The sequence below is a fragment of the Agrobacterium sp. 10T429 genome, assembly GCF_056393925.1.
Window position 1 is genome coordinate 284023 of record NZ_JBFTGV010000006.1, and the last position, 89153, is coordinate 373175.

71 protein-coding genes and 1 tRNA gene (1 of these 72 running past the window's edge) are annotated in these 89153 nt (G+C 58.5%); 24 read left to right on the plus strand and 48 right to left on the minus strand.

The window, feature by feature from the left end; all coding sequences use genetic code 11:
• Both AC1DCP_RS16100 and AC1DCP_RS16105 read right to left on the minus strand, forming a co-directional pair.
• Positions 1-247 carry the start of an ABC transporter ATP-binding protein/permease gene (locus AC1DCP_RS16100; RefSeq protein ID WP_025595330.1) on the minus strand. The gene continues 1562 nt to the left of window position 1, outside the view, so 247 of the gene's 1809 nt are visible here — the first part of the coding sequence; it begins with the start codon at positions 245-247; the stop codon falls past the left edge of the window.
• Positions 232-468: a hypothetical protein gene (locus AC1DCP_RS16105; protein ID WP_003511532.1), complete on the minus strand. Its 237-nt coding sequence runs from the start codon at positions 466-468 to the stop codon at positions 232-234. Before AC1DCP_RS16105 ends, AC1DCP_RS16100 begins: the two co-directional genes overlap by 16 nt.
• Before the next feature lie 71 nt (positions 469-539).
• On the opposite strand from AC1DCP_RS16105, the gene AC1DCP_RS16110 reads away from it, so the two are divergent.
• From AC1DCP_RS16110 to AC1DCP_RS16140, 7 genes are all read left to right on the plus strand, one after another.
• On the plus strand, positions 540-3869 hold the full coding sequence (locus AC1DCP_RS16110; protein WP_065687967.1) for a transglutaminase family protein: 3330 nt from the start codon (positions 540-542) through the stop codon (positions 3867-3869).
• A gap of 1 nt (position 3870) precedes the next feature.
• Positions 3871-6276: a circularly permuted type 2 ATP-grasp protein gene (locus tag AC1DCP_RS16115; RefSeq protein ID WP_003511535.1), complete on the plus strand. Its 2406-nt coding sequence runs from the start codon at positions 3871-3873 to the stop codon at positions 6274-6276.
• Between the two features lie 4 nt (positions 6277-6280).
• The gene (locus tag AC1DCP_RS16120; RefSeq protein ID WP_003511536.1) at positions 6281-7159 is read left to right on the plus strand and encodes a transglutaminase family protein; all 879 of its coding nucleotides are present in this window, start codon (positions 6281-6283) and stop codon (positions 7157-7159) included.
• A gap of 158 nt (positions 7160-7317) precedes the next feature.
• Positions 7318-8556: a vWA domain-containing protein gene (locus AC1DCP_RS16125; RefSeq protein WP_013761916.1), complete on the plus strand. Its 1239-nt coding sequence runs from the start codon at positions 7318-7320 to the stop codon at positions 8554-8556.
• A 162-nt stretch (positions 8557-8718) separates the two neighbouring features.
• Complete coding sequence (locus AC1DCP_RS16130; RefSeq protein ID WP_003511539.1) at positions 8719-10341, plus strand: ABC-F family ATP-binding cassette domain-containing protein; 1623 nt, start codon at positions 8719-8721, stop codon at positions 10339-10341.
• An 86-nt stretch (positions 10342-10427) separates the two neighbouring features.
• A complete protein-coding gene (locus tag AC1DCP_RS16135) occupies positions 10428-11576 on the plus strand; it encodes an alpha-hydroxy acid oxidase (protein ID WP_035199743.1) in 1149 nt (382 codons plus the stop codon).
• A gap of 201 nt (positions 11577-11777) precedes the next feature.
• The gene (locus tag AC1DCP_RS16140) at positions 11778-12746 is read left to right on the plus strand and encodes a GNAT family N-acetyltransferase (RefSeq protein WP_476774431.1); all 969 of its coding nucleotides are present in this window, start codon (positions 11778-11780) and stop codon (positions 12744-12746) included.
• 16 nt (positions 12747-12762) lie between these two features.
• Here the strand turns inward: AC1DCP_RS16140 and AC1DCP_RS16145 are convergent, their stop codons facing one another.
• The 11 genes from AC1DCP_RS16145 to cpdR form a co-directional block, all read right to left on the minus strand.
• Complete coding sequence (locus AC1DCP_RS16145; RefSeq protein ID WP_476774432.1) at positions 12763-14967, minus strand: methyl-accepting chemotaxis protein; 2205 nt, start codon at positions 14965-14967, stop codon at positions 12763-12765.
• Positions 14968-15264: 297 nt separating this feature from the next.
• Positions 15265-16764, minus strand: coding sequence for an FGGY-family carbohydrate kinase (locus AC1DCP_RS16150; RefSeq protein WP_476774433.1), 1500 nt, complete (start codon positions 16762-16764; stop codon positions 15265-15267).
• Positions 16757-17599 (minus strand): class I fructose-bisphosphate aldolase, encoded by an 843-nt coding sequence (locus AC1DCP_RS16155; protein WP_112513736.1) that lies wholly within the window; start codon positions 17597-17599, stop codon positions 16757-16759. The genes AC1DCP_RS16150 and AC1DCP_RS16155 overlap by 8 nt, the downstream gene beginning before the upstream one ends.
• A gap of 2 nt (positions 17600-17601) precedes the next feature.
• Entirely contained in the window at positions 17602-19326 is a 1725-nt protein-coding gene (locus AC1DCP_RS16160) for a glycerol-3-phosphate dehydrogenase/oxidase (RefSeq protein ID WP_476774434.1), read from the minus strand.
• Positions 19327-19448: 122 nt separating this feature from the next.
• A complete protein-coding gene (locus AC1DCP_RS16165) occupies positions 19449-20447 on the minus strand; it encodes an aldo/keto reductase (RefSeq protein WP_476774435.1) in 999 nt (332 codons plus the stop codon).
• Complete coding sequence (locus AC1DCP_RS16170; protein ID WP_019564982.1) at positions 20444-21418, minus strand: sugar-binding transcriptional regulator; 975 nt, start codon at positions 21416-21418, stop codon at positions 20444-20446. The genes AC1DCP_RS16165 and AC1DCP_RS16170 overlap by 4 nt, the downstream gene beginning before the upstream one ends.
• Positions 21419-21447: 29 nt before the next feature.
• On the minus strand, positions 21448-22449 hold the full coding sequence (locus AC1DCP_RS16175; RefSeq protein WP_003511562.1) for an ABC transporter permease: 1002 nt from the start codon (positions 22447-22449) through the stop codon (positions 21448-21450).
• A 12-nt stretch (positions 22450-22461) separates the two neighbouring features.
• Positions 22462-23982 carry a sugar ABC transporter ATP-binding protein gene (locus AC1DCP_RS16180; RefSeq protein WP_013761926.1) on the minus strand — a complete coding sequence of 507 codons (1521 nt, stop codon included), beginning with the start codon at positions 23980-23982 and terminating at the stop codon, positions 22462-22464.
• A 69-nt stretch (positions 23983-24051) separates the two neighbouring features.
• Positions 24052-25065, minus strand: a complete 1014-nt coding sequence (locus AC1DCP_RS16185) for a substrate-binding domain-containing protein (protein ID WP_003511565.1) — start codon at positions 25063-25065, stop codon at positions 24052-24054.
• Positions 25066-25619: 554 nt separating this feature from the next.
• Positions 25620-25694 (minus strand) — tRNA-Val (locus tag AC1DCP_RS16190).
• Between the two features lie 81 nt (positions 25695-25775).
• Complete coding sequence (gene cpdR / locus AC1DCP_RS16195; RefSeq protein WP_003497910.1) at positions 25776-26138, minus strand: cell cycle two-component system response regulator CpdR; 363 nt, start codon at positions 26136-26138, stop codon at positions 25776-25778.
• 181 nt (positions 26139-26319) lie between these two features.
• On the opposite strand from cpdR, the gene AC1DCP_RS16200 reads away from it, so the two are divergent.
• On the plus strand, positions 26320-27204 hold the full coding sequence (locus AC1DCP_RS16200) for an N-formylglutamate amidohydrolase (protein WP_003511568.1): 885 nt from the start codon (positions 26320-26322) through the stop codon (positions 27202-27204).
• Between the two features lie 320 nt (positions 27205-27524).
• Entirely contained in the window at positions 27525-28301 is a 777-nt protein-coding gene (gene hisN / locus AC1DCP_RS16205; RefSeq protein WP_013761929.1) for a histidinol-phosphatase, read from the plus strand.
• A gap of 53 nt (positions 28302-28354) precedes the next feature.
• On the opposite strand, the gene AC1DCP_RS16210 is transcribed toward hisN, so the two are convergent.
• On the minus strand, positions 28355-29296 hold the full coding sequence (locus AC1DCP_RS16210) for an alpha/beta fold hydrolase (protein WP_112154887.1): 942 nt from the start codon (positions 29294-29296) through the stop codon (positions 28355-28357).
• Between the two features lie 385 nt (positions 29297-29681).
• Here AC1DCP_RS16210 and hspL point away from each other — a divergent pair, with 385 nt between their 5' ends.
• Positions 29682-30164 (plus strand): heat shock protein HspL, encoded by a 483-nt coding sequence (gene hspL / locus AC1DCP_RS16215; RefSeq protein WP_019564988.1) that lies wholly within the window; start codon positions 29682-29684, stop codon positions 30162-30164.
• Positions 30165-30228: 64 nt separating this feature from the next.
• Here hspL and AC1DCP_RS16220 read toward each other — a convergent pair whose 3' ends face one another.
• Positions 30229-31248, minus strand: coding sequence for a bile acid:sodium symporter family protein (locus tag AC1DCP_RS16220; RefSeq protein WP_111788915.1), 1020 nt, complete (start codon positions 31246-31248; stop codon positions 30229-30231).
• A 99-nt stretch (positions 31249-31347) separates the two neighbouring features.
• On the opposite strand from AC1DCP_RS16220, the gene AC1DCP_RS16225 reads away from it, so the two are divergent.
• Positions 31348-32208 carry a LysR substrate-binding domain-containing protein gene (locus tag AC1DCP_RS16225; RefSeq protein ID WP_003511576.1) on the plus strand — a complete coding sequence of 287 codons (861 nt, stop codon included), beginning with the start codon at positions 31348-31350 and terminating at the stop codon, positions 32206-32208.
• A gap of 18 nt (positions 32209-32226) precedes the next feature.
• Here the strand turns inward: AC1DCP_RS16225 and glpK are convergent, their stop codons facing one another.
• The 19 genes from glpK to AC1DCP_RS16320 form a co-directional block, all read right to left on the minus strand.
• On the minus strand, positions 32227-33726 hold the full coding sequence (gene glpK / locus AC1DCP_RS16230) for a glycerol kinase GlpK (protein ID WP_003511578.1): 1500 nt from the start codon (positions 33724-33726) through the stop codon (positions 32227-32229).
• A 69-nt stretch (positions 33727-33795) separates the two neighbouring features.
• Positions 33796-35517, minus strand: a complete 1722-nt coding sequence (locus AC1DCP_RS16235) for an ABC transporter substrate-binding protein (RefSeq protein ID WP_003511579.1) — start codon at positions 35515-35517, stop codon at positions 33796-33798.
• A 76-nt stretch (positions 35518-35593) separates the two neighbouring features.
• Positions 35594-35887, minus strand: coding sequence for a DUF2160 domain-containing protein (locus AC1DCP_RS16240; protein ID WP_111788916.1), 294 nt, complete (start codon positions 35885-35887; stop codon positions 35594-35596).
• Between the two features lies 1 nt (position 35888).
• Positions 35889-36812, minus strand: coding sequence for a carbohydrate ABC transporter permease (locus tag AC1DCP_RS16245; protein WP_003511581.1), 924 nt, complete (start codon positions 36810-36812; stop codon positions 35889-35891).
• Positions 36813-36815: 3 nt separating this feature from the next.
• Entirely contained in the window at positions 36816-37682 is an 867-nt protein-coding gene (locus AC1DCP_RS16250) for a carbohydrate ABC transporter permease (RefSeq protein ID WP_003511582.1), read from the minus strand.
• Between the two features lie 2 nt (positions 37683-37684).
• Entirely contained in the window at positions 37685-38755 is a 1071-nt protein-coding gene (locus tag AC1DCP_RS16255; RefSeq protein ID WP_111788917.1) for an ABC transporter ATP-binding protein, read from the minus strand.
• A 13-nt stretch (positions 38756-38768) separates the two neighbouring features.
• Complete coding sequence (locus AC1DCP_RS16260) at positions 38769-39839, minus strand: ABC transporter ATP-binding protein (protein WP_112154886.1); 1071 nt, start codon at positions 39837-39839, stop codon at positions 38769-38771.
• A 37-nt stretch (positions 39840-39876) separates the two neighbouring features.
• Positions 39877-41400 carry a glycerol-3-phosphate dehydrogenase gene (locus AC1DCP_RS16265; protein ID WP_019564992.1) on the minus strand — a complete coding sequence of 508 codons (1524 nt, stop codon included), beginning with the start codon at positions 41398-41400 and terminating at the stop codon, positions 39877-39879.
• Positions 41401-41508: 108 nt separating this feature from the next.
• Complete coding sequence (locus AC1DCP_RS16270) at positions 41509-42282, minus strand: DeoR/GlpR family DNA-binding transcription regulator (RefSeq protein ID WP_003511588.1); 774 nt, start codon at positions 42280-42282, stop codon at positions 41509-41511.
• A gap of 141 nt (positions 42283-42423) precedes the next feature.
• Positions 42424-43902, minus strand: a complete 1479-nt coding sequence (cysG, locus tag AC1DCP_RS16275; protein WP_421406715.1) for a siroheme synthase CysG — start codon at positions 43900-43902, stop codon at positions 42424-42426.
• The gene (locus AC1DCP_RS16280; protein ID WP_421611628.1) at positions 43874-46522 is read right to left on the minus strand and encodes a nitrate reductase; all 2649 of its coding nucleotides are present in this window, start codon (positions 46520-46522) and stop codon (positions 43874-43876) included. Before AC1DCP_RS16280 ends, cysG begins: the two co-directional genes overlap by 29 nt.
• Before the next feature lie 214 nt (positions 46523-46736).
• A complete protein-coding gene (gene nirD, locus AC1DCP_RS16285; RefSeq protein ID WP_111788922.1) occupies positions 46737-47072 on the minus strand; it encodes a nitrite reductase small subunit NirD in 336 nt (111 codons plus the stop codon).
• A gap of 5 nt (positions 47073-47077) precedes the next feature.
• The gene (nirB, locus tag AC1DCP_RS16290) at positions 47078-49525 is read right to left on the minus strand and encodes a nitrite reductase large subunit NirB (protein WP_476774436.1); all 2448 of its coding nucleotides are present in this window, start codon (positions 49523-49525) and stop codon (positions 47078-47080) included.
• Positions 49526-49530: 5 nt separating this feature from the next.
• A complete protein-coding gene (locus tag AC1DCP_RS16295; RefSeq protein ID WP_013761942.1) occupies positions 49531-50328 on the minus strand; it encodes an ABC transporter ATP-binding protein in 798 nt (265 codons plus the stop codon).
• 13 nt (positions 50329-50341) lie between these two features.
• Complete coding sequence (gene ntrB / locus AC1DCP_RS16300) at positions 50342-51235, minus strand: nitrate ABC transporter permease (RefSeq protein WP_035199774.1); 894 nt, start codon at positions 51233-51235, stop codon at positions 50342-50344.
• Positions 51236-51347: 112 nt separating this feature from the next.
• Positions 51348-52640 carry a CmpA/NrtA family ABC transporter substrate-binding protein gene (locus AC1DCP_RS16305; RefSeq protein ID WP_476774437.1) on the minus strand — a complete coding sequence of 431 codons (1293 nt, stop codon included), beginning with the start codon at positions 52638-52640 and terminating at the stop codon, positions 51348-51350.
• Positions 52641-53017: 377 nt separating this feature from the next.
• Positions 53018-54295: a CmpA/NrtA family ABC transporter substrate-binding protein gene (locus AC1DCP_RS16310; RefSeq protein ID WP_476774438.1), complete on the minus strand. Its 1278-nt coding sequence runs from the start codon at positions 54293-54295 to the stop codon at positions 53018-53020.
• Positions 54296-54331: 36 nt separating this feature from the next.
• On the minus strand, positions 54332-54919 hold the full coding sequence (locus tag AC1DCP_RS16315) for an ANTAR domain-containing response regulator (protein ID WP_003511609.1): 588 nt from the start codon (positions 54917-54919) through the stop codon (positions 54332-54334).
• 102 nt (positions 54920-55021) lie between these two features.
• The gene (locus AC1DCP_RS16320) at positions 55022-55675 is read right to left on the minus strand and encodes a GntR family transcriptional regulator (protein WP_003511611.1); all 654 of its coding nucleotides are present in this window, start codon (positions 55673-55675) and stop codon (positions 55022-55024) included.
• A 263-nt stretch (positions 55676-55938) separates the two neighbouring features.
• Here AC1DCP_RS16320 and AC1DCP_RS16325 point away from each other — a divergent pair, with 263 nt between their 5' ends.
• The 6 genes from AC1DCP_RS16325 to amyA all read left to right on the plus strand — a co-directional run bounded on the left by AC1DCP_RS16325 (position 55939) and on the right by amyA (position 63860).
• Entirely contained in the window at positions 55939-57180 is a 1242-nt protein-coding gene (locus tag AC1DCP_RS16325; protein WP_003511614.1) for an NRAMP family divalent metal transporter, read from the plus strand.
• A 123-nt stretch (positions 57181-57303) separates the two neighbouring features.
• Positions 57304-58071, plus strand: a complete 768-nt coding sequence (locus tag AC1DCP_RS16330; RefSeq protein WP_003511617.1) for a LamB/YcsF family protein — start codon at positions 57304-57306, stop codon at positions 58069-58071.
• Between the two features lie 11 nt (positions 58072-58082).
• The gene (locus AC1DCP_RS16335; protein ID WP_003511619.1) at positions 58083-58892 is read left to right on the plus strand and encodes a putative hydro-lyase; all 810 of its coding nucleotides are present in this window, start codon (positions 58083-58085) and stop codon (positions 58890-58892) included.
• A gap of 7 nt (positions 58893-58899) precedes the next feature.
• The gene (locus tag AC1DCP_RS16340; protein WP_476774439.1) at positions 58900-60498 is read left to right on the plus strand and encodes a 5-oxoprolinase subunit B/C family protein; all 1599 of its coding nucleotides are present in this window, start codon (positions 58900-58902) and stop codon (positions 60496-60498) included.
• 11 nt (positions 60499-60509) lie between these two features.
• Positions 60510-62240 (plus strand): acetyl/propionyl/methylcrotonyl-CoA carboxylase subunit alpha, encoded by a 1731-nt coding sequence (locus AC1DCP_RS16345; RefSeq protein WP_065660400.1) that lies wholly within the window; start codon positions 60510-60512, stop codon positions 62238-62240.
• 132 nt (positions 62241-62372) lie between these two features.
• Positions 62373-63860 (plus strand): alpha-amylase, encoded by a 1488-nt coding sequence (gene amyA, locus AC1DCP_RS16350; RefSeq protein ID WP_476774440.1) that lies wholly within the window; start codon positions 62373-62375, stop codon positions 63858-63860.
• Positions 63861-63898: 38 nt separating this feature from the next.
• Here the strand turns inward: amyA and soxR are convergent, their stop codons facing one another.
• Positions 63899-64354 (minus strand): redox-sensitive transcriptional activator SoxR, encoded by a 456-nt coding sequence (soxR, locus tag AC1DCP_RS16355; protein ID WP_003511623.1) that lies wholly within the window; start codon positions 64352-64354, stop codon positions 63899-63901.
• Between the two features lie 154 nt (positions 64355-64508).
• Entirely contained in the window at positions 64509-66614 is a 2106-nt protein-coding gene (locus tag AC1DCP_RS16360; RefSeq protein ID WP_476774441.1) for a TonB-dependent receptor domain-containing protein, read from the minus strand.
• Positions 66615-66761: 147 nt separating this feature from the next.
• Here AC1DCP_RS16360 and AC1DCP_RS16365 point away from each other — a divergent pair, with 147 nt between their 5' ends.
• On the plus strand, positions 66762-68231 hold the full coding sequence (locus tag AC1DCP_RS16365; RefSeq protein ID WP_476774442.1) for a glycosyl transferase family protein: 1470 nt from the start codon (positions 66762-66764) through the stop codon (positions 68229-68231).
• On the opposite strand, the gene AC1DCP_RS16370 is transcribed toward AC1DCP_RS16365, so the two are convergent.
• The 6 genes from AC1DCP_RS16370 to repA form a co-directional block, all read right to left on the minus strand.
• Complete coding sequence (locus tag AC1DCP_RS16370) at positions 68228-69427, minus strand: low temperature requirement protein A (RefSeq protein WP_112752684.1); 1200 nt, start codon at positions 69425-69427, stop codon at positions 68228-68230. The genes AC1DCP_RS16365 and AC1DCP_RS16370 overlap by 4 nt on opposite strands.
• Positions 69428-69465: 38 nt before the next feature.
• Positions 69466-69738, minus strand: a complete 273-nt coding sequence (locus AC1DCP_RS16375) for a hypothetical protein (RefSeq protein WP_112959589.1) — start codon at positions 69736-69738, stop codon at positions 69466-69468.
• Between the two features lie 66 nt (positions 69739-69804).
• Positions 69805-70017, minus strand: coding sequence for a hypothetical protein (locus AC1DCP_RS16380; protein WP_112752786.1), 213 nt, complete (start codon positions 70015-70017; stop codon positions 69805-69807).
• A 399-nt stretch (positions 70018-70416) separates the two neighbouring features.
• Entirely contained in the window at positions 70417-71694 is a 1278-nt protein-coding gene (gene repC, locus AC1DCP_RS16385; RefSeq protein ID WP_075807636.1) for a plasmid replication protein RepC, read from the minus strand.
• Between the two features lie 185 nt (positions 71695-71879).
• On the minus strand, positions 71880-72890 hold the full coding sequence (gene repB / locus AC1DCP_RS16390) for a plasmid partitioning protein RepB (RefSeq protein WP_065662385.1): 1011 nt from the start codon (positions 72888-72890) through the stop codon (positions 71880-71882).
• Positions 72887-74101 carry a plasmid partitioning protein RepA gene (gene repA / locus AC1DCP_RS16395; RefSeq protein ID WP_026330729.1) on the minus strand — a complete coding sequence of 405 codons (1215 nt, stop codon included), beginning with the start codon at positions 74099-74101 and terminating at the stop codon, positions 72887-72889. Before repA ends, repB begins: the two co-directional genes overlap by 4 nt.
• A gap of 440 nt (positions 74102-74541) precedes the next feature.
• Here repA and AC1DCP_RS16400 point away from each other — a divergent pair, with 440 nt between their 5' ends.
• The 4 genes from AC1DCP_RS16400 to AC1DCP_RS16415 all read left to right on the plus strand — a co-directional run bounded on the left by AC1DCP_RS16400 (position 74542) and on the right by AC1DCP_RS16415 (position 79409).
• Positions 74542-75927: an FAD/NAD(P)-binding protein gene (locus AC1DCP_RS16400; RefSeq protein ID WP_476774443.1), complete on the plus strand. Its 1386-nt coding sequence runs from the start codon at positions 74542-74544 to the stop codon at positions 75925-75927.
• 415 nt (positions 75928-76342) lie between these two features.
• Entirely contained in the window at positions 76343-76738 is a 396-nt protein-coding gene (locus tag AC1DCP_RS16405; RefSeq protein WP_003511636.1) for a RidA family protein, read from the plus strand.
• A 32-nt stretch (positions 76739-76770) separates the two neighbouring features.
• Positions 76771-77859 (plus strand): D-TA family PLP-dependent enzyme, encoded by a 1089-nt coding sequence (locus tag AC1DCP_RS16410; RefSeq protein WP_112959591.1) that lies wholly within the window; start codon positions 76771-76773, stop codon positions 77857-77859.
• A 71-nt stretch (positions 77860-77930) separates the two neighbouring features.
• Positions 77931-79409 (plus strand): M81 family metallopeptidase, encoded by a 1479-nt coding sequence (locus AC1DCP_RS16415; protein WP_112959592.1) that lies wholly within the window; start codon positions 77931-77933, stop codon positions 79407-79409.
• A gap of 12 nt (positions 79410-79421) precedes the next feature.
• Here the strand turns inward: AC1DCP_RS16415 and AC1DCP_RS16420 are convergent, their stop codons facing one another.
• From AC1DCP_RS16420 to hutI, 6 genes are all read right to left on the minus strand, one after another.
• Positions 79422-79991: a HutD/Ves family protein gene (locus AC1DCP_RS16420; RefSeq protein WP_476774444.1), complete on the minus strand. Its 570-nt coding sequence runs from the start codon at positions 79989-79991 to the stop codon at positions 79422-79424.
• Positions 79992-80034: 43 nt separating this feature from the next.
• Positions 80035-81042 carry an alpha/beta fold hydrolase gene (locus AC1DCP_RS16425; RefSeq protein ID WP_476774445.1) on the minus strand — a complete coding sequence of 336 codons (1008 nt, stop codon included), beginning with the start codon at positions 81040-81042 and terminating at the stop codon, positions 80035-80037.
• 245 nt (positions 81043-81287) lie between these two features.
• On the minus strand, positions 81288-82961 hold the full coding sequence (gene hutU, locus AC1DCP_RS16430) for a urocanate hydratase (RefSeq protein ID WP_025595291.1): 1674 nt from the start codon (positions 82959-82961) through the stop codon (positions 81288-81290).
• Positions 82958-83776 carry an N-formylglutamate deformylase gene (gene hutG, locus AC1DCP_RS16435; RefSeq protein ID WP_065660392.1) on the minus strand — a complete coding sequence of 273 codons (819 nt, stop codon included), beginning with the start codon at positions 83774-83776 and terminating at the stop codon, positions 82958-82960. The genes hutU and hutG overlap by 4 nt, the downstream gene beginning before the upstream one ends.
• Before the next feature lies 1 nt (position 83777).
• On the minus strand, positions 83778-85313 hold the full coding sequence (hutH, locus tag AC1DCP_RS16440; RefSeq protein WP_065662380.1) for a histidine ammonia-lyase: 1536 nt from the start codon (positions 85311-85313) through the stop codon (positions 83778-83780).
• Positions 85310-86569 carry an imidazolonepropionase gene (gene hutI, locus AC1DCP_RS16445; RefSeq protein ID WP_112959595.1) on the minus strand — a complete coding sequence of 420 codons (1260 nt, stop codon included), beginning with the start codon at positions 86567-86569 and terminating at the stop codon, positions 85310-85312. The genes hutH and hutI overlap by 4 nt, the downstream gene beginning before the upstream one ends.
• A 115-nt stretch (positions 86570-86684) precedes the next feature.
• On the opposite strand from hutI, the gene AC1DCP_RS16450 reads away from it, so the two are divergent.
• Together AC1DCP_RS16450 and hutC are read left to right on the plus strand one after the other, a co-directional pair.
• Positions 86685-88031, plus strand: a complete 1347-nt coding sequence (locus tag AC1DCP_RS16450; protein ID WP_112959596.1) for a formimidoylglutamate deiminase — start codon at positions 86685-86687, stop codon at positions 88029-88031.
• Positions 88032-88079: 48 nt separating this feature from the next.
• Positions 88080-88805, plus strand: coding sequence for a histidine utilization repressor (gene hutC / locus AC1DCP_RS16455; RefSeq protein ID WP_476774446.1), 726 nt, complete (start codon positions 88080-88082; stop codon positions 88803-88805).
• Positions 88806-89153 lie beyond the last annotated feature (348 nt).

Consider the following 89153-nt stretch of genomic DNA (forward strand, 5'->3'; position numbering starts at 1 on the left):
AGGCGTCAAGATCGCGCCGCTCCAGCGCATTGTAAAACGGCGCATTCCACTCATTGAGCCTGATCTGCCCGTAAGCGGTGAGCAATATCACCGTGAGCAGGGCAATCGACAGCAATATCAGCCGGTTGCGAACCGGCGACGTCCAGAAGGCATTGCCCATCATGCGTAGTTGCGAACGAAAATCGAGATCGAAGCCCGAAAGGTTCGCCGCACTCTTGCGCTGATCGTCGGTCACCGTTGTTGCCATTCATTCCATTCCGAAACGTCAGTCGGCAAAGAAAGCGGTTTGCGATCCTGCACCTTGCGATGCCCAGCAATAACACGCCGTTCAACCTTGTCCACAACCGCGGAGAAATCCCCAGGGAGACAATTAAAAAGCCGCGGCAATTCTTCGCGCCGGCAAACATCGGCGCCTCGGCCAACAATGCGGTTGCCTCCGGAAATGATCCTTGCTTTCTTTTCCTGCATTGCACAAAATCCAAATAATTTCAGAGGGGCGGACAAACCGCATAAACCGGAAAACCGGGCAAGGCAGATTAATGGCGATCAAAGCGAGCATCTATCATCTGACGCATTATAAATACGACAATCCGGTTCGCCTTGGACCGCAAATCATAAGATTGAAGCCCGCCTCGCACTCCAGAACCCATGTTATCAGCCATTCTCTCAAGGTTTCGCCGTCAAATCATTTCGTGAACCTTCAACAGGACCCATACGGCAATTATCTCGCTCGTTTCGTTTTTCCCGAGCCGGCGACGGAATTCAAGATCGAGGTCGATCTTGTCGCCGATATGACGGTTTACAATCCGTTCGATTTCTTCGTTGAGGAAGAGGCGACCAAGTGGCCGTTCGATTATCCGCAGGAGCTGCGGGAGGATCTGTCCATATACATGAAACCGGAACCGACCGGCCCCCTGCTTTCCGCCTTCATGGCCACCGTGGACCACACACCCGGACAGCCGACGGTGGATATGGTCGTCGGCCTCAACGCCCGTCTGCAGCAGGAAATCGGTTACGTCATCCGCATGGAACCGGGTGTTCAGACGCCGGAAGAAACGCTGGCTTCCGGCAAGGGTTCATGCCGCGACACCAGCTGGCTGTTCGTCCAGATCTTGAGACATCTCGGCCTTGCCGCACGTTTCGTGTCGGGCTACCTCATCCAGCTGACACCGGATCTCAAGGCATTGGATGGCCCGTCAGGGACAGAGGTCGATTTCACCGATCTGCATGCCTGGGCCGAGGTCTATATGCCGGGCGCCGGCTGGGTCGGTCTCGACCCCACTTCGGGGCTTTTGACCGGCGAGAGCCATATTCCGCTGGCGGCAACGCCGCATTTCCGCAATGCCGCGCCGATTTCCGGCGGTTATTTCGGCGAGGCCAATACGGAATTCGCTTTCGACATGCAGGTTCGGCGCGTTGCCGAGACCCCGCGCATCACCAAACCCTTCTCCGATGAGAGCTGGGAGAGCCTCAATGCACTCGGCGAAAAGGTCGATCAGGTTCTGAACGCCCATGACGTCAGGCTGACCATGGGCGGCGAGCCGACCTTCGTTTCAATCGACGATTTCGAATCCGAGGAATGGAACACCGGCGCGGTTGGACCGACGAAACGCGAAAAAGCGGACGTGTTGATCCGCCGCCTGCGCGAACGTTTCGCGCCCGGCGGCTTCCTGCACTACGGGCAGGGAAAATGGTATCCAGGCGAAAGCCTGCCGCGTTGGACATTTTCGCTCTACTGGCGAAAGGACGGTCTGCCGATCTGGCAGAACCCTGCGCTGATTGCGGAAGAAGGCGCAAATACCGGTGTTGCGGCCGACGACGCGCAAAAGCTACTGAGCGGTATCGCCACTCATCTCGGTGTGGAGCCCGATCTGGTGCTTCCGGCCTATGAGGATCCGGCCGAATGGATCATCAAGGAAGGTAGTCTTCCCGAAAATGTCGATCCGTCCAACTCGAAACTGAAAGACCCGGAAGAACGCAATCGCCTTGCCCGCGTGTTCGAACGCGGGCTGACGACACCGACGGGTTATATTCTTCCGGTGCAGGCGTGGAACGCCAAGCCCACCACAGACAAACGCTGGGTCAGCGAGAAATGGAAAACACGGCGCGGCAAGATTTTCCTCGTTCCGGGTGATAGCCCGGTAGGCTACCGCCTGCCGCTTGGCACCCTGCCCCATGTGCCGCCATCCGCTTATCCTTATATCCATGAAGCTGACCCTTCGATCCCGCGAGGGCCGCTTCCCGAGAAATTCCAGCCCTCCGGACGCACCATGCCGGAAGCGTCTTTCCATGCGGATGAGGCATCCGGCCAAGAACGCATCGAGCAGACGCTTGGTGAAATCGGCGGCGCGGTGCGCACAGCCATGTCGGTGGAACCGCGCGATGGACGGCTCTGCGTCTTCATGCCGCCTGTCGAACGCATCGAGGATTATCTGGAACTGGTCGCAGCGGCAGAAGCGGCAGCGGCCGAGCTCGGGCTGCCCGTCCATATCGAAGGTTATGCTCCGCCGCATGACGAGCGTATCAATGTCATCCGTGTAGCGCCCGATCCCGGCGTCATCGAGGTAAACATCCACCCGGCTGCAAGCTGGAAGGATTGTGTCGACATCACCACGGCGGTCTATGAAGAGGCGCGACAGACGCGTCTGGGCGCTGACAAGTTCATGATCGATGGCCGTCACACCGGCACCGGTGGTGGCAACCATGTGGTCGTGGGCGGGGCCAACCCGAATGACAGCCCTTTCCTTCGCCGTCCCGACCTTCTGAAAAGCCTTGTCTTGCACTGGCAGCGGCACCCGTCGCTTTCCTACCTGTTCTCCGGCCTGTTCATCGGACCGACGAGTCAGGCGCCCCGCATCGACGAAGCCCGCCACGACAGTCTTTACGAACTGGAGATCGCGCTGGCGCAGGTGCCTCCCCCTGGCCAGGGTGCGCCGCCGCTGCCATGGCTGGTCGACCGCCTGTTCCGCAACCTACTGACGGATGTGACGGGCAACACCCACCGCGCCGAAATCTGCATCGACAAGCTGTTTTCTCCGGATGGGCCGACCGGCCGCCTTGGCCTTGTGGAGTTCCGCGGCTTCGAAATGCCGCCGAATGCCCGCATGTCGCTCGCCCAGCAATTGCTGGTGCGTGCCCTCATCGCCCGTTTCTGGAAGAACCCTGCCGCCGGCAAATTCGTGCGCTGGGGCACGGCACTTGCAGACCGATTCATGCTGCCGCACTACATCTGGGCCGACTTTATGGACGTGCTCGGAGACCTGAGGGAAAATGGCTTCGACCTGAAGCCGGAATGGTTCACAGCCCAGCAGGAGTTCCGTTTCCCCTTCTTCGGTGAGGTGGAATACGAAGGCGCGAAGCTGGAATTGCGCCAGGCTCTGGAGCCCTGGCATGTTATGGGTGAACAGGGTGCCATCGGCGGAACCGTGCGTTTTGTCGACAGCTCCGTCGAGCGTATGCAGGTCCGCCTCGAAACCTCAAACCCTGCGCGCTATACCGTGGCGTGCAACGGCCGCGCCGTTCCACTAACTCCGACGGAAAACCGAAGCGTTGCGGTCGCCGGTGTTCGTTTCAAGGCGTGGCAGCCCTCTTCCGGCCTGCATCCCGTTCTGCCGGTCAATTCGCCCTTGACCTTTGACATTTATGATACATGGTCGGGACGATCGATCGGCGGATGCATCTACCATGTTGCTCATCCGGGCGGTCGCAATTACGAGACCTTTCCCGTCAACGGCAACGAGGCCGAGGCACGCCGCCTTGCCCGTTTCGAACCATGGGGACATACGGCCGGGCAATATCCGTTGATGGCGGAAACCGTGTCGCCAGAATTTCCGCTGACGCTCGATCTGCGCCGGCCATACGGAGTATAAATTGTCCAAAGCCCCGGCCACGGAACGCAAGACGGAAACGAGCGCGCAATCGCGCGGGCTTGACTACTCCACCTTGCCCGGCGTGGCCGATGAGATGCTCGATACTAACGGCAAGGTCAGACCGGTCTGGAAAACCCTGCTCGGTGCCCTGTCGCGCATGTCGGAACGCGAACTGCATGAGCGCTTTGCCCGCACCGACCGCTATCTGCGCGATGCGGGCGTGTTTTACCGCGATTACAGCAAGGGCAGCAGCGAAAGAAACTGGCCGATCTCCCATATTCCGGTGCTGATCGACGACAAGGAATGGACGGTTCTTTCCGAAGGGCTTAAACAGCGCGCCAATCTTCTGGAAGCCATGGTCGCCGATTTTTACGGCGAAAACCGGCTGGTGAAGGAAGGTTACGTACCGCCGGCACTGATCGCCTCCAATCCGGAATATCTGCGGCCGATGGTCGGCGTAAAACCGGCAAGCGGCCATTATCTGCATTTCTGCTCGTTCGAGATTGGACGCGGACCTGATGGCAACTGGTGGGTACTGGCCGACAGGACACAGGCGCCTTCCGGCGCAGGTTTTGCGCTGGAAAACCGGGTGGCGACCACGCGCGCGCTTTCCGACATCTATGCCGAAACCCATGTTCACCGTCTCGCTTCATTTTTCGGCGCTTTCCGCGACACCTTGCAGTCGCACAGAAAACATCCGGATGACCGCATCGCGGTGCTGACGCCCGGCCCCGCCAACGAAACCTATTTCGAACACGCCTATATCGCCCGCTATCTCGGCTTCATGCTGCTAGAGGGTGAGGATCTGACCGTGGTCAACGGCCGCGTGATGGTAAGGACCGTGGCCGGACTGAAACCGATCGGCGTGCTTTGGCGGCGCCTCGATGCCTCCTATTCCGATCCGCTGGAACTGAACCAGCAATCCCACATCGGTACGCCCGGCATGGTGCAGGCGCTGCGCAATGAAGCACTGACAATCGTCAACGCGCTCGGCACCGGCATTCTCGAAACACGGGCCCTGCTGTCCTTCATGCCGCGCGTCTGTCGCCACCTGCTTGGCGAAGACCTGAAACTGCCGTCCATCGCGACCTGGTGGTGCGGACAGGAATCCGAGCGCCGCCACGTTGCCGGCAATATCGAGGGCATGGTCATCGGCCCGGCCTATTCCCGGCTGCCCTTCTTCGAAGACAACGGTCAGTCCGTGCTCGGCTCGTCCTTGCGTGAAACGGCGAAGGAATCGATCAGCGACTGGCTCGCTTCGGATGGCCACAGGCTTGTCGGCCAAGAGGTGGTGACGCTTTCCACCACGCCGGCCTATATCGACAACAAGCTCGTGCCGCGCCCGATGAGCCTTCGCGTTTTTGCCGCCCGCACCCAGGATGGCTGGCAGATCATGCCGGGCGGCTTTGCGCGGATCGGCAGCAGCAACGATGTATCCGCCATCGCCATGCAATCAGGCGGCAGTGCTGCGGATGTCTGGATCGTCAGCGACAAGCCGGTGGAACGCACCACGCTTTTACCGGCGGAAGAAAGCTTCACCCGCAACATGCCGGGTAGCCTGCCGAGCCGTGCGGCGGACAATCTCTTCTGGCTCGGCCGCTATATCGAACGTTCGGAAGGCGCATTGCGCATCTTGCGCGCCTGGCACGGACGTTATGCCGAATCCGCCGACCCACGTCAGCCCTTGCTTGCGCATGTGACGCGTTATCTCGAAGCGCTGGATGTGGAAATGAACGATGCCGTGCCGGAAAGCCTGCTGAACAACATCAACAGCGCGCTCTATTCCGCCAGCAACATCCGAGACCGTTTTTCGCCGGACGGATGGCTTGCGCTGAATGACCTTGCCAAGACTGCCCGTCGGTTCCACGCAAAGGTTTCGCCGGGCGACGACGCGACCCATGCCATGACGATCCTCCTTCGCAAGCTTGCAGGCTTCGCCGGTCTCGTGCACGAAAACATGTATCGTTTCACCGGCTGGCGTTTCCTGTCGATCGGCCGCTATCTCGAACGTGGCCTGCATATGACAAGGCTTCTCGGCCACATGACCGGACCGGATGCGCCAGATGGATCGTATGACATGCTGCTCGAAATCGGTGATAGCGTCATGACCCATCGCCGTCGCTACAATGTCAGCACGGCGGGTCTGACCGTCACCGATCTTCTGGCGCTCGATCCGCTCAATCCACGGTCCATCCTGTTTCAGCTGAACGAGATTCGTACTGAGGTGGAGCAGCTGCCGAACGCCTTTACGAACGGCCAGATGTCGCCCTTTTACCGCGAGGCAATGCGGCTGCATTCCGGCCTTGCCGTCATGACGCCGGAAAACATGAACGGCGCGATCTACCGACAGCTCGAAACGGACATGGAACATCTCTCCGATGTTCTGGCCCAGACATATCTCGGATAACCCGATGCTTTATGACCTTTCCCTGCATATGGGTTACACCTACGACACGCCGGCCCATGGCGCGCGCCACATCATCCGCGTGCTACCCCTTTCGATCCCGGGCCGTCAGCGCTTCATTGCCGGCACCATCGATGTTTCGCCGGTGCCGGAAGAACGGGCGGTCTTTGAGGATTTCTTTCATCAATCGGCGACCTCAGTGCATCTGCGCGCACCGCACGAAAAGCTGGATATCCGCATGCAGGCGCGTGTGATGGTGGAGGCACCTGCGCTGACGGCAGATTTTTCACCCGAGCTTTCACGCCTGCCGCAAGACCTTGCCGACGTCTGGTCGGTCGACTTCCAGTCACCGCATCACTTCATCGGCGCCAGCCCGAGACTGGGGACGGATACGGCGATATCGGCCTATGCGCGGGAATTGCTGAAGCCCGGAATGACCATTCGCGAAATCGCACTCTCGATGTGCAAACGCATACACAAGGACTTCACCTATGACGGTGAAGCGACGACTGTCGATACGACACCGTCGGAAGCCTTCAAGCTGAAACGCGGCGTATGCCAAGACTTTTCGCATATCATGATCATGGCGCTGCGCAGCCTCGGCATTCCCGCCGGTTACGTCAGCGGCTTCCTGCGCACCATCCCCCCGCCGGGCAAGGAACGTCTGGAAGGTGCCGATGCGATGCATGCCTGGGTTCGCGTATGGTGCGGTGAGGCCGCCGGTTATCTGGAGCTCGACCCCACCAACGATATCGTTGCCGGCAGCGACCATATCGTCGTTGGCTATGGCCGGGACTATTCCGATGTCGCGCCGGTGATCGGCGTATTGAAGAGCTACGGCAACCAGCAGATCAAACAGGCCGTCGACGTCATTCCCGTCCAGTAATGATACATTACGTGTTATTATGAGCATACTCGAATTAATACTTGAAAAACTGCACCAATTTGAACGACGTATAAAATTTAACCGTCTACATTAGTGGATTCTACATCGTTTGCGGGTTTCCTGCGCTCAGTCTAATGTTCTAATTAGTGAGCCCGTTAATGATCTCCTCCGCATATCAAAAAATGACGCGCCGTTTCCTTGCCGATACGGGCGGCAATTTTGGCATGATGACCGCAATATTGCTGCCGGTGCTGCTTGGTTTTGCCGGAGCCGGCATGGAGCTGGCGAATGTGATGCAGGTGAAAGCGGACCTGCAGAACACGGCGGATTCGGCGGCTCTCGCGGCGGCGACCGAGGCCCGCTTGAAAGAAGGCGCTCTGACGGACGAACAAATCAAGGAAATCGCCAAGGCCTTCATCGCCAGCCAGATGGAAAAGACCCTGACCGAGGAGGAGAAGAAGGCGCTCGAGAAAAACTCTCCAGTCAATATTGGCACAACGGACGATGCGCGCGGCAAGACCTACACCATCCAGACCACGATAAACTACCAGATGCAGCTTAATCCGCTCTTGGGGTTCTTCGGGGCGAAAACACTCGATCTTGCCGCGACAGGCACCGCGGTAAGCACTGTCAACAAGGGCGCGCCGATCTCCATGTATCTGGTGCTCGACCGCTCGGGTTCGATGTCCTTCAAGACCGATACGCTCAACACCAAGAAAACGTCGTGCCAGAACTACACGGTCGATAACTGGGGGAGTTATCCGAATCTCAAAAATACATCGCCCTGCTACGTCAACAAGGCTACTTCGCTAAAAACCGCGGTCGGCTATCTCGTCGCGACGTTGAACAAGGCCGATCCCACTTATACCGCCAACGGCGGTTCCGAACTGGTTCGAACAGGAGCCTCGGTCTATACGCATGAGACCTACGCGGCCCAGCCTATCACGTGGGGTACTAGCAGCGTTGCCACCTATGTCGACAAACAGATCCCGGAGTTTCCGTCTGGCGGTACGGATGCCCGCAGCAGTCTGAATGCCGCATACAACGCCCTTAAAAAAGCGAATACCGTTGAAGCGAAAGAACACAAGGACAAGAAAAGCGAATCCTTCGAGCGATACATCGTTCTCATGACGGATGGCGAAATGACGGGGAACAGCTCCTCCTGGAGTTCCAGCATCGACCAGACCGTGCGCAATACCTGCGATACGGCCAAGAAAGACGGTATCAAGATTTTCAGCGTCGCGTTCATGGCGCCGGACAAGGGCAAGTCGCTGCTGCAACATTGTGCGTCCAGTCTCGACAATTATTACGCGCCTGAAAACATGGAGCAGATCGTTACCGCCTTCGGCGAAATTGCCCGCAAGGCTGCCGGCAGTTTGGCAACGCTGACCAATTAAGGGAAAATCAAGCCAGCATCCCCCGGAAACGACCCCGCTTCCGGGGAGCGATGTTCCCGGGGCGACCTTGCCGGGTTGCATGGCTGGCACGGCGTGCGCGGCAGGTGACAGCGCCGGCGACACATGGCATAGGAGAGCCGCTCCCATTCACAGGCCCCTGTCATGATCCGCATCGAAAATATCAGCAAGTCGAACAGTCACCGCATTCTCTACATCGAGGCCTCCGCTGCGCTCAATCGCGGCGAGAAGATCGGCCTTGTTGGCCCCAACGGCTCTGGCAAGACCACGCTGTTCCGAATGATGACCGGCGAGGAACAGCCCGACGAGGGACAGGTCGTCGTCGAAAAGGGCATGACGGTCGGTTATTTCAACCAGGACGTCGGCGAAATGTCTGGCCGTTCCGCCGTGGCCGAAGTCATGGAAGGCGCCGGCCCGGTCAGCGAAGTCGCAGCCGAACTCCGGCAGCTGGAAGCCGCCATGTCCGATCCCGACCGGATGGACGAAATGGATGCCATCATCGAGCGTTACGGCGAAGTGCAGGCGCGGTATGAAGAACTGGACGGCTACGCGCTGGAGGGCCGCGCGCGCGAGGTTCTGGACGGGCTGAGCTTCAGTCAGGAAATGATGGATGGCGACGTCGCCAAACTTTCCGGCGGCTGGAAGATGCGCGTAGCGCTCGCCCGCATCCTTCTGATGCGCCCGGACGTGATGCTGCTCGACGAACCCTCGAACCATCTCGATCTCGAAAGCCTGATCTGGCTCGAAGATTTTCTGAAGAACTACGACGGCGCGCTTTTGATGACCTCGCACGACCGCGAATTCATGAACCGCATCGTTACCAAGATCATCGAAATTGACGCTGGCAACCTCACCACCTATTCCGGCGACTACGGCTTTTACGAACAGCAGCGTGCGCAGAACGAAAAGCAGCAGCAGGCGCAGTTCGAACGCCAGCAGGCGATGCTCGCCAAGGAAATCAAGTTCATCGAGCGCTTCAAGGCGCGTGCCTCGCATGCCTCACAGGTGCAGAGCCGCGTCAAGAAACTCGAAAAGATTGACCGCGTCGAGCCGCCCAAGCGGCGCCAGACGGTCGCTTTCGAATTTGCGCCGGCGCCGAGATCTGGCGAAGATGTCGTCGCGCTGAAGAAAGTGAACAAAGCCTACGGCAGCCGCACGATCTATGGCGAGTTGGACTTCATGGTGCGGCGCAAGGAGCGCTGGTGCATCATGGGCGTCAATGGTGCCGGAAAATCCACCTTGCTGAAACTCGTGACTGGCACGACCACGCCGGATTCCGGTAATGTCACTCTCGGCGCCAGCGTCAAGCTTGGTTATTTCGCCCAGCACGCCATGGATGTTCTTGATGGTGACAGCACCATTCTGGAATGGCTGGAGGAACGTTTCCCGAAAGCCGGGCAGGCACCGCTGCGCGCCCTTGCCGGCTGCTTCGGTTTTTCCGGTGACGATGTGGAGAAGCGCTGCCGCGTTTTGTCCGGCGGTGAGAAGGCCCGTCTGGTCATGGCTGCCATGCTGTTCGACCCGCCGAATTTCCTCGTGCTGGACGAGCCGACGAACCATCTCGACCTCGACACCAAGGAAATGCTGATCAAGGCCCTGTCGGAATATGAAGGCACGATGCTTTTCGTTTCGCATGACCGCCATTTCCTGGCCGCCCTTTCCAACCGGGTGCTGGAACTGACGCCTGACGGTATCCACCAATTTGGCGGCGGATATACGGAATATGTCGAAAGCACCGGACAGGAAGCGCCGGGCCTGCGCAGCTGAGGCAGCTTGACGGACGTATGAGACGCAGAATTCCCGGGACAGGTTTCATCTTGTAACGTTTGCAGAGCGGATCGGTGGACTAACAAATGCAACTTAAAGACTGCTACAATTTCCACGATTTTCGCCGAATGGCAAAACAGCGTCTTCCCGGACCGATCTTCAACTACATCGACGGTGCTGCCGACGATGAGGTGACTTACCGGAGAAACACGGCCGCCTTCGAGAATTGCGATCTCGTTCCCGACGTGCTGCGGGGCGTGGCCGATGTGGACATGTCTGTCACCGTCATGGGGCAGAAGCTGGCGATGCCGGTCTATTGTTCCCCGACGGCGCTTCAGCGTCTCTTCCACCATCAGGGGGAGCGGGCGGTTGCGGCCGCAGCCGGAAAATTCGGCACGATGTTCGGCGTTTCTTCACTCGGCACCACCAGCCTCGAGGAAGCGCGCCGGATCAGCGGCGGCCCACAGGTCTATCAGTTTTATTTCCACAAGGACCGTGGTCTCAACCGCGATATGATGGCGCGCGCCAAGACTGCGGGTGTGCAGACGATGATGCTGACGGTGGACAGCATCACGGGTGGGAACCGTGAGCGCGACAAGCGCACCGGTTTTGCCATTCCGTTCAAGCTCAATCTTTCCGGCATTGCGCAATTCGCCATCAAGCCGGCCTGGGGGATCAATTATCTGACGCATGAGCGCTTCAGCCTGCCCCAGCTCGACGGCCACATCAAAATGGACGGCGGCGCGCTCTCCATCAGTCGCTATTTCACCGAAATGCTCGACCCATCCATGACGTGGGACGACGTCGCACAGATGGTGCGTGAATGGGGCGGCCCTTTTTGTCTGAAGGGTGTCATGTCCGTGGAGGACGCCAGACGCGCCGTCGATATCGGTTGCAGCGGCATCGTGCTTTCCAATCACGGCGGTCGCCAGCTCGATGGCTCGCGTAGCGCCTTCGACCAACTGGCCGAGATTGTCGACGCAGTCGGTGACCGCATCGATGTCATGATGGATGGCGGTGTTCAGCGCGGAACGCACGTCCTCAAAGCCCTGTCTCTGGGGGCGAAGGCCGTGGGGCTTGGTCGCTATTACCTTTTCCCGCTTGCCGCCGCCGGACAGCCGGGTGTCGAGCGGGCGCTTGAGCTGATGCGCATCGAAATCGAGCGCGGCATGAAGCTGATGGGCTGCACCACCGTCGACCAACTGACACGCCGGAACCTGCGGTTTCGTGACTAGAGCGGTGTCAGCGCGAGAAAATCGAGGCCTGTCGAGCTTATCGACAATATAGTCGGATAATCACCCGTAGCGAATGCCCCCTTTGAAACCACCATAGCGGTTTCGAGAGGTTTTCACGCTATCGGCGCTGCGCAGTGGTGACCTTGGCAAGACCGATCAAATATGATTATGGTTGCATGATGCAACCATAATGGATTTGGCATGTCCGAAAGACCCTTTCCCATAAACGATATCCGCTCCACCTCGCGTCGGCTCGTGCGCGAACTCGGCTTCATGGGTGGAGACTTTGCCGGCACCGATCTGCCGCCCTCCGCCGTGCACGCCCTGATCGAGATCGAGGCATGCCCACGCATTACCGCACGCGATCTGGGAAAGCTGCTTCGGCTTGAAAAGTCGAGCATCAGCCGCATGCTTCGCAAACTGGTTCTTTCGGGCGATGTTCTGGAAGAAACGGACGAAGAGGATAGTCGTATCAAGCGGTTGCGCCTCGCCGGGCGAGGACAGAAGCGGGTCGAAGCCATCCACACCTTTGCCAACCGACAGGTATCAAACGCACTGTCGCGGCTCGCGCCTGCGGATGGCCAAAAAATCCTTGACGGGCTTCGCCTTTATGCCGACGCGCTGGGAGACCGAGCCGACGCCGCGGCTCCCCCGATCGAAATCGTCAGGGGCTACAGGCCCGGCCTTATTGCCCGTATCACGCAAATGCATGCGCTTTATTATGCCCGGACATCAGGCTTCGGCCAGCGCTTCGAATCCGTTGTTGCCGAAGGTCTCGCCTCCTTTTGCAACCGGCTCGAAAGCCCGCAAAATGCGATCTGGGTCGCAATGCGTGGAGACGATATCATCGGCTCCGTCGCAATCGACGGTGAAGATCTGGGACCGGGAACCGCGCATCTGCGCTGGTTCATCGTCGATGATGGCGTGCGTGGCGGCGGCGTCGGGCGAAGGCTGTTGGCAACCGCCCTTGCGTTCACGGACGAAAAAGCGTTCGCCGAAACCCATCTGTGGACTTTCAACGGACTTTTGGCGGCACGGCATCTTTACGAGGCCCAGGGTTTTACCTGTGTAGAGGAACGTCCCGGCAGCCAGTGGGGAAGCGAGGTTCTGGAACAGCGCTTCGTCAGGCCGCTTCCTATAGTTGGCGGCGCTGAACGTGAAGCGAACTAAAACCCGTGGCGGCCGATCAAGCCGCCTTGAGAGTCCCCCGATGAGCAAGTGCGCCTGAACCCAGCTCGAACTGGCCGAGCAACCGGTTCAGCGCATCGACCTCGCCTGCAAGATTGTGGCTTGCGGCGGTMATTTCTTCCACCATCGCGGCATTTTTCTGCGTGTCCTGATCCATCTGGTTCACGGCGGTATTGATCTGCTGAAGGCCGGACGACTGCTCTTGCGCGGATTCGACGATCGCGGCGACGTGCTGGTTGATCTCCTGCACTTCGGCGACAATCGCGTCGAGTGCCTTGCCGGTGTCGCCGACAAGATGCACGCCCTCTTCGACCTGCTGGTTCGATTTTGTGATCAGCGACTTTATTTCCTTCGCCGCGCCGGCAGAACGCTGTGCAAGTTCGCGCACCTCCTGCGCCACCACGGCAAAACCCTTGCCCGCCTCGCCGGCTCGCGCCGCTTCCACGCCGGCATTGAGCGCAAGCAAGTTGGTCTGGAAGGCAATCTCGTCGATCACACCGATGATACTGGAAATCTCGTTCGAGGATTTTTCGATCCGCTCCATCGCGATTACGGCCTGACGCACGACTTCGCCCGATCGTTCCGCACCGATGCGCGTGCGGGAAACCAGACGGCCCGCCTCGTGCGCACGGTTCGCGGCGTCTTTCACGGTTATCGTGATCTCTTCAAGAGCTGCGGCGGTTTCCTCCACGGCAGCAGCCTGCTGCTCCGTCCGCCTTGCCAGATCATCGGAGGCTGCCTTGATTTCATTAGCGCCGGCATCAATACCGGCGGCATTATCCGACACCCGCAGAAGCGCGTTCTGCAACTTCCCGGCAGAACCGTTAAAATCGTTGCGCACGGCATCGAACCGCTCGACAAAGGGATCGTTGATACGACAGGACACGTCGCCATCTGCGAGCCTGGCCAACGCCTGAGCCAGACTGTCAACCGCGAAACGGATGCCGCTCGCCTCTTCGGCAGCCTTGTTTTCGCGGGCCACCCGCTCCTGTTCGCCAAGAGTTCGGTTGGCTTCCGCTTCCTGCTCCAGCAAGGCTTTTTCACGATTGTTTTCGCGCAAAACGTCAAGCGAGCGGGCAAGATCGCCGATCTCGTCCCTGGTCTCGATATCCTTCAATGTCAGCTGGAGATTTCCCCGAGCGATCTGGGCGGTCTCATCGATGACATTCGTGATGCGGTTGATGAACCGCCGTGCAATAAACCAGCCGGCCATCGCCAGCAGCACCGCCGCCGTCACGATCGTCAGGACGGCGTCACGCATCATTGCATGCAGCTGCGCAAAGACCGTGTCTTCCGGAACCGAGACGATTGCGTACCATTTCATGTCGCCGGTGAGCATGACCGGCAAGGCGACGGCAAGGGAAACCGTGCCGTCCTGTGCCGTCATTTCCAGCTCTTTTCCGGGATTGGCGATCAGTTTATCCCAGCCTGCAGTTTGTGCGCCGCCATCTGCGAGGTTCTTACCCATTATCGTCGCATCGGGATGGCTGATGATCTTGCCGCCGCCACTCACAAGGCTCATGAAGCCCGTTCCCATCGGCCGGACGGCTGACAACGCCTTGTTCGTTTCCTCCAGCGACAGATCGAGGCCAGCGACGCCCAGAGTTTTACCGTCGACGATGACAGGTTTGGCGACCGAGGTAATCAGAACCTCCTTGCCATCGATTGCGTAAGAATAGGGTTCGATAACGACTGTTTTCTTCAATGTGAAGGGCAACTGATAATAATCGCCTGGACCCGCGGTGGTATAATCCGTCAATGCGGTGTTGCTTATTTTGCCTCCGCTCCGCACCCAATAGGGTACATAACGACCAGTCGCATCATATCCCTCCTTGTTGACGAAGTCCGCATCCTTGCCATCGAAGGCATTGGGCTCCCATCCGGTCCAGAGACCAAGCAAATCGGGATTGTTCGCCAGCATGTGCCGGATAAGCTGATCGGCCTTGCTCCGATCGGCATCGCCCGACTGCTTCATCGATTCCAGAACCGAGCCGAGGCTATTGACGATGTGAATCATGCCGCCGATATTTTTCTCGGTCGTCAAGGCTTCGGCTTGCGCGATCTGCTGCATACGCTCCATACTGTTGGCCCTCGTATCCTCAAAGGACCGATAAAACAGCACGGCCGAAGCCGCGATCGTTGCAACGACGCCGCATGCGGCGACTGCGAAGATATTACGGCCCGTTGTCGATTTAAACAGCATGTCTCATCCTCACAAAAAATCCCGGCCGCGACGGTTGAGGTCGCTGCGCGCAAGCCCAAAATGTCAGCAACCAGACCAGACGATAATATTAGAAAACTATGCTTAAAAATTACTTTAATTCATATTTTTAGCGCAATTAAGAAAACAGAAATAAATTATAAAACCGTAATATTACAGTACAAACAAAATATTACGCGATATCCGAACCTTCCGAAACGCCAGCATATATTGCAGGCTACGAGCAAGCTCATGCGGCACGCATCATTGCGTGCCGCTGATCAGGAAAACCGGGAGCCTTTAGTCCTGCAAACGCAGATCACTCCAGAAGCCGCGCAACTGGTCGGTCAATTGTGTGTAGAGGCCGTAGCGCCGCCTATAATGCGGGAGTTGCCCCGCATCCGGCCGGTAGGCACTGGCCACGCGGGTCATCGCTGCGACCGCCGCTTCATAGCCGGGATAGAGACCGACCGCCACGGCCGCGCCGATGGCCGCACCAAGCGCGCCGGTCTCGCGGGCCTCCGCGACACGCAGCGGGATTTCAAGAACGTCCGCCATGATCTGCGGCCAATGCTGGCTGCGGGAACCGCCGCCGGACATGACGGCACTGTCGACCGGCAGCCCCGCTTCCCTGAGAACGCCGATATGGCGGCGGTGTTCGAAACACACACCCTCGAACAGGGCTCTCAGCATGTGGCCTTCGCCATGCCATCCCGCCAGACCATAAAACCCGCCCCGAAATTCCGCGCCCAGTCGCGAACCGAAGATGAACGGGTGGAAGAACGGATCGTCGGCGCGTTGCGAAACGGAACCGACCAGATCGTTGCAGCGCTCGAAGGCATGGTCACCATGGTCACCGCGAACACGGTGCACGTACCATTCAAGATTGGCCGCAGAGGTGGCGCTGGACTCGATATTGACAAAGCGGTCACGTCCGAAGGTCGTGACCATGAAGACATCGGGGCTGATGACCGGTTTATCCGCGAAAACCTGATTAATGCTCCAGGTGCCGGCGATGATAGAAGCCTCCCCGGCGTTGATGACGCCCGACCCCATGGCGCTGGAGACGACATCGAAAAAACCGCCGATAACGGGTGTGCCCTCGGAAAGCCCCGTCAGAGCCGAAGCCTCAGCTGTCACATGGCCGACGATATCCGCCGATTCTACGAGGCGCGGAAAAAAGGCGACGGCATCCTCAAGCCCGTAGAGCGACAGGAGTTCCCGGTCGAGCTTCGCTTCGGGGAAGGCAAGCAACCCCGCACCACTGAGATCGGAAATATCATTGGCAAGACAGCCGGTCAGGCGGAAGTTCAGGAAATCCTTGCAGAACAGCACCGTTCCGATCTGGGCATATGTATCGGGCGCATGCCTTTTCACCCAGGCCAGCAGGCTGGGCGTTTGCGCGGGCCAAGGCCGTTGCAGACAACGGTTCTGTAGTTGCGCGCCGCTTTTCCGGTCAAGCTCTACCGCCACATCGGCGGCTCGGCTGTCAAGCGATTGGATACCGATCAGGGGCTGCTGATCCTTGTCCAGCAGGTAGAGACCGTTGCCGTGGCCGGCGCAACCGACGGCGAGGATGCTCCGGGGATCGACGGACGATTTTGCCAGAAGCTGGCGGATCGCCTCGCATCCGTTGCGCCACAACTCCTCCAGATCGCGCTCGACGTAACCGGGCTGCGGAAATGTCGAATGGCCGTCGATGGCGTGTTGCGCGACCTGCCGGCCGGCCGTGTCGAACAGCACCGCCTTGATAACCGTGTTGCCGACATCCAGACCCAATATATGATTTTTATCAGCCACGATTATAGATGTCCCATGCTTCTTCGCTGCCCGCACCCTGATGGATTATAGCCATCAAGGCCGCAACGACGGCCTTGGGGTTGTCATGCTGGTAGATATTGCGTCCATAGACCATCCCATTCGCACCTTCGGCCACCAGTGCCGCTGATTTCGCCAGCACGTTGCGCAAGTCCTCACGCCCCCCGCCCCGCACCAGAACCGGGCACCGCGCTGCCTCGATGACCTTGTGAAAATCCAGCGGATTGCTGGTGGGATCGGCCTTGATGATATCGGCTCCCATTTCCGAGGCAAGACGCACCAGCGTGACGATCTTTTCAGCATCGCCATCCACCTGGTAACCGCCGCGCACCTCATTGGGCAACATCACCAGCGGTTCGATCATCAGCGGCATGCCGTAACGATGGCAATCGGCGCGCACGCGGCTGATATTCTCGACGCATTGGCGAAACAGTTCCGGCTCGTCCGGCAACATGAACAGGTTCACGACGACGCAGGCGGCGTCCATCTCCAGCGCGCCGATGATCGGATCGTGATAATTCTGGAGCTGCGACCACATGGTTCTGTGGCGCGTTGAATTATAGGGGTTGCCCATGTCGATGCGCATGACGAGCGCCGGCTTGTCGCGCTGCGGCCTTTGCTGCAGCAGGTCCGCCTGTCCGTAGGTCATCTGGATGGCATCGGGAGCTGCTTCGACCAGCCTGTCCACAGTTTGAGCCATATCCTCCAGCCCGACGAGGAAGCTCGGCTCGTTGCAAACCCCGTGATCAATGGCAACGTCCAAGCATCCACCATTGCGGAACAGCCGGTTCATGCGCGCCTTTTTCGAAATCCGCATCATCATGCATTCTCCTTGCATCTGTGTTTAAGCATTGCCGTCGTGACCCCGTAAAAGGTCTCCAGTTCATCAATTAGCCGCTGCCGTTCGTCCGCCGCCTGCTGTGGCGCCCATCCCAGCTCGCGCGCTGCGACGCCAAGGATCGCATCGATCAGATCGGCATCGATGACGCCGGTAATGGCAAGCGTCGTGCGGCGCAGGATGAGATCCGTCAGATGGCGGACATGTTCGCAGCGGATCAGCCAGACCACCTCTGCCGCCGTGATCGGCGGTTTTTCGCAAAGCGGACTGTCATCCGGACGGCCCCGACAAAAACCCATCAACTCGAAGGCACGTGAACCGTAGGCCGATGCCAGATACTCGGCCCGGTCCCGGTCGATCGAAAATTCCTCCGACAGCAGGGCCGGCAGGCGCCCGGCACCGCTGGGGAAGTTCCTGCCGCCGCCGATCGGGCGGTTCATTGTGCCAGTCAGCCGCTTGCGTCCGAGAAAGGCCAGAGCCTCGTCGGTCACCTGTTCGCCAAAGGCTCTGAACGTCGTCCACTTGCCGCCGATCATGCAGAGCTGCGGCGGATCGCCCTCCACGCGGTGGATGAAATGGCTGCGGGATATTCTTCCGGTAAAGGCCGCGTCGCTGCGCGGCAGCGGGCGTATGCCACTGAAACTGTAGACGATGTCGGAATGGTCGATGGAAATATGCGGAAAGACCTGACGGACCGCATCGAGAATATAATCACGCTCTTCCGGTTCGCATCGCACCCGTTCGGGACGATCCACCTTGATATCTGTCGAACCGGCGAGAACCCGGCCAAGATAGGGAAAGAGGATACAGACACGGTTGTCGGCATTCTCGAAAAAAATCATATGGCCGTTCAAGGCCTTAAAGAGCGCCTCGTTGGCGAGGATCAGATGCGATCCCTTGGTGCCGGAAACGGTCGGTTTCGCCCTCCCCGCAGCCTGTGTGGTCGTTAGCGCTCCAATCGTCTCATCGATCCAGGCGCCCGTCGCATTGACGATGATGCGTGGCCGGACGGGCAAGGTTTCGTCCGTGCCCTCCACCTTAAGACCATAATCACCGCCAGCGCGGACAAACTCGGCATAGTTCAGCGCAATGCTTTGCGGCGCATCGGCCCGGGTGTCGATCAGAAGCTCCAGCGCAAGCCGTTCGGGCTGGCTGATCCACGCATCATAATAGGTGGCCGAATATCTGATGCCTGGCGTCAGGCCCGGCCAGCGTTGCAACGTCTTGCGTGCGTTACGGAAGGTGTGTCGGGGAAGGATGCGATTTTTGCGGGTGACGAAATCATAGAGCATGAGGCCCGCCTTGATGGCCAGTGCCCCCCGGCTGGCGGGTTTTCCGCCGGAACCCACAAAGGTCGCAGCCGCATTGAACAGGCCGCTGAAGGTTGAAAATATCGGGATCGTCGTCGGCAGCGGATGAACCATATGCGGTGCCAGCGTCAGAAGCGCATCACGCTCCCGCAGCGATTCCGCCACAAGGCCGAATTCACCATTTTCGAGATACCGCAGGCCGCCGTGGATCATGCGCGAGGGTGCAGCACTGCAACCGGACGAGAAGTCGTTGCGCTCTACCAGAAGCACCCGCAGTCCCTGTAAAGCGAGATCGCGATAGGCGGCGATACCATTGATACCGCCACCGATGACGACGGCGTCGAAATCACCGTCTTGCCGGATGCGGCGTAGAGCGTCCTCGCGAAAACTGGGCATAGGAATACCGTTCGCTGGCTAACAACCAGCGTCCCAATGTTGTTAAACGTTTAAAGCGACGAGAGAGAGGGGTGACGAAAATTATGCGCTATTCGCCTGAAGCCCCGTCTCAGCTACATGATTTACCCATCGAGCCCCACGAGATGCTCGGCAACGCCGGCGCTGATGAGAGCCAGTTCATTTTCCGCAAGGCGCAGGCGGGCCGCAGCAGCGTTTTCAACCGCCTGAGCCGGATCGCGCGCGCCGCACAGCGAGAATGTTATGCCGGGCTGGGCAATCGTCCAGGCAATCACGACCTGCGCAATCGACGCCCCATGCGCTTCGGCCACCGGCTCCAGACCCCGCGTCAGCCGCGCGATCTTCTCGCGGTTTGCCTGGCTGAAACGCGGATTGCCCTTGCGCTGATCATCCCCTGCAAAAACCCGTTCGGGTCCGACCTTGCCCGAGAGGAGACCGAGCGCCAGCGACGAGTAGCTCAGGACCGAAACAGCACTCGTGCGGCAAAGCGGCAGAAGTGTCGTCTCGATGTCCCGCCGCACCATTGAATACTCTTCCTGGATGGCATCCAGCGCGCCGGTGGCGATATAGGCTACCAAATCCTCCGGCGAGACGTTGCTCGCGCCGATCGAACGGATCTTGCCTTCGTCCTTCAGGCGGACAAGCGTTTCCACCGTCTCGGCAATTGGCGTCGTCGCATCCTGCCAGTGGGTGACATAGTGGTCGATATAGTCGGTTCCAAGCCGCTTCAGGCTCTCTTCGACCTCATGCCGGATCGAAGCGGCGCCGAGATAACGGTGAACGGCCTTGCCATCCTGGTGGAAGAAATAGGCGCCCTCGTTCACATGCCAGACCAGCCCGCATTTGGTGACCAGCACCACCTTGTCGCGCCGGCCGGCAATCGCCTTGCCGACGATGGTTTCCGCAAGACCCATGCCATAGGCTGGCGCGGTATCGATCAGGGAAATGCCGGCGTCAATGGAGGCCTGGATAGCGGCGACGGATTGCCGCTCATCGGTGCCGCCCCACATCCAGCCGCCGATGGCCCAGGTGCCCAGCCCCACGGCTGATGCGCTGATACTGCTGCCGCCAATCGTCCGGGTCAATATTGAATTGTCCGTCACGAAGTTTCCCCCTCTTCCTGATCCAGTAAATAGCCGGCGATCGCCTCGTCCACGACGAGCGAGGTCAGATAGCGGCCGGCAAGCGTGGCTGCCACCGGTCCGGCCTTGATGGCCCCGGCCGCCACGCCGATGATGTTCGGGCACCGGGCAAGCTGCCCGGGGTCCAGCGCCACCACGCGCGAGTTGAGATCGATCCGCGCCAGCTGCCCATCCGCCATGGTGAGATGGGCAAGGAATTCCCCGGCAATGCCCGCATCCACCAGCGCCTGCCCGCCACGGGCCACATCCGGCAGCAGATCGTAATAACCGGAACCGGGCGCCTCCACGGAACCGATGCCAACCAGTGCCACCTGCGCCTGCCGCGCTAAGTCGAATACTTCGCGGATCGAAGCGACATTCATCAGGAGATCACGCTGTTCCTCATCCTCGGCAAATAGCGGCGCATGAATGAGCGACGCGCTGCCGCCGAGCTTTTCCGCCAGTTGCGTGGCCAGATGATTGACATCCGTATAATGCTTGCCCTGCACACCCCCGGTCAGCGGCACTACCCGCACATCGAAACGGCGCTCCGCCTCCAGATTATCGACGACGGCGCTCACCGCCTTGCCGCCGGTAATCGCAATCACGTCGCCGTCGCGGATCGTCTCCAGCAAGTGGTTGGCGGCCACGCGTCCGACCATCTGCAGCGCGGTTTCCGGATTGTCGGACACCGTTGGTGTCACCACCGACTGTCTGAGGCCGAAGCGGCGTGTGATCTCGTTTTCGAGGTCCACCAGCCTCTGATAGGGACTGGCGATAGTGATCTTTACCATGCCTGCCTTGCGGCCCGCCGCTATCATGCGGTTCACCTTGGTGTGGGAGAGATTGAGCCGCTCGGCAATTTCCGACTGCTTCACGCCCTCGATGAAATGCAGCACCAGGACGGAGTACATCTGCCTCTGTTGATCGAAATCGTCCTTGGTATCCAGCATGATCGTATATCTCCAATTACCACAGGCGCTCAGCGGCGACGCTTGACAAGATAGTGGTCGAACAGGACCGCCGTCAGCAATATGCTTCCCCTGATGATGTCCTGCCAGTAGACAGACACATTGAGCAAGGCAAGCGAACTGGAAACGACCGACAGAAGGATCGCCCCGAGGATTGCGCCGAGAATGGTGCCCGAGCCGCCCGAAAGGCTGGCGCCGCCGATGACCGCGGCTGCAATCACGTTAAGTTCCATGCCGACTCCGAAGCTCGGCTGTGCTGACCCGAAGCGGGCCATGTAGATCACGCCTGCGACACCGCACAGCATCGAACAAAGCGTGGTGGTGGCAAACACCACCCGGCCGACGCGGATGCCGGAATAAGCCGCCGCTTTCGGATTGCTGCCGGTATAGAACACCTTACGGAATGCCGTCGTGCGCCGCAGCAAGAGATCGAAGCAGACGACCACCACCGCGAATATGATCAGCACCAGCGGAATGCCGCCAAGCGCGCCCTGGCCGATGAATTTGAATTCCGGCGGCAGCGAGTAGAGACCGAGCGGCCGGCCGCCCGTTGCGAGCAGGCAGACGCCGCGCGCAATCACCATGACGCCGAGCGATACGATGAAGTGATGCAGGCCGATGACCGTTGTCAGAAATCCCATGGCCATGCCGACCAACGTGGTGAGGCAGATTGCCAGCCCGGCCGCGACCCAGGGATCGACACCGTTGAGGAATAGCCAGCCAGCCGCAACCATCGCAAGCGCCGTGACGGAACCGACGGATAGATCAATGCCGCCCGAGATTAGCAGGATCGTCATGCCGACCACGACGATGCTTTCGATGGCGAAAACCATCGCCATGGCCCGCAGATTGTCGACCGTCAGGAAATACGGGGATATGAAAGACATCACCGCGAAAAGGGCGAGGATGATGACGATAAGTCCGGTTTCCCGTGCCTTGAGCGCCGGTTCCCACCAGCCTGTGCGGCGAACCGCCACTTCTGCAATGCCCGAAGGTGTTTCCGATGTTGCCATTTTCCCGCTCCCTCAGGCCCCTGCCGGGCTCTCTGCAATATTGATCGATGCAAGCTGCATGATCTTTTCTTCCGTCATGTTCTCACCCTCAACCTCGCCGGCAATGCGCCCCTCGCGCACGACCAGCACGCGGTCGCTGACACCGATGAGTTCCGGCAATTCAGAGGATATGACGATCACGCCCACACCCTCGCGTGCCAATTCCCGGATCTGGCGGTGGATTTCGGCCTTTGCGCCCACATCCACCCCGCGTGTCGGCTCGTCGAGAAAGACGACCTGTGGCTCCACCGACAGCATCTTTGCCAGTGCCACCTTCTGCTGGTTGCCGCCGCTCAAGGTAGAGACAGCGTCACCGACGCTGTTTGCCCGCAATTTCAGCCGGCGTCCCAACTCGTCGGCGCGCTTCATTTCCTTGCGCCGTTCGATAAAGCCCATGCCGTTCGATATCCTGCCAACATCGAGCGCCGAGACATTCGCGGCAATGGACATGTTGAGAAACAGCCCATCGCCCTTGCGGTCTTCCGACAGATAGACCAGCCCCTCCCGAATGCTGTCGCGATAGTCATTGAGCCTCAGCGGCCGGCCGCGCAACGTGACCTCGCCTTTTGGTTTTCCCTCCAGCCGGCAGACCGCACGGACAATTTCGCTTCGACCTGCGCCGATCAGGCCGGCGAGCCCGAGGATTTCGCCCCGGCGCAGATCGAAATCGACATCGAAAACGCGCTTTCCCTCGTTCAGTCCCCGAACAGAGAGAATGACGTCATTCGATTTTTCTTCTTCCGTAAGTTTCGGTGGGTAGAGCTTGTCGAGCACCCGTCCCACCATGCTGTTGACGACTTCCTCCGGGGAAATCTCCGAGATATTCTCCGTCCTGATGTGGCAACCGTCGCGCATCACCGTGATGCGGTCGCAATGCTCAAAAATCTCCGCCATCCGGTGCGAGATATAGATGATCGCAATTCCGCGTTCCGCCAGCCGGTGCATGATCCGGAAAAGGGTCTGGGCCTCGGTTTCGGTCAAAGCCGCCGTCGGCTCATCAAGGATCAGGATACGGCAGTCCAGCGTCAGCGCCTTGGCAATCTCGACGATCTGCTGTTGCGAAATCGACAGATCACCGGCGCGGCTGGCGGGATCGATATCGCCGATTTCCTTGAGGATGGTTGCCGCCCGCTTGCCAAGATCGCGATAATTCATGAACCAGGATTTGCTTTGGCCGGTCTCCGACATGAACATGTTTTCGGCAACCGAAATTTCCGGGCAAAGCGCAATCTCCTGATGCACGAAACCGATACCGAGCCGGTTCGCCGCATTGGGCGAGGATATTTTGACCGGTTTGCCGTCCAGCAGGATTTCGCCGCCATCGGGCTGCAAAATGCCATCGATAATATGCATCAGCGTCGATTTACCGGCGCCGTTTTCACCCGCGAGCGCATGGATTTCTCCCCGCCGCAGCTCAAAGGCAGCACTGCGTAACGCCCGCACGGGCCCGAACGCCTTGTGAATATTCGTCATGTTGAGGATGACCTCGCCCATAACGCCCCTCCCGAACGTGGCTCCCCTTTGCCGGCGAGGCGTAAACCTCGCCGGTTTCAGGGCGGCGCGTCAGCGCCCCTTCATATAGTCATTGAGATCAAAGGAAGCGGCGTTCGCCTTGGTAATCACGGCGAAACCATTGTCCATCGAAGGCACCTGCATCGGGTTGAAGCCTGATACCTTGTAGTCGTTGAAGGGGTCGATCAGATCCGAATGGGCACCCAGAAAGGTGTTCATGAAACCCATGAAGCCCTGAACGCCCTGATTGGGATTGATGGACATGTAGATGTTGCCCTGCTTGATGTGCTCCAGCGTCGCCGGGGTAATATCCGCATGCAGGATCAGGACCTTCTTCTTGGCCTCGAGAACAGCGGTCGTTGCGCCTTCAGCCGAGCCGGCTTCAGGAATCCACAATGCGCCGAGATTGGGGTTGGCCTGCAACAGGGCACCCACCGCCTGATAGGCGACGTTTGCATCCTGGTTGGTCGCCTGGCGGCCGACGAGCTTCATTTCCGGATAAGTGCGCCCCATGTAATCGATCAGTGCGGTGACGCGCAGATCATGGTTGCTTTGGCCCGGATTTTCGAGAACGGCATATTCGCCCTTCTTGCCCAGCTTCTTGACGATCTCGTCAGCCGCAAACTTCGCCTCGGCAACATTGTCCGAGGTGATGTAGGCGGTGCGTTTTGACTTCGGCGAATCCGCCGCAAAAGTCGTCACCGAAACACCGGAGTCGATCGCCTTGTTGATCGGTTCGATAAAGGGATCGGCCTGCATCGGATGCAGCAATATGCCTTTCGGCTTCTTCACCAGTTCCTGCTCGAAGGAAGCGATCTGCTTGGTGATGTCGTATTCGGGCGTGCCGGTGAAAACGGCCTCGCAGCCCAAGGCCTTCGCGGCCTGCTTGAAACCTTCAAAGACCGGCACCCAATAGGGGTGGCTGGAAACCATGACGTTCATCACATAGGTCTCGCCCGGTTCACAGGCGAATTTGCCCGCAGCAGCGGCCTGAGAGCCGGCGCCTGCGGAAATCGCCACGGCTAAAACACCCGCGGCAACGGTCGATTTCAGAAAAGCCAACATATTCCCCTCCCAAGGACAATGACCAGTCCGCAATAAATTTTAAGTCGTGTAATTTATTGCATGACGTTTGAGATATCGGGAAACCGGGCAAGCGTCAATCCGGTTTGAATTTTATTTTTTTGAGTGAAATTTATTGCGGAGCGCATGGATAGTTTGGAGGCTGCCTACAGGATAGCCCGTCGCTCGAGCGAACTCCGCGGATCGAATAGGCAGTCAATCAGCGTGCCTATACCAATCAGCTGGCGGCAGTCGGATGTCTTAAGACCAAGGGATGGCAAGGCGCGATGCACTCAGGACGCCAAATGGCGGGTAGCGCGCAAACGCTTCGGTTCATCACGCCCTTCTCCATGTCCATGCCGCATGGAAGGCCGCAAAGTCCTCCCGCCGATCCTCTTTGCCCTATTTGGAGTGGTATTTATGACGGTGTCGCAGCCGGTTCCTGTGATGGGACCGTTGACGCATACTCCATAGGGAACAGGTTCGATTGACACTCGGGCCACTATGCAAAAAGGCCCTGCGATTTCTCGCAAGGCCTTGATATTTAAGAATTCGGATGGTGGGCGTGACAGGGATTGAACCTGTGACCCCTACGATGTCAACGTAGTGCTCTCCCGCTGAGCTACACGCCCTCCGTGGCGGCGGATAGACCACAAAACCGGTTCATGCGTCAACTGCTTTTTTTCGGTTTTGTGAAGGTTTTTTGAGACCCCTTACGCCACAAGGAGTTTGTTGACCTCATCCACCAGATCGCGAAGATGGAACGGCTTGGAAAGCACCTTGGCATCCTTTGGAGCCTTCGAATCGGCGTTCAGCGCGACGGCCGCAAAGCCGGTGATGAACATGACTTTCAGGTCGGGGTCGAGTTCAGTCGCGCGCCGGGCCAACTCGATGCCATCCATTTCGGGCATGACGATATCTGTCAGCAACAGCGAGAAAGGCTCTTCGCGAAGCCGGTCGTAAGCGCTTGCGCCATTGTCGAAGGAAGAAACCTTGTAACCGGCTTTTTCCAGCGCCTTGACGAGAAAGCGGCGCATATCGTTATCATCTTCAGCGAGAAGAATTTTCTGATTCATCATAAGTGACCGTAACTGCTCAATGTTTGAGATACCCTAGCCCGATTATAGGATTTTCACGGTAAATATCATGTGAACACAAGAATCGGTATAGCGCTGCATGGTCGATAGTATGGACTTGCCGCACCGTAACTGGCAACATGAACATCCTGATAGTTTACGACATGGTAAATGGCACTGAATGGACTGGATAACGGGTGAATACGAGCTGTTCGAAGTAACGGAACCTGCCGTTCAAACCCTGCCATTCGTCTATAATTCACCCCATAGCGGTCGCTGTTACCCCATCTCCTTTCTGGAATCGGCACGGCTTGATTCGCACGAGATCCGGCGCTCGGAAGATCATTTCGTTGACGAGCTGTTCGCCGCTGCGCCCGACATCGGTGCGCCGCTGCTGAAAGCCAATTTTCCCCGCGCGTATCTCGACGTCAATCGCGAGCCCTACGAGCTTGATCCGCGCATGTTCGAAGGCACTCTACCTCCCTATGCCAATATCGGCTCCATGCGGGTTGCCGGCGGCCTGGGAACGGTACCCCGTATCGTCGCCGAGAATATGGACATCTATGCCCACCGCCTGCCGGTGGACGAGGCGCTGTCACGCATCGAGACGATTTACAAACCCTACCACGCCTGCCTGCGCCGGCTGCTGTCACGCACCCACGCCAATTTCGGCATGGCGGTACTGATCGATTGCCATTCGATGCCGGGCAATATCCGCGTTGCCGGCTCGAACCTGCGGCCGGATGTCATTATAGGCGATCGCTACGGCACCAGTGCTTCCCAGGAGGTCTCCCGCGCCGCTCTGCATTTTCTTGAAGAACTGGGTTTCGTTGCGGTCTGCAACAAGCCCTATGCCGGCGGCTTCATCACGGAACATTACGGGCGACCGATCCGCTCTCTTCACGCGCTCCAGATCGAGGTCAATCGGGCGCTGTACGTCGATGAAAAAACGCTTTCGAAGAAAGCAGATTTTCCAGCCATTCAGGCATCGCTTGAAATCTTCATGCGCCAGCTCGGCGCTTTCGTTTCGGAATACGCGATCGAAACCTCGCTCGCCGCCGAATAACACATCAAATTCCAGGATATTTCAGATCCCCCTTCCAGACCGCCTGGCCACGCGCCGGGCAAAAAAAACCGCGCCTTGGCGCGGTCAAGTCTAGGGAGGAAACACCCAAGGAGGGTATTTACAGTCAAAGACTGCAGGGTCACGCTACGCACTATATGCACAATTGTCAATCATTTTATTTTATGCACTTTTTTTAGGCTTATGCTGAAAATTTGGAATCGGCCTTGCTTGCATCCGTACGTGTGGACGGCGGGTGCAATTCCGGTCTATGCATTTCGCCATACAGTTCAGGCCCAATAATTCAGGCAATGAGGTTTCGCATGCTGCCCGACCGGGATTTCTTCTTCAAACTTGCCGAAGCCGCCAGCGCTGAAACGCTTCCCCGCTTCCGCACAGGCATTGCCGTCACCAACAAGGAGGACGGCGGCTATGACCCGGTGACGGAAGGCGATCAGGCAGCAGAAAGCGCCATTCGCGCCCTCATCGAGGCACGTTTCCCGCAACACGGCATTCTTGGTGAAGAACACGGCAATGTCGGCCTCGATCGCGAACATATCTGGGTTATCGATCCGATTGACGGCACACGCGCCTTCATTTCCGGCGTGCCGGTCTGGGGCACGCTGATCGGCTTCCAGTCGGCCGGCCGCGCTTCGATGGGCATCATGGACCAGCCCTTCACGAAAGAGCGTTATTTCGCCGACGGCGAGGCCGCATGGTATTTCGGGCCGGATGGTGAACGCAAGATCCGCACGCGCGAATGCGCTTCGCTGTCGGATGCTGTGCTGTTCACCACGACACCCCATATCTTCACGACGGAAGAAAAGCCCCTTTACGACAAGGTGCAGGATCAGGTTCGCCTTTTCCGTTACGGCGTGGATTGTTACGCCTATTGCCTGCTTGCCGCCGGCCATGTCGATCTGGTGATCGAATCGGGCCTAAAGCCCTATGATGTCGGCGCGCTCATTCCGGTGATCGAACAGGCAGGTGGCATCATCACCACCTGGGATGGGGGGCGTCCGGAAAATGGCGGCCGCATTCTGGCAGCCGGTTCCAAAGCCGTGCACGAACAGGCGCTCGCCATTCTTTCAAAACTGTAGATGATACGACTGACGGGGATGGCGCAAACCGCGCCATCCCCGTCATCGCCGCGTCATTCCGGCGCGAAAAAGGCGTCGATGGCCGCCAGCGCCTGTTTGCGGAAAACGTCGCGCTCATGCAGCAATTCATGGCGCGCGCCGGTTATGGGAAGAAGCTGCGCCGCGCGGAAGTTGCGCGAGAGTTCCTCCTGCGCCTTATAGGGCGTGATCGTATCCAGCATCGGCGCAAGAATGAGGGTGGGAATGGTTATGTCCGTCAGATGGTCCTGACGGGTCACCCGACCCATTGTTTTCAGCGCTTCATAAACCCATCGCGCTGTCGGTGCGCCGATGAAGAGTTCCGGAAATTGCCGATGCAGCGCAAGATTTCTGGCAAAACGTCTGGCGTCAGAGGTCAGCGGGTTGCCATCGAAATCCCGTTCGCGCTGATCCCTGCCGAGCTGAAGCTTTCCAAGACCCAACAGGCTTAAAGCGGTCGCGACCAGCCGGATGACGGACGAAGGAACGGATTGCTGGCTGTCCAGCTCGATAAAGGGCGAACAAAGCGCCAGACGGTCGATCCTGTTCGACAGGCCGGGTGCTGCGGCCAGTGCTGCAAGTGCGCCGGTTGAATGCGCGATCATGAAGAATGGCAGCCGGGTATCCGGCAGCACCACCTGTTCGAGAAACAAACTTATATCGCGCTTGTAGTCGGAAAAACGTCGTACATGCCCGGCGCCTGGCTTCTTCAGCAGCCGTTCGGAACCGCCCTGCCCACGCGTATCGAAGGTCGCGACCCAGAATCCCATGGCCGTCAGATCGCTGACGGTCTCGAAATATTTCTCGATACATTCGTTGCGACCATGCAGCAGAACCACAGTTCCGCGCGCAATGTGTCGGCTGGCGCGGAAGATCGCGTATCGAAGCTGTTTGCCGCCGTGGCCGGTGAAATAACCGGCGGTATGGTTGCCGGGAACCGGGTTGTCTTCGCTCTCGCGCAATGTGGCTTCGATCATCGGTCTTTTCCGGCTTCTCTGCCTTTTCGGGATAGGTCGGCGGCGGCGGAAGGTCAAAGAAAAAATTGCCGGAACCGTCGGTTAAAGCAGTCGCGGTTCCGGCGAATAGGGCAGAAGAAGAAGGGACGTTATTGCTTCTGCCACGGAGCATGTCTCCGATGACGGATATTTATGGCTCTCAAACTGAACGATGCTGGAACCGGATGTTCAGCGATGGTTCATCTTGTTGTCGCCCTTTCCGCTTTAAAGCGCCCCCTTGACGGAGCGCCAAGCCATTCCCATCTCATTCATGCGGCAGCCAGAACGGGGCCGCGCCATATGTCCGGCCGTCGCCAGAACGGGACGCCGGATCAACCGCAAACAGTCGCTTCATAAGGAGGACACCATGCGTCACGTCGATTTTTCCCCCCTCTATCGCTCCACCGTCGGTTTCGATCGTCTTTTTTCGATGCTCGACGGCCTCGGTCAACCCGAACAGGCCCAGTCCTATCCGCCCTATAACATCGAGCGGACGGGTGAAAACGCCTATCGTATAACCATGGCGGTTGCCGGTTTCGATGAAACGGAACTAAGCATAGAATCCCGTGCCAATACGCTGACGGTGAAAGCCGAGAAGGCTGCAGATGAGAAGTCGTCTGAAGGCGAGTTCCTGTATCGCGGCATTGCCACGCGCGCTTTCGAACGCCGCTTCCAGATGGCCGATCATGTCGAAGTCCAGACCGCTTCCCTGAAGAATGGCCTGCTTCACATCGATCTCGTCCGCAATATTCCGGAAGCCATGAAACCGCGCCGTATCGCGATCTCCTCCGACAGCGCAGATGCGCCGAAGACGATCGAAGCACAGATCACGCCGGCCCAGGTCAACTAAGCCGATCCGGATGTCAAACGAACGGCCCCGTAGGGGCCGTTTTTGTTTGCCGAAAATTCATCCCTCAGCGGGTGGATACTGCCGCGCCTTCCGCAGCGACAGTTTCCGTTATCGCTGCTTTTTCATGGGCCTTGCGGGCATAACGCTGGGCCAGCACTGCGCACACCATCAGCTGAATCTGATGGAAGAGCATGATTGGCAATACGATTGCGCCGATGCTCTGGCCGGCGAAGATCGCTCCTGCCATGGGCACGCCGCTGGCAAGGCTCTTCTTCGACCCGCAGAAGGTGATGGTGATTTCATCCGCCTTGTCGAAACCGAGCGCCCGGCTGCCGAACATCGTCACGCAGAGAACAAGCGCCAGAAGAACGATATTGATGCCGATGACAACGCCGATATCGCGCACGGAAAACGTCTGCCATATGCCTTCGATAACTGCTTCGGAGAAGGCAAGATAGACCACCATCAGGATGGAACCGCGATCGACCGGCGACAGCAATTTCTTGCGTGCCCTGATCCAGTCACCGATCCACGGCTGCAGCACCTGGCCGGCGATGAAGGGCAAGAGCAGTTGCAGGAAGATTTGCAGGAACGCATCCAGCGAAAATCCACCACCATGGCCACCGACCGTGAACAGCAGCCCGACCAGCAGCGGCGTCAGCACCATACCGAAAATATTCGAGGCGGAGGCTGAACAGATCGCGGCAGGCACGTTTCCGCCTGCCATGGATGTGAAGGCGATGGACGATTGCACCGTCGACGGCAGGACGCAGAGAAACAGCACACCCATATATAGCGGTGCCGGCAGAATGCTCTCGGGAATGAAACCGATCGCCACGCCCAGCAATGGGAAAAGGCCGAAGGTGACGAGAAGGATCGCCATGTGCAGGCGCCAGTGCAAGATACCCGCAATCACCACATCCCGCGACAGCCGCGCGCCGTGGAGAAAAAACAGCAATGCGATTGCCAGTTTCGTGGCAAGCCCGAAATACACCGCTGGCTGTCCGCTGATCGGCAAAAGGGAAGCCAGGATCACGGTGACCACCAGCATCATGGTGAAACGGTCAGGCAGGAAGCGGGTCATGGGAGGTCTTTCCGACATCGGTTTTGCTTGAAATATCCCATACTATCGCTCATCATGAATTCGGATGCAAAGACTAACAGTTATCACGATATGAGATAAATGCTGAACCTTCAACATCTTGCCAGCTTCGTGATGCTTCAGCAAACCGGCAGCTTCACGCTGGCTGCCGAGCGGCTGGGCATCGGCCAATCCACCGTCAGCCAGCATATTCAGCGGCTTGAGGCGGCACTTGGCCGTCGGTTGATTGCGCGCAGCACCCATCAGGTGAAGCTGACGGGCGAAGGCGAGGCGCTGCTCGGTTATGCCCGCAATATGCTGGAGATCGACAGCAGGGTTTCATCGCTATTCAGCGAAAACCGCCTGCGCGGGCGCTTAAGGCTCGGCGTTTCCGAGGATTTCGTCGCCAGCCGGCTCACCGCCATTCTGGAAGAATTCATCCGCCTGTATCCCTTGGTCGATCTGGAGCTGACGGTGTCGCTGAGCGGCGTGCTTTACCAGATGCAGGATAATGGCGAGTTGGACGTCGTGCTCGCGAAACGTCGACTCGGTGATAAGCTCGGCCACTTCCTGTACCGCGAACCTCTGGTATGGCTCGCGCGTGACCCGGAGCGAATGCTGAGCCAACCGGACGCCCTGCCGTTGATCGCCTTTCCGCCGCCAAGCATTACTCGAAAGGCGGCACAGGAAGCGCTGGATCGGGCAGGTCTCGCGTGGCGGATCGTCTGCACCTGTGGCAGCCTTAGCGGACTGACCGCTGCCGCAAGGGCGGGCATGGGGATCCTCGTGCAACCGCGCAGCATGGCGCCAGCCGGCCTCAGGGAGATTGCGGCTGATGTGCTGCCGGCGCTCGAAGACGTGGAATTCGTGCTTCAGCCAAGTAAGGGCGCGGACACAAAACTGGTGCGCGCCCTTTCCGATCTGGTATCCAGCAAGAGCATCGCACCGGGCAGTTTTGCGTAAAAAAGACGCTTGCTTGCGTCAATCTTCCCGTTTCGAGAGGCAGCGGCCAACACTATCACGCCACCCCGCGATGGCGCTCTTACGCTCAGTCTCATCCATATCTGGCAGAAAACGGCGATCCCGTTTCCAATGGGCGGCAAAGGCCTCCCGGTCCGGCCAGATGCCGGCGCGCGATGCTGCGAGCCATGCCGCACCGAGAATGGTGGTTTCCAGGAATACCGGCCGGTCGACCGGTGCAGCGAGAATGTCCGCCAGCCGCTGCATGGTCCAATCCGAGGCAACCATGCCGCCATCGACCCGGAGCACCGTCTTGCCATTGTCGCCCGCCCAGTCGTTGCGCATGGCATCCAGAAGATCGAAAGTCTGATAGGCGACACTTTCGAGAGCCGCACGGGCAAACTCCGCAGGGCCGGTGCCACGCGTCAGGCCGAAAATCGCGCCCCGCGCTTCGGCATCCCAATAGGGCGCGCCAAGGCCGGTGAAGGCCGGCACGAGGTAAACCCGCTGCTTGGGATCAGCCTTTTCGGCAAGCGCGCTGACTTCAGACGCGACCGATATGAAACCGAGCTCGTCACGCAGCCATTGCACGGCGGCGCCGGCAATGAAGATCGAGCCTTCGAGCGCATAGGTCGTCACGCCATCGAGACGGTAGGCAATGGTCGTCAGCAACCGGTTTGTCGAGGCGACCCGGTCGGTGCCGGTATTGAGAAGCGCAAAGCAGCCGGTGCCATAGGTCGATTTCATCATGCCGGGTTCGAAGCAGGCGTTACCGATAACGGCAGCCTGCTGATCACCGGCGACGCCGAGGATCGGAATTTCCGCACCCAGAAGCGCCTTGTCCGTTACGCCGAAATCGGCAGCGCAATCAAGCACCTCCGGCAGCATGGCGCGGGGAATGTCGAGGATGGACAGCAATTCGTCATCCCAGGCATTGTCCTCGATATTGTAGATCAGCGTGCGCGAGGCATTGGTGGCGTCGGTCACATGGCGGCGACCGCCGGTGAGGCGATAGATCAGGAAACTGTCGACCGTGCCGAAGCAGATTTCGCCCTTCACGGCTTTTTCGCGAAGGCCGCTGACGCTGTCGAGAAGCCATTTCAGCTTCGTGCCGGAAAAGTAGGGGTCGAGCAGCAGACCGGTCTTTTTCGAAAAGAGCGGCTCCAGCCCCCTTCGTTTCAAATCCTCGCAAATTGGTGCAGCACGGCGATCCTGCCAGACAACGGCCCGATGCACGGCCTCACCCGTATTACGGTCCCACAGCACGGTCGTTTCGCGCTGATTGGTGATACCGATCGCCTCGATATCGGAAGCGGAGATACCGGCATCGGCAAGCGCCAGCCGGATTGTTTCAAGCACGCTTTTCCAGATATCCTCGGCATCGTGTTCGACCCAGCCGGAGGCCGGGAAATGCTGCGGAAATTCTCGCTGGCCGACACCGATGACCCGCATGTCGCGATCAAAGACCATCGACCTTGTCGATGTCGTCCCCTGATCGATCGCCAGAATATAACCGCCCATTATGTCACTCCCTTTCAAACGCAATGACGGGGCGGCAAAGCCGCCCCGGTTTAAGATTTCACGCAGACATTACTTCTGCCAGCTTTTGACCAGCTCGTCGTAATTGACGGTGACCGGCTTTTCCTTTTCGTTGGCAATCTTCAGCTGCGGTGCCAGATTGCCCTTCGAAACGGCGTCCTTGTTCCAGTAGTCGATATCGTGTTCTTCCGCCAGTTTTGGGCCGATATCGCCCTGCACACCGGCGCGCTCGATACGGGCCATGACTTTTTCCTGCTCGGCGCAGAGCGAGTCCATTGCGGCTTGAGCGGTTTTGGCACCCGAAGATGCATCGCCAATTGCCTGCCACCAGAGCTGTGCCAGCTTCGGATAGTCAGGCACGTTGGTGCCGGTTGGCGACCATTGCACGCGAGCGGGCGAGCGATAGAACTCGATCAGACCACCAAGCTTGGCGGCCCGGTCCGTGAAGCTCTTGTGATGGATGGTGGTATCGCGAATGAAGGTTAGACCAACATGGCTCTTCTTCACATCCACGGTCTTGGAAGTTACGAACTGCGCGTAAAGCCATGCGGCCTTGGCGCGATCGTCAGGGGTGGATTTCATCAGCGTCCACGAACCCACGTCCTGATAACCGAGCTTCATGCCGTCCTTCCAGTAGACGCCATGCGGGGAAGGTGCGACGCGCCATTTCGGCGAACCGTCCTCGTTCACGACAGGCAGGCCGGGCTTGGCCATATCGGCAGTGAAGGCTGTGTACCAGAAGATCTGCTGGGCAATGTTACCCTGCGCCGGCACCGGACCGGATTCGGAGAAGGTCATGCCCTGCGCTTCTGGCGGCGCAAATTTCTTCAGCCATTCGAGATATTTTTCGATGGAATAGACCGACGCCGGACCGTTGGTATCGCCGCCGCGTGCCACGCACGAGCCGACCGGCTGCGACTTGTCGTTGACCTTGATGCCCCATTCATCGACAGGCAGGCCGTTTGGCAGGCCCTTGTCGCCGTTGCCGGCCATGGAAAGCCAGGCATCGGTGAAGCGCCAGCCAAGCGACGGGTCCTTCTTGCCATAGTCCATATGGCCGAAGACCTTCTTGCCGCCGACATCACGGCCGGTGAAGAATTCGGCAATATCCTCATAGGCCGACCAGTTTACGGGCACACCAAGGTCGTAGCCGTATTTGGCCTTGAAATCGGCCTTGTTCTTGTCGTCGTTGAACCAGTCGTAGCGGAACCAGTACAGGTTCGCGAATTGCTGGTCGGGAAGCTGGTAGAGCTTCTTGTCCGGTGCCGTCGTAAAGGCGCTGCCGATGAAATCCTTGAGATCCAGGCCGGGATTGGTGACGTCCTTGCCCTCATTTGCCATGAAATCCGTGAGGTTGCGCACCTGCTGGTAACGCCAATGCGTGCCGATGAGGTCGCTGTCATTCACCCAGCCGTCATAGAGGTTCTGGCCGGTCTGCATCTGGGTCTGAATCTTTTCGACGACGTCACCTTCCTGGATGATGTCGTGCGTGACCTTGATGCCGGTAATAGCGGTAAACGCCGGTGCCAGGACCTTCGATTCATATTCATGTGTTGTCAGGGATTCGGAAACGACCTTGATGTCCATGCCAGCAAAAGGTTTCGCGGCATCGATAAACCATTGCAGTTCCTTTTCCTGATCTGCACGCGAAAGCGACGACATATCGCCGATTTCCTTGTCCAGAAATTGCTTTGCCTCCTCCATTCCGGCGAAAGCGGAACCTGTCATTGCCAGCAGCATGGCTGCCGTCGTCGTCATCAGATGCCGTCGCATATCAGTCCTCCCAAGGGTTGCGATTGCACGAAGTCTGCCGGGTGCGGTTTTCCTCCKCCGCACCGTTCTTCCTGCTCTAGACGAAACGGAAAACGCCAATTGCGTAAACCGCCGATAGAGCGAGAGCCCACCACAGGTTCGGGCCGACCAGCCCGAGCCATGCAAGATGAATGAAAGCGCTGCCGAGCAGCGAAATGAACAACCTGTCGCCACGCGTTGTCTCGAAGCGCAGCAGGCCGAAGCGGGGGTTGCCGCCGGGCGAGAACTGTTCCCAGAACCACATCCCAACCAGCAACACGGCGATTGCACCGAAAAACGCGGCCGTCTGCCAGGTCCATGCCATCCAGGTAAAATCGGGCATCTTCGTCATGTCAAACCCTCCCCAGCGCAAAGCCCTTGGCGATGTAATTGCGAACAAACCAGATCACCAGCGCACCGGGAATGAGCGTCAGCACGCCGGCGGCGGCGAGCAGGCCCCAGTCCATGCCGGCGGCAGAAACGGTTCTCGTCATGGTCGCGGCGATCGGCTTGGCGTCGGTCGTCGTCAGCGTGCGGGCGATCAGAAGCTCGACCCACGAGAACATGAAGCTGAAGAAACAGGCGACACCGATGCCGGAGGCAATGAGCGGCATGAAAATCTTCACGAAGAATTTCGGGAAGGAATAGCCGTCAATATAGGCGGTCTCGTCGATTTCCTTCGGTACACCCGACATGAAACCTTCGAGAATCCACACCGCCAGCGGCACGTTGAACAGGCAATGCGCCAGCGCCACGGCAATATGCGTGTCGATCAGCCCGAAAGCGGAATAGAGCTGGAAGAAGGGCAGCGCGAAGACGGCGGGTGGCGCCATGCGGTTGGTCAAAAGCCAGAAGAACAGGTGCTTGTCGCCCAGGAAGCGGTAACGGGAGAAGGCATAGGCCGCCGGGAGGGCCGCCGAGACCGAGATCACCATATTCATGACGACGTAGATGATCGAGTTGATGTAACCCGAATACCAGGATGAATCCGTGAAGATCGTCCGATAATTCTGCAACGTCGGCTGGTGCGGATAAAGCGTCATCGACGAGACGATTTCTGTGTTCGTCTTGAAGCTCATATTGATAAGCCAGTAGATCGGCACGAGCAGCAGGATGATGTAGATCGTCGGCACCAGCCAGGAAAAGCGCGATGGCCCATGGCGGCGGCGCGATCGTGAATTCGCAGCAAGGCCTGATATTCTTGCCGAACTGGCTCTTACCGGTGGATTGCCGATACCGTTGAGTTCCACGCTTGTGGTGACATCAGAGGCGCTCATGTCTCAAGTCTCCGCGTCGTGGCTGGTCATCACGGTGTAGAACACCCAGGACAACAGCAGGATGATGAGGAAGTAGATCAGCGACATGGCGGCCGCGGGACCCAGATCGAACTGGCCGAGCGCTACCTTGACGAGATCGATGGACAGGAAGGTGGTGGAATTTCCGGGGCCGCCGCCGGTGACGACGAAAGGCTCGGTGTAGATCATGAAGCTGTCCATGAAGCGCAGCAGGAATGCGATCAGCAGCACCCGCTTCATCTTCGGCAACTGAATGAACCGGAAAACCGCAAAGCGCGATGCGCCATCGATCCTTGCTGCCTGATAATAGGCATCCGGAATGGAGACGAGGCTGGCGTAGCACAGGAGGACGACGAGGCTTGTCCAGTGCCACACATCCATGATGACGACGGTGATCCATGCGTCGACGGGATCGTTGACGTAGTTGTAATCAAGCCCAAGCTGATTGGCGTAATAACCCAGCAACCCGATATCGCTGCGGCCGAACACCTGCCAGATCGTGCCTACCACATTCCATGGCACCAAAAGGGGCAGCGCCATGGTGACGAGGCAGACCGGCACGCCGATGCCGGATTTGGGCATCTTGAGCGCGATGAATATGCCGAGCGGAATTTCAATCGCCAAAATGATGCCGGAAAATACCAGATTGCGTCCGAGCGCGTTCCAGAAACGGTCGGAGCCAAGAATTTCCTGAAACCATTGGGTTCCCGCCCAGAAGAACTGATTGTTGCCGAAAGTATCCTGCACCGAATAGTTCACGACCGTCATCAGCGGGATGACGGCGGAAAATGCGACCAGCACCAGAACCGGCAGCACCATGAACCACGCTTTGTTGTTCCAGGTCTTTTCCATGGTCAGGCCCCCATCTTCACACGCCAGGAATCGGCAAAGACACCGATAGCGGCCGGATCGAAGCGAACACCCGCTTCTGCCGGAATGTCCTCCTCCTCCGGAACGACAATCGCAAGCTTTTGGCCGGCGAACCGGGCGCGAACGATCTTTTGCCGGCCGATATCCTCGACCTTGTCGACGGTGATGGGCATGCCACCCCGCTCCAGCCGAACGAATTCCGGGCGGATGCCGATTTCGATCCGCTTCGATCCATCCACCACCGGCACGCCGGCAAGCGGAACGCCCAGGCCGCCGACAACCGCCGTTGCGCCATCGATGCTGGCAGGCATCACATTCATGCCGGGCGAACCGATGAAGTAACCGACGAACGTATGTCCCGGGCGTTCGAAAAGCTCGGCGGGTGTGCCGATCTGGACGATCTGACCGTCATACATGACCACCACCTTGTCGGCGAAAGTCAGCGCTTCGGTCTGGTCGTGCGTAACGTAGACCATGGTGAAACCGGACTGGCGGTGGAGGCGCTTCAACTGCGAGCGCAGCACCCATTTCATATGCGGATCGATCACCGTCAGCGGCTCGTCGAAGAGGATGGCATTGACGTCGGATCGCACCAACCCGCGCGCCAGCGAAATTTTCTGCTTCTGGTCCGCCGTAAGTCCGCGCGCGTGGCGTTTTGCCATGCCGGAAAGATCGGTCATCTCGAGGATTTCCCGCACGCGGCGGTCGATTTCGGCCTCCGGCACTTGCCGGTTGCGCAGCGGAAAAGCCAGATTGTCATAGACTGTCATCGTGTCGTAAACGACCGGAAACTGGAATACCTGGGCGATGTTGCGATCTTCGGTGGAAAGATCGGTGACATCCGTTCCGTCAAAGGCGATGCGACCTTCCGAGGGGCGCAGCAAGCCGGAAATGATGTTAAGCAACGTGGTCTTGCCGCAGCCGGAAGGGCCAAGCAGCGCATAGGCACCGCCATCCTCCCATTCGTGATGAACTTCCTTCAGGGCATAATCACCTGCCGCCTGCGCCTTGGCGTTGTAAGCGTGGCGAATATGATCGAGCGTGATGCGTGCCATGATCGATCTCCCCTTAAGCCGCTTCGCCGATGGCGTGGCCGTGTGTATCGAAAGCCATCAGGTGCCGCGTATCGAGAAACAGTTCGATCTCCGTGTCCGGCTCGATGTCGTGAATGCCCTGCGCCAGCATCACCCAACGCTGGCCTGAAAATTCCACATGTACGAAGCTTTCCGATCCGGCGATCTCCGAGATCAGTGTCCGCGCCCGGATGGATTGCGCCGCCTGCCCCTTTTGCTGTGGGAAAAGATGATGTGGCTGGAAGGCAATGGTCACTGGACCGTCAGGCATGGCAGCAAGATGCGCCGGCACCGGCACAACCGCATGGTCGGCGCGCGTGAAGGCGCCGCCCGTCTTGATGACCTCGATGGTGTTGAGTGGCGGATCGGCGAAGATTTTCGCGGTTACGATATCCACCGGACGCCTGTAAACTTCGATCGTGCGGCTGAATTGCGTTACCTTGCCCTCGTTCAGCGTCGCGGTATTGCCACCGAGCAGCAGAGCTTCGGAGGGTTCCGTCGTGGCGTAAACAAAGATTGCACCGGATTCCGCAAAGATACGCGGCAATTCCTCACGCAACTCCTCACGCAGCTTGTAGTCGAGATTTGCGAGCGGCTCGTCGAGGAGCACCAGATTGGCGTTTTTGACGATGGCGCGGGCAAGTGCCGTGCGTTGTTGCTGGCCACCGGAAAGGTTGAGAGGCGTACGATCTAGATAGGGCGTCAGCCTCAGAAGCTCGGCGGCCTTCCTCACCTCCCTGTCGATCGTTGCCTTGTCCTTGCCGGCAACGCGCATCGGCGAGGCGATGTTCTCATAAACGCTGAGCGCCGGATAATTGATGAACTGCTGATAGACCATGGCGACGTTGCGCTTCTGAACCGGCCAGCCCGTCACGTCCTCCCCATTGAAGAGAATCGTACCGCCACTTGGCTTGTCCAGCCCGGCCATCAGCCGCATGAGTGTCGTCTTGCCCGAAAGTGTCGGTCCAAGCAGGACGTTCAGGCTTCCGCGCTGCAACGTCAGATCGGTCGGGTGAACATGATATTCACCGCCGGCCATCTTCGAGACGTTTCGCAATTCAAGCATGGTGATCCAAAGCCTCCTCCGCTTTTTGATCGGATCGTCAGATTGCCTTCAAGCGTCCACCTGCAATGTCATCGATATAATCCTCCAGCCCGCGCACCTCTTCTTGGGTAAAGAAAAGCCCCTGCTTGGTGCGGCGCCACAGAATATCCTCCGCCGTCAGCGCCCATTCCCGGGCCATCAGCCAGCGCACCTCGGCCTCATAAAGCGTGCCGCCGAAATGCCGTCCCAGCCCTGCCATGTCCCCGGCATTGCCAATAATCGACGCGGCGTCCGTTCCGTAGCAGCGGATGAGCCGCTTCGCATGCCGCTCATCGAGGAAAGGATAACGCGACCGCAGGGCCGTGACCTCTCCCGCATAAGCCTCGGCACCGAAATTTCCGCCCGGCAAATGTGAACCGGCCGTCCACGGCGAGCCCTTTTCACCCAGCGCATCACCGATTTTTTCAAGAGCATGTTCGGCAAGCCGTCGATAGGTGGTGAGCTTGCCACCGAAGATATTGAGAAGCGGGGCTTCGCCTTCAGCTCCTTCGGTTTTCAGCACATAATCGCGGGTTGCCTCCTGCGCTTTCGATGCGCCGTCGTCAAACAGCGGCCGCACGCCGGAATAGGTCCAGACGATATCGGCCGACGTCACCGGTTCAGCGAAATATTCGCTCGCCGCGTTGCAAAGATAGCTGATCTCCTCGTCGCTGATCTTAACAGCCCGGGGGTCGGCGGTATAGTCGCGATCCGTCGTGCCGATCAGGGTAAAATCCTGCTCATAAGGGATGGCGAAGATGATGCGCCCGTCCGGGTTCTGGAAAAAATAGGCGCGCGGATCGGAAAACTTCTTGCGCACGATGATGTGGCTGCCCTGCACGAGGCGGACATTGTGGACATTGTTTTTACCGAATGTCGCAGCCAGAACCTTGTCTACCCAGGGGCCGGCCGCATTTACAAGCATGCGCGCCCGGTAGGTCGCGGTTTCTCCGGCACCATTTTTCGTTTCGACCCGCCAGAAGGCGCCTTCGCGGCGTGCCGAAACCACCTGCGTGCGGTTGAGGATCAAGGCGCCGCGATCGGCGGCATCGCGGGCGTTCAGCACCACAAGACGGGCATCGTCCACCCAGCCGTCAGAATATTCGAAAGCCCGGGCAAAAATCGGCTTCAGCGGTTTCCCTGCGGGATCACGGCGCAGATCGAGCGAGCGGGTGGCGGGCAAAAGCTTGCGGCCGCCGAGATGGTCATAAAGAAAAAGCCCGAGACGCACGAGCCAGGCCGGGCGCACGCCGCCCTTCTGGAATGGCAGAACAAAGCGCATAGGCCAGATGATGTGCGGCGCCATGGCCCACAACACCTCGCGCTCCATAAGCGCTTCTCGCACCAGACGAAATTCGTAATGTTCGAGATAACGCAAACCGCCATGAATGAGCTTTGTGGCGGCCGACGAGGTGCCGGAAGCAAAATCGTTCATTTCCGCAAGCGCAACGGAATAACCCCTGCCGACAGCGTCACGCGCGATGCCGCAGCCGTTGATGCCGCCGCCGATCACGAAAACATCGTGGATTGCCTCGTCAGACATGGACCCTCCCGCGCTTTCATCGACGCTCTCCTCATCGATATATTGAAAGCACGGACATCTAATTTGAAGACAAAACGAATGTCAAACGAAATTCCGGGGCGGTTCGGATCAAGGCTCCCCAACCTCGGTTTCAATCAACCTGACGTCATGATCGGCACAGATGGATCGAATCGAATCGACCGGACAATGATCGGTAATGAAGGTGTGCACCTGTGAAAGATGGCCGATGCGCACCGGCGCCGTCCGCTCGAATTTCAGTGAATCCGATACAAGAATGACGTGGCGAGCGTTGGACATGATCGCCTGGGCAACCTTGACCTCGCGAAAGTCGAAATCCAGCAAAGCGCCGTCTTCATCGATCGCAGAAACGCCGATGACGGCGAAATCGACCTTGAACTGGCGGATAAAATCCACTGCGGCCTCACCAACGATGCCGCCATCGGAACCGCGCACGACGCCGCCAGCGATCACCACCTCGATGCCCGGAAAAACCCGTAACCTATTGGCAACATTAATATTGTTGGTGATGACCATCAGCTCGTGATGATCCGCCAGCGCTTCGCCCACCGCCTCGGTCGTCGTACCTATATTGATGAAAAGCGAGGAGTTGTTGGGGATGAGGGCAGCGGCAGCGGCGCCGATCGCCTGCTTTTCGGAGGAGGCGATCGCACGGCGTGCCTCGTATTTGACGTTTTCGTTGCCGCTCGGAAAAAGTGCGCCGCCATGGATGCGCGTCAGCACCCGCGTATCGCAGAGATCGTTGAGGTCCTTGCGGATCGTCTGTGGCGTTACCGAAAACCGCGTGGCCAGCTCGTCCACCAGCACACGCCCGCTTGCTTTCGCCAGCGCAACGATTTCATCCTGACGCGGTGTGAGCATCATTTCACCCTCCCTCCTCTTTCAATTTTTTCGTTTTATTGAAGAGCGAACGAAAAACCAATGTCAAGGGACGGTTTTGTGGCGCCGATCAGGTCCACTTGCGGAGGTACGCGAAAAACGTATCCGCGCGAACCAGCAAGATTATTAGCCGGCTTTCTGAATTGACATCGGGACCGGCTTCGGCAGGCCGATCTCGGAAAACGCAGAGATTGCAGCACCAAACGCATCACCGATGCCGATCAATATAGGCTCGTTCACGCCCAGTCGCTCAACCGCCGCAGCCAGTTGCACGAGCGAACCGCACCAGCGCTGCTCATTTTCGCGGCTGACGGAAATCATGATGGCGACGGGCGTCGAGGCCGGCATGCCATGCGCCAGAAGGGCTTCCTCGATGCTGGCAGCGGTTCGCCCGCCCATGTAAAAAACCGTGGTCACGGAAGGGTTCGACAGGGACTGCCAGTCTATATTCTCCGGCAGCTTGCCCTGTCTGGAGTGCCCGGTGACGAAGCGGACCGACTGGGCATGATCGCGGTGGGTGAGGGAAACGCCGAGCCGCGAAGCCATGGCGCTTGCCGCGGTGATGCCGGGTACGATTTCGACCGGGATGTTTTCAGCCTCCAGCTCTGCGATCTCCTCGCCGGCGCGTCCGAAAATCATCGGATCGCCGGATTTCAGCCGCACTACCCTTTTGCCGGCCTTGGCAAGGCGGATCATCATGTCGTTAATATCTTCCTGCTTGCAGCTTTCCCGGCCGCCGCGTTTGCCAACAAGCATACGCTTCGCCTCCCGCCGCGCCAGTTCCAGCACCTCGGATGAAACGAGATCGTCGAACAGAATGACATCCGCCGCCTGCAAGGCGCGTACCGCTTTCAGCGTCAGCAGCTCGGCATCGCCCGGTCCGGCACCGACCAGCGTCACAAGGCCGCGTGCCGATCCTTTCCGACCTGCCTGCGTGCCGATGTCTGTCAGCAGCCTTTCTTCGCTGCCCTCATCCAGCCTTTCGGTAAACGCCCGGTCGACAAATTTCTCCCAGAATGAACGCCGCGCCGGGCCGGGCGCGAGGCGTATATTGACCCGCTCTCGGATGGTCTGGGCAAGCGCGCCCCAATCCTTGAGAGCGAGCGGCAGCAAAGTCTCGATGCGCCGGCGAATGGCCTGCGCCAGAATGGGTGCGGCGCCATCGGTGGAGATCGACACCACCACCGGCGAACGATTGACGATGGAGCCAAACTGGAACTGGCAGAATTCTGGCTTGTCGATGACATTGACAGGCACGCCGGCTGAGCGCGCGGCATTGTAAAATCTTCCCGCCTCTTCGTCGGTTTCACAATCCGCCAGCGCCAGTTCCGCGCCTTTGAAACTATCCGGACCCCAGGAACGGTCATGCCATGTCAGCATCTGGCTTGTCGAGACGAGCGCCGCAAAGCATTCCGAAAGCTCGCTTTCCTCGCAATAGAGGTGAAGTTCCGCCCCGCAGGCAAGCAGCAGTTCCGCTTTCCATGCGGCCCCATCCGATCCGCCCGCCAGCACCACGCGCTTGCCCTCAAGCCCCCAGAAGACCGGCAACTTGGCGAGCTTCTCCATGCGGTTCGGTTCATTCCGCTGCGGTTTTAAGGCATCCATCGATGATCCCCCTGATCTCGGCGCGGCAGGAGCCGCAATTGGTTCCGGCATTCAACGCAGCACCTATGGCTTCGACGCTGTGGCAGCCATTGCGGATGGCGGCCGTGATCTGGTTGACCCCGACATTGAAGCAGGAGCAGACCGTCCCCCCCGGATCGGCGCGGCCGGCGGCGGGACGCCCGGCGACCAGGGCAAAACGCATGCGCAAATCCTCATGGCGTTCGTTCAGCTGTGAAATCGCCCAGTTGCGGGCAACGGCCACCGGCTCTCTGGCGACGAACAGCGCTGCCAGCAAGGTACCACCGTCGAAGAAAGCAAGCCGCAGATCGCCCGTCTGCCGGTCACTGTAACCCAGAGGCTCAACCCTGATATCGACTCCGAAAACCCGTCGCGCCCAGAGCGTCCAGTCCTGCGGCTGTTCCTCGAAGGCAAGCTCCATGCGGTAGCCGCCATCCGCCTTTGCAACTGCCCAATAGGCGCAGCCCGGCGCATCAGGCCGGGTGCGGGAGATCGCAAATCCATAGGCTTTCGCTACAAAACGTCGTGCACTCACGCCGACATTCTTCGAAGCGGGCTGGCCGGAATGTGGGTCCGTGACCGCTGGCACGAGCATATCGATGCGGGCCTGCGAGGCGAACTGGTCGTTCCAGTGCATCGGCGCAAACACAGCTCCCCGCGCCTGCCTCTCGCTGACCAGAGCCCGCAGCAGGACCTTGCCGTGCGGGCTTTCAAGCTCCACGAGATCGGCGCTTTCGATGCCCAGCGCCTGTGCATCGCGCGGGTGAAGTTCGGCAAAGGGTTCGGCGATATGGGCGGTGAGACGCGCGCTTTTGCCGGTGCGGGTCATGGTGTGCCATTGGTCGCGGATACGGCCAGTATTAAGCGTCAGCGGGTAGTCCGCCGATGTCCTGCGGGTCTCCGGCAGTGCCGTGGCGATGAAATGGGCCTTGCCATCCGCATGGAAAAAGCGGCCATCCGCGAAAAAGCGGGTCGTGGCGGCTTCACCGGGTCCGGCTTTTGGCCATTGAAACGGTTTCATCGTACCGTAGGAATCACGGTCGATCCCGCCAATATCGAAATCGCGGCTTCCGGCGTTCTCGAATCCGGAGAGAGCGGCATGCTCGGCGAAAACCTCAGAAGGTTGCCGGTAGCCGAAGGCCGCGTCAAAACCCATGCGCCGTCCAACTTCGGCGAATTGCCACCAGTCGGCCTTTGCTTCACCGGGCGCGTCAAGAAAACCGCGCTGGCGGGAAATACGCCGTTCGGAATTGGTGACCGTGCCGTCCTTTTCACCCCAGCCGAGCGATGGCAACAGCACATGGGCGTGGCGGGCGGTATCGGTCTTGGCGATGACATCGGACACCACGACAAAGGGACAGGCCTTGATCGCCGCCTCGACGGCACCGGCATCCGGCATGGAAACGACGGGGTTGGTGGCCATGATCCACAGCGCCTTGATGCGGCCATCGGCAACCGCCCGGAACATATCCACGGCCTTGAGGCCAGGCTTCTGCGCAATCGCCGGCGAGGCCCAGAAGCGCTGCACGCGGTCGCGGTCTTCAGCGTTCTCGATGGCCATATGGGCCGCCAGCATATTGGCAAGCCCGCCCACCTCGCGTCCGCCCATGGCGTTGGGTTGGCCGGTCAGCGAAAACGGTCCCATGCCCGGCCGGCCGATGCGGCCTGTGGCGAGGTGGCAATTGATGATGGCGTTGACCTTGTCGGTGCCGCTTTGCGACTGGTTGACGCCCTGACTGTAGCAGGTGACGGTTTTTTGCGTGCGTTCGAACAATTCGTAAAAGGAAATCAATTCCACGATTGTCAGACCGGTCTTGTCGGCAATCTCCGGCAGGCTGTGCCCGGTCGCTGCCTGCATCGCGGCATCGAAGCCGACAGTGTGGTTTCCAACATAAGCGTTATCGAACGCGGAACTGCCGGAAAGATGGGCCAGAAGACCGGTAAACAGCGCCACATCTCCATCCGGGCGGATGGCGAGGTGCATATCGGCAATATCGGCGCTCATCGTCCGGCGCGGATCGATGACCACCACCTTCATGTCCGGCCGCGCCGCCTTTGCGGCAGCAAGCCGTTGATAGAGGACGGGATGACACCAGGCGAGATTGGATCCGGTGAGGATTACCAGATCGGCAAGCTCCATATCCTCATAGGTGCCGGGCATCGTATCGGCCCCGAAGGCGCGGCGATGGCCGGCGACCGAAGACGACATGCAAAGCCGTGAATTCGTATCGATATTGGCCGATCCGATGAAACCCTTCATCAGCTTGTTGGCGAGGTAATAATCCTCCGTCAGCAATTGGCCGGAAACGTAAAAGGCAACCGAATCCCGGCCGTGCTCGGAAATGGCCTCGGAAAATCTTGAAGCAACGAGTTGAAGCGCTTCGTCCCATGCCACTCGCTTTCCGTGGATTTCGGGATGGAGCAGCCGTCCGTCGAGGCCGATGGTTTCGGCCAGAGCCGAACCCTTGGAACACAGCCGGCCGAAATTGGCGGGGTGGTCCGGATCGCCTTTGACGGAAACGATGCCGTCATCGGCAACGGTGGCGATGACGCCGCAGCCGACACCGCAATAGGGGCAGGTGGTTTTCGTTTCAACGGGCATGGGTTTGCCCTCTTGGTGCGTGGCATTTACCCCCCTCTGCCCTGCCGGACATCTGCCCCTCAAAGGGGTAGATCAATTGTGGCACCGGCTCTATTTTACAGCTTGCGTCTCCGACAACAGAGATGAAGCGAGAAGCGTGCCACTTGTCGATCTTGCCCCTCGAGGGGGAGATGTCCGGCAGGGCAGAGGGGAGTATCGTCGGCAACATCTGATATCACTCCGCCGCAATCATCAAAGTTTCGAGCGCAATCGAAAGCCGCCCGCCGAGATTGCGGAGAGGAATGGTCCTCACCTCACCCTCATCCGCCCCCAACGCCTTGCCGGTCTCCAGCGAAATGACCCAATTGTGCAAAGGACACGTCACCGAAGCCCCGTGCACGATGCCCTGAGACAGCGGGCCGCCTTTGTGCGGGCAATGATCCTCGATGGCGAAGACCTGATTTTCAGCCGTGCGAAACACGGCGATCTTGCCCATAGGCGTTTTCACGCAGCGCGCGCCGCGCAGCGGGATGTCGGAAATGTCGCCAATATCGATCCAGTTGCTGTCCATCGTTCTCACTCCGCTGCCTCGTTGAAACCGATTGCCGCCATCGGCCTGAATTCGTGCTTGTCGTGGCCGGACACACGTTCCGACCAAGGATCGACCTGCGCGAATTTCTGGCTGAAGACGAAGCGGTCAAAATAGGCCCGGCGCTTGTCGGCATCGTCCATGATCTGGCGGCGGACTTCGTCGTAACCGATGCGCTTGGCCCATTTATAGATGCGCTCGAGGTAGCGCGCCTGCTCGCGGTACATCTGGGTCAACGCCACGATATGCTCCAGCGCCTCATCCTCGGTATGGACGAGGCCCAGCACTTCCGTACCCTTGATGTCGAGACCAGCGGCACCGGCGAAGTGGATTTCGAAACCGGAATCGACGCAGATGACGCCGATATCCTTGCATGTCGCCTCAGCGCAGTTTCGCGGACAGCCGGAAACGGCAAGCTTCAGCTTGGCGGGCGTCCATGAGCCCCACATGAATTTTTCGATACGGATGCCGAGGCCGGTGGAATCCTGCGTGCCGAAGCGGCACCATTGTTCTCCAACGCAGGTCTTCACGGTGCGAAGCCCCTTGGCATAGGCCTGGCCGGAAATGAAACCGGCCTTGCCGAGATCGGCCCAGACCGCCGGCAAATCCTCCTTCTCGATGCCGAGAAGATCGATGCGTTGCCCGCCTGTCACCTTCACCATCGGGATTTCGAACTTGTCGACCACATCCGCAATCGCCCGCAGTTCGGAGGAAGATGTGACGCCGCCCCACATGCGTGGAACGACGGAATAGGTGCCGTCCTTCTGGATATTGGCATGGACGCGCTCATTGATATAACGCGACTGGTAGTCGTCGGCATATTCGTCGGGAAAATCGCAGACGAGATAGTAGTTGAGCGCCGGTCTGCACTTGGCGCAGCCGCAGGAGGTCTTCCATTCCAGTTCCTGCATCACGGCGGGAATGGTCTTCAGGCTCTTGGCCTTGATGAGACGGCGTACATCATCGTGGCCGAGATCTGTGCATTTGCACATGGGCTGCACGGCAGCGGGATTGTAGCTGTCGCCAAGCGTCAGCGTCATCAGCTGTTCGACAAGGCCGGTGCAATTGCCGCAGGAGGCGGATGCCTTGGTATGGGCGCGCACATCATCCAGCGAGGTCAGCCCCTTCGAGGTGATGACCGAGGTGATCTTGCCCTTGCAGACGCCGTTGCAGCCGCAGATTTCCGCATCATCCGGCAAGGCTGCAACGGCCGCCATAGGGTCCAGCGGGGACCCTCCCTGATAGGCCTGGCCGAAGATCAGGGTTTCGCGCATGGCGGAAATGTCGGTCGATTTCTTCATCAGGTCGAAGAACCACGAACCATCCGCCGTCTCGCCGTAAAGAACCGCGCCGATGATGCGATTTTCCTTGAGGATCAGGCGCTTGTAGACACCGGCGGTGGCATCGCGCAGCACGATTTCCTCGCGGTCGTCGCCCTCGGCAAAATCGCCGGCGGAAAACAGGTTGATGCCGGTGACCTTCAGTTTGGTATTGGTGACAGACCCATGATACTCGGCTGAACCGCCGCAAAGCCGGTCCGCCAGCACCCGCGCAGATTCATAAAGCGGCGCGACCAGCCCGTAGCACATGCCGCGATGCTCGGCGCATTCGCCAAGCGCATATATCGAGGCATCCGACGTCATCATGCCATCATCCACGACGATGCCGCGATTGACGGCAATGCCGGCTTCCTTGGCAAGACCCGAGGCGGGACGGATGCCGACCGCCATCACCACCATGTCGCCTTTAATGACGCGGCCGTCTTCCAACTCGATGCCTTCGACCTTCTCCGCGCCGAGAATGCATTTGGTATTGGCCTTGGTGATGATGTCGATGCCGCGCTCGTTCAGCGCCTTTTCCAGAAGATAGGCCGCTGCCGGATCGAGCTGCCGCTCCATGATCGTCGGCATCAGATGGATGACGGTGACGTCCATTCCCTGGCGCTTCAGCCCATAAGCTGCTTCCAGACCCAGAAGGCCGGCGCCGATGACGATGGCGMGACCCTTGCCTTCGGCGATTTCAAGCATCTTCGTGACATCGTCGAGATCGCGATAGGCGAGAACGCCCGGCAATTGATGGCCAGGGACGGGAATGATGAAGGGCAGGGAACCGGTGGCGATCACCAGCCTGTCGTAGGAAACGGTGATGCCGTTTTCGCTGGTTACGGTCTTGTTGTCACGGTCGATGCCGGTGACCTTCGCGCCCTTGTGCAGCGTCACATTGTTGGCCGCGTACCATTCGTCATTGTGGATGACGATATCTTCATAGCTCTTTTCGCCTGAGAGTACTGGTGAGAGCATGATGCGGTCGTAATTGACGCGCGGCTCGGCGTTGAAAATGGTGACGTCGTAGAGGCCGGGGGCGGTTTCGAAAAGGTTTTCCAGCATGCGCCCCGGCGCCATGCCATTGCCGATGATGACGAGTTTTTGCGCCATGGTGGTTACTCCGCAGCTTCGACGAAGCGGTGACGTTCGTAAAGGAACTTCAGCACGGCCTCGCGGCATTTGAGGTAGGTCTTGTCGGATGCAAGCTCGATGCGGTTGCGCGGGCGCGGCAGCGGCACGTCAAGCACTTCGCCGATATGGGCGGCGGGACCGTTGGTCATCATTACGATACGGTCGGACAGCAGCACCGCCTCATCCACATCGTGGGTGATCATGACCATGGTGTTGCCAAGCCGGGCGTGGATTTCCATCACGGCGTCCTGAAGGTGGGCGCGAGTCAGCGCATCCAGTGCGCCGAAAGGCTCGTCCAGCAGCAGGATTTTCGGCTCCATGGCGAGCGCCCGGGCAATGCCGACGCGCTGTTTCATGCCACCGGAAATTTCAGACGGTTTCTTGTCCTTGGCATGGGCCATCTGCACGAGATCCAGATTGCGCATGACCCAGTCGTGGCGTTCCGCTTTGGTCTTGGTATTGCTGAAGACCTTCGCGACGGCGAGGTTGACGTTTTCATAAACCGAAAGCCAGGGGAGCAGGCTGTGGTTCTGGAAGACGACGGCGCGTTCCGGGCCAGGTTCGTTGACCTCGCGGTTTTCCAGAAGCACCACGCCTGCTGAGACTTTGGTCAGCCCGGCGATGAGGTTGAGCATGGTGGACTTGCCGCAGCCGGAATGCCCGATGACTGAGACGAATTCGCCCTTGCCGATGGTCAGGTTGATGCCTTTCAGCACCTCGGCGCGCGAACCGCCCTTGTCGAAATATTTGTCGATATGATCGAGTTTCAGATAAGCGTTCATGATGGTCGCCCTTTTAGTTGGCCGCAGCGCCGCGGGTGATGACCTTGCCGAGCGCCGCTACCAGCTTGTCGAGCATGAAGCCGACAACGCCGATGTAAGCGAGTGCCACGATGATGTCGGGCAGGCGCGAGGAGTTCCACGCATCCCAGATGAAGAAGCCGATACCGACGCCGCCGGTCAGCATTTCCGCCGCCACGATGGCGAGCCAGGAGAGGCCGATGCCTATGCGCAGGCCGGTGAAGATGTAGGGGGCGGCCGACGGCAGCATGATCTTGAAGAAGAATTCGATCTGGTTGAGCCGCAGCACCTTCGCAACGTTGCGATAATCCTGCGGAATGTTGCGCACGCCGACCGCCGTATTGATGATGACGGGCCAGATGGAGGTGATGAAGATCACGAAAATGGCCGACGGATTGCTGTCCTGAAAGGCGGCAAGTGAAAGCGGCAGCCAGGCGAGCGGCGGCACGGTGCGCAGGACCTGAAAAATCGGGTCGAGGCCGCGCATGGCCCAGACCGACTGGCCGATGACCGCACCGAGAATGATGCCGGCGATAGCCGCAAGGCCGAAACCGTATGCCACGCGCTCCAGCGAGACCAGCACGCGCAAGCCGAGGCCGATATCCTGCGAACCATTATGGAAGAACGGCGATACGATGAGATCGTAGCTTTCCTCGAATACCTGGCTTGGCGGCGGCAGGGACGAGCCGGGGGCGGAACAGAGCACCTGCCAGACGCCCAGCAGAACGGCGAGGACGACAAATGGCGGTATGATATTGCGGGCCGCCGCAGCACCCAGTTTACGCAGATTGAACCGCGAGGGATGTTTGGGCGGAAGGGTCACGACGTTTGCCTTTTGTACCACCGGTTGCTGCGGCTGTTCTTTGAAATTTCGAGCCAATGCGGACATGGCGTTTCCTTTGGATTTCGGTTGCGGTCAGGGTCTCGCCCCTCATCCGGCCTTTKGTGTCCATCTTTAAATGGCAACCCGGCGGAGGAGGGGCGACACCCGTGTCTCCTCCTCAGGAGGCTGCCTTGATGGAAAGAGTTTCGAGATAGGCCGACGGGTTTTCGGGGTCGAAGACCTTGCCGTCGAAGAAGGTTTCCTTGCCGCGCGACGTGGAGGCGGGAATATCGGCAACACCGAGATCCTTTGCAGCGTCGCGCCAGATGTCCTCACGGTTGACCTTGGCAACCAGCGCCTTCACGTCCGTATCGGGTGCAAATTTACCCCAGCGGATGTTTTCCGTGATGAACCAGCTGTCGTGGCTGCGGAAGGGATAGGACGCGTGATCCTGCCAGAACTTCATCTGCAGACCGGTATTTTCCAGCACGCGGCCGTTGCCGTAATTGATATTGCCCTTGAGGCGGCCAAGAACGTCTTTCGGTGGCACGTTGAACCATTGGCGCTTGCCGAGGATCGTGGACATCTCCTCCTTGTTCGCCATCTCATCGCACCATTGCTGGGCCTCCATCACGGCCATCAGCAATGCCTTGGTGGCGTTGGGGTTCTTTTCCACCCAGTCGGCGCGCATGCCGAGCGCCTTCTCGGGATGCCCTTTCCAGAGTTCCCCGGTGGTACAGGCAGTAAAGCCGATGCCCTGATTGACGAGTTGCTCGTTCCAGGGTTCGCCCACACAGAAGACGTCCATATTGCCGACCTTCATGTTGGCGACCATCTGCGGCGGCGGAACGACGATGGTGGAGACGTCCTTGTCCGGGTCGATGCCGCCGGCGGCCAGCCAATAGCGGATCCACAGATCATGCGTGCCGCCGGGAAATGTCATGGCAGCCTTGATTTCCTTGCCTTCTGCCTTCTTCTTCTCGAAAGCTGCCTTCAGCTTGGACGCGTCGAGCTGAACGCCGGTTTCAGCATATTCCTTGGCGACGGAAATACCCTGGCTGTCGAGATTGAGGCGGGCGATAAGCGCCATCGGCACAGGCACGTTGTTCTGCGTCACCTTGCCGGTATGCATGAGATAGGGCATCGGGGTCAGGATATGCGCGCCATCAATGCCGTTCGATGCGCCGCCGAGCACGAGATTGTCACGTGTCGCACCCCAGGATGCCTGTTTGAGAACCTCGACATCCGGCATGCCATGCTTGGCGAACAGTCCCTTTTCCGCCGCGATGATAAGCGGGGCGGCGTCGGTCAGCGCGATGAAGCCGATTTTCGCGCCCTTCACTTCCGGCTCAGCCGTGGCTGCGAAAGCGCCTGACGGAAAAGCGGTGCGCACGGCGGTAACAAGGGCTGCGGTGGCTGTCGTCTTCAGTATGGTGCGGCGGCTGACATCGCCCGAGAATATCTTTTTCATTCGCATCTTCCCCTTATTGGACCACCGCATGGGTGGCGCGTTCGCTTGCGAAAAAACCTGAAAATAAAAAAAACGCCGCTCGGAGTTTGCGCCTTCGGAACGGGAGGTGTTCCGGGCAGCAAAACCTTGCGACGTCTATGTCTGTGAAAGCGCTTATGCCGCGCCCTGCTCGCCCCGATCGCCGTTGACCAGTGCAAAGACGACGACGCAAGAGGCGTGCCAGTTTTACTTATGGAAGCTATCGCCTTGGAAAAAAACGGAATTTCCGAGATTGAATCGGACGATTAAATTTTAATCATTAGAAATTTTGTCTATGGTTTGCGCAGATGGATAAATTCCGAGCTTGAAATTTGCGCAGCTTGCCCGGCCGACGGCTGTCAGGCCTCGCCTTGGGAGATGGAAAACGAGGCAGAACTGCGCACGGAAAAGCCATTCACATAGCCAGTAACGTCTGCGGGATCGAAAACAAAACCGTCCACGAACCGGTCACCCGCCTCCTGCCCTTCGACCCGAATATCGGCATCATCTGGCGCATTGGCATCGCCCAGTGCCGCCCGATAAATATCTGGACGGTAAGCGGACAGGGTGGCCTCCACACCACCTTGCGAAAACTCCGTCTGCCCCCAGCGGATCATCTGGCTGTAAATCCACAGTGCCTGGCTCTGGCGCGGATAATTGGCATGGCCGCCGTGGAAGAGGAAATATTTGTCGATAACCCGGCGGTTGCCCTGGCTGTCGATGTTGAATTCACCGGCAAGCACATGGCGGATGATGCTTTGCGGCGCACCGATATAACGCGGATCGGCAAGTGTCCTGCTCAGATCATCGTGATTCTCCGCAAGGTCGCACCAACGTGCGGCGGCATCGAGCGCCGTGAGCAGCCGGCTGACCGTTTCCTGCTGGCTTTCGGCCCATTCAGGCCGCATCCCGATCACTTTTTCCGGCGCAGACGGCCACAAATCCTGCTTGGCAGCGACGATCCTGCCCACACCGCGCTCGGCGGCAACGATGTTCCACGGCGCACCGACACAGAAACCATCTATGGCGCCCGCCGCCAATGCATCCGACGTCAATGGCGGTGGTACGACCACCAGTTTGACGTCGTGATCGGGATGAATGCCGCCAGCGGCGAGCCAATAGCGAAATTCGTAATTGTGCGAGGAAAACGGGTAGGTCATGCCGAGCGTCGGTGTAGATTCGCCCCGCGCTCGCATGTCATCCAGCACCTGCTTTAAGGCCTTCGCATTTTCCAGCGCCCCCGCCGTTTCGGAAAGCCCCGTCAACGCCTTCATCCGGGCAAAAAGCCGCGTCGAAAGCGTTATCGCATTGCCGCCGCGCCCAAGTGAAAACGGCGTGATCGTCGGCGAAGGGTTCGAGCCGAGTCCGAGCATGGAGGCAACCGGCATCGGCGACAGCATATGGGCAATGTCGAATTGCCGGAATGCCAGCCGGTCGCGCACATTCGCCCAGGACACATCCTTGACGAGATCGAGCGTCAGGCCTTCGCGCTCGGCAAAGCCGAATTCCGCCGCAGCAATGAGGACGGACGCATCGACAAGAGGAATAAAACCTGCCCGCAGGATTTTTTGCCGGTCGCTGCCAACAATTGCCGGCGCGCCCGCTTTTGAACCGGCCGATTTTTCCTGTGCCGCCATATCATACACTCCTCGACTGTCCCGCCGGCGGGTTCGTTACATCAACAGACCGGCCGCGGTGACCACGCTTTGCGCGATCTCGGATATTTTCTTTTTCTCGTTCATCGCCGTTTGCCGCAGAAGCGCAAAAGCCTCCTCTTCGGACAGGCCACGCATTTTCATCAAAATGCCTTTGGCGCGCTCGATGACCTTGCGCTCCTCAAGCGCCGATTTTGCTTCGGCAAGTTCCTGTCGCAGACGGCTGAAAGCGTTGAAGCGGCTGACCGCCATATCGAGGATGGGTTTGACGCGTTCTTTCTTCAGCCCGTCAACGACATAGGCGGAAACACCAGCCTCAACGGCCGCCTCGATGGACGCGGTATCGGAGCGGTCGACAAACATGGCGATCGGCCGGCCGACCGTGCGTGTCAACTGAAACAGATGCTCCATCATGTCGCGGTTGGGATTTTCAAGGTCGATGAAGATGACATCGGGCTGCAGCGTCTCGATGGTCCGCGCCACGCCGTGCACTTCATGGATGAGCGTCACGCGATTATACCCGGCCTCGCGCAGCCCCTCCTCGATGATCGAGGCGCGGATCGCGTTTTCGTCTATAACGAGAATGGTGAGGTCGCGAAGCGTCATGTCGGCATTGATGACGCACCGCAACAAACTTGGCAATCAGGCGCCGATATAAAAATGGAGCGGACGTGAAAGGGACGTTTTCATCCCGCTCCGCCTGATTTCTCAGGACGCCCGTTCGAGCGCCTTCAAAACCGTCCGCTCGGAAAGATTGAGATAGATTTCCATCTCGTCACCGGCCTCAGCCGCCTTGCCCTCTTCCATCAGCGACAGGATTTTGCTGTTCATGTCCACAAAGGGGGAATGGAGCTGTTCCGGGTCTTTCAGCAGGCCGAAACAAAGCCTGAGCTCAGCGGCGATTCGCTCGTAAAAATCGCTGAGACGAGCGCTGTCGAGAAGGTCGACTACGGCGGCGTGAAACTTCATGTTGGCGCTGCCCACGCCTAACCAGTCTGCCTGGTCGCGCTTTATCCTGGCATCATCGACCGCCGTGCGCATTGTCCGGATGGCCGGGTGCTTGTGCCAGGCCTGACGCAGCGCCCCGCATTCCACCATGCGCCGCACCCTGTAAATATCAATCACCGAAGCCAGGGTGGGAACGGCGACAAAAACGCCGCGATTGGCCTCGTGACGCAGCAGACCATCCTTGGTCAGGAGACGAAAGGCTTCACGCAGCGAATTGCGGGAGACCTCGAAACGTTCGCTGAAGGCTGCTTCCGAAAGACGCTGGCCCGGCATCAGTTCACCGGAGATCAGCAGGGTGCGAATACCCTTTGCCAATCGATCCGCAAGCGGCAGACCCTCTATCGTTTCCGTCATGGCGCTTTCCTTAAGAGCAATGCAACGTTGGGAATTCCGTGACAGGCATGTTCGGACACGGCATGATTGCCCATAGCACAAAGCTTCAGCAAAGCGCCAAAAAAACGTGATGAATTCATACTCATAACGTCCAACAAATAGACAAAATAAAAGAACGATTATCATTTATTGTTGAACAATATTGACAATCTCACGGAACAAGACAAGATCGGTGGCATAAAGCATCCGCGAGGGGCGGATTGCGACAGGAGCGGAGAAAATCCATGGAGCAGAAAAAGCTCACCCCGACTGCCGATCTCAAAATGTCAAAACGTGCATCTCTTCTGGGAGCAATCTTCCTGATGGCAACATCTGCCATCGGTCCCGGCTTCATCACGCAGACGGCGACATTCACCATGCAGCTTGGTGCCGCATTCGCCTTCGGCATTCTTGCTTCCATCCTCATAGACTTCGTCGTTCAGCTCAACATCTGGCGCATCGTAACGCTGACGCGCATGCGTGCGTCCGACATCGCCAATGCTGCCATTCCGGGCTCCGGCTATCTTCTCGCCATTCTCGTCATCATCGGCGGCCTTTTCTTTAATATCGGCAATATTGGCGGCACCGGCCTCGGCCTGAACGCCATCTTCGGGCTCGATCCGAAAATCGGCGGCGCCATCAGCGCAATCTTTTCCATCGCCATCTTCGTTTCCAAACGGGCTGGCCTCGCCGTCGACCGGTTCATCATTTTCGCCGGTATCCTGATGATCGTGCTGACGCTCTACGTTGCATTCGTATCCGCGCCGCCGGTCGGTGATGCCTTCCGCCAGACATTCCTGCCGGACACAATCAATTTCGCGACCATCACCACCATCGTCGGCGGCACCGTTGGCGGCTACATCACCTATTCCGGCGCGCACCGCCTGCTGGACCGGGGAATGGTCGGCATTGAAAACCTGCCCGCCGTCAACCGCGCCGCTCTGACCGGCATCGCTGTCACCGGCATCATGCGTTACGTGCTGTTCCTCGCCATTCTCGGCGTTGTCGCCAGCGGCGTCGTCATCGATACATCGGGCCAGGCCGCCAATCCCGCCGCACAGGCTTTCCGGTCGGCCGCGGGCGATCTCGGCTTCCGTCTATTTGGCATCATCTTCTGGGCTGCGGCCATCACAAGCGTCATCGGCGCGGCGTATACCTCCGTCTCGTTCCTGCCCGTGTTCAAGCAGGACATGACGGAACGCGCCCGCAACATGGCGACGGTCATCTTCATCGCTGTCTCGCTCGTCTGCTACCTGCTCATCACGACGCCGCCCGCCGCCATGCTGGTCTTCGTCGGCGGCCTGAACGGTCTTATCCTGCCCATCGGCCTCAGCATCTTCCTGTTTGCCGCATGGAAGCGCGAAGACCTGATGGGCGGCCATCGCTACTCGCGCATTCTGCTCGGGCTTGGCGTTCTGACATGCGCATTGACGTGGTACATGGGCTACAAGTCCGCCGGCACCATTTTTGGCCTGCTCGGCCTGTAATAAACTAGAGCGTTTCCGCATTTCGGAGAAAAGCGGAAACGCTCTATATATTTGTTATTACGCATTTTCCCGACGCAAAACCGCTACGCACTTTTGCTGGAAATGCTCTAAAGGGAGGCAAACATGGCCGCTATCGATCTCAACAGTGATCTTGGCGAAAGTTACGGCGCGTGGCGCATGGGAGATGACGAGGCGATGCTTGCCATCGTTTCCAGCGCCAATATCGCCTGCGGATTTCACGCAGGTGACCCGGCCGGGATTTACCGCACCGTTAAGGCCGCTGCCGAAAAAGGCGTGGTCGTCGGCGCCCATGTTTCCTACCCGGACCGCGTCGGCTTTGGCCGCCGCGATCTGGATGTGACCTCCGAAGAGCTGATCGCCGATGTCATCTACCAGATCGGTGCACTAAAGGGTGTCGCCGCCGCAGCCGGAACCACGGTGCGTTACGTGAAGCCACATGGCGCGCTTTACAACCGCATCGCCAATGACGCGAAACAGGGACAAGCGGTCATCGACGGTATAAAGGCCGTCGATGCCTCGCTGGTGCTGATGGGCCTTGCCAATGCGCCCATCCTCGATCTCGCCCGCAAGGCAGGCCTTGCCGTCGTCGCGGAAGCCTTCGCTGACCGCGCCTATACGCCAGAAGGCCAACTCGTCTCGCGCCGCGAGGCGGGCGCCGTACTGCACGACGCTGCCAAAATCGCCGACCGGATGGTGCAGCTTGCCCGCGAAGGAACACTCGAAGCCATCGACGGCAGCAGCATCAAGATTGAAGCACAATCCATCTGCGTGCATGGCGACAGCCCCGGCGCGGTGGCGATCGCCCAGGAAATCCGCCGCCGTTTCGAAGCCGAGGGCATCGAAATCCGCTCTTTTGCATCCATTCTCTAAAAGGGCGACCAATGACGATACCCTTATCCTTTCTGAGCCACACCAATGCGGATGCCGCCCGGACGGCCCGCGCCGATTATCGTGGCGGCCTCGTTGCACCGACCTCCGGCATCGCTCCCGGTTTCACGCAGGCCAACATGATCGTGCTGCCGCGCGACTGGGCCTTCGATTTCCTGCTTTATGCGCAGCGTAATCCCAAGCCCTGCCCGGTGCTCGATGTTTCAGATCCCGGCTCACCAACCACGCTTCTTGCCCCCGGTGCCGATCTCAGGACCGACCTGCCGCTTTACCGTATCTGGCGTGACGGCAAACTTGCCGAGGAAACGGCGGATGCGACCGCCGCCTGGGCAGAGCGTGACGATCTCGTCGCTTTCCTGATCGGTTGCAGTTTTACCTTTGAAACGCCGATGGTCGAAGCGGGTATCGAAATCCGTCACATGACCGACAAAAGCAACGTTCCGATGTATCTGACCAACCGCCCCTGCCGGCCGGCCGGCCGATTTAAGGGCAACATGGTCGTTTCCATGCGACCGATCCCGGCTTCGCGCGTGGCCGATGCCGCGACAATTTCAGGACGTTTTCCGGCGGTTCACGGTGCGCCCGTGCATGTCGGCGCGCCGGAAGAAATCGGCATATCGGATCTCGCGAAACCGGATTTCGGTGATGCGGTGCGGATCGAACCCGGCGAGGTTCCAGTTTTCTGGGCCTGCGGCGTGACGCCTCAGGCTGCAGTCATGGCGTCCGGCGTGCCGTTCGCGATTACCCATGCGCCCGGGCACATGTTCATCACCGACATTCCCGATTCTGCCTATCACGCGTGAGGATATGATGCGTTTTCTCCCCGTCAGCCTCACCACCATTCTCGTCGAACTTGCCGATCTCGATGAAACGCTGGCGCTGTTCGCCTCGCTTCAGAACGATCCTATCGAGGGCATCGACGAAACGGTTCCGGCTGCCCGCACCCTGATGATCCGTTTCCGCCCCGAAAAGATTGGCGCAGAGGCGCTGGTTGCACGGCTTTCCAGCCGCGATCTCTCCGCAAAAATCGCGCCCTCGGACAATCTGGTGGAAATCCCCGTCCATTATAACGGCGAAGATCTGGCCGACGTTGCCGAACTGACCGGCATGAGCGTCGACGAAGTCATCCGCCGCCATACCGAAAGCGAATTCACCGTGGCCTTCTGCGGTTTCGCGCCCGGCTTCGGTTATCTGGTTGGCGGCGACACGGCTCTTCACGTGCCGCGCCGGCAAAGCCCGCGTACCCGCATTCCGGCGGGTTCGGTGGCGCTGGCTGGCGCCTTCAGCGGCGTCTATCCGCAAAACAGCCCCGGCGGCTGGCAGATCATCGGCACCACACCGGTGAAGATGTGGAATATAGACCGTGATCCCGGCGCGCTTTTCCAGCCGGGTTATCGCGTGCGTTTCTTCGATATGGACAAGGCCGGAAGAACGGTTGATGTTCCCACCTCAGCGCCGCGCACCGCCCGCCCTGAGATGACAAGAGAAGGCCCGCATTTCGAGGTGCTCGCGGCCCCCATGCCCGCCATTTTCCAGGATCTCGGCCGCTTCGGCCAAACCGGACAGGGCGTCTCCGCCTCCGGCGCACTGGATCGTGGCGCGTTTAACGCCGCCAACCGTATCGTCGGCAATCCCGTCAACTCGCCGTGTCTCGAGCTGACGCTCGGCGGCTTTTCCTTCAAAAGCACGAGCCGCGCCGTCATCGGCATTGCGGGCGCGCCCTGCCCCATCACCGTCAAGACCGCAGATCGCAGTTTCACCGCACAACCCCATGTTCCCGTGTCTCTCGAACCCGGCGATATCGTAACCTTGGGTCAGCCGCCGAAGGGCATGCGCTGTTATCTTGCTGTGCGTGGCGGGTTCGATGTCGAGCCCGTGCTGGGCAGCTATGCGACGGATACGCTCGCCGTAGTCGGTCCAGAAAGCGTGACTGCGGGCACTACTCTGCCGCTGAAGGGCGAAAAGACAGGACTTTCCAGCGTGTCTGTCGACGAGGCTCCGGCCTTCGATCCGCCGGCAACCGGCGATATTGTGACGCTCGACGTGGTTCTCGGACCGCGTACCGACTGGTTCACGCAAAAGGGCCTCGATACGCTGACCGGCCAGCTCTGGCAGGTCACGCCGCAATCGAACCGCGTCGGCATCCGCCTTGCCGGCGAAGTGCCGATGGAGCGCAGGGACAGTGCCGAATTGCCGAGCGAAGGCACGGCCACCGGAGCAATCCAGATTCCCCATAGCGGTCAGCCCGTTCTCTTCCTTGCCGACCACCCGTTGACCGGCGGCTATCCCGTCATCGGCGCGGTCGCGGAATACCATCTCGATCTTGCGGGGCAAATCCCCGTCAATGCCAAAATCAAGTTCCGCCCGATCGGCCCTTTTGCCGAAATCGCGGCGGCTAAAAGTCTGTAGGGAGAATAGCGATGAAAAAAGTGCTGATTGCCAATCGCGGCGAGATCGCGGTGCGGATCATACGCGCATGCCGTGATTACGGCCTGCAATCGGTTGCCGTTTATGCCGATCCCGATCAGGATGCGCTATTCGTTCGGTTGGCGGATGAGGCCTATGCGCTGGAAGGCGTCCGCCCCGCCGAAACCTATCTCGATATCGCCAAGCTGATCGCGATTGCCAAACGCGCCGGCGCGGATGCCGTGCATCCCGGTTACGGCTTTTTGTCCGAACGCGCCGAATTTGCGCAGGCGGTTATCGATGCCGGCCTTAGCTGGATCGGCCCCGACCCACATGTCATTGAAGCGCTGGGCGATAAAGTGGAAGCGCGGCGCATCGCCACCAGCGTCGGCGCGCCGCTGGTCGCCGGCAGTGACGGCCCCGTCTCTACCGCCGCCGAAGTCACCGCTTTTGCCGAAGAATACGGCCTGCCCGTCGCCATCAAGGCAGCGCATGGCGGTGGTGGGCGCGGCCTGAAGGTCGCATGGAAGATGGAAGAGATCGCCGATCTCTACGAATCCGCCGTTCGCGAAGCGACCGCCGCTTTCGGTCGCGGCGAGTGCTTTCTCGAACGCTTCCTCGACCGGCCCCGCCATATCGAGGCGCAGGTTTTGGCCGACAAGCACGGCAATGTGTTGGTGCTGGGCACCCGCGATTGCTCGCTGCAACGTCGAAACCAGAAGCTGATAGAGGAGGCTCCGGCCCCGTTCCTGTCGGCCGAACAGCGACAAAAAATCCACGACGCGGCAAAGGCGATCTGTGCCGCCGCGGGCTATTCCGGTGCCGGCACCGTCGAATTCCTGCTCGGCGTTGATGGCACGATTTCTTTCCTGGAGGTCAATACGCGCCTGCAGGTGGAACATCCCGTTACCGAGGAAACCACCGGTATCGATCTCGTCATCGAGCAGTTCCGCATCGCCGAGGGCCACACCCTGCGGGTGGTTGAAACGCCGGAACCGCGCGGCCACTCTATGGAATTCCGCATCAATGCCGAAGATCCCGGCCGAGGATTCCTGCCAACACCCGGCACGATCTCGATTTTCGATGCTCCTTCCGGCCCCGGCATCCGTATGGATAGCGGCGTCGTCAGCGGCTCCAGCGTGCCTGGCGTATTCGACTCGCTGATGGCGAAGCTCATCGTTACGGGTACCGACCGCGATCAGGTTCTGCGCCGCGCGCGCCGCGCGCTGAAAGAATTCCGTATCGAAGGCATTGCCACGGTTCTGCCGTTCCATCGCGCCGCAATCGAGACGGACGACTTCATCGGCACCGACGGTTTCAAGGTTCATACCCGCTGGATCGAGACCGATTTCGCCGCCATGCCTGACGCCATGGAACGTCCTGCACCGGCTGAAGACCCTTCCATCACGCGCACCTTTCTGGAAATCGACGGCAAGCGTGTTTCTGTCGGCCTGCCGAACCTGCTGCTCTCCGGCCTCGGCGCTGTCAGCGGCGGCAATGCCGCTGCCCCCGGCGCGTCGGTCAAGGAGAAGGAAGGTGAAATTATCGCTCCCGTTTCCGGCACCTTGCAATCGTTCAAGGTGACCAATGGCGAAACTGTTTCCAAAGGCGATCTTCTGGCCGTCATGGAAGCGATGAAAATGGAAACGCAAATCGTGGCGACGAAGGCCGGCAAGGTCCGCCTGATCGTCAAGGAAGGCGACTATCTTCAGGCGGGCGCGGCACTTCTCGAAATTGCGGAATAACGCATAGACCAGGCCACCGGACCGATCAGGGAAGGTGGTCCCCTCACAATCGAAGTTTGGTCAATACGGTGGCGGAACCCTTTCGCCGCCGGGCCGTTTATGGCGCGACCTGCTAACCATCATGAGGGAAATATGGCCGGACGCACCTTGCTTCAATTCTTCCATTGGTACTATCCGGACGGAGGGAAATTATGGAGCGAGGTGGCCGAAAAGGCGGAAAGCCTTGCCCGAATGGGTATTACCGACGTCTGGCTACCGCCGGCCTACAAGGGTTCTGCGGGCGGTTTTTCGGTAGGTTACGATACCTATGATCTCTTCGACCTTGGCGAATTCGACCAGAAGGGAACAGTCGCGACCAAATACGGTGATCGCGCTGCCCTCGAACAGGCCAGTCGGACGCTGAAGGAAAACGGCATCCGCGTCATTCACGACGTGGTTCTCAATCACAAGATGGGCGCGGATGAACGAGAGAAGGTGCGGGTTCGCCGCGTCAATCCCGATGACCGCACCGAGATAGAGGACGAGGATTTCGAGGCGCACGCCTATACGCGCTTCACCTTTCCCGGCCGAAACGGCACACATTCCAAATTCATCTGGGACCTGAAGTGCTTCAGCGGCGTCGACCATATCGAAGAGCCTGATGAGGACGGCATTTTCCGTCTCGTCAACGAATATGGCGACGGCGAATGGAATGAGGAGGTCGACGAGGAAAACGGCAACTTCGATTATCTCATGGGCGCGGATGTCGAATTCCGAAACAGGGCTGTCTATGAGGAACTGAAATATTGGGGCCGGTGGCTTGCCGAACAGGTACAGGTGGATGGTTTCCGTCTGGATGCGGCCAAACACATTCCGGCATGGTTCTTCCGCGACTGGGTAGGCCATATGCGCGACACGATTAATCCCGACCTCTTCGTTGTCGCGGAATACTGGCACCCCGATATAGACGCGCTGAAAAGCTATCTCGATCTGGTCGACAAGCAGCTGATGCTCTTCGATGTCGCCCTTCACCACCGCTTCCATGACGCTTCCAAGCAGGGCGGCGATTTCGACATGCGCACTATCTTCGATGGTTCGCTGCTTTCCGCTGTTCCAGATCACGCCGTCACGCTTGTCGACAACCACGACACGCAGCCGCTGCAATCTCTGGAAGCGCCCGTAGAACCCTGGTTCAAGCCTCTGGCCTATGCGATCATTCTGCTACGCGAAGAAGGTGTGCCTTGCGTCTTTTATCCCGATCTTTTCGGTACGACGTATACAGACACCGGCAATGACGGCAACGACCATGAGATCGTCATGCCGGCTATCGAATGCCTTCCGAAGCTTATCGAGGCACGCAGCCGCTTTTCCAACGGTGCCCAGACGGATATTTTCGACGACCCGAGCTGCATTGCGTTTATTCGCCACGGTACCGCCGATGAGCCGGGCTGCGTTGTGGTGATGTCGAACGGCGAGGCGGCGGAAAAACAGATAGATCTCGGCCCTGAGCAGGCGGGAGCTGTATGGCGCGATTTCCTTGGTCACCGTCACGAACAGATCACCCTTGACGAGCATGGCAAGGGTCTGTTTTCCACCAATGGCGGCAGCGTCAGTGTCTGGGTTCCGGMCGACGTCGAGTAGGAACAATTGCTTTTAAAGCGGCCAGCCGGAAACCTTGCTCATTTGACGGATACGAGACGGCGCGGGCCCGCGCCAGCATCGGCCAGAACATCGTTCGGATTGCGTAAGGGACAATCATCAAGTGAGAGGCAACCGCAACCGATACAGCCGGTAAGCTGGTCGCGCAGCATAATCAGGCTGTTGATACGAAGCTGCAGCATTTCCCGCCAGGACTGCGAGAACACGCGCCAGTCAGCCGTCGTCGCCACCCTGTCCTGCGGCAAATCCGCCAAGGCGTCCCTGATGATGCTGAGCTGGATGCCTGCCCGCTGCGCAATGCGGATAATGGCAATGCGCCGCAGGACGGCGCGATGATAACGACGCTGGTTCCCGCTGGTGCGCCAGCCTTCGATCAATCCCTTCGCCTCGTAAAAATGGATGGTGGAAACGGCGACGCCACTACGACGCGCAACCTCCCCAACCGTCAGGCTGTGTTTAAAGATGGTATTTTCCATGCCGGCTCCGTTTTCTGAACGGCCTCCGCTCTGAAAAACGCGGAAACACACTAGAGAGCAGCCGGTATAATTCCTCAACCATAGTTGAGGTCAATAGGATAGATGGCAAAAAGAGGCGCCCATCGGGCGCCTCTGAATTCATAAATATCGCGGATCAGAATTTGGCGGTCATGCTGATCCAGAAGCGGCGGCCTTCCATGACCGTGTTGAAATCGTCAGCGCCGACTTCCTTGTCGAATACATTGTAAACCGCCGCGTTGAGATCGACATTTTCGGCCACCGCATATTTCGCCCCGATGTCGAGGGTGGTGTAAGCGTCATATTTACGCCCGGCCTTGCCGTTGATCGTAACCGGTTTGCCGTTCGTACCGATGCGCGGACCCGCATTGATTTCCGATCCGTGATAATTCACCGAGGCCCAGGCTTCCAGCCCGTCCACCGGGGTGACCCATTCGCCTCTCAGATTGGCCATGTGCTCCGGCGTCCGCGCCAGCGGAAAACCCTCGTAATCGCCCGTCTTCTGTTCGGAATGCGTATAGGTATAGTTGCCGCGCAATGTCAGTTCCGGCGTCGCATACCATGCTGCCGTCAGTTCTATGCCCTGAATGACCGCATCGTCGATATTGTAATTGTACCAGAGGCGATAATTGCTATCTTCGCTCCAGCGGGCAGGCGTTCCATCCGGATTGAGCACCAGCGCGTTGGAAATCTTGTCCTTGAAATCTGTGTAGAAATAGGTGGCACCGAGGGCAACATCACCATTGTCCCAGAGTGCTGCCAATTCATAACTCGTGCTTTTTTCCGCCTCCAGACCCGGATCGCCGATGATCACGCCGCAGGTACCGTTCGAGGCATAGGTGCACCCACCGCCGCCAGTCGTATAGGCGTAACCCGGTGCGATCTGGCGGATTTCCGGTGCGCGGAAACCTGTTGAAATGCCGCCCTTGATCGTAAGATCGTCGGTTGCGCTCCAGACGCCGTAAAGGCGCGGGCTGAAATGATTGCCATATTTTTCATGGTTATCCAGACGAAGGCCGCCCGTCAGCGCAAAGCTATCGACGATGCGCCATTCATCCTCGACGAAGAGCGCCCATTGCGTCGCCGAGAAAGTTTCGTCGCGACCGGTACGGCGTCCCGGATTCTGGTCCTTCAGCTGTGCCTCGAAATATTGACCGCCGGTGACGAGAGTATGGTTGCCGAACAGTTCGAACGGCGTGGTGAACTTGCCGTCGAGAACGCTATTGCGAACCTCCGGCGAGCGCGGATTTTCAGTGACGCGTCCCGTGCGAAAGTTTCTGGTGAAGTTGGTGCGCTCGGCCCATTCCTGCTGGAAGGAGAATTCAGACGTGGTCGGTCCCCACCGGCCGGTATGCGACAATGACCAATGGTCGCGCGTATTGGTGTTGTAGGTGCCGTCTGCATTGGCTGCCAGCGTCTCGCCGGACTCGGCATCGCGGCGCAGCCGTGCTTTGCCAGCCTCGAGATAGATGTCGTGATCCTCATTCGGCGTGAAGGTCAAACGTCCATTGAAATCATATTCCTTCGCGCTCGTCGTACCATTCAATATGCGGTCTTCGCCGCGCGTGAAGCCCCTGCCCCAGATCTGCAGCCCCAGCCGGTCCTTCAGGATCGGCCCATTGGCATACCAGGACACCTGACCGCTATTACCGAATTTTGAATGTTGCTGAACCGTACCCTCGCTGGTGACGGAGCCAGACCAGACATCGCCAACCTTGCGGGTGATGATGTTGATGACGCCGCCCATGGCATCGGAACCGTAAAGAGAGGACATCGGGCCGCGCACGACCTCGATGCGTTCGATCGCCGAAACCGGCGGCACGAAACTCTGTTCGAAGCCGGAATTACCATTGGTACGGGCATCGCGCGTGCTCTGCCTCTTACCGTCAACCAGGATCAACGTGTAAGCGCCGGGCAATCCGCGAATGAAAATATCCTTCTCATTGGCAATGCCGGTGACAGACACGCCCTGAACTTCGCGCAAGGCGTCTGTCAGATCGCGGTAAGACCCCTTTTCCAGATCTTCTCGCGTCACAACCGTGATGCTGGCCGGAGCATCCTTCACATTCTGCTCGAAGCCGGACGCGGTCACCACGATCTGCTGAAGAACGGTGGTTCCGTCGGTCGCCTGCTGCGCGACAGCAGGCAAGGCAACGCTGAGCGCCGTTCCCGCCATAGCGACGGAAATGCCAGCCTTTATTATCGTCGCGGCCATATCCTGCCCGCGGTACTTCAATTCCATGTTACGCCCCCGCATTTAACTTGAGAATTTACCCCCACTTATTTAGGAGGGAGGTCTGGCGCAACGCGTTTGTTTTCGAACAGTTCTAAATTCCAGAAATTGCAAAAAGGCCCCCTCTAATCGGGGGCGGGGTAAAAAAACAGCAAGATGACAACCGGCAAGAGAAAAGAAGAACCAGCTTCCCCGACAAAGCCCGACAGGCTTGGTCAGCTGAAACTACTTGTCGCGTTCGATGCGTTGTTGCGGGAAGGAAGCGTCAGCCGCGCAGCGGCAGGCATGGGACTGCCGACATCATCGATGAGCCGGATACTACAGCAGCTGCGCGAGAAATACGGCGACCAGCTGTTCTTACGCACCGGCCAGGGTTTGCGACCCACCCCCTTTGCCGAGACCATGCGGCTGCGCATTCGTTCGCTGGCGGCGGAGGCGGAAAACCTGATCGATTATTCACAGGAAAAAGCGGCAGCTCCCGCCGCCGCCAATGTTAGCGGCTGGGAACGGCCGGTGCTGATGAAGGCGCCGCCTCTTTCGCTGCGCCCCAGCGTTCTTCTGGAAGGTCAGCCGACACCGGAAAATATAGCGGACCGCCTTGCCCGCATCGGCCACAATGCCGATCCGCAGCACAGGCTCGCCAAATATATAGCGACCTCGGCGATGGGCATCGGCAACAGCCGCCCGCTCAGCCAGCAAGAGGCGATGGACGCACTTTCGATCATTCTCGAAGGCGATGCAGATCCCATACAGATAGGAGCGCTGCTTGCGACCATGCAATATCGCGGTGTGACCGCGGCAGAGCTTGCCGGTTTTATCGAAGCCATGTGGGGCCATATAAAAAGAGACCAGCAAGCGCCCGCATCGGTCGATCTCGACTGGCCGGCCTATATGTCGCCCAAACATCGCGATGCACCCTGGTTCCTGCATTCCGCGCGTCTCGTTTCCATGGCGGGATATAGCGTCTTGTTACACGGCCATGTGGGCCAGGGAGAAAATGGCGGTAAGCTCGAACTCGCCGCTGAAGCCTGCGGCATACCGCTCTGCCATTCACTTTCGCAGGCGGCCAAGGCCACGGCTTCACAAAGGATCGCCTATCTGCCGATCGGTGGACTATCGTTACAGTTTCAGAGCCTGCTTGGCCTGCACGGCATTCTGGAAATGCGCCTGCCGCTCAATACGGTCGTGCATCTTCTCAATCCGCTTCGCGCCAGAAGCACCATTATCGGCGTCGCCCGCCCCTCCTATCAGGAGCTTCATCGCGATACGGCGCGGCTGCTTTCCGTCGAGAGCCTTGCCATTCTCGGCAATACGCGGGATTTCGCGCAATTTACTCCCTTCCGCAGCACCCGGATCTTCGGTCTTTCCAGGGGCGAAGATGTCGAGTTCGTCATTCCCGCCCGCGAAACGCCACCGGCCGAAATGCCGACCATGTTCACCACCTTCGAATATTGGCGCGCCGTCTGGACGGGGGCGGCCAGAGACGAGAGAGCGGAGACCATCGTCGTCTCCACCGCTGCCATCGCCCTGATGCTGGTCAATGATATGGTTCTGCCTTTCGAAGAGGCCTATGCCCGCAGCCTGAGGCTATGGAACGACAGGGCACGCGATTTCGCCACTGCCTAGGCGTTGGAGACTGATTTTTTCAGCGCCAGATATTCCCACAGCGCCACCAGCAGCAAAATCCCCGTGCTTGCCAGTTGCAGCGCAAAAAGCGGCACGCCCGGCACCGGCAGAAGCAGGCAGAGCGCCGCTGCTCCGGCAAAATGCGAGATCGGCCGCTGATAGGTGGCAGCAATCTTGACGCCGATATTACCGGCTAGAAACAGGATCGGGCCGCCAAGAATGGCGAGTGACTCCCTCATCGTCGTCCCTTCATGGGCATGGGACAGGCTGAAATCCTCTCCAACTGCCGTAAGGATGATGCCGGCCACGATAGGCAGATGTCCATAGTTGAAAAGATTTTGGGCGATCTTCGCTTTCTCGTCGGCATGTTCGGCCTTTCTGGAGGCCTCTTCCTGCCCGTGATGGAAATAGATCCACCACATTGTGACGGTGCTGACGAAGGCCGAACAAAAGACGATGAATGTGAGGCCGGAATTCATATATTCCGTGGCCGTGCGGCCGGTGGTTAGGATCGTTTCCCCGAGACAGATGATGACGAAAAGCGCACAGCGCTCCGCAAGGTGCTCGCCGGAAAGATGCAGCTTATCCGCATCGCTTGCTTTCAATCCCGGGACGAAATAACGACAAGCGGGTCCGGCATATTCTATCGCGAGCGCTATACCCCACAGGAGGATTCGATCCGTCAGATCGACAAGCCCACCAGCCAGCCAGAACAGGCTCGATATGACTAGCCAGATCGTCACCCGCACAAAAACCAGAAAAGACTGCCTGTCCTCTCCCTTGAAGGCATAAAGTGCAAACAGGCTCCGTCCCACCTGCATGGCACTGTAGATAAGGGCAAACACGAAACCCTGTTCCGCAAAAGCCTCCGGCAGCGCGATGGCCAAAAGAACCCCGCCGAACATCAGGACAAAAAGCAGAATCCGGACAGGCTCCTTTTCGGTATTCAGCAGGTTGGTGATCCAGGTGGTGTGTATCCACAACCACCAAAGTGACAATATCAGTATGCCCGCCTCAAGCGCCGCTGTCGGTCCGAAGTCCTTTGCTAGCGCATGGGAAAGCTGAATGAGCGCGAAAACGAAAACCAGATCGAAGAACAGTTCAGGAAAGGTCGCCTTTTCTGCTTCGTGCCCCTCCTGTTTGATCCAGGTTTGCGCATCCGGTTTCTGCCCGGACGTTTCGCTTTCGCTTCCCATTCTGCCCCTGTTCGTCAATATGAATTATTGCGATCGCGTTAGCGTTGCGCTTCATCCGAAGAATTAACATTCGAGTCCCGGCCGGGAAACTGCAGCGCCCGCGCATTGTCGGGATAAAAACGCGGTCCTACCAGACGCACTATCTTGCCGGAGACATCGGTAATATAATTCGATGCGGTCGCGCCAGGCGAGAATTCGGCGCTACGGGTCTTGGTCGGTTCCAATATGCTGACCTCTAGAGGCTGAGCAAATATCGGGTGGCTCGTCGCGGAGATGACAATTGTCGCGATAAAGAGGGACTTGGAGAACATCGGCACATCCTGTCACAATTGACTGCGCCATAAACAGCCCTCGCCCGGTTTGGTTCCAGCCGTCTTTCAGCTGTCCTCGTCCAGATAGGTTCGATATTGCACATAGTCTGAACTTGGTTGCCCGTCGACAATTTCCGGCGGCCGCCCCTCACCTCCGGTTAAATAACCGGCATCTTCAAGTCCCGCCTTCAAGAGCTTTTCGATGGCGGTATGTCGAGCCAAGGCAATGTCTGCCATGTACACAGCGACAGCCAGCTCCATATCGTCTGGAAAAACCATAGGCTCACCGCCCCCTTCCCACATAGGTAGGGAAACGCACGATCTTAAGGAAGGTTCAGTTCCAACATAGTGCCATATCGAAATCTCGGCATTACCCCGGTCTAGTCACGCAAGAAACGCATAAAAATCGCGCTTTTCCTGCCCGTATCATCGCACTACCGCTAAAAGATACCCGGACTCAAGCGATTGAAACCAATCATGGAATAACTCAAACGAAAGTCAATCAAGGCTTAACTTTCATTACTTTGCATTAACCATAGGAACCCCTGCCAGCACAGTCTGTTCGTAAACACTGGCAGCCTCACAGCGAATCTTCGGAGTCTTGCAGAAACAGCGTCAATGTAGCTGCAGACTGGGAATTCGGCAAGCCGACGCCATTTTCTGTCCGTCCTCAAGAACTCATACGGCCATGCTTCTCTCTATCCCGTCAGTTCGACCCCGCAGTTGCGCCAGAAGCATGGCCTGGAGATCAAACCCGCCCTCATGGGCCTTACGGGTGAGATTGCGCAGATATCCCCCCAGCGAGCTGATCTGGTCCGCCTTTTGCAGCAGGCAGGCAAGAATCGCCGCTGTTCCCTGTCGACCGAAAGTAGTGAGGGCGTCCTGGTAGGCCGACTGGCTAACGTTGAACATGGTTTTGATGACTGATGTCGCCACTTCCAGATCACGCCATCCAGTCACTGCTCCTCCGGGTGCATAGAGGGAAATATCCGGGCAAGCCTTCACAACCAAAACAATATCAGGAACAAAAAATTGCTTATGAAGAACAGGCTTTGGCTGTTGCGATGACGGCTTTGCACTGACGGGTACGGCGTATTCTGGCTGTACGACTGTCGTGTCGGCAGGTGCGACGATTACCGGTTCACGCAAATTTTGCGGTTTAGATATAGATTCGGATTCTGAATTCTTTATGAGGCGCTCATTTTGGCAGTCATTGCCGCCCGATTTCTCCGAATTTTCAATATTTTCCAGATAGTTGGTCACTTCTGCACGCAGGGAGACCAAAAATCCGGCGATTTCCTTGAGTTCGACAGGCTTTGAATTACGGCCGAGGGACCGGGCAATGGCATTGTAGCGCGCCTGGAATCCTTCTGACGTTACGACTTCACCGCTGGCGGCTATCATTTCGCAAAGCTTCTGGATATCGCGGCGGCACAGGCTGATGTTTTCACGAAGCCGCTGAAGGTCGAGCCGCTCGCGAACGATGCGTTCGGCGAGTTCCTCGATTTCCGATTTGCGGGCGAGAAGCGGTGCCAGCGAAAAACCATAGGCTTCGCTGATTTCCCCGCCCCTGTGCTTACGGGCGTAGCGTTTTCCGTTCGGACTATCCTTGCGGATGATGAGACCGGCCTCGACGAGAGCCGAGAGATGGCGGCGCAATGTCTGTTCTGCCATTCCATGTGCTCGCAATGACAATTGCGTATTCGACGGAAAGACGACCAATCCGGCTTCGCTGGAGAGTTCATTTTTTGGATAAAAACTCAGAAGGGCGTTCAAGACCGCGAGAGAACGATCGGTCACGCCGAGCAATGGTCTGGCTTCACAGACCGAACGGTAGAGTTTCCATTTATCGACCGCCTCGGTCTTTTTGTTTTTCTGCGCGGCAAACTGAGTTGCGAGGACGCCAAACGACATCGCTCGCCGCCCAAAGGGCGTCGTTACACATGTGCTGTCCATGTCTTTCACCTTTCACAAGGCAAAAGAAAATCGCTCACCGAAAAATTCGATGCCAAGACTCTTGACTATGATTCGCGGAAATGAGATTCTTTGGTTGCTTAGATCAAAGAAAGGCTTCCGTGCGGCAACGTTCGGGGGCTTTTTTCTTTTGTAATGCGTCTCCTGTTAGTCGTTGGTATTAACAATCACTGCTTGGACCGGTATTCGGCAAACAGCGCCTGAAGATGTTCCAGAACGAAATCGGCAAATTCCGGCGCCTCGTTCTTGTCGATGGATATATCCAGCTTGCGGTCGCTTTCGACCACCTTTGCCAGTCTGCTGCCAGTTTCCGAAGACCAGACACCGGCTTTCTTTGCCTGTGCCTTGGGTTTCAGAAAATCCAGAAGCGACTTGAAGCGTTCTTCGGACGGAAGAGCGGCAACGGATGGCTCCCGTACATAAGCGCGCGCCGCTTCCTTGACCTGTGACGAGGAGAGCTGATCTGCGAGATCCATCCAGTTACGGCGACCGACGGTGGGTGCCGGACCAATAAGATCGACCAGATCCTCGGGAATGCGACCGACAACCGATAGCATGTTGGAAAGATCGCCCTTGTGCAGGGACATCGCCGCCATGATCGTATCACGCGGAAACCGCATCTGCAGTTTCTGGGCGAAGCGCGCCTTTTCGATATAGGTTAGGTCACGGCGCTCGTTGTTTTCCTGTCCCTGGGCGACAACCAGCTGTTCGTCGCTGAGATCGCGAACCACGGCCTTGACCGGAATACCCAGGTTGGAAACTGCGCGCAGACGGCGATGGCCAAATGCGACCTGATAACGTCCCGGAAATTCAGGATGCGGGCGAACCAGAATGGGAACCTGCTGGCCCTGCTCGCGAATAGCCTCCACCAGGCCTGCATCCGCCTCTTCCGAGGCTGGCATGCGGTCGGGTATGAAGGATGGGTCGATATCAGCAGGATTGAGCGAAACGATCGTAAGGCCCTCTGCGAGCCGTTTTTCGATCTCTTCAGCACGCTTGGAGCGTTCCGACACTTCGTTCAGAGACTGGCCGATCATGCCGACTGGCGAGTTCGACACATCCGTCACCAGTTCGGGAGAACCGAGGATGGGTCTGACACGCGGACGGGACCGCTCGGGAGTGGTATCGTTGTCTGTGCCTGGCGTGCCAAGATTGGCGAAAATCTGTTTTCTGCTCATGCTGCCCTACCCCACGCTTTTTTAATCAATCCCTCGATTTCAGCGTTCACGTTGTTCATGGCTTCCAGTGCGCGGTCATAGGTGGAGCGCGTGAACTGGGTTCTTTCCACCTCGAAAAGCGTCTGGTTGGTCAATCCGGCATCCGAAACGGCCGTGCTCTTCAGCATCGGGTGAATGAGGACGTTTTCACCGAAGATCGAGCGCAGGAAAGCCACCATCTGGTTCTGCGGCCCATCGCTCGGTTCGAAACGCGTGATGAGGTAACGCATCCAGTTATAATCGGAGCGTGCGCCGGCCCTGCCGATTTCAGCGAGAAGATCGCCAGTCATGGCAAGGAACTGGTTCATGGACATGACATCAAGCATTTGCGGATGAACTGTCACGAGAACCGATGTTGCTGCCGTCAGCGCCGAAAGCGTCAGGTAACCGAGTTGCGGTGGGCAATCGATGACCACGACGTCGTAGAAATTCTGGGCCTGGGCGATTGCCTGGCCGATGCGAGCGAAGAACAGAGTGTCGCCCGGTGCGCGGCGCATCAGTGCGCGCGGGGTATCATGTTCGAACTCCATAAGTTCCAGATTGCCTGGAACGATATGAAGGTTGGGAATATAGGTGCCGCGAACGATTTCGGCGATCGGCCGGCGTTCGTCATCGTAGCGGATCGCGCCGTAGAGCGTTTCATTCGGGCCGACATCCATTTCGGGCTGGTGACCGAAGAGAGCGGAGAGACTGGCCTGCGGATCGAGATCGATAGCCAGAACCCGGTAACCACGCAGTGCCAGATATTGTGCCAGATGCGCGGATGTCGTGGTCTTACCCGAACCGCCTTTGAAATTCATGACGGCGATGACCTGCAATTCCTCGCCGTCGCGACGGTGGGGCAGATAGCGACGCGCGCCGCGGGCGCCCTGATCGAGAAACTTTCTGATCTCGTCCATATCCTCTACCGAATAGGAACGACGACCGGATGCCTGCGCTGCATCGAGCTCCGGACGCTCAGCGGCGATCTGACGAAGATAGGCTTCACCGATGCCGATCAGCCGGGCGGTTTCTGCCGGCGAAAAATGGCGCATACTCTTTTCGGTATGCGGTGAAAACGTATTCGCATTATGCGCCTGCAATTGGGCTGACAATGCAGCCGAATGCTGTTGTATAAGGCTCGTGAGGTCGGGTGCCCCTGCAGCAAATCTTGAGTCGGCACTCTGTGTCATGGATCTACTTTCGCTCGATATTGCAGTTGCGGTTTTTTTCGAAAAAGACGGTTTTTTCCGCAACTGAGATATAAGCGCCGATTCTCTTTTTGGCGCAATAGGCTTTTTTCCCGGATGCAGAAGTACCGCTAAGGCATTGTGGAAGAATCAGTTTTGCTTTTTGTGACAGTTTTTCGGTTAGCCGCGGCTAACTTCATCTTCGTTCTGGCTGAGACGCGGTTTTTCGACTTCCTTTAAAACTGACAAGGAGCGATCAGAGCGAAAGTTTGCCGCGGCTAACTTTGGGAATCCCGCGCACCAAATGTGCAAGGCGCGATCCCGCCGGCGGAAAGTGAAGGGTAGACATTGGCAGATGTTTAATCTCTACTCATCGACTAGAGTATCAACGGGTTCGGCGCCCACCGCCTGACCTTTCGTGCTGTCGCAGGTTGGAGGAATAAATGTCCTATGATGTCGCTATCGTCGGTTCGGGTTTCTCGGCCATCTGTACCGCCGCTCATCTCTTATCATCCCTGCCCGGGGACGCGTCGATCGCCATTGTCGGCGACGAGTCGGATTTCGGGCGCGGTACGGCCTATCGTACCGAGTTGCCCTATCACCGACTCAATGTGCCGGCAGGGCGGATGAGCGTATTCCCCGACAGGCCGGATGACTTTCTCGATTGGCTGACGGAGAATGGGCTCGGCAACGATCCATTGGCTTTTGCCTCACGTGGCGACTACGGCCTCTATCTCAGGGACAGGCTCGCCAGCCTGCTGAGAAGCCGGGATCAGCGGGCGAGGGTGGACTTCATCCGTGCCAAGGCTTCAGCCTGTCGCCCGGATGGCAATGGCGGTTTCTCTTTTGCACTGGAGAATGGTGAGAAGCTGCGCGCGAAAAATGTTGTCTTATGTCTTGGTGTCGGCGCGGCAAGTTTGCCGGTGCAAACTCTGGCGAAAGATGACGACGCGCCGCATCGCATCATCGGGCATTGCTGGCAGTCCGGATGGCTGTCGAAAGTAAAGGCGGGGGACCGCATCTGTATTCTGGGTTCTGGCCTGACGATGATAGATCAGGTCCTGACGCTTCGAGGAAAGGGACATCGTGGCCCAATCCACGTATTGTCCCGCCGCGGACTTGTGCCGCATCCACATATCAGCCCGCCACTGTCGCCAGCTGATCCGCGCTTACCAGAAGGTTCGACCGAGATCAGCCGGTTAGTGCAGGCTCTGCGTAAGCAGGTGAAAGATGGTGCGCCGTGGCCTAGTGTCATGGATGGTCTACGGCCGAAGACCCAGCTGCTTTGGCAGAGCCTGACATCTGAGCAGCGAAGCCGGTTTCTTCGCCATGCCTTGCTCTGGTGGAACATTCACCGGCACCGAATCGCGCCCGAAGTGCATAAGGCTTTTGAAAAGCTGTTATGTGACGGCGTTCTAGAGATTCACGCCGGTTATCTCCGCTCTCTCGACGAGCAGGACGAGGGGATCGCCGTACTCTATCGCCGTCGGCATACGGAGACGCTTAGAGAGTTTCAGGTCGATTGGGTCGTTAATTGTACCGGAATGGAGAGGGCGGGGATCGGTCATTCACGGCTTCTGGAAACCATGCGGGACGATGGCGTGCTTTTGCTCGACGCCTTAGGTCTTGGGGTCGAGGTCGATGGCCAGTCGCGCTTGTCAAGCGCGGACGGGCAGGTCTGGCCTGGCCTGTTTGCCGCCGGGGCGCTGACGGCGGGCCGCTTTTGGGAGATAACCGCCGTGCCGGATATCCGCGTGCAGGCGCAAAAGATCGCGCAAGCTGTCACGGACAGAGTGGTATCGGACCGGCGGGTTTCGGCACACGGTTGATGTGAAGGAAAGAACACTCGCACAGTGCCAGGTCTTGAAGAGTTTGCGGTTGAGACTGTTCCTCTAACTTTTCAGATACTGAGGTTTGCCGCGGCTAACCTCTCTATTTCTCTCATCAGGCGGCCATCCGAATGTACCGGGCTTTCCTCTACGCGATAGAGCTAGGGGTTAGTAAGAGCCTTCGCTCAGCCAATAGCCGCTTCCATAGATCGCGACAGACAATGGGTTTTGAGCCTCATTATTCGGTTCGACAACGTGCGGCGATACGAATATCTCAACGTGACGTCCATCCGTCCGCGAGTTGATGATTTACATAATTGCTAAATTATTTACATCACTTATGGAATATTGATGCAAAACGAGCTATTAAACCCTTAAAAATACGATTTCCATGAAAATTATTTGCGAGGCATCTATGGAAAAGCAGAAACTGGTACGATTCGAGACGGCTGACGCTCAGGCTGGCGGACAGCGCAGGCCTTTTGCCAAGGCCGTGCGGGCCGGTGATTTCGTCTATGTGTCTGGACAGGTGCCAACCGTCGATGGTGAAGTAGTAACTGGCGGCATTGTGGCTCAGACCGAGCAGGTTGTGGCCAATATCATGGATGTTCTGGCGCTTGCGGATTGTACACTTGCCGATGTCGTCAAGGTCAATGTCTGGCTGGATGATGCTCGGGATTTTTCGAGCTTCAACGCGGTCTTCCAGAAATATTTCATCGATCATCCACCGGCACGTTCAACCGTGCAGTCGCCCCTGATGGTCGATGCGAAGGTTGAAATGGATGTTATCGCCTATAAGCCACTGGTTTGATTGCCAATTTCCGATTCTGAGAGCGTTTGACGATGACCTACCCCTGGCCTGACGAAGGCACCCCACTCGATGCGATCTCGACGCCGATGCCCGTGATCGACGAGGACCGACTTGCCGCCAACATTGCGCGGGCGCAGTCCTATCTTGATGGACATGACAAGACTTTTCGCCCCCATATCAAGACGCATAAGATACCAGCCATTGCGAAGCAGCAGCTTCAGGCGGGCGCCATTGGCATCAATTGCCAGAAGGTCAGCGAGGCGGAAGTTTTCGCGGATGCCGGTTTCGACGACATTCTCATTACCTACAATATCCTCGGCGTGGCGAAACTCTCGCGGCTGAGGGCATTGAATGCGCGTATAGGGCAACTGAGCGTCGTCGCCGACAGCGCCGTGACGATTGCCGGCCTTGCCGGCACATTCGATGCGGAAAGACCGCTTTCCGTTCTTGTCGAATGCGATACCGGCGGAAAACGCTGCGGTGTGCAGACCCCGGAAGCCGTGTTGCAGCTTGCAGAAAAGATCGTCGCGGCACCGGGCCTCAAATTCAAGGGCATTTTGACCTATCCGGCACCCGGTGGCGCTGAAAAGGTGGAGAACTTCATTCGGGAAACCATGGCGTTGCTTGCGGAAAAGGGCATTGACTGCCCGGTTCGCTCCAGTGGCGGCTCACCGGATTTTTTCTCTGCTCACCTCGTTCCCTCCGCAACCGAATATCGGGCGGGCACCTATGTATATAATGACCGTTCGATGCTGCGTGCCGGACATTGCACCGCTGGCGACGTGGCAATGCATGTTCTTGCCACCGTGGTGTCGCGACCGACAGTTGATCGCGCTGTGCTCGATTGTGGCTCCAAGGCTTTGACCTCCGATCTCCTTGGGTTCAGCGATTACGGGCTGATTGAAGGGTATGAAGGCGCGAAAATCATGTCGCTTTCGGAAGAACATGCGGTGGTCGATTTGTCGGGCTGCACATCGGGCCGGCCGGAAATCGGTGAGCTGGTCAAGGTCGTGCCGAACCACACCTGCGTCATCACTAATCTTTTCGACAGGATGGTTTTCCATCGAAACGGTATCGTGACGCGGGTGGAAGACGTGGCAGCACGCGGCACCGTCTGGTAACATTACCCGGCTAATTAAATTGCAAAAAAGATGCTGCCGAAATGCGGGCATCGGCAACGAGAATGACAGTCATGCGCATATTCACGGCATCGCTTGCCACCGAAACCAACACGTTTTCACCCGTCCCGACGGACATGGACGCCTTTCGCGCGGCTTTTTACGCTGGGCCCGGCGAACATCCGGAAACGCCGACACTATGCTCCTCACCGGTACCAATTCTGCGCCGGCGCGGCAAAGCGGAAGGGTTTACGGTAATCGAGGGTACCTCCTGCTGGGCGGAACCGGCGGGGCTGATACAGCGCCAGACCTATGAAACGCTGCGCGATACGATTCTTGCCGAGCTTGCCGCCGCCCTGCCGGTCGATGCGGTAATTCTTGGTCTCCATGGCGCCATGGTCGCGCAGGGTTATGATGATCCGGAAGGCGATTTCCTGTCGCATGTCCGCACGCTTGTTGGTCCCGAAGTACTGATCGCGGCGGAATTCGATCCCCACAGCCATTTGACCCCTTTAAGGGTCCAAAATCTCGATATCATGGCGACGTTTCTGGAATTCCCGCATACGGATTTTGAGGAACGTGGTGAGCACGTCGTTGAACTGGCACTTCGCACCCTGCGCGGAGAAATCAAGCCGGTTATTTCCACTTTCAATTGCCGCATGATCACCATTTACCCCACCAGCCGCGAACCGATGCGTTCTTATGTTGACCGTTTGAAGGCTTTAGAGGGCAAGGACGGCGTGCTGTCTATTTCCGTCATTCACGGTTTCATGGCAGGCGATGTCCCAGATATGGGCACGCGTATCGTCGTCGTGACAGATAATGACAGGGCAAAAGGTGACGCACTGGCCGAAGAACTCGGTCATGAGCTTTACGCCATGCGCAAGTTGACTGCCATGCCGATGCTCGACACGGAATCGGGTCTCGACAGGGTTCTCGCCATTCGAAGTGAGCATCCGGATATGCCGGTCGTGGTGTCGGATATATGGGATAATCCCGGTGGCGGCGTTGCGGGTGATGCCACCCATATTCTGCGGCGCATGGTGGAGCGCGGCATGGACAATATCGGTGTGGCAACGATCTGGGATCCGATTGCTGTGTCTTTCTGTCACGCGGCAGGCGAGGGAGCGGAGATTGATCTGCGTATTGGCGGCAAATCCAGTCCCGAAGGTGGCGAGCCGCTCGATTTCCGGATCAGGGTCATGCGCACCGCAGAAGCAGGGTGGCAGAGTTTCCGAAACAGCCGCGTCACGCTCGGCCGCGCCGCCGTCGTTCGACCGGTCGGAACGGAAATCGATATCATTCTCATTACCAGCCGCACGCAAACTTATGAGCCGGATATCTTTTCCAATCTCGGCATTGATTTTGCCAGGAAAGACGTGCTGCTGGTGAAGTCCACCAACCACTTCCATGCGGGTTTTGCGCCGGTCGCTTCCGAGATCGTTTATATCGCCGCGCCCACTTCCTATCCGACCGATCCGGCCACAACCGCCTATCGCAAGGCAAGCCTCCAGCTATGGCCACGGGTGGCCGATCCGCTGGGGTTGGACTGAGGCTGCGACGCTTCAGATATCTTGTAGCGTGATCAGAAAGAATATGCCTTCACCATGATCTGCCTCGATGGTGAAGGGCACGCTTTCCGTGATGAAAACGCTATCCAGCTTCTCCAGCCGGGCTGTGTCGTTGTTGACGGCGACCGTCAGAGGATCGAGCGCGAGGATCAGCCTTGTTCCCGTTGCCGCTTGCATCGAACAGCTGCCGGATAGTCTTTGCACGCTGTGGGCGAAGGACGAGCGGCGGGTCATGACGTTCAGGTCGACTATCGCGCCGTCCATCAGGGTCGCATCGACGGGAACATCGGCGGCAAAGGGCAGGGGGGTACTCTCTGTCGTCAGCGCCACCGGCTCATGACCCGAAATAGCAAGTTCAAGGCCGTTTCCCTCGATAATCGCAAGCGTGCGGTCTATGCCGGGGAAGCTGGAAAATGGCCCGTCCTGAGCAACGGTGGCCATGCTGACGCGCCAGTCGAATGCATCCACGGAAGCGCCCGGCGGATGGATGGCGATTTCCACCGTAACGCCGCCGCCATTTTTCCACGGCATGGTTTTGTATTCGGAAGCGCGTAATATTCTCATGTGATGTCCAGAGTCGGGTCGTTAAGGGGGCGGGGGCGGAAGTTTATGATCCGCGATCATTCTCGATGCGTCGCTCAATCGTTTTTTGGACCGCCTTTAAATCGGATGGCCGGCCGGCAACCTTTTCGATCGCGGCAATGGCAAGGTCACTGGCGACATAGTCAGATTTATGCCCGAGATTGTGCACGACGATCAAAGTGGAGCCGCGAATATCTCTGGCGAGATGACGGGAATGCACCTCTGGCGAGACGATCGTGTCCGTATCACCGGTTATGATGACGGTTGGTGCCGTGATGCGCCGATACTCCGAGGAAGCTCCACGCGCCCATTCATTGAGAGCCGCGACCTCCTGCGCATTGTGCCGAAAGGCCCTGGGCCGCAGGGCCGCTACGGAATGCGTTGCTTCCACATAACCGGCGGGTCTGGAATTGGGTGCAAAAACACCGCGCGTTGCCTGATCCAATGCCAGTAGGCCGGCGGGCGGAGCAATGAAGGTGCTGAACAGCGGACCGGTAAAGGGCGCATTTGCCGCTGTGTAATACCAGGCGATGCCACCCTCCCATGGATAGACAGCGGGAGAAAGGAATACGAGGCCCGCGACCATCTCCGGATGACGGACCGCAAGCGATGCCGCGATGGCGCCGCCAAAGGAATGTCCGACGATAATCGCTCTCGGGACGCCTCGCTTTTTCATAAGCTGGGCAATGGCGTCCGCCTGTCCATCCGGGAGAATATTTGCATTGCCGCCGATATCCGAATTGCCGTGCCCTGGCCTGTCGACAAATAGCAGTTTTGCACGGCCTCTCAGCTTTTCGAGAAACGAAAACATCGGATCATAGAGACTGGCGCTTGCGCCGTGAATGAAGAGGATCGGCGGAAGCTCGGCGCTTTTTCCCGGCTCGACCAAGATGCTGTTCAGCTTGTAGCCGCCCACATCGATCCGCACGGGAACATTTTGCTGCTTTTCGGACGCCACGGCATTCGTAGCGGAAACCGGAAGAAGTGCCCCGAGCAGGAGGGTAAAGGCAAGCGGAAGGAACCTGTGCGCCATTCTTTGATCTACCATGTCCTTCATGCCTGCCTAACGGTTAGCGCGGCTTTCAAACGAGCATACAGTCGGTCGGTTAAAAACAGCAACGGAAGAAAGCCGCAGACAGAACAGAAGTTCCACCGGGCGCCGACAGCGGCGTCGAAACTGATGCGGCACCGCTGTCGGCACTGTACGATGGGTGGATCGCGGCTCTCTTCCCGGATCAGATAAACGGCGCAGCCTGAAGACTGCGCCGAGTTTTTTCTTTAGTTACCGAGAATGCCGGGCAGTCGCAGGCCCTGCTCTTTTGCGCATTCCACGGCGATTTCGTAACCGGCATCGGCATGGCGCATGACGCCGGTTGCCGGGTCGTTCCACAGCACGCGCTCTATGCGGCGGGCCGCGTCATCGGTGCCGTCGCAGCAGATGACCATGCCGGAATGCTGGGAAAAGCCCATGCCGACACCGCCGCCGTGGTGCAGGGAAACCCATGTCGCGCCGGATGCGGTATTGAGCAGCGCGTTCAGCAGCGGCCAGTCGGATACGGCATCCGAACCGTCCTGCATGGCTTCGGTCTCGCGGTTCGGCGAGGCGACGGAGCCGCTGTCGAGGTGGTCGCGGCCGATGACGATCGGAGCGCTGAGCTCGCCGTTCTTGACCATTTCGTTGAAAGCAAGACCGAGACGATGGCGATCACCAAGGCCAACCCAGCAGATACGCGCCGGCAGGCCCTGGAAGGCGATGCGCTCGGCGGCCATATCAAGCCAATTGTGCAGGTGCTTGTTGTCGGGCAGCAGTTCCTTCACCTTGGCGTCGGTCTTGCGGATGTCTTCCGGATCACCCGATAGTGCCGCCCAGCGGAACGGGCCGACGCCGCGGCAAAACAGCGGGCGGATATAGGCCGGAACGAAGCCCGGGAAGGCGAAAGCGTTTTCCAGCCCTTCTTCTTTTGCCACCTGGCGGATGTTGTTGCCGTAGTCGAAAGTCGGAATGCCCATGTCCTGGAAGGCAATCATCGCTTCGACATGTTCGCGCATCGAGGCACGGGCAGCTTTTTCGACGGCTTTCGGGTCGCTCTCGCGCTTTTCCTTCCACTTGGCCATCGTCCAGCCCTTCGGCAGATAGCCGTTGATCGGGTCGTGCGCCGAGGTCTGGTCGGTTACCATATCTGGACGGATGCCGCGGCGGACCATTTCCGGAAGGATTTCAGCGGTGTTGCCGAGCAGGCCGACGGACTTTGCCTCGCCGGCGGCGGTCCAGCGCTCAATCATCTCCATCGCCTCATCAAGAGTTTCGGCGCGGGCATCGACGTAGCGGGTGCGCAGACGGAAATCGATCGAATCGGGATTGCATTCAATGGCAAGGCAGCAGGCACCGGCCATCACGGCGGCAAGTGGCTGGGCGCCGCCCATGCCGCCAAGGCCGCCGGTCAGAACCCATTTGCCTGTGAGATCGCCGTTATAGTGCTGGCGACCGGCCTCCACGAAGGTTTCGTAGGTGCCCTGCACGATGCCCTGGCTGCCGATATAGATCCACGAACCGGCGGTCATCTGGCCGTACATGGCAAGACCCTTTTTATCCAGCTCGTTGAAATGATCCCATGTCGCCCAGTGCGGCACGAGGTTGGAGTTGGCAATCAGCACGCGCGGCGCATCCTTGTGGGTGCGGAACACGCCGACCGGTTTACCGGACTGGACCATCAGCGTTTCGTCTTCGTTGAGGTCGCGCAGGGTCGCGACGATCTTATCGAAATCCGCCCAGGTGCGGGCGGCACGGCCGATGCCACCATAAACCACCAGCTCGTGCGGGTTCTCGGCCACTTCAGGATCGAGATTGTTCATCAGCATGCGCAGCGGCGCTTCTGTCATCCACGATTTCGCGGTCAGCTCGGTTCCACGCGCAGCGCGGACGTCGCGGATATTGTGACGAGGATTGGTCATTTGGTTCCCCTTTTGGTGTGTGCGAGTGTCAGCGCAGTCGTTTCGATGCGCGTGAGAATGTCTTTCAGGTGGATACGAAGCTTGGTGGCCTTGGCGTCGTCATAGGCAAACGGCAGTGCCTCTGTCGTTAGATGGGTGGATTGCGCCAGTTCCATCTGGATGGCGTGCACGCCGGTTTCGGGCTTTCCGTAGTGGCGTGTCGTCCAGCCACCCTTGAAGCGACCGTTGAGAATGCTGGTGTAACCTTCTGCCGCAGCGGTCGCTTCGACCGCCATTGTCTCGATGGCTGGGTCGCAGGTCCTGCCCATATCCGTACCGATGTTGAAATCCGGCAGCTTGCCTTCGAACAGGAACGGGATATGCGAGCGGATCGAATGGCAATCATAGAGAATGGCGATGCCGTGAATGGCCTTAACCCGCTCAATTTCCGCGGCAAGGGCCGCGTGATAGGGTGCATGAAACGTTTCCAGCCGAGAGACTATGTCGTCCTGATTCGGTTCCTGCCCCTCATTCCAGATCGATTTGCCGTCGAAATCGGTTTCCGGAACAAGGCCTGTGGTGTTTTGTCCTGGATAGAGGCTAACGCCTTCAGGATCGCGGTTGGCATCGATCACATAACGGTGAAAGGTGGCGCGAACCGTCGTCGCGTCGGGGAGCAGATCCGCGTAGAGATCATGAATATGCCAGTCGGTATCGGCAAGCATCTTGCCGTTGTCGTTCAAGCGTTGCCAAATCGCTGCCGGAACATCGGTGCCGGTGTGGGGCAGGCCGAGAATGACGGGCGATGTGCCTTCTTTAATATCGAAGACGCGCATCTTACGCCTCCAGCTTCGGAAGAATGCCGTCGGAAATCACGGACACAAGAGCGCCGGTAGCAATAAGGTCGGATGCCGCCTTCAGATCGGGTGCCATATAACGGTCCTCTTCCAGTGAAGGGATCGCCTGACGCAGCACGGCGATTGCCTTTTGCAGCTCCGGGCTGGTTTTCAATGGCCCACGCAGCTCAACGCCCTGAACCGCCGAAAGCGCCTCGATGCCGAGGATGGCGAAAAGATTCTCCGTCATCGGTAGCAGGCGGCGCGCGCCGTGGCAGGCCATGGAGACATGGTCTTCCTGATTGGCTGAGGTTGGCGTCGAATCGACCGAAGCCGGATGAGCCATCTGCTTGTTCTCGCTCATCAGCGCAGCGGAGGTGACTTCGGCAATCATCAGGCCAGAATTCAGCCCCGGTTTTTTCGATAAAAATGCCGGAAGGCCATAGGATAGAGCCGGATCGACAAGCAGTGCCACGCGGCGTTGCGCGATCGCGCCGATTTCGCAGATGGCAAGCGCCGTCTGGTCGGCGGCAAATGCCACCGGTTCAGCGTGAAAGTTGCCCCCGGATACAACGGAATTGTCGGAAAGGACCAGCGGATTGTCCGTCACGGCATTGGCTTCGATTTCAAGCGTGCGGGCTACCTGTCGCAGAAGATCGAGGCAGGCGCCGTCCACCTGCGGCTGGCAGCGGATGCAATAGGGATCCTGAACGCGCTCGTCGCCTTCGATATGGCTGACACGGATTTCGGATCCTTCCAGCAGGTTGCGCAGTGCAGCCCCCGCATCGATCTGGCCCTTGTGGCCGCGCAATGTGTGAATATCGGGATGGAACGGAGCCGAAGAACCCATGGCGGCATCGGTGGAAAGCGCACCTGTTATCAGCGCTGCCTGTGCCGCGCGGTGAGCGCGGAAAAGACCGGCAAGCGCCAGCGCCGTCGAGGTTTGCGTGCCGTTGATCAGCGCCAACCCTTCCTTGGCGGCGAGCACGACCGGGGTCAGCCCGGCTCTAGTGAGAGCTTCGCCGGCGGGCAGAAGCGTACCTTCATAGAAAGCCTCGCCTTCGCCCATCATCACGGCGGCCATATGGGCAAGCGGTGCGAGATCGCCCGACGCTCCGACCGAACCCTTTTCCGGGATGGAAGGGATGACACCCTTTTCCAGCATGTCCTCAATCAGCCGCACCAGTTCCAGCCGCACGCCGGAGGCGCCGCGACCAAGCGAAATCAGCTTCAGCGCCATGATCAGGCGCACGACATTTTCCGGAAGCGCCGCACCGACGCCGCAGCAATGTGACAGGATGAGGTTACGCTGCAGCGTCGCCACATCGGCTGCGTCGATCTTGATCGAGGCGAGTTTGCCGAAACCGGTATTGATGCCATAGACCGGAGCGTTGCCGGCGGCGATCTCGGCGATGCGGGCCGCTGCTTTTTCTATGCCGGCATCGAACGAACGGTCGAGTTTCGCTCTGCCGTTATCCCAGTAGATTGCGGCAAGTTCAGCAAGGGTCACATTGCCGGGGTGAAGCGTGATAGTCATGGAGAAACCTTCTGTCCCTTGAAAATGCGGGCGTGGAGCGGGTTGAAGCCGATGCGGTAGACAAGTTCAGCCGGGCGTTCGATATCCCAGATGGTGAAATCAGCGGATTTTCCCGCTTCCAGCGTGCCGGTTTCCGCAAGCAGGCCGAGCGCCTTTGCGGCATTGCGCGTGGTCGCCGTCAGGCATTCCTCCACCGTCATGCGAAAAAGCGTGGCACCCATGTTCATGGTCAGCAACAGGGAAGTCAGTGGTGAGGTGCCAGGATTGCAATCGGTAGCCAGCGCGATGTCAGCGCCTGCATCGCGCAAGGCCTGAACCGGGGGCAGCTGTTTTTCCCGGAGCGCGTAAAAGGCCCCGGGCAGAAGCACGGCCACCGTTCCCGCTTTAGCCACTGCTTCTGCACCGGCCTCATCAAGATATTCCAGATGATCGGCGGAAAGCGCACCGTAGGATGCGGCAAGCTCCGTACCGCCGAGGTTGGAAAGCTGTTCGGCATGCAGCTTGACGGGAAGACCGTACTGTTTTGCCGCCTCGAAAACCCGGGTCATTTCCTCAACGGAAAAGGCGATGCCTTCGCAAAAACCGTCAACCGCATCCGCCAGTCCCTCCGCATTGGCTTTTTCCAGCCCCGGCAGAACCACGTCCATAATGTAGTCGGCGTTACGGCCCTTATATTCGGCCGGTGTCGCATGCGCGGCCAGGTAGCTGGTGACGATTCTAACGGGCCGTAGTGTCTCAAGTTTGCGGGCGACGCGCAGCATTTTCAGTTCGGTTTCGATATCAAGACCGTAACCGGATTTTATTTCGAGGGTCGAGACACCCTCCGCCAGAAGCGTATCCAGACGGGGCAATGCCTGTGCCACCAAAGCCTCTTCCGAGAGGGCGCGCGTGTCGCGTACCGAAGAAACGATACCACCGCCCGCTTTGGCGATCTCCTCATAGGTCGCGCCATTGAGGCGCATTTCGAATTCCATGGCGCGGTTGCCGCCGAAGACCAGATGTGTGTGGCAGTCTATCAGGGCCGGGGTGATCCAGCGTCTCTCACAATCGGTTATCTCGTCGGCCGTTGCCAGGTCGGCGGGCAGATCGCTTTCAGCGCCGGCAAAGACGATGCGGTCGTTGCGTATGGCAATGGCAGCATTTTCGATAGCGCCGATGCCTTCCATGGTAGGATCAAACGTCGCCAGCCGGGCATTGCGCCACAATGCGGTAGTGTCACCCGTCGCCATTCCCTTTGTATATTTGTTCCCTGGCATTTGCTTTTCGCCTTTCTTTTATGTGCCAAATGTATATACATAATAATCACGTTGGCAAGCCGCAATTTCGTATGCGACGTCGCCTTGTCAGAAGAGATCAAGAGGAGAGGGTGGCATGACGGTAATTCACGCGGGCGCAGCACTTCTGGCCGATGGGTGGGTGCAAGATGTTCGCATCCACTGCATGGGCGGTGCTGTTTTATCCGTCGAAACCGGTGTTTCTCCGCAGCCGCAGGATGAACGGCATGCCGTTATCGTGCCGGCGATGCCCAATCTCCACAGCCATGCCTTTCAGCGGGCCATGGCAGGGCTTGCGGAAATTCGCGGACCTGCCGATGACAGCTTCTGGAGCTGGCGCACGGTCATGTACAAGTTCGCGCTGTCAATGACACCGGATCATGTCGAGGCGGTTGCTGCCCAGCTTTATATGGAAATGCTGGAAGCCGGTTTTGGACGGGTCGGTGAATTTCATTACCTGCATAACGATATGGATGGTTCGCATTACGGCAATATCGCCGAAATGGCCGAGCGTATCGGTGCTGCTGCCTCGCAAACGGGGATCGGCCTGACTTTGCTACCGGTATTTTATGCGCATTCCGGTTTCGGCGGTCAGCCGCCGATCGACGGTCAGAAACGTTTCATCCATTCGCTCGACAGTTACGAAAGGCTCATGCAGGGCGCCCAAGCCGTGGTGAATGGGCTTCCGGGTGCAACGCTCGGCATCGCGCCACACAGTCTCCGTGCCGTAACTGGTGAAGAACTGGCGGCGATCGAACCGCTGGCGAAAGGCGGCCCGATCCACATTCATGTGGCGGAGCAGGTCAAGGAAATCGAGGACTCGCTCGCCTTTTCAGGTGCGCGGCCGGTGGAGTGGCTTTTGCAGAATGCGCCGGTCGATGATCGCTGGTGCCTAATCCATGCGACGCATATGACGGACGCCGAAACCCGCCGCATGGCAAAAAGCGGTGCCGTTGCCGGCCTTTGCCCCATCACCGAGGCCAATCTTGGCGACGGCATCTTCCCCGCTCCCGGTTTCATCGCGGAAGGCGGCCACTACGGTGTCGGTTCGGATTCCAACATTTTGATCTCCGTGCCGGAAGAATTGCGGATGCTCGAATATTCGCAGCGCCTGTCGCTTCGGGCGCGAAATGTCATCGCCGATGCCGGCCGTTCCACGGGCGAGAAACTGTTCCAGCAGGCGCTTCAAGGCGGTGGCAGGGCGCTGGATTCAAAAAATCAGATAGAAGCCGGGAAAAGCGCTGATTTTGTCGCGCTTGATTGCTCGGCCATTCCCCATCTTCCGGCATCCCAGATTCTCGACCAGTGGATGTTCGCGAGTAGCGTCCATGTCGATACCGTCTGGGTGCGCGGTAAAAAACTGGTGCAAGCGGGCCGACACGTCCATCGCCGCGAAATATCGGATCGCTTCAACAAGGTCATGGCCGAACTTGTCGATAGCTGATATGCGCTCGATAGGAATGACATCGAGCCGTTGGAAGGCATTGCGGACGTGACGAAAGCATCGGCCGGGCAAACCCTGCACCAGCGTATCCTCGGTGATATCGAGGGCCGGATCGTATCGGGCGAATGGCCGCCGGGTCACCGGTTGCCTTTCGAGGTTGATCTCGCCGCCCACTACGATTGCTCCCGCATGACCGTGAACAAGGTCATGGGCCAGCTTGTGAAGGCCGGCTTGATCGAGCGCCGCAAGAAATCCGGCAGTTTCGTTCGCCAGCCGCAGATTCAGTCCGCGGTTCTCGAAATCCACGATATCAGGGCGGAAGTCGAATCCCTTGGCCTGGAATATGGCTTCAAGGTTCTGAAGCGCACGCAGCGTGTCGCAACGCGTGAGGATCGGACAAGTCTCGATATTGCCATTGGTACATCGCTGCTCGATATCGTCTGCATTCATTTTGCGGGCACGCGGGAATTCTGCATCGAGCAGCGTCTCGTCAATCTGGCAACCGTTCCCGATGCCGCTGAAATCGACTTCACGGAGATTGCACCCGGACCCTGGCTTCTCGGCCATGTTCCCTGGAGCAATGCAGAACACCGCATCAGTGCCGAAACGCCCTCGAAAGATGTGGCGCGCCTGTTGGGTATCTCCGACAGGCAGGCCTGCCTTGTCGTGGAGCGGCGCACATGGAGCAATTCGGGTGCCGTCACCTATGTACGCTTCACCTATCCCGGCAATGCGCACGCTCTGGTCGCCCGTTTCAGCCCGTCTTCCGAATAAGACTGGTAAGGGCGCAATGCCTGCAATGCCCAAGAGAGCGCCCTCGTCGTGGTAAGAAAAGCCCTAGCTCCCGTCATGCAGTTCCGAAACGTTAAAATCTGTTAGTTTGTATGACTAATTTCAAAATACCCTTTAAAATCAATGCTTTGAATGTTTTTTTTAGAATTTGTATTTTGGTGTGTTGACTTGTTTGTGGGTGTTCTCTTATAAGTCCGCTCACTGAACGAGGGCGGCGGCGCTGCTGGCGACGAAGTCTTTCGTTCTAAAGAAATCATGTTGATGAGCTGACTGCTTGTTGTTTTCCAAAGGCTTTTGCTTTTGGGGTTTGATTTTGTGACTGCAATGAGC

What these genes read in the sequence shown, in the direction of transcription:
- AC1DCP_RS16105 (WP_003511532.1), bottom strand. Translation starts at nt 468, where the DNA reads ATGCAGGAAAAGAAAGCAAGGATCATTTCCGGAGGCAACCGCATTGTT.
- AC1DCP_RS16110 (WP_065687967.1), top strand. Translation starts at nt 540, where the DNA reads ATGGCGATCAAAGCGAGCATCTATCATCTGACGCATTATAAATACGAC.
- AC1DCP_RS16120 (WP_003511536.1), top strand. Translation starts at nt 6,281, where the DNA reads ATGCTTTATGACCTTTCCCTGCATATGGGTTACACCTACGACACGCCG.
- AC1DCP_RS16125 (WP_013761916.1), top strand. Translation starts at nt 7,318, where the DNA reads ATGATCTCCTCCGCATATCAAAAAATGACGCGCCGTTTCCTTGCCGAT.
- AC1DCP_RS16130 (WP_003511539.1), top strand. Translation starts at nt 8,719, where the DNA reads ATGATCCGCATCGAAAATATCAGCAAGTCGAACAGTCACCGCATTCTC.
- AC1DCP_RS16135 (WP_035199743.1), top strand. Translation starts at nt 10,428, where the DNA reads ATGCAACTTAAAGACTGCTACAATTTCCACGATTTTCGCCGAATGGCA.
- AC1DCP_RS16140 (WP_476774431.1), top strand. Translation starts at nt 11,778, where the DNA reads ATGTCCGAAAGACCCTTTCCCATAAACGATATCCGCTCCACCTCGCGT.
- AC1DCP_RS16155 (WP_112513736.1), bottom strand. Translation starts at nt 17,599, where the DNA reads ATGCGGATTTCGAAAAAGGCGCGCATGAACCGGCTGTTCCGCAATGGT.
- AC1DCP_RS16160 (WP_476774434.1), bottom strand. Translation starts at nt 19,326, where the DNA reads ATGCCCAGTTTTCGCGAGGACGCTCTACGCCGCATCCGGCAAGACGGT.
- AC1DCP_RS16170 (WP_019564982.1), bottom strand. Translation starts at nt 21,418, where the DNA reads ATGCTGGATACCAAGGACGATTTCGATCAACAGAGGCAGATGTACTCC.
- AC1DCP_RS16175 (WP_003511562.1), bottom strand. Translation starts at nt 22,449, where the DNA reads ATGGCAACATCGGAAACACCTTCGGGCATTGCAGAAGTGGCGGTTCGC.
- AC1DCP_RS16180 (WP_013761926.1), bottom strand. Translation starts at nt 23,982, where the DNA reads ATGGGCGAGGTCATCCTCAACATGACGAATATTCACAAGGCGTTCGGG.
- AC1DCP_RS16185 (WP_003511565.1), bottom strand. Translation starts at nt 25,065, where the DNA reads ATGTTGGCTTTTCTGAAATCGACCGTTGCCGCGGGTGTTTTAGCCGTG.
- cpdR (WP_003497910.1), bottom strand. Translation starts at nt 26,138, where the DNA reads ATGAATCAGAAAATTCTTCTCGCTGAAGATGATAACGATATGCGCCGC.
- AC1DCP_RS16200 (WP_003511568.1), top strand. Translation starts at nt 26,320, where the DNA reads ATGGACTGGATAACGGGTGAATACGAGCTGTTCGAAGTAACGGAACCT.
- hisN (WP_013761929.1), top strand. Translation starts at nt 27,525, where the DNA reads ATGCTGCCCGACCGGGATTTCTTCTTCAAACTTGCCGAAGCCGCCAGC.
- AC1DCP_RS16210 (WP_112154887.1), bottom strand. Translation starts at nt 29,296, where the DNA reads ATGATCGAAGCCACATTGCGCGAGAGCGAAGACAACCCGGTTCCCGGC.
- hspL (WP_019564988.1), top strand. Translation starts at nt 29,682, where the DNA reads ATGCGTCACGTCGATTTTTCCCCCCTCTATCGCTCCACCGTCGGTTTC.
- AC1DCP_RS16220 (WP_111788915.1), bottom strand. Translation starts at nt 31,248, where the DNA reads ATGACCCGCTTCCTGCCTGACCGTTTCACCATGATGCTGGTGGTCACC.
- AC1DCP_RS16225 (WP_003511576.1), top strand. Translation starts at nt 31,348, where the DNA reads ATGCTGAACCTTCAACATCTTGCCAGCTTCGTGATGCTTCAGCAAACC.
- glpK (WP_003511578.1), bottom strand. Translation starts at nt 33,726, where the DNA reads ATGGGCGGTTATATTCTGGCGATCGATCAGGGGACGACATCGACAAGG.
- AC1DCP_RS16235 (WP_003511579.1), bottom strand. Translation starts at nt 35,517, where the DNA reads ATGCGACGGCATCTGATGACGACGACGGCAGCCATGCTGCTGGCAATG.
- AC1DCP_RS16240 (WP_111788916.1), bottom strand. Translation starts at nt 35,887, where the DNA reads ATGACGAAGATGCCCGATTTTACCTGGATGGCATGGACCTGGCAGACG.
- AC1DCP_RS16245 (WP_003511581.1), bottom strand. Translation starts at nt 36,812, where the DNA reads ATGAGCGCCTCTGATGTCACCACAAGCGTGGAACTCAACGGTATCGGC.
- AC1DCP_RS16250 (WP_003511582.1), bottom strand. Translation starts at nt 37,682, where the DNA reads ATGGAAAAGACCTGGAACAACAAAGCGTGGTTCATGGTGCTGCCGGTT.
- AC1DCP_RS16255 (WP_111788917.1), bottom strand. Translation starts at nt 38,755, where the DNA reads ATGGCACGCATCACGCTCGATCATATTCGCCACGCTTACAACGCCAAG.
- AC1DCP_RS16260 (WP_112154886.1), bottom strand. Translation starts at nt 39,839, where the DNA reads ATGCTTGAATTGCGAAACGTCTCGAAGATGGCCGGCGGTGAATATCAT.
- AC1DCP_RS16265 (WP_019564992.1), bottom strand. Translation starts at nt 41,400, where the DNA reads ATGTCTGACGAGGCAATCCACGATGTTTTCGTGATCGGCGGCGGCATC.
- AC1DCP_RS16270 (WP_003511588.1), bottom strand. Translation starts at nt 42,282, where the DNA reads ATGATGCTCACACCGCGTCAGGATGAAATCGTTGCGCTGGCGAAAGCA.
- cysG (WP_421406715.1), bottom strand. Translation starts at nt 43,902, where the DNA reads ATGGATGCCTTAAAACCGCAGCGGAATGAACCGAACCGCATGGAGAAG.
- AC1DCP_RS16280 (WP_421611628.1), bottom strand. Translation starts at nt 46,522, where the DNA reads ATGCCCGTTGAAACGAAAACCACCTGCCCCTATTGCGGTGTCGGCTGC.
- nirD (WP_111788922.1), bottom strand. Translation starts at nt 47,072, where the DNA reads ATGGACAGCAACTGGATCGATATTGGCGACATTTCCGACATCCCGCTG.
- AC1DCP_RS16295 (WP_013761942.1), bottom strand. Translation starts at nt 50,328, where the DNA reads ATGAACGCTTATCTGAAACTCGATCATATCGACAAATATTTCGACAAG.
- ntrB (WP_035199774.1), bottom strand. Translation starts at nt 51,235, where the DNA reads ATGTCCGCATTGGCTCGAAATTTCAAAGAACAGCCGCAGCAACCGGTG.
- AC1DCP_RS16305 (WP_476774437.1), bottom strand. Translation starts at nt 52,640, where the DNA reads ATGAAAAAGATATTCTCGGGCGATGTCAGCCGCCGCACCATACTGAAG.
- AC1DCP_RS16310 (WP_476774438.1), bottom strand. Translation starts at nt 54,295, where the DNA reads ATGGCGGCACAGGAAAAATCGGCCGGTTCAAAAGCGGGCGCGCCGGCA.
- AC1DCP_RS16315 (WP_003511609.1), bottom strand. Translation starts at nt 54,919, where the DNA reads ATGACGCTTCGCGACCTCACCATTCTCGTTATAGACGAAAACGCGATC.
- AC1DCP_RS16320 (WP_003511611.1), bottom strand. Translation starts at nt 55,675, where the DNA reads ATGACGGAAACGATAGAGGGTCTGCCGCTTGCGGATCGATTGGCAAAG.
- AC1DCP_RS16325 (WP_003511614.1), top strand. Translation starts at nt 55,939, where the DNA reads ATGGAGCAGAAAAAGCTCACCCCGACTGCCGATCTCAAAATGTCAAAA.
- AC1DCP_RS16330 (WP_003511617.1), top strand. Translation starts at nt 57,304, where the DNA reads ATGGCCGCTATCGATCTCAACAGTGATCTTGGCGAAAGTTACGGCGCG.
- AC1DCP_RS16335 (WP_003511619.1), top strand. Translation starts at nt 58,083, where the DNA reads ATGACGATACCCTTATCCTTTCTGAGCCACACCAATGCGGATGCCGCC.
- AC1DCP_RS16340 (WP_476774439.1), top strand. Translation starts at nt 58,900, where the DNA reads ATGCGTTTTCTCCCCGTCAGCCTCACCACCATTCTCGTCGAACTTGCC.
- AC1DCP_RS16345 (WP_065660400.1), top strand. Translation starts at nt 60,510, where the DNA reads ATGAAAAAAGTGCTGATTGCCAATCGCGGCGAGATCGCGGTGCGGATC.
- soxR (WP_003511623.1), bottom strand. Translation starts at nt 64,354, where the DNA reads ATGGAAAATACCATCTTTAAACACAGCCTGACGGTTGGGGAGGTTGCG.
- AC1DCP_RS16360 (WP_476774441.1), bottom strand. Translation starts at nt 66,614, where the DNA reads ATGGAATTGAAGTACCGCGGGCAGGATATGGCCGCGACGATAATAAAG.
- AC1DCP_RS16365 (WP_476774442.1), top strand. Translation starts at nt 66,762, where the DNA reads ATGACAACCGGCAAGAGAAAAGAAGAACCAGCTTCCCCGACAAAGCCC.
- AC1DCP_RS16370 (WP_112752684.1), bottom strand. Translation starts at nt 69,427, where the DNA reads ATGGGAAGCGAAAGCGAAACGTCCGGGCAGAAACCGGATGCGCAAACC.
- AC1DCP_RS16375 (WP_112959589.1), bottom strand. Translation starts at nt 69,738, where the DNA reads ATGTTCTCCAAGTCCCTCTTTATCGCGACAATTGTCATCTCCGCGACG.
- AC1DCP_RS16380 (WP_112752786.1), bottom strand. Translation starts at nt 70,017, where the DNA reads ATGGTTTTTCCAGACGATATGGAGCTGGCTGTCGCTGTGTACATGGCA.
- repC (WP_075807636.1), bottom strand. Translation starts at nt 71,694, where the DNA reads ATGGACAGCACATGTGTAACGACGCCCTTTGGGCGGCGAGCGATGTCG.
- repB (WP_065662385.1), bottom strand. Translation starts at nt 72,890, where the DNA reads ATGAGCAGAAAACAGATTTTCGCCAATCTTGGCACGCCAGGCACAGAC.
- repA (WP_026330729.1), bottom strand. Translation starts at nt 74,101, where the DNA reads ATGACACAGAGTGCCGACTCAAGATTTGCTGCAGGGGCACCCGACCTC.
- AC1DCP_RS16400 (WP_476774443.1), top strand. Translation starts at nt 74,542, where the DNA reads ATGTCCTATGATGTCGCTATCGTCGGTTCGGGTTTCTCGGCCATCTGT.
- AC1DCP_RS16405 (WP_003511636.1), top strand. Translation starts at nt 76,343, where the DNA reads ATGGAAAAGCAGAAACTGGTACGATTCGAGACGGCTGACGCTCAGGCT.
- AC1DCP_RS16410 (WP_112959591.1), top strand. Translation starts at nt 76,771, where the DNA reads ATGACCTACCCCTGGCCTGACGAAGGCACCCCACTCGATGCGATCTCG.
- AC1DCP_RS16415 (WP_112959592.1), top strand. Translation starts at nt 77,931, where the DNA reads ATGCGCATATTCACGGCATCGCTTGCCACCGAAACCAACACGTTTTCA.
- AC1DCP_RS16420 (WP_476774444.1), bottom strand. Translation starts at nt 79,991, where the DNA reads ATGAGAATATTACGCGCTTCCGAATACAAAACCATGCCGTGGAAAAAT.
- AC1DCP_RS16425 (WP_476774445.1), bottom strand. Translation starts at nt 81,042, where the DNA reads ATGGCGCACAGGTTCCTTCCGCTTGCCTTTACCCTCCTGCTCGGGGCA.
- hutU (WP_025595291.1), bottom strand. Translation starts at nt 82,961, where the DNA reads ATGACCAATCCTCGTCACAATATCCGCGACGTCCGCGCTGCGCGTGGA.
- hutG (WP_065660392.1), bottom strand. Translation starts at nt 83,776, where the DNA reads ATGCGCGTCTTCGATATTAAAGAAGGCACATCGCCCGTCATTCTCGGC.
- hutH (WP_065662380.1), bottom strand. Translation starts at nt 85,313, where the DNA reads ATGACTATCACGCTTCACCCCGGCAATGTGACCCTTGCTGAACTTGCC.
- hutI (WP_112959595.1), bottom strand. Translation starts at nt 86,569, where the DNA reads ATGCCAGGGAACAAATATACAAAGGGAATGGCGACGGGTGACACTACC.
- AC1DCP_RS16450 (WP_112959596.1), top strand. Translation starts at nt 86,685, where the DNA reads ATGACGGTAATTCACGCGGGCGCAGCACTTCTGGCCGATGGGTGGGTG.